Origin of the sequence: Priestia sp. FSL R5-0597 (genome assembly GCF_038006305.1) — a bacterium.
Lineage (GTDB): Bacteria > Bacillota > Bacilli > Bacillales > Bacillaceae_H > Priestia > Priestia zanthoxyli.
In genome coordinates this window covers 1,111,542-1,226,884 of sequence record NZ_JBBOUZ010000001.1, presented here as the reverse complement: position 1 = coordinate 1,226,884, position 115,343 = coordinate 1,111,542, and the positions used below count along the sequence as shown (strand labels likewise).

Here is a 115,343-nt window from a genome sequence, read left to right as displayed (position 1 = left end):
TTAAATCTTTTTCTCCTTGCTCTTCCAATATCTGTGCATAGCCTAAAATACTGTTTAAAGGCGTTCGAAGTTCATGGCTTACTTTTGATAAAAATTCTGACTTAGCCTGATTTGCTTTTTCGGCTTCTTCTTTGGCTATAATCATTTGCTGATTGGAATGAAGCAGATCTTGTTCTTGTTCCTGCTGCTTTGTAATATCATAAAATGTGACAACTACGCCTTTATAATATTTGCTTTCTTGCAGAGGTTCAGCATTCACCGAAAGCCAAGTCAACTTTTTCTCATTTAAATAAATGCCCATGACTGTATTTCGCACAGGCTCTTTTGTATGAAGACAGCGGACAGATGGAATATCTTCGAGTGCAAAAGCTGTGCCATCAGGATGAATAATTTCCCAGTCTAAACCAAACGGGTTAACCGATAACATTTGGTCATAAGGCACGTTTAGAATCTTAGCAGCGTATGCATTGGCAGCAATTAAGTTACCTTCAAGGTCATGAAACACCACGCCTTCTGACATTGTAGAAAGAACGGATCGATACATGCTTTCACTTTTAGCCAGCTTTTCTCTTGCTTCGTGAAGATCAGTAATATCTACTATAGAACCAATAACTTCTTGTACTTCTCCTTTGTAGATATGAGGTGTTAATTTCGTATAGTAAGCAAAGTCGTTCAAAAGTACTTCATACGACACTTTCTCTCCCGCCCATGCTTTATCATAGTAACTCCTATTATCTCTTGCGTAGGATTCAGGTAAAAATTCCTCAGGTGTTTTTCCGACAACATCTATTTCCTCATATCCCATTTCACGAATCATTTTGCCTTCGCACATCGTATAGACATATCCTTTACTGTTCTTCACAAATTTAAAAATAGTACCATCTTGCTGTGAAAGCGTGCGTTTTAAATCTTTTTGTAAATCCAGAAGCTGCTGTTGAGCCCTTTTTCGATCTGTCACATCTTTGGCGATAACGTAACTTCCTTTAATTTGATCATAAACAATAATGGGCATTTGCGTGACTTCAACGTATACAGGCTGATTATCTTTGCGAATCAGCGTTGCCTCATAATATACAGAGTCTCCGCTCAGGGATTTCCACATATATTCTTCAGCTCTTTCAGCTTCTCTGAACATAGAAGGAAACGGGATTGTCTCCATTTTGTTTAACGTGTATCCTGTTAGCTCGATTCCTTTTGGGTTAATCGTTTGAATATTGCCGTACAAATCAACTGCACACACAATATTGGGATTGTAGTTAAAAAGGGATTGATAATACTCTTCTTTTAATTGACTTTCCCTCACTTCTTCCTGACGCTTAAAAGCAGCAACGAGCAGGAAGACAATCAGTAGCGTAATTGTAATGCTTGCAATAATATTGGAAAACGGCGCTTGATACGGCAGCCACTGGCCCCACCTTCTAGCAACTGAATGTGCAATATGCAGCTTCATTCCATACATACTAATGAAATGCATAGCTGAAATGCCAATGCCTAGCAAAATGGAGCTAACAAGTTTAAGAAATGGATTAGCTTTCACGCTTTTCGAACGAAAAAACAAGTGCATCGCATAAAATGCAACGACCAGGGCGATGATGACGGAAAGCAAAACAGATAGCATCGCATAATGAATGTGTGCTTCCGTTTCGATTGCTGCCATTGCAATATAATGTGTACCCAGAATACCGCTTCCTAAAATGAGCCCTGACCATACCGACGTGCGCCATTTCCAGAATGTCCAAAACGCAACTAATGATCCGCTAATTGCTATTATTAAAGCAAGGACAGAAAGTACAACATCAAAATGAAAGCTAACAGGAACATAATAAGCAAGCATCGCAATATAGTGCATCGCCCCCACTCCAAGCCCCATTGAAGTTGCTGACAGTGTGAGCCACAAATAATTGTTCCGCTGTTTTTTCATCATTTTGCTCACAATATCAAGTGCTGTATAAGAGGCAAGAATCCCTACAATGACAGCAAGAAATACGGTAAATTCATTATAGTGACCAGTAATTGAAATCATTTTCTTTCCTTTCACTTTAACGTTACTTCTTCTATCTAACTCTCCTTATAAGAACTATATTACGATCATTTATTCCGAAAGCAGACACATGAAATAGACGAAACTTACATAAGCTTCGTCCTCTCATCAGCATAACTATTTTAGAAGAAGCAGCATCTCTTAATTTGTCATTAACTGATGCAGCTGTTTTTGAACATCTTGGATTTTTAATTTTGAGATATGAGCATATTCATCAATTTCTAAGAAATAAACAAGATATGTTTCATTTTTTGGTGTGATGTGCGAAACTTTCTGCAAATTTACGATATAAGACCGATGTGTTTGACTGAATACAGAAGGGTTCAAATACATATAGATATCACTAATATTTTCATATGTCTCATAGACACGTGATTGAGTATAGATTAAGCATTTTTTTCCGGACTTTTCAATAAAAATAATTTGATCAATTGGAATGTAATAAGTAGATCCATTAAATTTTACAGGCAGTCTTTTTAATTGCTCACCTGGCTTTTTTGACTGATTTTTATCAATTCCAATGGAGTTTTTTGCCCGCTCTAGCGCCATATAAAGTCTGGTTTTTTCAATTGGTTTTACAATGTAATCCAGTGCCGACAACTCGAATGCCTTCACAGCAAATTCATCATAACCGGTGATAAAAATGAAGTTTAAATTCGGCTTAATGCGCAGGCACTTTTTTATGGCATCTACACCGTTAATCGTAGGCATATTAATGTCTACGAGCAAAAGGTCTGGACTCTTAGCCATCACTTCCTGTACAAGCTGCTCTCCGTCTTTGCAGATGCCAATCACTTCAAATTCCGGAAGCTGTTCTATAAAATAATCTAAAATTTCAACCGAATCTTCGTTATCATCGGCAATAATTAAGTTGATTTTGTTCATCCTGACTCCCCCTAGGATACAATGTTAAAGTATAGTACGAACTATTGCCCATTCTGTTTTATGCATGTCTACACATCTTTATAGTGTTTTTATGTTGAGATGAATGATCTACACGGACGCTAATCGTTAATGGAACGCACAACGATTGTTCATGGGGAATATTGCAATAATTGTAGGTTTTCTAGAAGAAGAAATAAAACCGTTTATCTATTATCATTTATTTTCCTAACAATGATTTAATACCCTTTTTATAATCTGTAAATCAGCATGCCAGAATCTTTATTTAATATTTTTAATAAAGGCGACACGCTATTTTCAATCATTTTGTCTTCTCTTACTATTAAAACATGTTCTACGTTCTTCCACCCATACTTTTATTCATTTTTTACTTTTTATTCAAGGTAATTACTTACATACAACCCTTAATAACCCTGTATTTGTAATTTCACTTGAAGAAATTTATGTATTTTTTATTCATTTTATTATAAAAATTCTAGCATATAACGCTATGAACTTACATATGTATTCCGAACTAGTTCCTTTTAGAACTATGATTATTATACCATTTCATAGTATAAATCACATATATTTAAAGGTGAAGACTTTCCATTCCTTTAAGAGTTCAAAGCTATTTATTTGTAAAATAAATCAATTCATTCCTCTCTAAAGGCTAATACATCTAATTATCCATCTATTATCTGTAAAAAAACAGGCCTAAAGTTATACTTCGGCCTGTTTTACTTTCATTTCTTATTTTGCATTTTTTACAATTTGCTGTGCCTGTTTAGATACAAAGAAGCGACCTTTTTTATCCTGTACCACCACACTGTCCATCTGCATCTTTTTTCCATTTACAATTGCAATATTTTTATTTACCGGAAAACGTACCGTTCGCTTATTTTTTGTAACAACGAGCACAGGGTTGTTTTTATCTTTTGAGTCCACCGCTACATTTGAGCCTTTAAAAGCTTTATTTGCTTCAATAAATAATTCATTTGTTAACTCATTTAAGTTAATATTCATTGACTTAGCCATATGTTTAGCAATATCCGTATTATCAAAGTGCCCCGTTGGTCGATTGACGCCGTATGAATACAGAAATACATCCTCACCCGTATGACCGCCCGTTGTGAATCCAAGGTTTGCTCGGTTGGCTAATAGCTTTGATAGTGTAGCACTCATTTCTTTTTTATCTCTTGCTTTAGTCAGCTGCGCTTTTTCCTCTGAAGTTAGATTTGATAAACCATACAAAGCAGCTACTTCTTCTTTATTTGATAAATCTTCTTTTAAGTTAGACGTAGCACCTTCTAACGTCATTTTTGCTTTTTTTAATGGATCAATATAAGCAGAAACAGGTGTGGTATCATATCCTTTTGTTGTATTTGCATTACCGATTGAAAGACCGCTGTTTCCGTGATCAGCAATCGCAATAACCATCGTATTTCCATCTTTTTTAGCGAACTCTACTGCTTTGCCCACTGCTTCATCAAACGCTAATACATCGCTAATCATGCCTATTGGATCATTTGCATGAGCTGCCCAATCCGTTTTGCTTCCTTCAACAAATAAGAAAAAACCGTCTTTATCTTTGGAGAGTGTTGTTATTGCTTTATTTGTCATCTGAGACAGCTTCGGCTGTTCTGCTTTTGTCTGCGGTCGGTCCATATCATACGCTAAGTCTCGGTCGGCGAAGCTCCCCCAGATTTTTTTGGCGCGCGACTGCTCTAATTCCTTTTTATTTTCTACAAAGTCATATCCTCTTTTGTTTAATACATTGACTAAGTTTTCACCGTCTTTTCGGCTTTTTTCCTCTTTTCCTGGCAGAAGAGATTGCTTACCTCCTCCAAGTACTACATCAATGTTTTGATACACTTGCTGCTCCGCTAGCGTTTGAAAATCATCACGGCTGTAGTTGTGGGCTGAAAAACCAGCTGGTGTGGCGTGCTGGATTTCAGAAGTAGCCACAATTCCTGTCGCGCGCCCCGAAAGCTTTGCTCCTTCTAGAACGTTTGCTACGGGACGAAACTGATCTTCTTTTTCTACGGGTTTAACCCCAGGTGTATTCACTACTGAAGGGAGCACACCTACATAACCAGAATTTGATTTATTTCCTGTTGCTAAAGCAGTAGCTGCCGGAGCGGAATCTGTAATAGCAGATTCTGCCGAATACGCACGTACTCCCCCGGCCATCAGCTGATCCATATGTAACGGTTTTCCTTTGTACCATCTTGCAAGTGTAGTAGCATTTGAGCTCGTCCCGTCCATTACCATCATAATGACATTTTGAGGTTTCTTAGCTGACTTATGCTCCACTTTTGCTTCCGTTTGAATAAGAGAGTTTCCTAAACCAAACGAGGCCAATGCTACTGCTCCTGCCAGTGTAATACCTGCTAATTTTTTCTTCATATAAATGTACCCGCTCCTTTATTTCATTATCTTCGACATGTCTAAAGTTACCATCCAAACGTAAATCTACTGTTTATCCACTGTAAAAGAGTGTAAAGTTTGTCTTTATATTCTTCCTTTCTTCTTGAGAAAAAATAGTCGAATAAAAAGGAAGTACATGAACAAACTACCAGTAATAGAAAGTCATGCGAGGGGCACGGTTATGTTTAAACATTTATTTAAAAAAAAGAATGCAGACGATCAGCCCAAAAAATCATTGGACGAACTGATTAAACAATTTAAAAAATCAAGTGATTTTACAACATTAGCTATTGGTTCGCAGCATCGAAAATACATCATTACTTATTTTAAGCAGCTCGTAAACATGCAAAGTGTTGAAGATAAAATACTTGAGCCTTTTCAAAAACTAGACTTCACGTTAAGCAGTGTATATGAAGTCGAAAACGTTCTGCCGATTGAAGATATTTCCGTTACAAAAGATACAAAAGAAATTTTAGAAAAGATGCTGCGCGGCTATGTGATGTTTCAACTGCATAAAGACGATAAGCTAGTAGCTCTTATTAAAGTTCAAAGCTTTGATACGGGGTTTCGAAAAGAAAATGAAACGGAAAATGAGTTCAGCGTCGTTGGTCCTAAAATTGGTTTTGTGGAGGATTTAGATGTCAATCTCTATTTAATGAGAAAAACGGTCATTTCCGAAAACCTTATTTTTAAAGAACTCACCGTAGGAAATAAATCGAAAACGCGCGTGGTGCTTGTTTACTTAGAAGGCGTAACGAATCCTCAGCACGTAGACACCATGACCCAGCGCCTTGAAGAAATAGATTTTGACGTCATTTTTGATAGTACAATGCTTGATCAATTGATTTCCGATAATTCTTCTACGGCATTTCCGCTTTTTTTAACAACAGAGCGGATTGATCGAGTTCTGTTTAGTCTGTTAAACGGGCAAGCTGCCTTCTTTTCGAGTGGTTCACCCTACGCAGTTACCGGACCGTCAACGTTGCTTGACTTCTTTATTTCACCCGAAGACTACTATTTACCGTGGGTTCTAGGGTCATTTTTCCGAGTTATTCGTATTTTGGGCGTCTTTTTCTCTATTTTTGCTACGCCTCTTTATGTAGCCATTGTTACGTATCATTATGAGATGCTTCCAAAAGATTTGCTGGGGCCTATTATCTTTTCAAGGACAAACGTTCCTTTTCCACCTGTTATCGAAGTGCTTTTTTTAGAAATAACCATTGAGCTGCTTCGGGAGGCAGGAGCCAGACTTCCAACAAAAGTAGGGCAAACACTGGGAATCGTAGGCGGGATTGTTATTGGGCAAGCAACGGTAGAAGCTGCGTTAACAAGCAATATTTTGCTTATTATTGTTTCACTGACAGCTTTAGCCTCTTTTACAACGCCTATTTTTAAAATGTCTAACACGATCCGGCTGCTACGTTTTCCGTTTATTTTGTTTGCCACTGCGTTCGGTTTAGTCGGCATCACATTTGGCTTTTGTTTCTTGCTGGTTCACTTGCTTCGGTTAAAGTCTTTGGGCATGCCTTATCTTGTTCCGCTTTTTCCGTTTCGCCCAACAGAGTATAGGGATACCTTTTTGCGCTTGCCGTATAGTCATACGGCCAAGCGGCCAAGCTACTTGCGTCCTTTAGAACGCTTTCGCTATAACCCTAATAAAGCGAACAAGACTAAACGAAAAAGTAATTTAGATAATGAGTAAAGCGGGGAAACGTCATGAAGAGAATACTTATTTTATGCACTTGCCTTACTTTTTTAACGAGCTGTGCAGACCGTGAAACAATTGACGAAATTCAAGTAGTTAACTCCATAGGATATGATTATATTCCTCAAAGCAATAAAGTCAGAGGAACTATTTTATACCCTATCTATAAGTACGGGCCAACGGAAGAACCTAGTATTATTGCGGCTACTGCTAATTCATCATTTGATATTCCACTCCGTTTAAACAATAAATCATCTCTTCCGGTCGCTTTTGGGCAGCTGAGAAGCATCGTCATGGGAAAAAAATTTGCAACACACGGCGTGGATGAATTAGTAAATACAATTGCTAGAAATCCAGACCTTGGGCGTAATATTAAATTAAGTATCGTAGATGGCAACGCACATGAATTATTGAGCTCCGTTACAAAAAAGAAAATTAAGGACTATCAGTTTATTTCTAATTTGATTGAACAAAATATCCGCACAGAAAATTTGCCTAACACCAATTTACAAATTTTTTTATTCAGTTTTTTTAGTGATGACCGCGACCCGTACCTTCCTGTTTTAGCTCAAGAAAAAGATGCTATTAAATTAAAGGGGCTGGCGCTTTTCAAAGAACAAAAAGTCGTTACAACCATCGGAATGAAAGAAACGTTTTTATTTAAGCTGCTAACAAGCGGAACAAAGCACGGCCGCTACTCAGTAACAATTAAAGAAAGTGACCGTAAAGGCGAGATCATTCTTCAAAACTTGCGCACCAAAACAAAGTATGAAATTAAAGGCAATCATCAACATCCAAGTATTGTTGCGCACTTAACTGTCGACGGCCTTGTAAAAGAGTTTCCTGGATGGATAGATTTAACAGACCCGGCTCGTATTAAAATGGTTGAAAAAACGCTTCAAAAAGACATTGAAAAAGACGGGGATACTTTTATTAAAAAGCTTCAGCGGCACAAAATCGATCCCATTTGTTTTACCGATTATGTTCGAAGTAAAACGAGAAGGTTTAACAGTGAAGAATTCAAAGCGCAATATCCGGATATGAATATTGAAGTAAAAGCTCACGTTCATCTTATTCAAACCGGTATTAGCAACTAGGAGGAAGAAAAGATGCACAATACAATTAAAGAAGAAAATCAAGTTTCCCCTTCTTTTCTTTTTTTCTTAGTTCACTCTACTCAGATTGGCGTTGGAATACTAGGATTTCAGCGTTATATTATTAAAGGTGCCGGATATGAAGCATGGATATCTGTCATTCTTGCAGCGATCAGCATCTGTATTTTATTAGCGATGATTTTTAATATCTTAACCCGTGAAAACAGCGACATTATTGATATTCACCGGCTATATTTTGGAAAATATCTTGGAGGGGCTTTAACCCTTGCCGCTTCCATTTATTATTTTATCTTTGCATTAACGATTTACCGAACGTATGTAGAGATTTTGCAAATATGGATGTTTCCGCAGTTAGAAACATGGGTCGTATCACTTGTATACTTGCCTATTATTTACTACACAGTTTCCGGTGGGTTTCGTGTGATTACTGGCATTGCCTTTTTTGGGGTCATGCTTCCCTTGCCGCTCGTATTTGCCTTACTTTATACGTTAAAATATGGGCACCTTAATAATTTATTTCCTTTATTTGATCACACAATATGGGAATTTTTAATTTCAACTAAAATGATGACCTTTGAGAATTTGGGATTTGAATCCGTACTTTTTTTCTATCCATTTATAAAAAATGGCGCTACTAGTCAGAAGTGGGGGCAATATGGCGTTTTGTTCAGTACTTTTTTATATTTGTGTACGGCATTAGTGTCGTTTGCTTACTTTAGTCAAGGACAGTTAGGCCATACCATCTGGCCAACCTTAACGATGGCTAAAATTATTGAAATCCCATTTTTACAGCGCTTTGAATATATTTTAATTTCTATGTGGCTTTTAGTCGTTCTTCCTACTATTGCTGTCAGCGTATGGTGTACAATTCGTGGATTTAGCAAAACATTTAATAAGCCGCCTACGCTTTTTCTCATATTAGTTCTTATTGCCCTTCTTGGTTTTTCTATTTTCTTTGATGATCGAGAAACCATCGATCAGCTTAATACACGATTATCCATGACCGGCTTTTACTTTATTTATGGCTACATTCCCTTCCTTTTTCTCTATAGCCTCATTCGAGCCAAAATAAAACAAAAGAAAACACAAAAAGAAGAGCGTGAGCCAACTTTAAGTTGAATCACGCTCTTTTTTTCATATTATTTTATTTGTTAAATAAAACAGCGTATTCCCCGTATCCTTCTTTTTCTAAATCTTCTTTCGGAACAAAGCGAAGAGCTGCTGAGTTGATGCAATAACGCAAGCCGCCTGCATCTTGCGGACCATCATCAAATAAATGACCTAAATGAGAGTTAGCCGTTTTGCTTCGTACTTCTGTACGAACCATATTATGACTAACGTCCATGTTTTCTTTTACTTCATCTTTATTAATCGCTTTTGTGAAAGACGGCCATCCGCATCCGGCATCATATTTATCGGTTGAACTAAACAACGGCTCTCCTGATACGATATCTACATAAATACCATCTTCTGTATGATCCCAAAATTCATTGCGAAACGGGGGTTCCGTTGCGTCATTTTGAGTAACTTCATATTGAATAGGCGTTAATGTCGTTTTTAGCTGCTCGTCGCGGCCAAAGTCTTTCCAGTTTTCTTTAATAAAACGATCACGTCCAGATCCTCGTCGATACATAGCATAGCGGAATTTATTTTTCTTATAATAACCTTGATGGTATTCTTCCGCTTCATAAAACGGTTTTTCCGGTAGAATTTGTGTGGCAATTGGTTCAGAAAAACGACCGCTTGCTTCTAATTGTTGCTTGGATTCTTCAGCTAGTGCCTTTTGGTGCTCATTGTGATAAAAGATAGCTGTTCGATATGAATCGCCTCGATCCGCAAATTGTCCGCCTGCATCCGTTGGGTCAATTTGAGGCCAGTATAGTTCTAAAAGCTTTTCATATGGAAAAACTTCTGGATCAAATGTAATTTGGACCGCTTCATAGTGGCCCGTTGTTTCTGAGCATACTTCTTTGTACGTCGGGTTCTCTTTGTGACCGCCTGTATAGCCAGATACAACTTTTATAATGCCTGGCTGTTCATCAAAGGGCTTCACCATACACCAAAAACAGCCTCCAGCAAAAGTTGCTACTTCATATTGTTCTGTCAAAAAGATGACCTCCTTCATGTATTCTTTCTATTATTATACGCTGATTTGATGTTCTCACCAACTAACTTGCTTCTTGTACTCTTTCCGTTTTAAGACAAAAAAATAATCAGTGAAGCTCATCTTCACTGATTATTCTTCCGCATTTAAAGCGCTTTATTTTTGATCACCTTTAATTTTGTGAAACAGTTTATTCATCGTTTCAATTTCTTTATCTGTAAAGTGCTCAAACCGCTCAAGGAAATATGCTCGTTTTTTTTCTTGAATCACATTAAAAATATCTTGCCCTTCTTTGGTCAGTTCAATATCAATAATACGTCGATCATTTTCAGACCGTTTGCGTGCAATGTAGCCTTTTGACAAAAGCAAGTCGGTTACCGCCGTAATGTGGCTTGCTGACACTTGAAGATACTTAGATAAATCAGTTGATCGCTGCCTGCCGGAATCAACCAGCATACGAAGCACCATAAATTCATTTGTTGATAGCTCTGAATTGTATACTTCATTAATTTCTTGGCGAAGCTGTCTGAACACAAAGCGAAACAGCGTCTCCATTTCTTGAACGAGCTCTTCTCTTTTTTTCACTTGTCACTCTCCTTAACGCTATCGCATGATAACGAATATGTATTTACGAAAGTATTTCACTTTCTTAACTTAATTAGTTTTATCAAATTACTAAGCGTTTCGTCAACTATTATTGAGATTTTTTTCCACAAGTCTGTACGAATTGATGTATTTTTCGTAAAATTCCATAAAAAAAGCGATTTACCGTTATGGTAAATCGCTGCTAATAGCTAAAAATACCGGTTAAAAAGCTTCTCCATCTCGGAACAGGCTTTTTACCTTTTAAGCTGTCTTCACTTTTCAACTGACTTTCAAGTTCCGCTACTCGATTTTCTAATTTCGTAATAACTTTATTTAATCGATCGATTTCTGAACGATGCTCTAAAATTTGAAAGGTCACTACTTCTCCCGCTTTTTCTTCTGTACGCTTTTCATTTTCAATCAGTCTTAAAAAAAGCTGATCAAGCTGCTTTTGCATATCTTGTGCACGTTCATCAGATATAACGACTTCCTCTTTTTCTACTACTTTTTCTACCACTTTGACGACGGCTTGACGATTGCGGTTTTTTTGAAAGTCTCTAAGTGCTTCAATATTTTCTTCTGTAAACTCACAGTGTCCCGATTCATTTCTCTCTAGCTCGATATCCGCCATTTTAACCCATTTTAATACCGTACTTGGATGTATTCCCAGCGACTTTGCCACATCCACCGTTTTCATCGTCATGTTCCATCCCTCCATTTTTTCATTTACTAGCCATTTCGAGAGAAATCTTTAAATCCCTTCATACGTGACAAAACTAGTATGAATTCGTCAAAGAAAGTGGACGTTCAACAAATGAAGAAAATGATGTCATTATTCCCTAGAAAAACTCGTATAAACCTTCTGCAAAATAACAAAATTCGCTCTGTGAAATCCCCTTGCCGTATCCCTTAAAAAAAGACGCGCGCTCTTTACCTGTAAAGATTCCGTCTTCAAAACGAACAGCCAGCGCCATATCATAACGAGCGTCTCCTAAAGTTCCTCCGCTCCAGTCAATAACAGCTGTTATCTGACCGTCGTGTACAAGTACATTATCAATCGTGTAGTCTCCGTGAATAAGTACCTCTTGTTTGCATATCATGTTTTGCTTCTGCAGTTGTTTTAGCAGCCGTTGATTTCCGTCTACCTCATAGTGAGTTAAATTGTACTCTGCCTCTTGCAGCATTCGGTGGATCCACGGCTGCTTACTCACTAATCGTTCTGGACACTCAGCATTGTGAATACGAGCAAGAAGACGCCCCATTTCATAGACAACGTGCTCACGCTTTTTTTCATTATCTTCCTTCTCTAAATACTCTCTTACCGTCTTTCCTTCAAGAAATTCTAGCAGCATCCAGCTCTCTTCTGCTGTTTGAACGAATTTGTAAGCGATCGGGCTTTGACATTCTTCCAGAGCGCATATATTTTTTAATACATAATATTCCTTATATAACCATTTTCTGTACTTTTCCCTTTTTGTCCGTTTTAAAACATATCTCCCTTTAGCGGTATGAAGGATACCAACATCTGAGGTACACCCTTGCTTCGGAAACGTCACTTTTTCGATTTGCTTTACATACTTTTTTATCGAATGAGGAATTTCTTCTATTATAATAGGATGCAACTGTCTCACTCCCCTTTCTTTCTACATTCTCTTTTTGTTGCTCTTTCCCTCCAACCCACAGCTAGAAGCAACTAACTGCATACTTGAAACCTACGTTCACCATTCCAATAAAAAAATCCGAACGATTACTCGTTCGGACCTTCCTTCAACTAAACTACTTTTGCCCAGTCTCTTACCCTTTACCAAGCACCCAGCGGCTTTTCGTAAACATCGTATAACCAACCGTAAATAAAACAACCGTACAAACCGACAAGCTTCCTATTGTATAGACGAGACTCTGCATGTCGTAGACACCGTAGAGAAGCTGTTTCATGAGTGCAAATACGTTATAAATAGGAATTAAAAATCCGCTTGGTTGCAGTTCGTGTACGGATTTTCCCATCAGTAAAAAGTATGGAAGTATCGCTACCATCATAATTTGAGATGTATAGCTCTGCGCTTCTTTAACCGAACTTGCTAAAAGGCTAAGAATACATAATACCATAGCTCCTAGAAGTGCTAGCAGGGTAAGGGTGACTAAAAACGAGAAGATAAAGGTTGTAACATGCCCCTTAAGCTGCAGTGCATCATTTAATATAGTTGTTAAATAACGTACAGAGAAAACAAATGCCAATGTAGACAAAAGGCCGCTTACGATACCGAATGTAGAGATCGTAAGCCATTTTCCAACCAGTAATTGCGTTCGTTTGACAGGAGCCATCAATAGAGCTTCCATCGTCTTCCGTTCTTTTTCACCTGCAAAAATATCATTGGCAGAAGGAAGAATGCCACCTAAAACGCCCATAATGATAATCATTGGCGCAAACATCGCAATCATTGTTAAAGAGCCGTCATCTTCTTTAGACACTCCTTTTTCAACCACATTAAACGGAGCTATCGTTTGACTATTCACATTTAGTTGGTCTAAGCGTTCGCTAACTATAGCTTCTCGATGTTTATTCAGTATATTTTGTATATACTCTGCGGTAGCACCTGAGTTCATGCTCGCTGAATCCGTATAAACAGTAACTTCTGGCGATTTCATCTTACGCACTTCTGAAGAAAAATCGTCTGGTAGCTTTAACGCCGCTAACGCTTTCCCTTGTTCTACAGCACTGAGTGGATTTCTGCTTTCAATTACTTTAATATTGTCATCGTTTTTTAACCAGTCGATCACACTGGCATCAGAATCTTTTGTAACAGCTACAGACATGGAATCTGTTTGATCATTGGCCATCATTTTGTCTGCAAAAAAGATAATCCCTACATTTAACAGAATCGGAATCAACACGCTAAAGATAATCGTTTTGCGATCTCTCAAACAATCAATCAACTCTTTTTTATAAATATGCCAAATCATATTAAGCCCCCCTCACGATACGCGACATAAAGATGTAATTTAAGTCTGTGCTTTCTTCTTCTTTATACAGCTGTTCGTTTGTTCCTTGATAAATCATTTTTCCTTTATGAATCATGATGATAGACTGACACAGCATCTCCACTTCTTCCATAATGTGACTGGAAAAAACAATCGTTTTTCCTTCTCTTTGCAGACTTTTAATAAGCTCGCGAAACATGTTTGCTGATGTAATGTCTAATCCTGTAGTCGGTTCATCAAATAGGATAACGTCTGGGTTATGAAGAATAGTGCGTGCAATGGCTACTTTTTGACGCATTCCTTTTGAAAAGCCTCCGACGCGGCGGTCTAAGTAGTCTTTCATTCCAAAACGTTTGGCTAGTTCCTCAATCCTTATCTTTGTTTCATGTTTGCTCATTCCATAAAACTTAGCAAAATAAGCTAAGTTTTCACGAGCTGTCAAACGGTCGTATAAACCTGTTTCACCGCCAAAAAGGACGCCGATTTTTTGCTTTATTTTATCGGGCCGTTTATGAATGTTAATTCCGTGAATGAACATATGGCCTTCCGATGGTTCAAGTACAGTCGACAGCATACGTAAAAGAGTTGTTTTCCCCGCTCCATTTTCCCCTAATAGTCCTACAATTTCTCCTTGTGCGATGGTTACATGAATATCTTGAACAGCTGCAATTGTTTGCTTTTTCTCTTTGAAATATTTCGTCACACCTTTGATTTCAATCATATCCGCTCTCCCCTTTTACTGTGATTGACTCTATCTTAGCTTATTTTTTATACAGCATCTTCCATCTTGTCATAAAGAGGGTCTTTTATGTCGCGAAACGTCCTTTCCATCTTGTAAATCATGGTAAAATAGTGTGGTAATATCCAATAGAATAAAACAAAGAGGGTTTTTATTTATGAAGGTAGGATTAGTGGATGATCATTCATATGATTTAGAAAAATTGAGGATTTCTTTAGAAAGAGAAGATGATATAGACATACTTTTTTCGACTAGCAGTGCGGAGGAAGCTTATAACGAAATTAAAAAAAATGAAATTGATTTATTAATTACAGATATTGAAATGCCAAAACTATCAGGTTATGAGCTTGCAGACTTTATCAATGCTTACGCACTTGATATTCAAGTCATCTTTGTCACTGGGCACAGCGGCTTTGCCGTTCATGCATTTGAACTCAACGTTTTAGACTACATTATGAAGCCTTACTCTAAAGAGCGTCTGTTAAAAGGCATTCAGCGTTTTTATCAAAAAAACCAATCAAATAACACAAGAGATAAGCTTATTTTAAAACAAAAAACCGAAATGCAAGTGCTGAACAAACAAGATATTATATTTGCAGAACGAACGGGTCGCTCTACCACCATCATAACGAGAAATGGAGAATTTAGTACCTATCAATCATTAAACGAAATTGAAAAAGAATTAACCGCGAGTCATTTTCTAAGGTCTCATCGAGCTTTTATTATCAACATTTCCTATATTCAAAATTTCTCCCTGTATACTAAGCACTCATACTCCGTGATGTTTCAAAGCACCGAAAAAACAGCTTTAATCACGAAAACAAATTTAGACATCTTGCAAAAAGAATACTTTTAAAGGAGGGACTATCTAAAATGAAACTATTTTACACACTAGTTTTACTAACTGTTTTCGTGCTCCTCTTTTTTAAAGACCTGCCTGTTAGTTTACATCTCCTACTTAGTTCTTTTATAATTGGTTCATTTTTTATATGGAGAAAGAAATATCAAACGGCTCCTTCACTAACGATAAAAAAAGCAATCGTGCTGACGTCTTTTTTCCTGCTTTTATTTAGCCTATCTTCACCTCTTAGTATTGGCCTAACCGTTATCGCAATGATTGGTTACATGACCGACATGTTTTCGTCTTATCAACAATACATATTCGTAACCAACCGGGAAAGCAGTGCTTCACGTGAAATTCAAAAAAACAATGAGCTTTTTCAAGCGTTAAGAGCTGAAAGACATGATTTTATTAAACATGTCAGCGCCGTATCCTATCTTCTAGAAACAAACCAAAGACAGCAGGCACAAGAGTATATTCAAGATTACGTTGAAGCTTTGAATGATACCCATTCATATATTCAAGGTGAACATTCGCACGTTGCTTCTGTTGTACATCAAAGCAAGAATCAAGCACATACGTGGGGAATACATATGAATGTTCAATTAGATTCACCGTTATCACAGCTGCCTTTAAAGCACCTTGACCAAATGAATCTCATCATGAATTTACTGCATAATGCTTTAGAAGCCGCTCATTCTTCTGAGAAAAAAGAGATAACCGTTTCGAGTATGATTCGAAGTGGCATTTACATTTTAGAAGTCAGCAATTCTACGGCTCCTTTATCACGAGAGCGTCAAGATCACTTGTTTACTTCTTTTCATGTGACAGAAAAGAAAGAACGCCACGAAGGCCTTGGCACGTGGATCATTTCTGAACTTGTTTCCAACTACCACGGACGCTTGGAATATACCTATCACGATTTAACTCTTTCCATTAAAATAAAATTTCCGATAGTCGTTTCCTCAAAACAAGCAACATAGCCGCTATAGCCTAAGCGGCTTTTTTTCGTATGAGCCTCTTCTATACGCGCACACTATAAAAAGCACCGAAAAAAAGAAATATTTCACACTTGTTTTAGCTCTTTTATCGTCACTTTTTTAGTTTTTGATTTTTTATATGCAAATCTATTGCATTTCAAGTAAAAAACGAATATTATATATCATGTTGCTTTTAATGTTCGTTATTTTTGGAGGTTACTTATGTTTAAGTTAAAAGAATATAACACGGATGCTAAAACGGAGATTTTAGCTGGTATTACAACGTTTTTAACCATGATTTATATCGTCATTGTGAACCCAGTTATTTTGTCCAGCGCCGGCGTTCCTTTTGATCAAGTATTTACAGCTACTATTATTTCAGCAGTCGTAGCTACGCTATGGATGGCTCTTGCAGCTAACTATCCAATCGCTATTGCTCCCGGTATGGGAATGAACGCATACTTTGCTGCTTTAGTTGTTGGTTCAAATGGAAGTATCGACTATGCTACTGCTTTTTCAGCTGTATTCGTAGCGGGTATTATCTTTATCATCCTATCGTTAACATCGTTTCGTGAAAAATTAATTGAAGCTATTCCAAACAATTTAAAGCACGCGATCAGTGCTGGTATCGGTTTATTTATTGCTTTTATCGGGCTTCGTTCAGCCGGTATTATTGTTGCAAATAAATCAAATTTAATTGGACTTGGTGATTTGCAGTCTGAGAAAGTAGTTTTAACACTGATTGGACTTGCGATTACAATCATTTTATATACGCTAAATGTAAACGGCGCTTTATTCTTCGGTATGATTATTACCGGATTAATTGCTTTCTTTAGAGGACAGCTTTCATTTGATAAAGGTTTGTTTGCTTCCCCTCACCTTCCAGATGGCTTAATGATTTCAAATCCTTTTGCTGCTTTTGGAGATGTTATTCATCATGATTTGTACACAGTTGTTTTTTCTTTCTTACTTGTGACGATTTTTGATACAACAGGTACAATGGTAGGCGTAGCTCAACAGGCCGGTCTTATGAAAGGTAATAAGATGCCTCGCGTGCGTCAAGCATTGCTTGCTGACTCCTTTGGTACAACGATTGGCGCTTTATTTGGTACAAGCCCAACAACCGCTTACGTTGAATCTTCATCTGGTGTAGCAGCAGGCGGACGTACAGGTCTAACGGGCGTGACGGTAGCCATTCTATTTATCGTGGCAGCATTCTTTAGCCCGGTTGTAAGCTCGGTTTCTGGCGTAGCAGCTATTACTTCACCTGCATTAATTATTGTCGGAAGCTTGATGATGGGTGCTGTAGCTAAAATTAATTGGAATGACTTTGATGAAGCGTTCCCTGCCTTTTTAGTTGTTCTAGCGATGCCTCTTACATCAAGTATTGCAACAGGAATTGCGCTTGGCTTCATTTCTTATCCGTTAATGAAGCTGGTAAAAGGAAAAGGCAAACAAGTTCATCCGCTTGTGTATGTCTTTGCTGTTTTATTTCTCTATCAGCTCATCTTTTTACCGCATTAAAAAAGCTTGGAGATTTCTCTCCAAGCTTTTTTTTTATTGAAAGTGATTGTTATTTTCTTTTGTTTGATAAAGGTAATTTTCCACATAGATTTGTTCTGCATCAGAAGCATTCTTTATCCCTTCTTCTGGATTTAGCTCGACACTTCTCTTTTTAGCTATATAATCCACTAGCGCCCCAAATCCTAAAAGACCGCCTATAATCCCAGCAAATACAATCCATATTGGCAATTGCTTCACGTCCCTTTTCTTTTAATTGTATCAGCTTCAGCGCAACAGGTAAATATTAACATGTTTTCTTCACTTATAAATAAAGCGCTTTTTACCAAATATACGTAAAAAACGTCTTTGTATTTGGTATACTAAACTCACGGCATGTTCTACAGAGAAAGGGGCTTAATTGCATATGAACAAACAGCTTGGAACGTTAATGTTTGTTATTTTTATGGTATTTGTCGGCTTTGGCGTGATCATCCCCATCGTACCTGAAGTTATTCGTGCCACGGGTGCAAGCACGGTCAATTTAGGGATACTAATGGCTAGCTATTCGATCGCATCTTTTATTACCGCACCTTTTTGGGGGAAGCTTTCCGATATAAAAGGCCGCCGTCCCATCTTACTTTGGGGCTTACTTGGCTTTAGCGCAAGCTTTTTTCTTTTTTCGGTGGCAGAAAACTCTTTGACTCTGATGTATACGTCACGCATCATCGGAGGTTTGTTTGCAGGAGCTGTTATTCCTTGTGCTTTTGCATACGCTTCTGATAGTACAGATGAAGAAAACCGCACGAAAGCAATGGGACTGTTAGGGATGTCAATTGGCTTAGGCTTTATTTTTGGACCGGCATTAGGCGGTGTCCTTTCGTCTTTCGGCTTGTTTGTTCCCTTCGTTATCTCTGGTATCTTGTCACTGATTATGACAGCGTTCTCATTCTTTACGTTAAAAGAATCGTTACGAAAAGAACCTGCTGCCAAAATACAGACATCCAGATGGCATGACTTCACGTCAGATTTTCAAGGAGCTATGAAGTATTTATATGTTCTTTCATTTTTAGCTACTTTTACGCTCGCTGGTTTAGAAGCTACTTTTCAATTTTTTCAAATAGCGAAAATCAATGCTACTCCCACGACAATCGGATGGATGTTTATGGCGAGCGGTTTAACTCAAGCCCTGATTCAAGGCGGTGTACTGCAGCGATTTAAAAAAGGAAATGAAAAAAAACTGATGGCTATTGGCTTATTGGTTTCAGCAATAGGATTTACGTCTATTTTGTTATCTTCTAGTGCCGTTAATGCTACCTTATTTCTGTGCATATTTACAGCAGGAAATGCCCTTATTCGTCCTTGTGTCCTCTCATTAATTACGATGAGAACCAAAGTAGGATATGGCTCTGCTTCAGGGTTAACTGCCTCAATGGATAGCTTAGGGCGTATTTTTGGCCCTCTGCTTGGTGCATTTGCCTTTAAACTCAATATGACGCTGCCTTTTATTATCGGAGCAGTTGTCACTTTAGCTGCTTTACTGCTGATTCAGCGTCATACAGCTCTAGATTATTCTGAGCAAACACTATCATCATAGAGGCTGAAACAAAAGTATTTTAGCTGAAGGAAGATCCGAACGATGAATCGAGATTCTTGATGGAGAATCCAACGCGTTCGGATTTTTTTATTGCTATGGTAAACGTAAGTTTCATGTATGTAGGTACTTCTAGCTGGTGATTGGAGGGCAAGGCGAAGACTCCTGCGGAAAGCGAAGCCTTGTAGGGAAATCAACAGCCGATTCCTACTAGCTCATGTAGCCAATTTGTTAGTCTTTGGATTAATCTAGCTATGTCTCAATCTCTTTTCATCGTTACTAACACAAGATTATCCGCAGCTGCAGTGTGTTTTATAATTGAAAACCGATGAGCTTCGTATAGCTTAATCGCAGGTGTATTTTTTTCGGCTGTGGAAACCATACACTCACATTCTGAATATCTTTGAAGTACATATGTTAAAAGACGGCTTCCGATTCCTTTTCGAAAGTAACGAGGACGCACAACAAGGCGGCAAATCGTTAATCGCTCATTTTCTTTTTCAAACGACAGCACGCCTGCTAGCTTACCTTCAATTATTTCTCCGATAAACACTTCCTTGCTTTTCATAACATCTTCTTTGCTTTCTGTAAGCTGAGGAATATCTGAAAAGCTAATGAGCCTTGCTTCTTCTTGATAAGCTTCTACTTGCACAGCTACTATTTGAAGAGCGATATCCACTCTTTGATGTTCGAGGATTTGAAGCATGAAAACCACTCCATTTCTTTCACAAATTTAGACAAATTCCATGTTTTCACTATATCCAAACACCTTCCTTGTACATATTGTATTATGTACCGAATTAGCCAGGAGGTGTTTATATGCATATCACTGCTGAAAGAATTAGAGAAGCAACAGAAGCACTTGCTTCTACTGAGCTTGAAACATTTATGTACCAAGAGCCAACTGCTCTTCACAGACGTTCTCGTCGTCGTTCTACTCGTCGTTCTACTCGTCGTTCTACTCGCCGTTCTACTCGCCGCACTACTCGTCGCACTACTCGTCGCACTACTCGCCGCACTACTCGCCGCACTACTCGTCGCACTACTCGCCGTTCTACTCGTCGCACTACTCGCCGTTCTACTCGCTGCACTACTCGCCGTTCTAGCCGTCGCCGCTGTCGCTGCGGTTCACCTTGCTGCTCATATCCATGGTTTAATAAATCATTTGGCTGCTGCTTTAAAGGTCATGGCTGCCGTCGCTAACTAACTCTAAAGCAAGCCGAGTCTAAAACATACGCGGCTTGCTTTTTTAAAGATTTTTATTTTACATAATCATTCGTTTTACTCTTCTTAAAAAAGAAAACAAAGTATAATAGTGGGAAAGAATCTCTCTTAAAAGGAGGCCTACCCATGCACTTATCTTTTGATCATCTTGTTCATTTTTCACCTGATCCTATTAAAGCTCAGAAAGAACTAAACGAATACGGAATCAATGTTATTAAAGGCGGTACCCATGAAAAATGGGGCACTTTTAACACGTTGGCTTATTTTCACCTGAGCTATATTGAGTGGCTTGGGCTTACAGATATCGCATTAGCTCAAACAGTTACAGATAATGATCTTATTCAGCAGCTTGTTAACGAACATACGCCGTTTGGTCATTTTGGGCGATTCGCCCTTCGTACAGATGATATGGATTTGCTCATAACCGAGCTGAAAGACAAGGGCTACACTGTAAAAGGCCCTGTAGCGGGGTCTCGTCAAACTAATGATGGAGAAAGACTTCAATGGCAAATGTGTTTTATTGAAGATGACCATGATGCCCTTCCTTTTCCTTTCTTTATTGAGTGGGGTGAACCAGAAGAAAAACGCAAGCCAAAGCTAGCTGCTCTTTCTTCCCATCAAGCCGGTCAGCTGCAGCTAAAAAACATTTACTGTGCTGTACATAACCTTGAAGAATCCATCAGCAAATGGACAAAACTGCTGGACGTTCAGGCTGGCGAAAGCTACAAAGACTCTTTACTTGATGCACGTTGTCAAAAACTATATGTCAATGAAGGAAACCTTATTTTTTGCAGCGGAACACAAGGTGTTGTCCATGATACATTAAAAAAAGTTGGAGAGCGTCCATTTTTGGTTGAATTGGATCACGCTCTAACACCGCAACAAATTACCGTACAAGGAGCTTCTTTTAAATTCAACAAATAAACATCCGCGGGCGGATGTTTATTTCTGTGCTTCTTTTATAGCTTGATAAATGAAGTGAGGCAAAATTTCAAAGGAATACTGAACGTCTAATCTTTCGGTCCATTGATGCGCATCTCTTCCCAGCGGTCCAATGTTCAGCACCGGCATCTTCAGCTCCTCTAGCTCTTCTAGCGGGATATGATATCCTTTATTCCATAGAGGCATATTGGCTACTAACGTGTTAAATGTATGAAGCGGATGCTGCAGGCTGGCATAGCTTAAATCCGAAATTCCACCAAAATAACTTTGTTCAACTAGCTCCACTTGGAATTGCTCTTTGGCAGTTGCCTGTACGTTTGACAAAATCTTTTGTACAAAGAGATCATCATGTGAACAAACGGCCGGGTAAAAAGGCGGCGTAAAAAATAAGACTATCATCGGAGCTGCTTCTTTACATAAACCAGCTAAAGAGTTTACTAATTTAATGGTTTTATTTCTGTCATCATCTTCTTGTGCCAAAAGTGCCGCTTCCATTTCTTGCACATATTTTTCACCGTGCTGTTTGACTGCATGAGTATAAAGTTCTTCATACGTCCATACGTTCACGTCAAGGGATGAACCCTCCATTCCCACAGCGTACTGCCAAGCAGCTTTATTATAATGTTTTTTTACATTCAAAGCCGCTTTGTCAGCCGATTTCAACAGCAGATCTGTTACTTCTTTAAGAGAGCGGTTTAACATAAATAAATTAAATAATACAACGGCAGAGTGCGGAACTTGAACGGAATACTCTTCTTTTAAATCTTTTTGTATCAGCACAGTAGGAGGTGGACTCGTTTCATCTCTTACTTTTTCGCAAAAATCAACGTTTAGTTCTATTTCTGTTGTTAAATAAGAAGCTAGTAAATTAGCATTCAAACCAGCTAGCGGTTCCCCTACATGAGTTTCTTTTCCATAACACAAAAAGCTTGGCATGATCTTGCCAATCGATCCTGAGTACACATAGTTCGTTTGATCACCAGGATAGCGGCTGAACACTGGTTCTGCATTTAGCATGAGAGAAAAATCCAGCTGATGTTTGCACGCAAGTTCTAAAAGAACAGGCACTGCTTTTCTCATTCCGAGCGAATTTACTTCTTCATCCGGTACCGACAGAAGCAGGATGTTTCCGTCAAACTCTCCGTTGCATGCTCGTTCAATCATACTGATATGCAGAGCAATACCTGCTTTCATGTCCATCGTTCCTCGGCCAAAAAGCCAGTCTCCTTTTATCATATCTTTTTGTACGTGCGCCGGAACTTGTTCCATATCATTATAAAAAGTAATCGTTAACGTATCAGCGTGAAAAGCATCCTTTTTCCACTGTCCATAATCTTGTACATCCACTACGTCGTAATGACTGACTAATACAACTGTTTTATTCGTATTTTTCCCTTCAACAAAAGCTGTGACAATCGATCGCCCGTCTCCTGTTGAATGAAGCTCAACTTGCTCGTTTTTTTGAAAGTAAGGCAGCTTCAATAAATACGACGCTATCGATTCAGCCATTTCCACTTCTGCCATCGTTCCTGTCACGCTAGGTATAGAAACCAATTCGCTTACAAGCTTCTTTAACTGTTCTTTTGTTTGATACAAAGATGTTTTGTTCGACATACCCTTCATCTCTTTCCTTTTTCTAAATTTTCCATCAAACAAAACGATTCGTCAATCCCTTTGACAGAGACCCTTTCATTCTATCCCTATGTATCATAGTATGCGCTTCCTTGACGCACATGATAAAAAAAGAGTGCGCGGCTAGGGCTAGCACCGCACACTCTTTTTTTTACTTTTCGTCATCTTCTAAAAAGTCTAGGATACGATCAATAAGCTGTTCGCTTCCTGCATCGTTTCCATGTTCAAGAGACATTTCCATTTCAATGCTCCTTTCATAAAATATTCTTGTTTTATAACATACCACAATTCATTTCGAATGTAACCTTTAATTTGTGTAAAAATTTCGACAATTTATGATTAATTTTGAAACCTAGTGAGTAATGATTATACCCACCAGATTCTTCAATTGTCAAAAAACATGCTTTCTATTTAAAAACACTTTAAAAATAGAGGCGCGAGCAGACTTCTATAAAAGACAGCCTACTCGCTCAAGCTTGGAACAGCATGATGAATAAATTTCTAGTTCATTTGCTTTTTGTACATCTTTAATATCTATGCCTACAGCATATGTACGAACATGGTTTTCGACCACAATTTCATAAAATGTTTCTAATTCACGATAAGCTACTTGATAATGCTTTCCTAATAATTTTACGGCTTCCTTTAATGCTTTCTCTCCTGTATGTGCTGCAACTGCTGTATGACTCATAAAACCCTCTCCTTTTAGAAAAATAAAAAAAACTCATTTTGCTTTGATGCAAAATGAGTTTTTCACCCGTTTTATCACCCAAAGCACATGCTTTGCTGGTAGGAGCACCTTACATTCGTAGGTTGCTGTGGAGTCAAAGAGCCAGATCTCTCGTCCACTCGTGATAACTTTTTTAATTTAAAATTTATTTTATCAAACAATTCCATCCGCGTAAATAGAAAAATAAAAATATTTTAATTTTTGTGGTAATGGAATGAATTCAAAAAGTCAAAGCTTAGATTAGCAAAATAAGAAGCTGCTACAAGTAATGCCTCTTCATTTAATGAAAAAGAAGGATGGTGCCATTCATATTCTCCAGCCGTACCCATCCATACAAAAAATCCTGGTACACGCTGCTGATATACGGCAAAATCTTCTCCTCCAGGCGATTGTTCAGCTTCTACGACTTGATAACTAAGATTCTCTGCAGCGTTAATAACCAATTTTTCCAGCGTATCATCATTGTTTACTACAGGAAGATACGGATACCATTTAACGTCTACTGAAGCGCCGAAAGCTGCTCCAATCCCTTCAGCAGTTCGTTTCATAAGAGCCGGTATTTTTTCTCTCGCTTCTTCTTGAAAGGTACGCACCGTTCCTTCAAGCGTTACTTTGTCAGGAATGACGTTCCACGAGCTCCCTCCGTGGATTTGAGTTATGCTGACAACAACATTTTGAAATGGGCTGAGATTACGGCTGACAATGGTTTGTAAACTAGTAACAATTTGACCAGCAGCAGCAATCGGATCTACTGTTTTTTCTGGAATACCTGCGTGACCGCCTACTCCTTTGACGTCAATTTCAAAACGATCAACGCTTGCCATTAAAGGTCCCGATTTGACACCAATGGTTCCTACAGGAAGATTCGGTTTGTTATGCATTCCAAATATCGCTTCTACTCCTTCGAGCACACCTTTTTCAACGAGCATTTTTGCCCCAGAAGCCGTTTCTTCGGCCGGTTGAAAGATAAATCGAACCGTACCGCAAAGCTCCTGCTGACGCTCTTTGAGAAGAATGGCTGCTCCGATTATAGAAGCCGTATGAAAATCATGTCCGCATGCGTGCATAACACCGTTCACTTCAGAAGCAAATGGCAGATTGGTTTTTTCTTCAATTGGCAGCGCATCAATATCAGCTCGAATAGCGATAGTAGGTCCCGGCTTCCCTCCCACAATTTCCGCTACTGCTCCCACGTCTAAATGGAATGCATCCGCTATAGAAATATCGTAGTGCTTTAACCACTTTTTAATACGTTTAGTTGTTTCATATTCTTTCATTGAAAGCTCTGGAAACCGGTGCAGCTCACGGCGTATGTCTATTAGTGTATTTAGTAGTAATTGATCTGTCATATTTATCACTCTTTCACATTTCTTAATTTAGACCACTTCTCTATCTTTTACGACAAAGAGTGTACCTCATTGAATTTTTTATAAAGAAATACGGTCGTATAGCCTTGTGCAAGGTGCTTTTCTTTAGCTTGAACATATCCTTTTCGTTCATACATCTCAACTAACCAAGGATGTTCTTTTGCTGTTCCTAAAGACACACCTGGCGATTTAAACGTATTCTTTATTACCTCTTCCTCTACTAGATGAAGCAGCTTAGATCCAACGCCTTTCCTGGCAAACGACGGGTCCACTGCAAACCACCAAAAGTGCGGAACAGCAAACGGACCTGGATGTTCTCCCCAAGGCATTCGTATAGATACAGTGGCAGCGATTCTTTTATCTTCTTCATATACATAGCAAAGGTTTTGAGAAATATTTTTCTTAACGAGGGCAAGATCAGCAGTAGCTGCTAAGAAAGGAATGCCTAGCTCTCGAATAGGCTTATATGCTTGTAGAGTTAAGTTCAATAAGTTATCCGCGTCGTCATTTGTTGCCAAACGGAATTCATTTTTCATCTCTTTGTCTCCTTAGATAGTACTTAAATATTTTATTTAACTTATAAGTTTACTAAGAATTAAAAAAGGCAGACTGCCGCCTTGCGTACTCACTATACAACTGCTTTGATAACGTGTCAATTCTATTTATCGTTTTCTATAAAAGATATAAATAAAACAAATACACGCAGAAAACTGCGCGTATTACGTACATATCAAGATAGACTTCAGGACTCACTTACCGTAGCTTTTAAATTAGCTGCCAACATCACAAGTTCTTCTATAGATGCTAACTCCTCTTGTGAAGCCGCAGCTACTTCTTCAGCGTAAGCAGCTGCTTGTTTAGCAACCTCCGAAAGGGCCATGACAGACTCCATTACCTTAAACGAATACCCATCAATCTCTCCTGTTGCTTTTGTCATTTTGTTCATTTGTTCTTGAGCGGCAAAGACATCTTCCATAATTGTGGAAAACTGTTCAGTTACATCTTCGACAGTGGCAATACCAAGCGTGACTTCTTCCGTATTCACTTCCATGTTTTGATAAGCCCGCTTTGCCTGTATTTCAATTTCTTTTAACAAATGACTGATTTGTATAGCGGACGTTTTAGATTCTTCCGCTAGCTTACGTACTTCCCCTGCCACTACAGCAAAACCTTTTCCATGTTCTCCGGCCCTTGCAGCTTCAATAGCAGCATTAAGTGCAAGAAGATTTGTTTGTTCAGCAATTCTTGTAATCGTATTAATAATGCGGCCAATCTCTGCGGAACGATCTTCGAGTCCCTTTACTTCACTGGTCGATATCTTAACGGTTTCATAGATTTTATTCATTTGATTCGTCACATCTTTCACCGCAACATTTCCGGTAGAAGCATGTTCAGAGGCTCTGTTCATCGATTGTTGTACCTTTGAAGAATGATCAGTCATTTTCTGAAGCAGCTTAGCCATATCCACCATAGCCTGCTCGGTTTCAACCACACTTAGCAACTGCTTATCAGAACCCGCAGCAATTTCTTGAATAGACATCGTAACTTCTGTCACAGCTGTTTTTGTTTCCTCCATGCTTACAAGCAATTGCTCTGAGGAATGACTGACCGTGCTCTTTGTTTTACTTATTTTCTGACGCAGTATTCTCATGTGAGTCATCATTTCATTAAATGAAGATATGAGTGTACTAATCTCATTTTTCCCTTTCAAAGGAACAACATCTACAGATAAATCGCCGTTTGAAATCCCTTTCATTGTTTTTGACAAATTTTCAACCGCAATTATGTAGCGACGTATGATAAAATAGAACACGGTAGTTGTAAAAGAAACAAACAGAAATGTAATCACTAGCGTAATCGAAGCTGCTTGCTCTTGTTTCACAATAAGATAATAATTGGTTACTTCAATTACAGTAGATGTTATGGCCATCATGGCTGCAATCATACATAGCATTTTCATGCGTAAACTTTGAAAAGCTTTTTTCATTTTTTCATCCCCTATACAATCTAAAGACATAGAATGTCTAATCTATATTAGTAGTATCGGCATATTTTTATATTTTTTTGTAAAAACTAAAGAAGAATTGAAACAATTATTATTGGCGCTTTTCCACTAAATATTGGAATACATATCTTCCTGCAAGGCGCTGCAACAGCAGTTGATAACTGTCTGATTATTCTTTCATTTGACCAAACTCTACCTTTGCTTATAAAATGAAGATTTGTAGAAAGGAGTACGAAAAATTTTATGTATACGTATCAAACAGGCAATCAAACAATTGACTACAAAATTGAAGTCGTTCCAAATAGAACCGATATCACGGTGCAAATTTGTGACAAAGAAGGGGTAAAAGTTATTATCCCAAGAGGTCTTAATGAAAACAATGTGCGTTCAATCATCGCACGCAAAGCAACATGGATTTTAAAACAACTAAACGGTTCACAACCAGCTGAGGAAAAGCCAGCTGCTCCAAAGAAAGAAGCAGTAAAAAAAGAAACAGCTAAAAAAGAGGCTCCTAAAGCAGCAGCTTCTGCAGCTAAAACTGGTTCTTTTGAAGAAGGAGACAAATTCCCTTACCTAGGGCGTCAATACCGCTTAAACATCGTTCGTGGAGATGTAGCAAAAGCTGAAATGACATTCCGTGCAAAATTCATTGCTACAGTACCTGAAAGCTGGAACGAGCAGCAAACAAATGAAGGTATTGGACAACTATTAACAGAATGGTACCAAGGCCGCGCAGGTGAAAAATTCCAAGAAGCTTTGAAATCTGTTAAAAAAGCAGCTGACAATGCTCCTGAATCTGTTAAGTGGGACGAGTTAGGTGAAGAATACGCTACGACTCAAGATAATACAATCGTATTAAACTGGCGTTTGCTAACAGCTCCTCTTGCAACAATTGAATATGTCATTGCTTCTCAATTTACAAATGCAGATGAGTTATTCGAAGATGCAGCTGAACGCAAACAGTGGTTAAGCGATAACACCCTAAACGCATTTTAAGTTTATACATAAAAAAAGCACGCGGCGAACGCGTGCTTTTTTTATGACAATGAAGCCTTATACCTACTCCCTTCCCTCAAAAATCCCCCTCTATCAGGTCTTTGGACATGTCAAACTTTCTACACCAATTGATATATTGTGTTTTAAAAGAAAGATATATATAATCAAGAAAATGTTTGATTTTGTTTAAATGTGGATACGTATACCTATAAGCAAGATAGCAAACACTTAAGATGAGTGGTTACGCTATAAAAGTTGTAATGACCATGTAAAGAAAGGAAGTGCAGCTTATGAAAGGACAGAGCTTTTTTATTTTAGGACTTATATTTGCTCTTATCATTGCTGTTTTAGCTGTAATTAACAACGATCCTGTACAATTTAACTATGTATTTGGTTCACAAAAATGGCCTCTTATTTTAATCATCTTAACAACGGCTGTGTTTGGAGGAGTTGTTGCTGCTTCATTGAGCTTTGTAAAAATTGTTCAACTAAGAGGACAAGTGAAACAGAAAAACAAGCGAATTGCTGAACTAGAAGAAGAAATCAAGCAGCATAAGCCTGTTGAGCCTGTTATAGAAGAAGAACCAAATCAACCAGCTACTCGAACTGAGCGCGCTCAGTTATAATAAAGAAAAGTCGTTATTTTAAAGAATAACGGCTTTTTTCATTTTTTGTTCCGCCAAGCATATTTTCGGGATACACGCATAAACAGATAGATATGGAAAACTTTAGTTCTGAATGGTACAATCAACACTGTTATATCTCTATGAAAAACCTAAATTGATAGTCTTACCGTTAAGAAGGTGTTCATCCATTATGATCAATAAAAAAATAAAGCGTGAAATTCTTACATACACAAGCGTCATCCTCGGCACCGTTTTGCTTTCTGTTGTCGTTCAGCACTATTGGTTTCAGCCCTACACTGTAAAAGGCGATTCTATGAAGCCTATTTTGCACGAAGGCAATCGAATTATTATTAACAAACACAGCAAGCTGGAGCGCTTTGATATTGTCGTGTTACAAGCTCCCTATAGCAGTGATTTTCTAGTAAAGCGGATTGTGGGCTTACCAGGAGAAACGGTCGAATACAAAGATGATGTTCTGTATATAAATAACAAAGTCAAAAAAGAGCCGCATCTTCATAAATATTTATCCAAAGTGCCCGCTTACGAGCGATTTACTGAAAACTTTTCCACGTACGAACTGTCTCCAGACGGCACGATACCGGATGGATACGTATTAGTGCTAGGTGACAACAGACGCATAAGCCGGGACGGAAGACATTTTGGCCTCACTCCCATTTCTTCAATCATGGGAGAAGTCAACATGAAATACTGGCCTTTAAAAGAAATGACTTTTATGCATTAACACATAAAAAGAGGTTGAGGCATAACGAAATGAATCCAACCTAAAGACGAACAAATGGGATACATGAGCTGAACCGCTTGTGACACCCCAGTCGATTTCCGTGCAAGACTTCGCTTTCCGCTGGAGTCTTCGCCTTGCCCTCAAATCAACTGCTAGAAAGAACGAAACAAATGAAACCTATGTTCACCATAACAAAAAAAACGAACCACTAATCAGACATGTTGATTAGTGGTTCGTTTTTCACTTCAGCTAAAATACTTTTGTTCCAGCCTCTTTTTATTTTGGATTTTCTTTGTTTTCTACATGCTGTTCTTCTGCAAATTCTGTGTCATACGCTAGTTTTCGCTTAAAAGCCGGACGCGTTCTCGCTGTATGTTTTGTTTCAATATGGTTGAATAAGTAGCGGTGAACAAAAACTTCAGCAAATGTAATAATAGCTGCAGAAATAATACTTCCCCAAGCAATTTGAACGTAACTGTCTAATAACAATGTGCCAAAAATCCATACGCTCATATACGTTAGAACAAATTCAACAATAATGGCATCACGATTTCCCACTCGAGGCAGTACAATTCGATCCACTACTAGATATGTCACAACTGTCGTTAACAAGCTAAAAGAAATAATGTCTCCGATGGTTGCATCAAAAAACAAATCAAGGCCTATACCAAACGCAATAAGTGCCGCTGCAAATTTAATGAGCAATAATGTTGCATGATTCATATTTGAACCCTCCTTTTTCTATATTAATTTGAACAAAAATAGGGAAATTAATACCTTTTTTGCCAAGAAGGGTATAATATAAGCAAAGCCAGTACGTTTGAGACAGCTCTAGCGTACAACAATGATTTGGGAGATGTTGTAATGATTGTACTAGAAAATAGCGAAATGAAAGTCAGCGTTGAAGAAAAAGGAGCGGAAGTTGTAGAAGTATTTCATAAGGAAAAAGGCCTGCAGTTTATGTGGAGCGGAGACCCCGCTTATTGGGGACGAGTATCGCCCGTATTGTTTCCAATCGTAGGCCGATTAAAAAATGATCAGTATACCGTTGATCAGCGCGAATACTCTTTGCCTCAGCACGGCTTTTTACGTGATTCTACTTTCACCTTGATTGAGCAAACAAACGAAACAGCACGGCTGAAATTTGCCACAAACGGCCGGTTTAAAGACGTATATCCATTTGAATGTTCAGTTGAAATTAGCTACCGTCTGGAAAACAATCGATTAACGTTTCAGTGGAAAGTAGTAAATGAAGATAAAGAGGATATGTATTTTTCAATTGGAGCCCACCCTGCTTTTCGTATTCCGTTACGTGAAAACGAGCAGATTTCTGATTACTTTTTAGAAATAGAGCCTTCTAAAACTACGCCGAAGGAATTTGTATTAAAAGACGCTCTTATTCATGAAAAAGGGGCTGCAGAAAATGTGCACAAGCTTCCGCTAAGCGCAGATTTATTTGCAAATGACGCGTTAATTTTTAGCCATATTGACGGAATTACAATTAAATCACCGGTTAATGAAAATCAAATTAACGTTCAGTTTAATGATTTCCCTTATGTCGGTATTTGGTCAAAGTATGATGCAGAAAATCATACAATCGCTCCTTTTCTTTGCATCGAACCTTGGTTTGGAATTGCAGATACGCATGACCACAACGGAAATTTCAAAGAAAAATTAGGCATCAACCGTTTATCAAAAGACGGTGTATTTCAAACAGAATTCTCTGTTTCCTTTAGCTAATGCAACAGAGAACATAACAAAATCAATCCAACCTTGAGACGAACAAATGGGGTCAATGATCTGGACTGCGTTCACCATAACAATGAAAAGCTCCGAACGATTACTCGTTCGGAGCTTTCTTCAGCTAAACTACTTTTGTCTCTGCGTCTTTTTATATTAATTATTTACAACATCGCTATTTTTTAGCGCATGTACTTGCTCTATTAGCTTCTGAACGTATTCTTCGCTGAGTACACCTGTTGCTCCTCGAATAATTTCAGTCGAATAGTGATCCGGAGGTGCGACTTCTTTTTCTTTATTTAACACAAAAAAAGTAAGAACATGATCCACCATCTTACCTTCATGCTCTACAGAGATAATGGCAGGACGATAGCCGTTATTATCTACCCCTTCTCTGCCGTAAAGGTACGTAATCGCTTCAGGCGGTACGCGGTACAGTTTGCCTTCAACGACTCCGCCTTCTTCAACCATGTCTGCACGTCCTCCGTCATGAATAACGTGGTTATATCGAAGCGTATAGCCTTTAAAAACAGCTCTGCCAAGACAGTCTTGGAAATGCTGATCAACGCCGTGCTTAATAAAACGATCGTTATCCATACATGAACCGTAAGCAAAATACAGCATGCCTTCTAATAAATCTTCTTTCCATACGCGCCAGTTTCCGCCTGGAATAAATTCTTGCAGCAGGGAACGGTCTCTTGCTACATATACAACGGCTTCAAATTCACCTTGGTCCGTTTCAACCGTTTGCACAACTTTATCATATTCATTGTCTTTATGACCTTCATGAATGTACCCTTCTAATTCATCAAGCGCCTTCCACATAAGCTGATCGGTCACTTCATATACTTCTCCGTATACAATGTGTTCACTGTCGATATCAAGCATCGGATAGCCTTGCTTAGTATCATATAATTTTCCTTTCGTTTTTGCCTGCTTGGCAATTGAGCGCGCATGATGCAGCAACCCGTGATTACCTTCTCCTTCAAGAAGCGTTCCGTATACGAATAAATAATTGCACATACTCCTTATTCCCCCTCTTTCTCTTCATAAAGCTCTAGCGGTAACCCGTCCGGATCAGCAAAAAATGTGAATTTTTTTCCCGTTAGTTCATCTACCCTAATAGGTTCCACATCAATCCCTTGCTGCTCTAGTTCACGCTTGGAATCCTCTACGCTTTCAACCGCAAAAGCTAAATGGCGTAAGCCGCACGCTTCAGGTCTTGAAGGACGCTGTGGCGGATTTGGAAACGAGAACAACTCAATTTGATAGCCAGGAGCTACTTCTAAATCTAGCTTATATGAATCTCTTTCTTTTCTATATGTTTCTTCTATAATCTTGCATCCTAACACATTTACATAAAAAGCTTTTGAACGTTCATAATTACTTCCTATAATGGCTACGTGGTGCATTCGTTTTAAATTCATTTCATTCTCCCATAAAAACCCTTTTCTAATCATCCTACACAAAATGCCGGCAAACATCAAATAATTACGCTATCACCTTTGACTAGAGTGATAAAAGTCACGGACATAGTGTCTCATAACAAGTAATATAACAACGAGGTGAATAACATGATTTCGTTAACATTTAAATCTAGAATTGACAGAACTCAAAATTTAGATTCGTTAAAAGAAGAAGCTGCTATTATGCACCGTATTGCTGATCAGCTATCTCCAATGAGCTCTGAGTTCATAGAATATACTGAACGTATTCAATATGTGTATGAACGCATGCACATTATCGTACTTCATCCTACTAAAAAACTCGCTTAATATAAGCGAGTTTTTTTTATAAAATCTTTGTCAAACTACCTTATTTTGAGATATACTGAATGCTAATAAAAAAATGAAACTTTTTGATCTTACGCGCGTATACTTAATTACGATAGGATAAAAGATAAATAGTTGCGTAGATAAAAACCATCACGTGATGGTTGACATAGTTAAAGGAGGTGGTATTCTGATGGGGTTGCGACATACAAAATTGGCGAACTTGCAGAGATGGCACATGTAACGAAGCGCACGGTTGACTATTATACTAACATTGGGTTGTTAAAAGCAGAACGCTCTGCTTCTAACTATCGCTTTTATAACGAAGAAGCGCTGAAACGTCTTTACTTAATTGAAAAATTAAAAAGCGAAGGCCGTTCTCTTGAAGAGATTTCTTCTCTCTTTTCTGTAGAGCAATCCGAGAATAGCCACTCCAAAGACGAATTAGCATCCAAATTTTACGTACTAAACGACAGTTTAAAAGAAGTTGCACCGCTTATGGAAAAGCTTAACGAAGAAGATCGAAAAGTAATGATGAATCGGCTTTCACCAGAAAGCGTCACTCTTTTGCACTCTTTACTGCTGCTGCTGTCGTAAATTTATTATTTACAGGAGGTGTTTACTTACTTTATAGCACTATAAAGTAAGTATATTCATTGATAACCATTAACTTAATTATTTTTGCGATTTTAATTGTACTCACTGCTTTTTTCGTTGCTTCAGAGTTTGCAATTGTGAAGCTTCGTAGTTCACGGGTAGATCAACTTGTTGCTGAAGGCAAAAAAGGAGCGAATGCGGTTAAAACCGTAACGACACACTTAGATGAGTATTTATCTGCGTGTCAGCTTGGTATTACGATTACTGCTTTAGGACTCGGTTGGTTAGGAGAACCGACTGTTGCGAAGATTTTGGAACCTCTGTTTGAAGAACTGGGTGTTGCTGCATCTTTAACACATATTCTTTCATTCATTATCGCATTTGCGCTTGTAACGTTTGTTCACGTAGTCGTTGGTGAATTAGCGCCAAAAACATTTGCGATTCAAAAAGCTGAAACAGTTACGTTATTGTTTGCTCGTCCGTTAATTTTATTCTATAAAATCATGTTCCCTTTCATTTGGTTACTAAATGGTTCTGCCCGTTTGTTAACTGGCATGTTTGGATTAAAGCCAGCTTCAGAGCATGAACTTGCGCACAGTGAAGAAGAGCTGCGCATTATTTTATCAGAAAGTTTTAAAGGCGGGGAAATTAACCAGTCTGAATATAAGTACGTGAACAACATTTTCGAATTCGATAACCGTGTTGCTCGCGAAATCATGGTACCAAGAACAGAAATTTCAGCTGTTTCTGAAGACGACAGCATTGAAGATTTCTTAAAGCTTGCTGTAGAAGACCGCTACACCCGTTACCCTGTTACCGTTGACGGAGACAAAGATAACATTATCGGCTTAGTCAACGTCAAAGAGATTCTAAACGATGTCGTAATTAACGATGCGTTAAAAAAGCAAAGCGTGAAGCTTTATATGAATCCTATTATTCAAGTAATTGAAACCGTAGCGATTCAAGACCTACTGCGCTCGATGCAGAAGAAACGTACGCATATGGCCGTGTTGATTGACGAGTACGGCGGTACGGCTGGTATCGTTACCGTTGAAGATATTTTAGAAGAAATCGTTGGAGAAATTCGAGATGAGTTTGATACAGATGAAAAGCCGCTTGTTCAAAAAATCAACGATCAGCACTTTGTCTTTAACTCAAAAGTACTGCTTGAAGAAGTCAACGAAGTGCTTCATATCGAAATTGAAAACGATGATATCGATACAATCGGCGGCTGGATGCTGATGCAAAATATCGATATTCAAGAAGGCGAATCGTTCAAACTTTTTGGATACGAGTTTATTGCAAAAGAAATGGACGGTCACCAAATGAAAGAAGTGGAAGTACGTGCCCTTCCTGAGGAAGAACGCGTGCAGCCTGAAAGCCATTCACCAGAACAAGAAGTTACACAAGCATAATAGAAAGAGCCGCTTCTTCATGAAGCGGCTCTTTTTTTATGATTGTTTACTCTTAATCATGCAGCAGCTTATACACAACGTTCTCTTCTGCCTCTTCTCCAGTCTTTTCCTTCGCTTGGTCCATCGTGCCGACAAACTCCAGCTTTCCTTCCTTTAAGACGGCAAACCGATCACACACGCCTAAGATTTCATTCAAATCATGGGTAATATAGATAATCGTCTTTCCTTTTGCCGTCAGCTGTTTGATATAGCGGATAATCTCAAGCTTTGACTGCAAATCAATTCCGACTGTTGGCTCATCCATTAACAAAACGGACGGTTCATGAATAAGCGAAACGGCTATATTCAGCTTTCGCTTCATGCCTCCTGATAAATTTTTCACTTTATCCTTCCATCTTCCTTCGAGCTGCACAGCTGAGCAAAGAGACTGAAGCTGTTCATTCGACAGAGAGCGTGAAGTCATTTTGCTCCACATTTTCATGTTTTCTTTTACGCTAAGCTCTTCCCACAGCGCTATGTCTTGTGGAACGTAGCCAATGACTTCTCGTATCGCTTTTTGATTTTTCTTAAGCGATAAGCCTCCAATCGTGACATTCCCGCTTGAAGGAGCCGTAATGGTAGACAAAATAGACAGAAGCGTTGACTTACCAGCGCCGTTTGGTCCTAAAAGACCAATGACTTCTCCACTTTCTACGGTCAGCGTAACATTTGCTAACGATTGTTTTTTTCCGTATGTTTTGCTAACATTGTTAATTTCAATCATTTAATGCTCCTCACATTCCACACTATTTTAAACGTGCACAAACATATGCATGCAATGGAAACAGCTATCTCTTTCCAAATGAACGTAAGCGGCAGTGTATGCTGATACAGAAGCAGATGCTGCGGAAGCCACTGACTTATTCTTTCAATCGTTGCAGAAAGCTCTCCTACCGGGAAAAAGCTCCCTCCTATTATGCTGAGTCCTGTGACCGTGACGACGCTGATCATATAATAAGAGCCAACTCGCTGACTTTCACTTGCAAGCCACGTGCTAAAAGCAACGCATGTGATCACATAGATACACATATACAGCAGCACACCGTAAGACTCTGCTCCATACAGCCATTTAAATAGAGCAAAACTGATGAGAGCTTGAAGCACGTATAGCACAGCAAAAGCGGCGCTGACGCTTCGAATATAACCGTAAAGTCCTTTTTGCATCGTTTTCATTCGTTTGAAAAGGTGCCTCCGCTCTCTAATCATCCAATCTGATGTAATGCAGCAAAGCAAAAGCGTAAAAAATCCCCATAGCGGCACGTATCCGGTCATTTGAACGCTCCCTTGCTTCTTATGCTTCTTCGTTCCTTGCGCCTCGTAATCAATTGTCATCAGCGGCTTTGGTTTCCACTGGTTATCGGTATAGTGATACGCTTCTTTCCATAAATCCGGTCCTGCATGAATGTGATAGACTTTATATAAAAAACGCACTTCATTTGCGGCTTTAACATTTGTCGTTAACCGTGTCACTTCACTGGCCACGACTTCTCGAACCGCTTCTGTCGCAACAGAAGAAGGTAGCGTAAGCAAATCAATGACTCCTTGATAATCCCCCGCTTCTACTTCTTGCTGAAATCCGTTAGGAAACACAAAAATGCTGTCAATTTTATTTTTGGCCAGCTGCTTTCTCGCTTGTTCTTCATTCATAGAAAGAAACTGAATTTCTGTTGTTTTCCGCAGTCGATCCAGCACTTGTTTAGACATGTTGCTGTGGTCTTGATCGACAAGAGCAACGGGTATTTTTGAATCACTTTGTACTTTTGCTAAAAATGAGCTGCTGATGACCGTTCCTATTAAAGGTAAAAAGAAAATCATAACAATAAGCATAGGACGCTTCAGCAGCTGCTTTATCTTTTCACTGATCATTTTCTCCACCGCCTTTGCAAAGTCATCACGTAGCCAACGGCAAGAACAAAACTTCCTGCTGCCGTAATGAGAATAGACTTAAGGTAAAGAAAAGCTTCGTTTGTGTTATATCCATCAAATTCATAAAATAACAGCTCCAAGACACGGGTGTTGAGTGACCATTTCTGAAAACCACTCGCCCAGTCTGGTAAATAGACGACCGGCACAACATGTCCGCTTAAAATCGCACTCAGCAAAATAAACAGCATGCCGGTTAGTTGATAAGCTTTTTGTGATAAAAAAAGAACCCGAAGAAGTAAAAACAAACATAAAAAAGCAAACAAACTTCCGCTTATCCCTAGAAAAAGCTCTCCGTACGTACCGGTTACAGGCAGTTTCAGTCCTTTAATGAGGCTTCCAAACAATACGACAGATACCGGTAGCAAAAGAACAAACAGAGCCGTCAGCTGCGCTAAATAAATGCGAAGAAACGATACACCTCTTGTTTTCATTCGATCCAGCACGGGAGAAGTCTGCGTTTCACTAGCAAGCAGCCATCCGCCGTAGCTCCAAATCATAAGCAGCAAAGCAGCAAAAGACAGCACATAATATTGCTTCATATCCTGTTGAAAGAAACTCGTTTCTACTTGTTCATCAAATAAACTTCCTCTATCTAATACATGAAGCCCAAACGTTACTAAGCTCTTCTTAAATTCTGCGCGTCTCTTTTCATCGGAAACATTTTCTTTTTCTAAAAAAGCATCAACCGTATTAATACCGCTTTGAGCAGCTGACGTGTAGTCGGCTGCACTTTCCATCACGTAGCGAAACAGCTGTGACTGAAGCGGCTTATTGCTGTTTCCAATGACGTGTAAAGGCTGATTTTTCCCATGAGCAATATCGTGACTAAAACCTTTTGGCAGTGTTACAATGGCTGCCACTTTATTTTCTCGCAGCAGCTGTTTAGCTTTCTCTTCATTCGTGTAAAGCGGCTTCATGATCTTGCGAAGCTTACCTTCAGTCAGCTGTTCGATGACGTACTTCGTCTGTGCAGTATCATCTTTATCCACAATGGCCACGGGAAACCGATTGACTTTCTCCTCACCTTGCATGGTCTGACTAATAATGATCCCTGCTCCAAGTAAAAACAGAGCAGGGATCATTATTAGCAGTATGAGAGATTTTATATTTTTCAATAGAGCTTTACATGTAAAAAGAGTCAAAGAGAAATATATCTTCATCTGCTTTGCACCTTTTAGTAACCAGCGGTTCCCATATTCATCATGAGACCTTGAACATTTTTAGCAAAATTTTCTTGAATCGACAGCATATCTTCAGGCGTTACATCTTTTACGTTTGTCGCATTAGATGCGTCAAGCTCTGGAATAGAGGCTGATTTTTTTAATTGAGAAGCAGAGTCAATTTTTAACGTAACGTTTGCAGGATCTGCTTTTGGTCCTATTTTTGTACGAATATCAAACGAATAATCTGCTTTTCCTTTTGAAGCACTTATTGCTTGATTCTGCTTTACTTCTCCGTTTACTACTAGATCTTCTTGATCACCTAAGTCTAAAGAGAAAGTACGGTCAGCCGTCTGTTTTGCATCGGTTTTACCGTTGATTACTGAATTCATTTTAAACGTCATATTCGTGTCTTCATCTTTTGAATCTTTTGTTAACAAATGAATAGACATGTTTTCTTTTCTCTTTTCACTTTCCGTTGTTACGTCATTTTTCATATCAAACGTAAATGCATCATCGGTAGTGCTATCGGTTAGGACTGCTTTGAACTGCTTAGCCGTTTTGTTATCTTCATACGGAATATTTTTAGTTACGACGTTAAGTTTTCCTTTATCGTTAGAAGCATTTTTTACGCCCATGTTCATATCGCGAGCTACAACAACATCATCTTGAACGTACACGGTTGATTTAACACCGCCAGGGTAAGTCGTATCTTTTGCTTCTTTTTGGAAGTCTTGAAGACTTTCTTTTACTGATTTTTTCAATTCTTTTGGATCTGCCATATCTTTTAATTCTGGATTCGTTGCTGCCGAAGATTTAAACAGCTTAGACACGTGATTTGCATAGATAGTATGAAGCTTGTCATCTTTTGCTACCTTTGCAATAAGCTTATCCATAAATTGTTTTGTTTCTTTGTCAGACATGTTAAGCGTCACGCTTGTTAACTGAAGCGTTTTGCCATTTGTTTTATAATCCACATTTTTTTCTTTTGTAAAATAATCGCTGTCTAGCTGATCATAAATGAACGTTCCGTACTCTTTTGCAATGTAGGTTTTTTCTTTTTCCGTTAACTTTAAGTCTTCTAAACTTACGTTACTCGTGTTAATATCAAGCGTTTCAGGACCTGAATACGAAGGATCGAACTTACGCGCTACCTGTCCATATTCATCTAAGTTTAAATAGAAATATTCATTTGCTAGAATCGGGGCTTTAAAGCCTATTCTTTCTTTCGTTTGAAAACCTTCTAGGTCAAGCGCTTTTGAACCGCCGATATTAAGAGCCAGTGAACCGTATGCTTCACTTTTTTTCGGATCTTGTTCCGCTTTAATTTTAATTTCAGCTTTACTGATAAGATCTTGAATCATTTTAAAGCTTGGATCATACGAAAGTGAATCCATGTTAAAGCCGCCTTTGACAGTAGCATTTGTGGTAGAAGGCTGCTTCATCGCTTTTTCCTGATAAGCCATCGTTTCACTGTACTTCGTTTCTAATTCATCTGCTGCTTTTTGATACGTATTTACTTCAGAAATTAAATATAACTGCTTAGGAGATTTTTTAAATACCGTAGCAAATGTAATTACTCCTCCAATAATCACAATTAAAGCTGCCAAAATGATAATCCATTTAGCTGGCGCTTTTTTGGGAGCGGGCGCTGTTTCTAGCGAAGCCGCTGTTTCGTCTGTTGTTCTGTTTTGATCTTTCTCACTCATCTACACCAGAACCTCCTATGTATTTTGTTAGTCACTTTGTACATGATAAGGAATGGTTTCCATAAATTCTACTACTTCGACAAAATAAGACAATAATTAGTCCGATAAACCGATGTCTTTCGGTGCAATATCGTGTGCAAAGTACTCTACTTAAGTACCCAATATATTGAAAATAAAACCAATTATTCAAAACTATCTCAATAACTATTAAAATACGTAAATGACTTATCTTCTTGTATTTTTACAATATATTCCTATAATTAAGTATTTACACCTAAGAATTACAAAGCGCAGTTTTTTCCTCTTTCCTTTCATCACATACAGGTGATATCTATGTACGTCTTTATGAAAACATGATAAAAACATCAGCGTTTTGTTCTGTTTTGAAAGGGAAATAATAATAGTGAGAAAGCTTTTTTCTTGCCCGTGACATAAAGATCGAATAAAGTATTCCTAAATACATTTCACACAATTTAATTTGAGGATAGAAAAAGGAGGATATCATTTATGAATATACGCGTCACTCCTTCTGCAAAAGAAGCGTTGCAGAACGTGGAACAAAATCAAATGATTCAGCTTTCTTTTGATCGGGGAAGCTGCGATATTGTTAATACGATTTATGAAATGAAGATCATCTCAAAGCGCAGCCTTCAACCCTATGAAAAAGTTGTAACGGTTGAAGACCTAGAATTTATTGTTGATGATGACATGGAAGAAGTGTACGACAATGAGCTGGTGATTGATCACGCAGCAGGTGCTTTTGTCTTCAAAAATCATAACCAAATTTTTAATAACCGCGTAGGACTACGCTATATCAATTCATAGAAAAAAGCAGGGAGCTCCCTGCTTTTTTTCTTGCATATGTCTTTTATCGATTGACTTTCAACCGCTCTTGGATAAACAACAACACGTTCACAAGGCTATTTTCTTCATATACATTCACCTGCTGGCGCTTAAATTCTCCTTGTTCATGGTAGTAAATAATATCTCCCGTTCCTTTGTCTTCATTCATATGTAAATGAAAACTAAGCGGCGTTGCCAAAATAGATCCGTCTTCATCTCGCTGAAGAATTTGACAAAGCGTTTGATTCCCTTGTTTTTCAGATAAAAAGTCATAGCCAAATTGACGTGCTAACTTCTCCACTTGTGCAGCAATAAGAGCTGTAATCTGTTGATTGTCTTTCATAAGCAGTATTTCTCCTTACTTCATATCATTAGGGTTTTATTATTAGTATACTATACCTTAAACTTCTGGAGCTAACTACTTATCCTGTACAAATCATGACCACATGTCCATCCGGATCTTTTATCGTAAAAAACGAAAAATCATCAAAAGAAGTAATCGGAGAATCAATCGTATAGTCCATTCCTTTAACAAATTCATAGGCGTCTTTAATATCTTCCGTATGGAAATTAAAAATTGGATGGAGACTAGCCACTATTTGTTTTTCTGTTCCTTCAGGTCCTGCGTCTAGCGTTAATCCTGTTTCTCCATCAATTTTAAGATTATAAACGGGGTTCTTCACCTCGCTCATCTTGTATTCTTGACTCAGTAGCTCGCTATACCATTTTACTGAAGACTTTAAATTGGAGACGTGGATAAATACCGTATTCATTTTGTTGAAAACAGGACTCCGCATTTTTAATCCTCCTTTTTGTTTTTCTGTTCATCCTATACCATTATCCACGTATCACTTTATACCTGCTATTACCTTAACTTTTGCTCATATAGATACAAAAAAGCTTGCGAATACTATTCACAAGCTTTTTCTTCATAAAAAATATGTATGCTGTACAACTACAATCACAACCGCAATTAAAATCGAAGGCAGTAAATTGGCAACTTTAATTTTAATAATTTCTAATAAATTAATTCCAATTGCTAAAATTAACACGCCGCCTACTCCTGTGACTTCGGCAATGATACTATTCATTAAATCTTGCGGCACAACCGCATTAATTTGCGTAGCAAATAGCGCAATGATACCTTCGTACAGAAATACGGGCACCGCTGAGAAAATGACGCCTATTCCAAGCGTAGTCGTTAATAACAATGAGATAAACCCATCCATCACCGCTTTCGTAAACAATACGCTGTGATCGCCGCGTATTCCGCTGTCTAATGCCCCGACGATCGCCATCGCTCCAATAACAAAGATCAGCGTTCCTGTCACAAAGCCCTGTGACATACTAAATGTTTGCTTGTCGTTTTGCTGAGATTGAAATTTTCGTTCAATCATATTGCCTAAAAGGTTTAGCTTTTCATCTAAATCAATGAACTCACCAATAACCGCTCCAATGGCTAAACTCAAAATTACAATTAAAAACTGATGACTTTTAAAACCCATTTGCAAACCAAGCGTGATAACGGATAACCCCATCACTTGCATCACCGTCACGCTTACTTTTTCAGGAATGCGGTGAGCAAGCTTGCCCATTAATGTTCCGACAACAATTGCTAATCCATTGACTAATGCTCCTATAATAAACATGCTGTCACCTTTACTCTGAATAATGCCGTTTCTTTTTTCACTTGTTCTACTCCCTCTCTGCTGCGCACTAGCTGTATCAAACACCCTAAATTTTAACACAAAATTCCCTCAATTATGAAGAAAAGAAAAAGAGATTGAAACGTAACTAGATCACCCCATATAAAAACGAACAAATAGGATACATGAGCTGATTGCTTGCAACAACGCTGTTGATTTCCGTGCAAGGCTTCGCTTTCCGCGGGCGGCCGGTAAGCCTCCTCGTCGCTTATGCTCCTGCGGGGTCTCACCTGTTCCGCTTTTCCCGCAGGAGTCTTCGCCTTGCCCTCCAATCAACAGCCAGAAGCAACTAAATAGATTGAATCTACGTTCACCATCACCATAAAAAGATCCGAACGATGAATCGTTCGGATCTTCTTTTAACTAGAACAGGTTTGTTCCAGCCTTTTTATTAAAATGTAATAACGTCTTTTGTACCTTGCTTTTGGTAGCCTGTTTTTAACAGCTTCACTTCTTTATCCGCTGGCAAGTTGGTAAATACAACTGGTGTCACAATAGACGGTGCATGCTTTTTAACATACTCTAAATCCACCTGTAAAAGAGGTGTTCCTTGTTGAACGCTGTCACCTTCTTGAACAAGCGCTTGAAATCCTTCTCCTTTTAAATTCACAGTATCTAATCCAACGTGAATCAGGATTTCAATTCCTTCTGCTGTTTTTAAGCCAATCGCATGTTTTGTTGGGAACACGGTCATGACTTCACCGTTAATCGGTGATACGAGCGTTCCTTCAATCGGTTCAATCGCAAAGCCGTCGCCCATCATCTTTTGTGAAAACACTTGATCTTCCACTTCACTAAGCGGCTTTACAACGCCTTCAAACGGTAACACAAACTCTGTGTGTGCATCTGCTTGAACAGCCTGTTGTTCAACAGGTGCAGCGGTTGACGCTGTGCCGTATTTAACTAATTGATTCATTGCGTCTGCAACAAACTCTACTTCTGTTCCGACAATGACTTGAACATTTGTTTTATTGAGCTTCATGATTCCTCTCGCTCCGTGGCGCTTTAAGGCAGCTTCATTAATATTGCTAGCATCAGCTACTTGTAAGCGAAGACGAGTCGCACAGTTATCAATTACGGTTAAGTTTTCTTTTCCGCCTAAATCTTCAATAAAATACGATGCCATATCCACATATTTATCGCCTGTTGCTACAACCGTTTCGTTTGATGTGTCTACTTCTTCATCATCTTCACGTCCCGGTGTTTTTAAATTTAATGCTTTGATCAGCGTGTAGAAAATGACAAAGTAAATGACCGCATATACAATGCCAATTCCCGCTAACAGCAGCGGTTTTTGTGAAATTCCGTAGTTTAAGAAGAAGTCAATGGCACCTGCTGAAAATCCAAATCCAGCGTGAATGCCAAGAGCAACGGCTAAAGCCATCGAAATTCCCGTTAAAACGGCATGAATAACGTATAATAGCGGTGCTACGAACATAAATAGAAATTCAATTGGTTCCGTAATTCCTGTTAAAAAAGAAGTAACCGCAAGTCCGATTAACATACCGCTGACTTGTTTGCGTTTTTCTTTTTTAGCTGCTGCAATCATCGCAAGCGCAGCTGCCGGTAAACCAAACATCATAACCGGGAAGAATCCAGACATGAACGTTCCTGCCGTTGGATCTCCTTTAAAGAAGCGATTCAAATCTCCCGTTACGCCGTGATAGTCTCCGAATACAAACCATACTAAGCTGTTTAACACGTGATGCAGTCCAATTGGAATCAACAGACGGTTTAAAAATCCGTATATACCTGCACCAAGCGCTCCTGCTCCTGTAATCCACGTTCCTAAGTTGTTAATTTGATCTTGAATCGGCGGCCAAATAACCCCGAAAATTCCTGCAAGCGCAAGCATAACGACTGAAGTAATAATCGGTACAAACCGCTTTCCTGCAAAGAAGCCGAGCCACTCGGGCAGCTTAATCGCTGAGAAACGATTGTATAGTAAACCAGCCGTTACACCTGAGACAATCCCGCCGAGTACACCCATATTAATATCTTTATCAATAGCTACAGTTCCTTTTGTTAGAACAAAATAACCGACGACTCCGGCAAGTGCTGCTGCGCCGCTTCCATCTTTTGAAAGCCCTACAGCAATACCGAGTGCAAACAGTAGTGCTAAATTCGCAAAAATCGCATCTCCGGCTTGAGCCATAAATGGAATATCTAATAAGTCCTTTTGACCCAAACGAAGAAGCAATGCCGCAGCAGGTAATACTGCGATTGGCAGCATAAGCGATTTACCAATACGTTGTAAAAAATTCAGCATGTTTCTATCTCCTTTGTATAACGTATTTAACCCGATGTTACGAGCAAGGATTTTCGTAACAATATTTATCGGATGACAAGTTACCGCATTCATCCCTGTCCTATGATTACATAATCAGCTGAAATGACGGCGGTTTTACTGCATGGACTCATACTAGCACATAAAATATATAGTTGTCTATACCAATTTTCTTTTTAAAAACCTCTCTATATCAATGTTAAAAGCCCTTACAAAACTTTCTAACTCACAAAAAAGAATTAACTGGTCTAGACAACTATTCCAAAAAGCGTTACACTTAAATCAATACAACGAGCAAAGGAGTGTATGTATGGATACACATTCATCCATCATTATTTATAATGTAACCGTTTATAGTGAAAATCAGACATTAAAAAACGGGTATATTAAACTAACGAACAAGAAAATTACTGAAATCGGAGAGATCCATCAATACGTACGTCAGCCGAAAGACCATGTAATTGAGCTTTCTCCTTCCTATAAAGTGATTCCTGGTGCCATTGACGTGCATATTCATGGCGTTAACAATGCCGATGCGATGGACGGTACGGCAGAAGCATTAAAAACAATGGCGCGCACGCTTCCAAAAGAAGGTACAACAAGCTTTTTAGCAACTACTATGACGCAGTCGAATGAAGCGGTTGAAACAGCACTTCGCAACGCGGGCGCTTATATCGAAGAGCAAACAGATGCGGATGCTGAAGTAGTTGGTATTCACTTAGAAGGTCCGTTTATTTCACCGAAACGTGCGGGCGCGCAGCCCCCTACTCACATTCAAGATCCGAATGTGGCACTGTTTCAAGAATGGCAAAAAGCAGCCGGAGGACATATTAAACTTGTTACGTTAGCTCCAGAGCAGCCAAACGGCTTATCTCTTACTTCTTATTTAAAAGAAACAAACGTCGTCGCTTCTATTGGCCACTCCGACAGCACATATGATCAAGTTGGTGAAGCTATTGAAGCAGGAGCTTCTCATATTACGCATTTATATAACGGCATGCGCGGTCTTCACCATAGAGAGCCCGGCGTATTAGGCGCCGCTTATTTGAGAAATGAATTATTTGTAGAGCTGATTACAGACGGCATCCACTGCCGACCTGAAATGGTCAAGCTTGCGTACGATCAAATTACAAGTGAACGCATGATTCTTATCACGGATTCTCTTCGTGCCAAATGGCTAAAAAACGGTACGTATGATTTAGGCGGACAGCCTGTTCACGTAAACGACACAACGGCTACCCTTGCAGATGGAACGTTAGCAGGAAGCATCTTAAAGATGAACGATGCGATTAAAAACACGATGAGCTTTACGAACTGCTCATTAGAAGACATCGTAAAAATGACCGCTGAAAACCCAGCAAAACAGCTTAACCTGTTTGATACAAAAGGAAGCCTTAAAATTGGAAAAGATGCGGATATCGTGGTGTTAAATGAAAACTTAGATGTTGAAATGACATTTTGCCGAGGCACATTGAGCTTTCAAAAGGAGGACTAACAATGAATATCATCCAAGTGAAAAACTACAGTGAAATGAGTGCAAAAGCAGCTGATATGCTGATTAGCAAACTTCATGAAAAACCAAATATGAATCTGGGACTTGCAACGGGAGGCACGCCGAAAGGATTATATGATCGTTTAATTCAAGATCATAAAGAGCACGGCACGTCTTACAAACACGTTACTTCCTTTAACTTAGATGAATATGTCGGAATGAAGCCGCAAGATCCAAACAGCTATCACTACTATATGGCAGATGCATTATTTAATCACATTGATATTGACGTAAGAAACACGCACGTTCCTAACGGGCTGGCTGATACGCCTGAAGAAGAATGCCGCCGCTACGATGAAATGATTCAAAATCATGGAGGCATTGACCTTCAGATTCTTGGAATCGGCCAAAACGGACACATTGGCTTTAACGAACCTGGTACGTCATTCAACTCTCCTACTCATATTGTGACGTTAGAAGAGTCAACGCGAAAAGCCAATGCGCGCTACTTTAATTCTCTTGACGAAGTGCCTACTCAGGCTATTACAATGGGAATTGAATCGATTATGAAAAGCAAAGAAATTTTACTGCTTATCTCCGGTGAAGCCAAAGCAGAAGCGATGTATCAGCTGCTTAACGGAGAAATTACAGAGAACTTCCCTGCTTCTATTTTAAAGAAGCATCACTGTGTTACAATTATTGCGGACCAAGAAGCTTTAGCTAAAGTATCGACTACGGTTTAATTTATAGCCTCCTCGTCTTTTTTAGATGAGGAGGTTTACATAAAGGAGAGAACTTAAGTGATTGATAAAAGCTCACCTCTTCCGATTTATTATCAAATTGAAGAACAGTTGAAAAAACAAATTGAAAACGGAGAGTTAAAACCAAATGATTCGCTTCCTTCTGAACGAGAGTTTGCAGAACGATTTGAAATCAGCAGAATGACCGTTCGCCAAGCGATTAACAATTTAGTAAACGACGGTTATTTATATCGTCAAAAAGGCCGCGGCACCTTTGTATCTGAAAAAAAACTGGAGCAGCAGCTCGTTGGATTAACGAGTTTTACAGAAGATATGAAAGCGCGCGGAATGGTGCCAAGCAGTAAATTGCTGAGTTTTGAAATCATTGCGGCTTCGGAAAAAATTGCCGAACAGCTGCACATTTCTCTTCATGCACCTGTTTATGAAATCAAGCGTATTCGTTTAGCTGACGACGTGCCAATGGCGCTCGAAAGCGTATATGTATCCGCCAACTTAGTCAAAGGGTTAACAGAATCCATTGTTAACGACTCTCTTTACCGCTATATAGAAGAAGAGTTGGGCCTGAAAATTGGCGAAGCCAATCAAACGTTAGAATCCATTTTAGCTTCTGAAACCGAAGTGAAGCATCTTGGAATCAACTCATATTCACCCGTTCTACTGATTCAACGAAATACGTATTTGCAAGACGGCACGCCGCTTGAAGTGGTGAAGTCTTCGTACCGAGCAGACCGCTATAAGTTTACGATTAACATGACACGATCTTAAAACTAAGGAGTTTTTTTATGTCTAGTTTATATCTACAGGAACTAACAAAACTGCTTGCTAAAGTGGAGGCGCATGAACAGCAGGCAATAGAATCCGCAGCCGAGAAAATCTCACAGCAATTGGCTTCTCATCACCTCATTCATTTATTTGGGTGCGGTCATTCTCATATTTTAACGGAAGAAGTGTTTTACCGTTCTGGAGGGCTTGCGCCGATTCATCCTATTTTTGTGGAAGAACTGATGCTTCATAAAGGAGCTTCGCGCTCTTCACAGCTAGAGCGTAAAAACGACTATGCCTCCACCTTTATGGAAAAAGAAGATATCGTACCAGGCGATATTATGATTGTCATTTCTACATCGGGCGTAAATCCCGTTCCGATTGATGTAGCTTTGATTGCAAAAGAAAAAGGCGCCTTTGTTATCGGGCTTACCTCTCCTTCTTATGCCACGAGCCGGGCTTCGCGACATAAAAGCGGAAAATACCTTCATGATGTCGTGGATCTTGTTATTAATAATCATATTCCAAAAGGAGACGTCCTTCTTCATCAGCAAGACATTTCCTTCGCTTCTGGTTCTACTGTAATTGGAGGCGCTATTCTAAATGATGTCCTATCTAAAGCCATACAAAAACTGCTCAGCCGCGGCATCACTCCTCCTGTCTTTTTAAGCGGAAACATGGAAGGTTCAGATGAACACAACCAGCGGTTGATTGATGCTTACAAAGGAAGAATTACTGCCCTATAACAGCCCCTGCGGCTGTTTTTTTGCACAAAAAAAAGATGCTTGAAAGCATCTCATCAAAGTCGGACTGTACGTTTTGGACTAGATCTCCTCTTTATCAGTAGAAGTCTTGTTCACAGCACCATAACCTACTTATCCGACATAATTACTATGTTTAACATAAGTATACTCTTTTATACCTTAAGTGTCAAATAAGTTATAAGAAATTTCGTAGTGCATTCATTTGAAGATTTTTTTGCGGTAATGTTCTAGCTGGCTTTTAGCTTCTTTCATAATTGTTGTATGTATGATTTCATCCGTGTGTTCGATTAGTGATTCCTTTTTTATGATGGTAGACATAATTTTCATTTGTTTCGTTCTTCTAGCAGTTGATTGGAGAGCAAGACGAAGACTCCTGCGGGGAAAGCGGAACAGGTGAGACCCCGCAGGAGCGTATGCGACGAGGAGGCTCAGCGTCCGCCCGCGGAAAGCGAAGTCTTGCACGGAAATCAACTGCGGTGTCACAAGCGGTTCAGCTCATGTATCCCATTTGTTCGTCTTTAGATTGATTTAATTTCGTTGTGTCTCAACCTCTTCTCTTTCTATCGTACTCATTATTTTATGTTCATAACCATTAACAGCGAATTACAAATGGAGCTTTAATCCTTCATGAGAAGCTGTGAATCCAAGCTTTTGATAAAAACGCAAAGCCTCCGATCGTTCCTTGTCGGTTGTTAATTGTACTAACTGACAATTGCGTTCTTTCGCTCGTTCAATCGCCCATGTAATCAGCTGATAGCCAACCCCTTTTCCGCGCTGTGACGAAGCGGTTCGAACTCCTTCAATCGTGGCTCTCCACCCGCCTTGTCTTGCAATGTGGGGCGTAAAGGTTATTTGTTGAACACCTATTACTTTACTATCTTTACATGCGACAATCAGTTCATTGTTTGGATCCGCATCAATTGCCTGAAATGCTTGCACATAACAGTCTGGAAGCGGTAATTCGTAGCGTTCTCGTTTGCTTCCGAGCATATCATCCGCGAGCATTTCAACAATTTGATCCAAATCTTCTCGCACTGCTTCTCTAAAGGTTATTTCTCCCATTTCACACAGCACCTTTCCCGTGTCTATTTATGATATTAAAAAGAACGCTGACGAACAAGCTCAGAACCGATGCCAAGAACAAAGCAGCCGCTAAAGCACCAAGACCCATTCCTTCAAAGCCGCCAACTCCAAATATGCTATATAGAAATAGAAATATGCTTATTAGCATGCTGCTAAGTGAAATTCCGTACTGCACGGGCGAGTTCCTTCTATAGAAGAAATACGACGCACCAAAAAGCAGCGCGAAGAAAGCACCCATTAATCCAAATAAAGAAATCATTTACACTCTCCTCCCTCTTCAAAAAAAGGAATTTATATCCATTATATACTATCATTTTTATTTATTCTATCTATATTAATAGCCCTGCAGCCACAACTAAATAGACATGACCAAAACGGCCATGTCTATTTTTCTACTATATTATTAAAAAGAAAGTTCTTTGAACCAAAAAGAATAAGGGGCTAAGCAAGCTTCATCAATTTCATTCATACGTTTTTTGCATCGCTGCAGCACCTCAGCAGGAATGTGTCGCTCTAAGTATGCAGATTCTCCGTTTGCTTGAATCGTTTCTTCTACTAGCTCTTCAAACACATCTAAGCATGCTAAAAACTGCGGAAAAGTTGTATTCACGAAACGCTCGCAGTCATCGTTGGACGTATCGAGCAGCACAACCGAACCGTTTTTTTGATGAAAACAAATTGGATCTCCAGCGCCGGTTGTTCCTAAAAACCAATAGTGCTGGTAGCGAGGTGATAACTCAAATGTTTCGCATAATGTTGTTAGCTTTCCTTTGGATGAAACGAACTCTAGAAATGGTGAAGCTTCTTTGGGCAATCCTTTTTCTGTTAGCAACTTCTTTATCTCTTCATCAATATCAAGGGGTGCAAGCTGTTCGGCATCAAACTTCATTCGTTTTTCCTGTCGTTGCATCACATTTGACAACTTCTTTCACTCCTTTTCACCATTTGCTCTTTCTTTGCTTTTGTTTATTATAAAAGAAATCCAGCTCGTATTATATGCTACAAATGAACTTAATTAGACTGAAAATTTTTCCAATCTTTATTTATATAGCCCGATTTCCTCTTTATAAACACAGGTAAAAAGAAACCGATCAGATTTTCTCCAACAGATTCTGCTTTTAAAAATAATTCTCATTCCCTTCTTCCCTTTTCAGCGTACTTTCGCCTCTTACAAATAGGCTCAATCTTTATTATTCCAATTTTTTCTACTTTTTGCAACTAGGACTTATCTCACCATTTTTTATGCGAGATTAATAACTTGACAAAATACTAAAATAAGCAACAGTAATTATTTACAAGTTTTTAAACTTTATGGTTTAATAGGTATGTAATTCCTGTTTTTTACTATATTTTTTTGGAGGTTTAACATGAAAAAAGGGTCAATTTATCGTTTTATTGCTTTTGCTTTAATGTTCACCTTGTGTTTTAGCCAATTAGGCTTACTGAAAACACAAGCAGCAGGCAATCCTCCTGCTAATGAAAAAACATTAAGCATTGGTAAAGCAGCAAAAGGAACATTTACAGAACCAGAACAAACGCATTGGTACAAAATTAATCCTTCTAAGCAAGAGGTAGCAAAGTTTTCACACTACCGAATTAAGCTTCAAAGTGATGATGAAGTAAACATCACGGTTTACTCCAGTCTTGAAAATGCCAAAAACAACGTGGCATTTGACCGTTATATGGGATACTCCTACAAAGATGAGCCTGCTCAGCTTGATTTTCCAATCGCTTGGACTGGCCCTTATTATGTGAAAGTTGAGTATTATGGAAGCGAAGACGACATGATTGAAGAAGATGCGGAAGATGGTTCAGCTTCTCCAGAACCACAGCCGGAAGAAAAAACAGAAGTTCCATATACAATCAGCTATGAAGGCGCTTCACTTCCTCCTTCTCAAATGATGGAAGAAGAATGCCCGGCTGAATTAAGTACAAGCCAAAAAGAAAACGGAAAAGGTATTTTAAAAGATTTGCGTACGATTCGTGACGCTGTGCTTTCAAAAACAGCAAGCGGAAAAGACCTTTCTTCTCTTTACTACAAAGCCGCTCCGTTTATCAGCTCTAAAATGATTATCGATAAATCAATGCGCGAACAAGTATACAAAGATTTAGTTCAGCTAAAAGGTTTATTTACAGATGTAGCGAAAAACGGCGCATCAAGCACATATATGATTACAAGTGCTGATCAAAAAGCAATCAATGATTTATACAGCATCGCTTATAAATCCGTTCCGGCTGCTTTAAAGAAAGACTTAGAAAAAGTAGCAGCACAGACAAAATTAAAAGACGTAACGGACTTAAACGTATCGTCTGTATTAGTAAGAGCTAAGTTAGTCAGCGCAAACAGCGTTTCAACAAAAGCGGAAACTCGCTATATTGTTAAATTAAAAGATGGTGCAAATGCAAAGTCATTTAAAACAAAAGCACAGTCAAAATCAGCAAGCATTGAATCTATTAATCCATTAAAACAATCAGCTGCTTCTTTTGATAATATGTTTGTTATTCAATTAGATGACAGCAATGGAAAAAGCTTCAGTACGTCGTCTGCTCAAGGTAAAATGACGGCAAAACAAATTCAGGCACTTCCTGAAACTGAATTTATCGAGCCGGTTCAAGAGTACCACGCTCTTTCAATGGATTCACAATATCCGTATCAGTGGTCATTAAACAACACGGGTAAAAATGACGGTACGCAGCACGCCGATATTCAATACGAATCGCTTGAAAAACTACTAAACGGGCAAAAATTAAAAGATACGGTTATTGCTGTTGCCGATACGGGCGTAGATTCATCACTTGCTGATTTAAAAGGCGTGGTGGATACAAGAACAGGCTATAACTACGTGGATCGTTCGTCAAATGCAACTGATGACAACGGACACGGAACTCACGTAGCAGGTATTATCGCAGCCTCTGCAAACAATAACTATTCAATGGCCGGCATTAATTCTCATGCGAAAATTTTACCGGTTAAAATTCTAGACGCATCTGGAAGCGGAGATACAGAACAAATTGCGTACGGTATTAAATACGCGGTTGATCACGGTGCAAAAGTTATTAACTTAAGCCTTGGCGGATCTTACAGCCGCGTGCTTGAATATTCATTAAAATATGCATACGACCATAACGTAACGGTTGTAGCAGCAAGCGGAAACGACGGTATGGAAGAGCTCTCTTACCCTGCTTCATCTGCCTATGCGATTTCAGTAGGTGCATCAAACCGTTTAGATATCGTATCTGACTACTCAAACTATGGAAAAGGATTAGATATTACAGCTCCAGGCTCTGATATTCCAAGTCTTGTTCCAGACGGAAACGTTACTTATTTAAGCGGAACATCAATGGCGACACCTCACGTGGCAGCCGTTGCGGGATTATTACTGTCCCAAAACCCAGGCTTAAAGCCAAAAGACGTTGAAAAACGCCTAACGGATACAGCTAAAGATATTAAGTTTGACGAGAAAGATGCTCCTGTATATGATGACGAAGAAAGTCCAGCAGAACCTCCTGCTCCAGGCTACGATTACGTATCAGGATGGGGACGTTTAAATGCGTACAGCGCGGTAAGTGCACAGCAGCTGCAAGCGCAGGTAAATACATTTGTCAGCACGCAAAAAGTTGTTACAGGTAAAGCTCAAAGCGGTTCAACTGTTAAAGTAATGAACGGCTCAAAAACACTTGGCACTGCCGAAGCTGATGCAAAAAATACGTTCTCTGTGAACATTCCAGCTCAAAAAGCTGATACCGTTTTACAAGTGGTTGTCACAAACGGAAAAGCAAGCACAAGCATTCGTGCAGTTGTTCAAAAAGCACCTGCCAAACCAGCGGTAAAAGCCGTGACGAATAAAGATGAATACGTAACAGGAACGTCTAAAGCGAATTTTACGGTAAATGTTAAAAACAGCGCTAAAAAAGTGATTGCTTCGGCAAAAGCTGATGCAAAAGGCGCGTTCAAAGTGAAGATTCCAAAACAAAAAGAAAACACAGTCTTGTATATCACGGCTACAAACAGCCAAAAACAAGAAAGTGAAGAAGTAAAAGTAACGGTGCGTGACGTTATTGCTCCAAATGCACCTAAAGTGAATCCAGTCAGCGACGCGGATACAGCTATTAAAGGAACAGCAGAAGCAAATGCATCTGTTGTAGCTAAAGTAAACAATAAAGAAATCGGCAAAGCAAAAGCCAACGCAAAAGGTCAGTACAGCATTGCCATTAAAAAACAAAAAGCAGGTACAGCAATCAGCGTAACAGCAGCAGACGCAGCTAACAACACAAGTAAAGCTACGATTGTAAAAGTAAGCGATAAAACACCCCCTGCTGCACCAAGCGTAAATGCTGTCACAACAAAAAGCACGACTGTAACGGGTAAAACAGAAGCAAATGCTACCGTAACAGTAACCGTAAACAAAAAAAGCATTGGCTCTGCTGCTGCTAACAGCAAAGGACAATACTCAGTAAAAATTAAAAAACAAAAAGAAACAACAGTTTTAAGCGTAACGGCAAAAGACAAAGCGAACAATACGAGTAAAGCAACAACAAAAACGGTGACAAAATAAAGAAAGAAAAAGGCACTTGGCTTATAGCCAAGTGCCTTTTTGTTATAACAGCTGTTTGTTTTTAAAGTATTTCCACATTCCCCACGTTAACACAATTAACATAACAATAATAACAGCAGTAGCCCAGTGGGAATTTTGATATGGAATCGGTACGTTCATTCCAAAAAATCCGGTTACGAACGTTAGCGGAAGCATAATCGTTGAAATTAACGTTAAGACATTCAGCTTTTCAGATGAAGTTGCATTGGTAATAGAATAATACGTATCAAGCGCACTGTTTACGAGGTCTCTAAACGTTTCGGCAGAGTCTACAATACGCTCTAAGTGGTCAAGCAAGTCAATGTAGAAAGGAACATTTTCTTCTCGTATGTCGAATTTCCACTTTCCATTAACCGTTAAGAAAATTCGGCGCTGAGGCAGAATAACGCGACGGATTAAGATAATGGTTCTTTTTAAGGCTAAGAACTCTTCCGTCACTCCGCGGACTTCTTTGTTGTAGATTTCATCTTCTAATTCATCAATACGCATGTCAATTCGGTCTAAAATCGGAAAGTATTCGTCCGTGATGCCATCAATCAAAGCATATAGTAAAAAGTCGGCGCCGCGGTTCATAAACTTTGGATAGCGTGAGCATACAGCATCCATTTTGCGAAGCCAGCCCATTTTATGTTTATGAATCGTCACTACGTAATTTGATCCGACAAAGGCATTTAACTCAAGCGTCGTAATCTCATCATCACTTTCTTCGTTATAGCGAAGCGCGTGAAAAACGAAAAATTTATAGTCTTCGTAATCATCCATTTTAGCGCGAGGACTGTCGTGTAAGCAGTCTTCGATCGCCAATGGGTGAAAATCGAATAATTTAGCAATTTGAGCAAGCTCTTGTCCGTGGACATCATACAGATCAATCCACAGCAAATTATCAGGATTGCGCAATTTTTCATGCACGTCTCCTAAATCAAGATTCGTTACCATTTCTTTTGTTTCATCATCATATAAGTATGTTTTAATCATTGATTTTTCACCTCACATCATTGAGGCATTAAGGAGTATTTTCCTTCGTTGAAATGAGAGGAACACATACACCTTTGTTGCCCCTATCTTGTTTTGCAGTAACCTTCATCGAAATGGGGTCATCAGTGCCCATTCATCTCACCTCCTAATTAGTTGAAGGAACGCTGACTTGTAATACAGCTACTTCACAAAGTTTAATTTTAACATACAATCCAACTCTAGCGTAGCGCTTTTTTCAAAACCTTTTCCTCTCTATTTAAAGTTTCAAACAAAACTTCCGATACTATAAAAGCAGTTATAATCGGCAATCGATAACTAAGACAGCTTGAATACTCCCACAAAGGTCCACCTAATCGTAGACGATCAACCCCGCAAGGGGGATCGTCTACGATTAGGTCTAGAATATCTACCATGGCCGGTCTATGGCCATGGTAGATATTCTACATCGATAAACATTATATGGGTGATGGGGAAAAACGTGTAGGAATTTTTAGACTTTCATCGAATACTTACTTAACAAACTTAGATTACGAAAAGGACTGATGATACATGCATTTTAAACGTGAAGAACCGTTTCGCTTTTTATTCGAGACTCCCATTGTTGGAACGTTTTCCATTGCTAAATACGACAACAAAGAAATCGATTCTAAGCCAGGTCCTTTGTCTGTTATCGACCTTTCACCAAAAGGAATCAAAATAATTACGCCGCTTGATTTACCTATTTTCAACCATCAAATTCAGCTAAAAATCAGCTTTTATTTAAATGAAAAACCCATCCATATTACCGGACTTTGCGTGTGGAAAGAAAAACGGCACACCGAATACCTTTATGGCATTGAAGCATTTAACGATGTGGAAGAACAAGCAATTTTAATTACAGAGCTCAAAACCTACGCCAAGAAAAAGCAAGATAAGCAATAAAAATAGCGCTCATTTGTTTTACTCCCCTTTTAAGATGGCAATACTACGAACGACTTCGATAGAAAAAGGTGAGACGATGAGCAGCAAAGCAAAAAAAGAATGGATTGGCGGTCTCGTACTGTTTTTACTCGTCAGTTTTGTCAGCATCACGTTTGCAGGCTATCATACGGTGAAAGCTGCCGTTGATCAAACGTATGTACCGCTTGAGCATGGTAACAAAACACACGTCAATTTAAAAAAAGGACAACCGTTTTCCCTGCTTTTAATTCAAGAAAACCATCAAAATACGTCATTTGTATATATGACTGTTAATAAGCAGCATGAATCAATAAAAATGACCCACTTGCCAGGGTCAACTCAGCTCGGCAATGAAACACTGCGAACCATTTATCATCAAGGAAATATGAATGCTGTTGTAAAAAAAGTCGAAACATATGCAAAGCTTCCTGTTGATTATTATGTCAAAATGGATCAGCAGTCAGTCGTCGATGCTGTAGATAAATTAGGCGGCATTATCGTCACAAACAAACGTGCTTTTGAACACAGCAACATTGTTTTTCCAAAAGGAGCGATTCGCCTTAACGGAAAAGAAGCACTTGTTTATTTAAAGGAGCGGAATGAACAAGACGTCTTTACGGCGCATGAAAGACAGCTGTCCGTCGCGAAAGCCATTTTCAGCCAAGCAGCTACGATTCCCAATGTTACAAAGCTGCATTCTCTTGTATTTACGCTGACTGATCACATTGAAACCAACGCAACCTTTAATGATATCAAACGGATTCAAAAAACCTACAAGCCGGCCGTTGCTCACGTAGACAAGCAGCAGTTTCCGCAAAACGAATGGAATCAAAAACAAGTCACAACGCGGCTGTATAAGCACTTAGAACGTGAAGAGCTGTTTTTATAAAAAACGCTTCACGAAAAAGAGGCTGGGACATAACAAAATGAAACCAATCTAAAGACGACCAAAGGAGATACATAAGCTGAACTGCTTGTGACACCGCAGTTGATTTCCGTGTAAGACTTCGCTTTCCGCGGGCGGCCGCTGAGCCTCCTCGTCGCTTGCGCTCCTGCGGGGTCTCATCTGTTCCGCTTTTCCCGCAGGAGTCTTCGCCTTGCCCTCCAATCAACTGCTAGAAGGAATGAAACAAATGAAATCTACGTTCACTATAACAGGAAAACGAACCGTGAATTAAAGATTCATGGTTCGTTTTTCACTTCGCCTAAAAGGCTTTTATCCCAGCCTCTTTTTTTGCTACTTATCTTCAGCAGGCACTACTTTTTCATTTATCTTAACCACAATTTGTTCATCCCGTTCATCCTTGAGATAGCTCTTTTGATAAAAAGAATGATCATGAGGCGGCCCAATCACAACTGTATCCGTAATCGGAGCAACGGCTTCTGCTACTTCGCTTGCACTTACTCCATACGCTTTTTGAAACACAATAGGAGGCGTTAAGCGCAGCACGTCGGATCCTTCTGTAGACTCAAATTGATCATTGTTAAAAAAGAGATGCAGATGCGCTTCTTCCGATAGAGGTTCAATCCAATGCCACCAGCCCATCGGTATAAAAACAACTTCGCCTTCTTTTATTCGGTAATTGTGCATGCTGCTTGTATCAGGGTCCAAGACAGACACCTGCACTTCACCTGAAACGACGACATCTAATTCCCACGCGTTTGGATGCCAGTGCGGCTCTCTCATATGCCCTTTCGTCATATATAAATCAACAAACGCACCTCCGAGCATGGCAGGCAGCTGAGTTGAGGTTAGCTGATACGCTATATTTTGATCGTTTCGTTTGAACAGGACGTTTTGCTTATAATTCACTGACAGATTAGGCGTTCCTGAGCTTTTTTTAATATTTGAATTATCCGGCACAAATCCAGATTTACTCATAGTGTCATACCCTCTTTTCATTAAAAAGTTATATGCACTATCCTATTAAAACTCTTTGCTAAGGGTGTTTTAATTAGAAAAAATAAAAAACGAGCGTTTCCGCTCGTTTTTTATCCGACAAGGCGTTCAATTTTCTTTTTCTTCCATACAAATTGATAATAGCTGTACTGCAGGATTAAGCTGACCACAAACGCCGCTGGATATCCGATCCAAATCCCTTTGATTTCAAGAGACGTAAACTGCGATAACACGTAGGCTACGGGCACTTCCACACACCAAATAGCCATAATGCTAAATACCGTAGGCCAAAGCACCGTACCGCTTGCTCGCATCGTAGCGGTAATAATTTGCGCATGGCCGAAAATCAAATAGCTCCAAAGCGTTATCACTAACAGCTCTTCGGCAATATGGAGCGTATGCTGACTTGTTAAAAACAGTGCTAAAATTTGATTGGAAAAGAGATAAATAAGTAAAATCAATACGCTGCCAATGACGTAATTCAGCATAATTCCAGAGCGAATCACTTCTTTTAAACGCTCAAATTTATTGGCACCAATCGACTGCGCGGCAAAAATAGAAACCGCAATTCCTAAGCTGATTGCCGGCATTTGTACATAGCTTGCTACTTGGTTCACCGCTCCGTACGCCGCTGTAGCGTCTGAGCCAAATCCGTTTACGAACGTAATAACCGCAATTTCAGAAAGAGAAACTAAAATCATATTGATACTCGCAGGAATCCCTAAACGCATAAGCAGCTTTAACAGCGTTCCGTCCATTTTTAATGAAATGGATGAGTCAAACTTTAGCGAATGATTTTTCTTGCGTAAATAAATAATCATAATAATGAACGTTAATACGGTTGAAAACACCGTTGCGTATGCAGCGCCGTACACGCCAAGCTTTGGGACTCCGATCCATCCAAAAATTAAAATCGGAAGAAAAATGAGGTTTAAGACTGTACTCACAACTAAAAAGTAAAAAGGCGTTTTAGAGTCGCCGGTTCCGCGCATAAACGTCGTATAAACAAAGTATAAAAACAAAACAGGAATCGCCACAAACAAAATGCGCGCATAGTGAACCGTTACGTCAATAATATTAGCCGGCGTTCCCATAATCCGAAGAATCTCCGGAGCAAATATGCTTCCCAAAACAGCAAGCACAATTCCGACTAAAAAGGTAAACGTGAGCGTGGTACCGATAATTTCTTTCACTCGTTTTTCATTTTGTGCCCCGTACGCTTGCCCGATTAAAATGGAACTTCCTGAACCAATTCCAATCGAAAACGACACGAGCAGAAAAAACAGAGGAAAAAACGCGGAAATAGCGGCTAACGCATCAACTCCAAGCGCTCTTCCGACAATAATACTTCCTGCCAGCTGCCCAACGGACTGCATGGCGTTACTTAACATGAGCGGAATCAAAAACACAAGCATCAGCTTACTGACGGATTTTTCTGATTCCACTACTTCACTTTTCACATCTTGATTCTTCACACCTATTTCTCCTTTGTATCAGCTTTCGGCGAATGATAGCCTTTTTCGCCGTAAGGCTGCAGCTTCTCTAACCATTTCGCTTCTAGTTTTAGCAAATCCTTTTTTGAAAGTGCTTTTTCTTCTTCTCTTTTAATCGTTTCCAGCATCTCAATTGAAAAAGCATCCGCACCATACGTATTCCACTCATCTTGAAGCTCTTTATTTTGATGAGTGTTCGTCTTTAACGTGAACTTTACGCCGTTTAACGTTTTGATGTTAGGCGTAGAGCCAATATAAATCTTATCGTTGTGAAGGTTTTTAATTTGATACACGCCGCCTTCTGTTTTTACTTCTTTCGCTAGCTGCTTCATTTGTTTTTTATAGTCTTTTGAGTCCATACTCATCTCTGTCTCTCCTTTTCTCCAGTAGCTGCTTCCGTCTGCGCTGCGCTCTAAGAACCCGTACTCAATTAAATAGCGTCGCAGCACCGCATAGTCGTCATAAAAAGGTGTTAACCTATCATTTACTTCTTTTTCGGTATACGTTGCGCCAAACTCAAAATGCCCGCTTAATTCTTCAAGAACAACAAGACGGTGTTTTTCTTGCAAATGAAAAGTACGAAGCGGTCCGTTTAAACCTTGAGGAAAATTCTTCGCTAAAATCTTTTCACGCTCTTCATCACTGACGCTGTAGCGCTGACTTCTTCTAGTCGCAGTATTTGTTACGGGTACCGCCTTCTCTTCTTCCCCTTCATTTAACAGTTCCATCAGCGTTAAAAACACTTTTGCCTGACGCTCTTTTTTCTTTAACGTAAAGCGGTGATTCCGAATGGTGGATGAACTGCCGATTCCCATTTCTTTTTGAATATCACTATCGCTCTTTCCTTCTTTAAAAAACTTCACTAAATTTTTTTGATGATCTGAAAGACCGGTTACCTCTTTATCTAGCTCTATTAAATGATGAAACACAGACCCGTGCTGCTGTTCAATATGAAGCTTCATATAGCGTTTTGCTTCATAAAAAACACCTTCCAACGGATAAATAATGCCTTTTTCAATACTTTCACCGCACAGTAAGCAGTGGTAGTGATCTTCGCTTTCCCCGTACCCTTTCTTCATATCTTCAAAAGATGATTCCCAAAACAAGTCGTTTACCATTTAAATAGACACCTTTCTATTTTGTTTATTAATTTATAAACAAATATATTATATGTTTATTATTATGTCAATCTTACGTTTATGATACACAAAAAAACAGCAGTTTTCACTGCTGTTTCATGTTCCATTCACTTAAATACGGAAAATCCTTAGATACGACAGGCTCATCATTCAAAAGCGTAATTAACTCCAAGCTGTTACCGTCAGGGTCATTAAAGTACACGCAAGCCGCCGGCATCCACGTATGAACAATTGGCTCTGTCTGCGGCTTTCCAAACGACGTTTCTTCAGGTTCAATACCTTTTGAACGCAGCCACGTTAACGCTTCATGAATATCTGCGGCTTCAATTCCAAAAGCAAAGTGACTTCTTTTCAACTCTTTTTCGTCTGTTTCCCAAAGACCAAGCATTTGCTTTTGTTCCCCAACAAAGAAAAAAGCACAGCGCCGCTCTTCAATTTTATGAACAAACGTCAGCCCAAGATGTCTATAAAACTCAATCGAATCCTCCAAACTCCGAACCTGCACATGCGTCTCATAAATACTCTTAATCATAGCCTCTCCCCCATCCTTTCCTACTACTATAAGCCATTTCACACCAAACAGCTTCCTAACAAAGAATGAAAAACAATCATACTTAAGAACGAGAAACACTCACACAAACGTACAGCTTGGAAATCTCCAAGAGCACTATGGATTTGACTTTAACTAAGGTTTTGAGGCTACCCCGCAAGGGGTGCCTCAAAACCTTAGGTCTAGAAAAACCCCCATGGCTGCACTCTAGCCATGGGGGTTTTTCTACATCGATATATTAAGCGTGGGCTTTTGCGAGGCCTATGCAGATGCCGCCTGAAATAATCAGTACACTCGCAAGAGATACATAAAACAATTGACGCTTCGTTTTCTTTTCTCCCAAGAAGACAATACCGCCAAAGATAGAAATAACAATACCCATTTGCGATAATGAAAAACTTGTTGCTACGCCTAGTCTTGATTGAGATAAGAATAAGAACATGTTTCCAGATGCCCAGATTAGACCTGGTAAGATATTACGAATCGTATATTTGTTAAATGGCTTATGTTTGTATGTAATGATTAAACCGCCAATTAACATACCAATTGCTTGCGGGAATAGTGCTGCCCATGCGTCTACGTTGAAAATACGTGCGATAACGACGTAAACTAAGAATCCAAGACTTGAAATGATAAGAGTGATAACTCCTTTTTTCGTTTGTCCTGGAGTCCCTTGTGCTCCTTCTTTTTTACCGTCTAATGAAGAAAGCACAACGCCTGCTAGTATTAAAAGAATCGCAATAGATCCAAGCACAATCGTTTGAAGCGTTGACCATTCTTTAAATACAATAACACCAAAAAGAGCTGTTGATACTAATTGCATACCCGTTGAAATCGGCATTGACTTTGAAACACCAAGGTATGGAACACTTTTAAACTGATTACTTTGACCTACTGACCAGAACAAACCTGAAACAATTCCGACAATAACAAGCGTTGGCGTTAACACCGGCTGAACAATCATAAACTGAACAAATGAAAGGATTAAAGCTCCAATAATTGTTCCAAGCGTTTGACTGTAAGGTCCACCGCCCATCTTCATACTAACTAAAATCATGCTTCCCCACGCAACGGAAGGAAGAACACCTAGCAAAATATCCATCTTTCTCTTAACCTACTTTCCTATTTCTAATCTATGTACATCGTATGTAACGACCTGCTGCTTTTTTTTACCAAGGGCTACAGACTTGTTCCCCCTCGAATATTCCCCCAAAGGTTCACCTATGCGGATGATGCCTACCCCGCAAGGGGGGCATCAACCGCTTAGGTCTAGAAAATTTGATAGGACTGCTCTTTAGTCCTATCAAATTTTCTACATCGATAAAAATATATAACGTTTTCATAAATGGTGGTAAAACTGCTATTTCTTGCTGCTCGTATTATACTAACACGAACATTTATTATTTAGCTAGAAATTTTTTTGATTATTTTTTAAAAACAGAAAAAATTTTTTTCTTCTTGCTCCGCAGCTCGCTTTTTCCTCTTATGTGATCTGCAATCAGCAGAAACGGACGCCTCTGCTGATTGAAAATAAGAAGAGATAAAGCCTTTTCATTTTAGTTAGCTACAGGCTTACAAAATTGCTCGACTACTTCTTTGGCTGGAATGGAACTGATCGCACCTTTTCCAGTTGTCGTTAAGGCACCGCTTGCATTGGCAAAGCGCAAAATAGCATCGTGGTCTGAGTCAAGAATATCCGTTAAGTTTTCTTGTGACACATCGCGGCTTAATAGCTGATAAAGGAATCCGCCAATAAACGCATCTCCTGCACCTGTTGTATCAACAACCGCTACTTTGTAACCGTTTGATTCATAGACAGCTTCTTTTGTATAAAGCGTTGCGCCTTCTGCACCTTTTGTGAACACAACTACTTGAACGTCACCTGTAAATAGAGACTGAATCGCTTGCTGTTCATCTTCAATGCCTGTGATAAACGCTAGCTCGTCGTCTGAAATTTTGACAAAGTGCGCTTGAGGAATAAATTCTAAAATCGTTTGACGGCATAGCTCATGGTCTTTCCACAGTGGAAGACGTACATTTGGATCAAAGCTGATAACTCCGCCTTTTTCTTTCATGCTTTTAATCGCTTTCATATGAGCGTATTTCATAGGACTTTCAACTAAATCAACCGAACAGAAATGAAGAAGATCGTTGCTTGCAAACCAATCAGGGTTAATTTCGTCTTCCGTTAACAATAAATCTGCTGAAGGATTACGATAGAAGCTGAAATCTCTTTCTCCGTCTTCACGCAGAGAAACGAAAGCTAAAGCTGTGTTTGCTTCTTCTGTACGATAGACCATATCAGTACCTACTCCTACTTCACGAAGCGTATCTACTAGAAAGTCTCCAAACGCATCTTCTCCAACTTTTGTAATAAGCGCTGACTCATTACCGTATGTAGCAACAACTGCTGCAACGTTTGCCGGCGCTCCGCCTGGCACACGCGTAAACGATTCCACTTCTTTCAATTGAAGACCTTTTTGAGCTGGAATCATATCAATTAATACTTCACCGATACTAAATAACTTACCCATTCTATTCACCTTACTTTTCTTTTTTGTCATATTGTCATACTATGTTCCAAAAAATCCTTAAATCAAATTATACGTCCCAAACATCTTTTTCGTAAAGAGAAATTTCCAATTTATTTTAAAAAAATCGCAAATTATCGTTTTTTTCTCACAATCTTTTATTCATTAAACCTTTTCCATCCCTTGTCAAATCTGGGATTTAAATGACCTTGTTAAACAAAGATCACAAAATAAAAAAAGTTAATTTCCAGTTTAAACTGTTTATCTATTCACTTTTCGTTCGACATCTCTTTCCTTATTTCCTGTTTATTCGCCTCAGATATGCAAATAATGATAAAAATTCGTGTTTTTACCCCTATTTAAGAAGGAATAGCTTAAAACGTGTCGAATAGACTTAGGTAGGTATATGACATTATGTATGTTACACTAAATACAAGGCAAGGAAGGGAGAATCAGTCATGAAAATCAATGTTTTTCTAGACGACTATCGCAAATGCCCTGACGGTCATGTTTTAGCCGAAACGATTGACGAATGTATTGATCTTTTAAGATCATTCGATGTTGAACATTTGTCACTCGATCACGATTTACTCAGCAAGACACGGAATGGATTAATGCTCGTGCATTTTATGGTAAAACACCATTTATATGCCGATCGAATCACGATTCACTCCGCTAATCATTTAGGCAGCAAAGCAATGTACAACTGCTTTAAAGAAGCTCAAAAAGAGCATAAAATGCCAAACAACATTAAAATTCTAAGATGCCCTCTGCCTCTTCGATGATATCTGCACCCTCACACATTCATTTCAACAGAATCTGTTCGGATTCAATTCTCACAGACATCCTGTTTCTATAAAATGAAGAACAATACTGCTTGTTCGATACGTATAGATGTGAATACGCTTTAAGCAGTTTATATTATATAGAAGAAAACCGCTCTAAAATACCGTTATGATAGCTTTAAAAGCAGACTACATGGTACAAAGAGCGGTTTTTTTGCTATTTAGACAGTTTAGCAGAATCCAAGTCAGCTGAGAGAGAAGCCGGCTGCTTTTTAGCTTCTTTTAGCTGCCTAGCGTTCACAAACCAGTAGAGGCTTCCTACAAACAGTCCTCCCCCTACGATGTTTCCGAGCGTAACAGGAATTAAATTATGAAATAGTCCAGCAGCCGAAATCGCATCGGGATGCGGAAGCAATAAAGCCAGACTAAGAAACGTCATATTTGCCACGCTGTGCTCGTATCCTGAAGCAACAAATGCAAACAGCATCCAAAAAATAAGCATGATTTTTGCCGCATCGCTTTTAGTGCGCGAAGCCGTCCAAATCGCAAGACAAACAAGCCAGTTACAAAGGATGCCGCGAAAAAACAATTCACTAACCGGCAAATTCATTTTTTTAGCTGCCAGCGTCATGAGTAAATGGTTCGGTTCAATTCCTTTAAACAAACCGGTTCCGGTAATTAACAAACAAAGCCCAAACGCTCCTATCGCATTTCCGATAAAACACCACGTCCAGTTTTTGAACGTATCTTTCCATGTGGTGACCCCTGATAGCGTACTGACCGTATAAACCATATGATTCCCCGTAAACAATTCAGCTCCTGCAAATACAACAAGCAGGAGAGCAACAGCAAAAGATAACCCCATCACAAGAGAAACGACCGGTAAAGAAGCAGAAGCTAAAGGCGCTCCTACCGATAGAGCTAATATAACGCCAAGTCCCACGTAAGCACCCGCTAGCACAGCTAACAGCAAATAACTCAGCAAATGATCATTCACAAGCTTCGTTTTTTCACGGGCTAACTCATTCATTGACTGCAGTGAATTCTTAAACAAAAGCGTTTCCTCCTTTTATTCATACTAGACGCATACTTTTTCTTCTGTTTTTTCCAAAAACCACGAAAGAACAGAAGCTTGCTTCACCACTTCACCAATCACAATCATCGCGGGATTGCTGACTTGCTGCTCCGCAGCCGTATCTACAATTGTGCCAAGCGTTCCTGTAACCGTGCGCTGATAAACCGACGTGCCTTGTTCAATAAGAGCGACTGGCGTATCCGCGCTTTTCCCCGCGTCTAAAAGCTGACGGCAAATATAAGGCAAGTTTTTAACGCCCATATAAATCGCAAGCGTATCAACTCCTTTTGCTAAATGCTCCCAGCGAATACTTTCCGGCTTGCCGCTCAAGCAGTGTCCCGTCACAACCGCAAACGAACGGCTGAGCTCCCGATGCGTCACAGGAATTCCAGCATAGGCCGGTGCCGCGATGCCTGCTGTAATTCCTGGAACGACTTCAAACGGAATTCCGTTTTGAACGAGCACTTCTGCTTCTTCCCCGCCTCTTCCGAAAATAAACGGATCTCCGCCTTTTAACCGGACGACGGTGTTTCCTTTTCTTGCGTAGCATACAAGCAAATCATGAATAACCTCTTGAGAAACGCAGTGATCACCAGGCTTTTTCCCGCAGTAGACGAGTTCCGTTCCTTCTTTTGCATACTGAAGAAGAACAGGGTTCACTAATCGGTCATATAAAATAACGTCTGCTTTTTCTAAACATTTGGCTGCTTTTATTGTTAGCAAATCTGGATCTCCTGGTCCGGCTCCTACAATGTACACTTTTCCTGTTCTCATTTTTGCTTCGCTCCTTTTAGTGTGTCCCCTTGAATTTTTATGGCGCGTTGAAAATCAACGCGCCCCGTTACTTATTCTTCAATTAAAAGATACAGCAAATCTCCTTCAACAGACGCTTCGTACGTGTCTACACATCCGCTGTCAGGCTCTTGTACGTTACCGTCATGCAAGCAAATTTTCCAGTCGTGCATTGGACAAAACACCGAGTCGCCGCTCACGATTCCTTCACTTAGCACCCCGCCTTTATGCGGACAGCGGTTTTCAATTGCCCGTATTTTTCCGCTTGATAGCTTAAACACCGCAATTTCTTTTCCATTTACTTTCACTGTTTTACCAAGGCTTACCGGAAAATCATGAATCGACCCCACGCATACTTTTGTAATGTTTTTATTCACCATCTTTATTTCCCCCCAGCTTTATGATGTGACAACTGTTTCGAACAGCTCTTTTTTCGTCTTTTTGCTTTCGACGATTTCTTTCCAAGGATCACGGTACGTAGATAACGCTTCGTCCATACGCATATTCAGCTCTCTTCTCGTCTCAGCGTCATCAAGCACTGACTGAATGTGCGAAAGTCCCATGCGCTCAATCCATGCAGATGTACGCTCTAAGTAATTAGCCGTTTCTCGGTAATACTGCAAATAAGCTCCTGTAATGTCCATCAATTCTTCGTCTGTTTTTACTTTATACAACAAATCTCCGCCGCGAAGATGCGTACCTCCATTTCCGCCCACGTAAATTTCCCAGCCGCCGTCAATTCCAATAAAGCCAATATCTTTAATGCCTGACTCAGCACAGCTTCTTGGACAAGCAGATACAGCCATTTTCACTTTATGAGGCGTCCATAGTCCTTCAAATTTTTTCTCAAGCGCAATGCCAACGCCCATTGAATCCTGCGTTCCAAAACGGCAAAACTGTTCGCCGACGCATGTTTTCACCGTTCGCAGCGACTTACCGTACGCGTAGCCGGAAGGCATATCTAACTCTTCCCATACGCTAGGCAAATCTTCTTTTTTAACACCAAACAAATCAAGACGCTGACCACCCGTCACTTTTACGAGCGGAATTTCATATTTATCAACAACATCTGCAATTTTTCGTAAATCTTCTGCGTTTGTGACGCCTCCGTACATGCGAGGAACAACAGAATACGTGCCGTCTTTTTGAATATTTGCGTGCATGCGTTCATTCACAAATCGTGATTCACGTTCATCAACGTATCCGGTTGGATTCACCATACCTAAATAATAATTCAGCGCCGGACGGCATTTCGAACAGCCTTCTTCATTATTCCACCCAAGTACATTCATAACTTCACGCGTATGCGAAAGTCCTTTTGCTTTGATTTCTTCGACAACTTCATCTCGTGACAGAGTCGTACAGCCGCAAATCGCTTCTTTTTGAGCCGCTGCGTCAAAGTCAGCGCCAAGAGTATGCTGAAGCACTTCCGCTACAAGCGGTTTACATCCTCCGCAGGAGCGAGACGCACTTGTACAAGCTTTGATTTCATCAACCGATGAGCATCCTTGTTTTTGGATAGCTTCCACAATCGTACCTTTTGTGACGCCGTTACAGCCGCAAATAATATCATCCGCACTCATGCTTGCTACTAAGCTTTCACCCGCGTTAGCGCCAGATGGCTGTAAAATCGACACTTTTGCGACATCCGATACGTCTTCTTGCTTTTGTATCATTGAAAACAGTCGATTTCCGTCGCTGCTGTCTCCAAAAAGAACGGCTCCTACGATTTGATTGCCTCGCAAAACAAGTTTTTTATAAATGCCGTCTTGTTCATCGAACACTTTGATTGCTTTTTTCTCTTCATCTTCCGTGAAGTCTCCTGCCGAGAACACTTCAACACCTGATACTTTTAGCTGTGTTGATAAAACCGATCCTTCATAAGGCACTTTTTCTGCCCCGCAAATCGCTTTTGCTAATGCTTTTCCTTGTTCATACAAAGGTGCCACCAGTCCGTATACCATTCCTCTATGCTCTGCACATTCTCCAACCGCGTAGATGTTTGGAATATCCGTTTGCATATAGTCATTCACAACAATTCCTCGGTTTACGTCAAGTCCCGCTTCTTTTGCAAGCTGAACATTTGGCTTAATTCCAACGGCCATTACGACTAAATCAGCTTCTAAAAACGTCCCGTCTTTAAAAGATAATCCTTCAACTCGCTCATCGCCGACGATTTCCGCCGTTTGTTTTTCAAGCAAAAACTTCATGCCTTGTTTTTCTAATTCGTTTTGAAGCAGTTTGCCCGCTGTTGGATCGAGCTGACGTTCCATTAAATACGGAGCTAAATGAATCACAGATACGTCCATTCCCAAATTTAACAGTCCGCGCGCCGCTTCTAATCCAAGCAGTCCGCCTCCAATAACCGCTGCTTTTTTATACTGCTGAGAAGCCTGCAGCATTTCATCCGTGTCTTTTATATCTCGAAAAGCCGTAACTCCTTTTTTATCAGACCCTGGAATCGGAAGAATAAAAGGAAGAGAGCCCGTTGCTAAAATTAATTCATCATATGATTCTACTCTGCCGGTGTTTGTCGCTACTTCTTTTTTTACTGAATCGATACTCGTAACCGTTTCGCCCGTATATAATGTAATATTGTTTTCTTGATACCAGTTCCAATCGTTTAACGTAATGTCTTCAACATTCGTATCTCCTTGCAGCACTTTTGATAGTAAAATACGATTATAGTTCGGATGCGGCTCGCTTCCGAAAATCGTAATTTCAAACGCTTCGTTTGAAACCTTCAATACTTCTTCAATCGCTCGAACTCCAGCCATTCCATTTCCAATCAATACGAGTTTCTTTTTTTGCATCTTCCATTCCTCCCCTGGCGTCTATACCTGCTTGTTTCAAAGATATATTTTCTATGCATCTTTAAAGATACATTTAAGATATATGAATTTTCTGAATCGTTCAACTTATGTGTTAGGTTATCTAACACTATAATGGTATGTATGCGATTCCATTGCTTTAACAGCAAGCAAAAAAAATAACCGATAAGAGTCGGTTATTTTCTTCAGGTTATATGACAACATCTATACATTAATCAATAAATAAATAGTTTGGGCTCGTCGAAAAATTAAGATCAATTCCATCTGTCCACTCAACTTCCCTTTGTGCTCCCAGCATTGAAATAACTTTACCCTTGCCGCTCTTCAAAGTAATTTTTGAATTATGATTGGAGTCTCTAGTCCAATACACAAGCGCTTTTTTTTCAGTAGAATTGCGAAATTCAAGCAAATAGTCATCACTATTTTTTAAAGAGTACTTTTTCACAAAATGATAATCTTTTAGATTTGCGCTCAGTGTTTGAGCAGCTAAATACGTAAGTTTTGGGTTACCACTGTACCACATAACTCCAAAATTATGCTCTTTTTCATTTTCATCATATCCGTCATTCTTCCAATCGTACCATACACTCAAACCAATATTTTCCCATCGATTAATTAACATCATTCGTGTGTAGTACTCAGCTTGCTTCATTTCACTAATTTTCCTATTAGGTTTAGGAGCCATTGAATAACCCCATTCCCCTGCAAATAATTGAATACGTTTATACGTATAATCTTGTATCATCGCTTTTATTTTCTGATAATCTCCAGCAACTGTTTCAGGATCATCGTCTCTATATGGATGAACAGAAACTGCATCGATATAATCAAGCAAGTGGTAGCTGAACGTTTTATCTAACCACCTAAGAGATGTTCTATGAGTTCCAGAGAGGGCAGGTCCTACTATAAGGCTATGAGGATCTTCTTTTCGGATAACTGGTGCAGTTTTTTTCACAAGCTTCACATAGTTTTCATAGCTAGGTTGGGGGTTCCAAAAGGTTTCCGTATTAGGCTCATTCCATATTTCCCAAATCCCCTCTTGGTTTTTATAATGCTTAACTGTAGCATCTGCAAACTTAGCAAACGCTGCTCTGCCTTCAGGTGTTGTAATAGATCTCTGCTTCTCATAAAGAGGATTACTATACGTTAATATGTAGTATGGTTTTAAATCATACTTCTTGATCCAATTATTAATTTGATCATATCCTGTTTTTTCAAAATCATATTTTCCTTTTTTTGTTTCGACTCTTTCCCAAAAGATATCTATTCTTACCCACTTAAACCCAGCGTTCGCGATATTTTTCATATCATTTTCAGTAACATCCCTATGAATACTAACACCTAAACTATCTCCTATTTTTATATTATTGGGCTTAAGAGATTCTTCTTGAGTTCTAAATTTAAAACTTAAGAAAAGAAGAAATAAAATAAAAAATCCAATGAAAATCAAACGCTTTTTCTTATTTTTCATGTGTCCCCCCCTTAAATATTTTCAAGCATCAAAACTTTTCATTTTATGCCTTTTTTTGCTTTATGAGTCTATTTTACTTCATAAAATAGGCTAAAAACATAGAACAAAAAAGAAAATTTTTGCAAAATAAAAAGAGGATATACTTGTCCTCTTTTCATTTTCCCGTAAACCAATTCACAACATACTCTCCCCACACTTCATTTCCTTTTTTCGTTAAATTCCCGCTGTCTTTATTGATATACTCTCCTAAATGAAACGGCCAAATGAGCGAGTGATTCATATAATATAACCAGTTTGCTTCAGATACTCCCCTGATCGCTTCTACCCCTTCTTCGTAGGACTCGGTTTGTGAAATATATGGCTGTGAAGGCTGAACCATAAGGGTCTTTTTCAAGTCTTTGAGCTGATGAATTAGCTTGTCTGTATTTTCAAGCGTCTCATCTAGCGTAAGGTGCTGATAATCATTTTTAAGAGGTACTTCAAACAGAATAATGTTTGGCTGAAGTTGATCAATTTGATCGGCAATGTGTGAGGATAAAAGCTCATCGGTTGTCCCGTTACCATATGAAAGTGTTTTGACCGTAAATACATCACGTCCATATGTAGCTGCTAGTTCTTTTTTTAACTGCTGAGGCCACCCTGCTTCCTTTGCGGATGTGGCAACCACAAGAGTCAGAGGTTTTTTATTTGCGACAGACGACTCAATTTGCTTTGTAATAAAGTCTGGAAGATTTTTTGTATAAGCAGATACATCAGAAAACTGTTTTTCTTTATGTACAACAGCCGACTTCACTTCACTTGCCTGCGCTTCCGTTTGCTCCTGCCAGTGCTGCGTCCCCGCATACATCACCGCGCCGCACAAAACAGCCGCCGCCACATTTACCCCAACCATCGCCTTCATTCAATCTCCCCTTTACCCACTTTTTAAAAACCAACTATATTCTGCCCACCCAACTTACATTCAATAGAAAACACAAAAGGACAACCACAAAAATACTTCACTGAATTTGCCCAAAAAGGTTCACATATGCGGCAGGCTCAAACCCGCAAGGGAGGGTGACTGCCGCTTAGGTCTAGCAACTCTACCATCACCGCTCTTCCGTGATGGTAGAGTTGCTACATCGATATATAAATAGTATAGATTAGTAGAAATTGGAATGGGGGACCTTTCGTACGTAAAATCTCTACAAATACACGTATACTTCGCATATTTCCTAGCGAAACGTGAAGTTTCCGGGGAAATTACGTCACGTTTCTTAAAAAGAAAACATAATGTACGTTCATTCGCACATGTGATCTTCCCCTTGTACAGTAGAGATACCGGCGGAATACAACAAAAACGCGTTTTTGAAAAAGGAATGCTACATGCAAAAAAGCTCGTTTGATCAAATCGCTTCATCTTTTCATCCATTAATTGTGTCGATGATTAAAAAATTTCATATTTACAAAGACTACGACGAATATTATCAAATTGCGTTAATTGGTTTATGGAGAGCGTATCAAAAATTTGACGAAAGCAAAGGCTCTTTTTCCGCTTATGCCTACACAACCGTGCGCGGTACGATCCTTTCTCATTTAAAAGGCACCATTTTATACGAAGAACGGGAAACACCAGCTGAGCAGAACCTACTTTCACTAAACGAAGATCACGCTCTTCCCGTTCCCCTAGAAAGTGAAATCATCAAGCAGCATATCGAACACTTAACTGGGAGAGAAAAAATCTATGTAATCGAACATCTGCTAGAAGGCTATCCGTATAAAGATATTTCCTATAAATACGGAGTCTCCACAGGAGCCGTTAAAAACTGGGGAAAAGCAGCTCGCAAAAAGCTAAAGGCCTCGCTTCTTCAGGATTAAGAAAAGGAGGAAGCTTATGATAAGCTTCCTCCTTCGGTTCATATGTGTAGTCCAAACAATTGTTCATATGTAGGACAAGTTTATTCGATAAATCGAACGCATTATGCCAAGACAACCGGACTTTCTAAACAGTAATTACGAATAACAGCCGCTCTGGCCAGCTTTTTTTCTAAACTATAATAAGAAAGCTTCACTGGAATGAACGTTCCATCTTTGAAGTGAATTAGCATGGAGGCTGGATCAACTGTAGCAAGCGTATGTGAAGTATGAACGTGAGAGGAGAAAATCCAAGCGCAGCTGTAGTCATTGGGCGAAGATGTAGGAAACGCAATAATCGCTTGTGAACGACTAATGACAAGAGGTGTAAGCTGTTTATAGGGAAATAGTTTTCGAACAGCGGCAATGGATCCTTTAAATGTACTTAACTCTCGAATACACGCTTCTTCTAATAATTGCTTACACGTCTTTCTTAGCATGTATTCTCCTGCTTCATCCAGCACCTTTGTGCAGTGTATAGGGTCGTTCACTGGAATCAATGCTTTTGTCGTCAAACCAACTTGATAGTTTTCATCATTTGTCATACATCTACCCCCTTTGCTACTTTATAACTATTCTATACTATCGAAACGGGAAAAATCCAGTCTTTTTTTCTCATTATTTGAAATGTTTTGAATATATTTAATATCCAAAGAAAAAAGCGCTGAAGCCAGCGCCTTTCTTTTAAATAAAAATGTCTAAAATAAGAACCATTGCAAACGCCGCAAATGATAGAATCGTTTCCATCACTGTCCACGTTTTTAACGTTTGAGCCACTGACATGTTGAAGAATTCTTTGATTAACCAGAAGCCAGAATCATTTACGTGCGATAGCATTACAGAACCTGCGCCTGTTGCCAGTACTAGCAGCTCTGGGCTTACGTTTGGCATGGTTGCTGCAATTGGTGCGACAATACCTGCTGCTGTGGTCATGGCTACTGTTGCTGAACCAACTGCTGCACGAATTAACCCGGCAATTACAAACGCTAGTACGATAGGAGAAAGATGTGCATCTTGAGCAAATCCTGCAATCGCGTCACCTACACCGCTTGCTGTTAAAATTTTATTAAAACCGCCGCCTGCACCGATGATTAAAATGATCGAAGCAACGGGTCCAAGACATTCGTTTGTGAATTTTAATAAATCGTCTTTGTTGTATCCTCTTGCAAAACCGAACGAATAAAAAGCAAACACTAGCGAAATTAACAGCGCTACGATTGGACTTCCGATAAAGTTTGTTACATAGCGAATCGTACTTGTTTCTGGATAAACAAACCCAGTAATTGTTGCTAAAAGCATTAATAGTACTGGAAGTAAAATCGTGAATAACGTAATGCCGAAACCAGGAAGATCTTTATGCTTCGACTCTGTGAACTGCTCCATAATTTCACCCGTTGGCTCTACGTGAACACGGCGTGAAATGAACGATCCGTAAATAGGACCTGCCACTGCTGCAGCTGGGAATGCCACAACTAATGAATACAAAATCGTTTTACCTAAATCTGCTTTGAAGATATCCACCGCTAGCATCGCTGCCGGGTGCGGAGGTACTAAACTGTGAACAACGGCTAAACCGGCAATTAATGATAAACCAATTTTAATAAGTGACGTACCCGTATGCTTGGCAATTACAAACACAAGCGGAATTAATAATACAACACCAACTTGGAAGAAGACCGGGATCCCGCAAATAACGGCTACAACCATCATGGCCCAGTGTACGTTCTTTTCACCGAATACTTTAATTAACGTGCGGGCAATACGCTCAGCTCCGCCTGACTCTGCCATCATTTTACCTAACATCGTTCCAAGACCAAGAACAATCGCGATAAACCCTAAGACGCTCGCTACGCCTTCTTGGAAAGCCGTTACGATATCAGGCAGCTTCATTCCTGAAATAAGACCCATAAACAAAGCCGCAACAATCAGCGCTACGAACGGATTTGTTTTAAACTTAGCAATTAAAAAGATTAGTCCAACAATCGATACAATCGCATACAGCAAAAGACTTGCTTCATGACTTAATCCAAATACTGAATTCATATGTTCATCCCCTTAGTGTGACCATTTTTCATGTACGTACATCCAAATAATGTATACGCTTTCAAATATTTTCTAAAGTGAACGCACCTCGTACGTTCACTTCTTTCTATTTACTTAGTAATTCAACCGTTTCACGAAGCGTTGTTTTGGCTCCGACGTTTCCAGGGAAAATGATGTACGCAATGCCTGGAAACTTGCTTTCCTCTCCCGTTACCCATACTGGAATGCCCGGCTTGATTTGTCCAGCAACCGTCGCACGCTTTACAGACAATCCGTTTACACCAATATCACTTGACGTAATGCCGCCTTTTGCGACGATAAAGTTTGGACGAACGTTTAAGCGGCGAACAATGCTTGTAACCGCATCTGAAATTTTCACCGATAATTTAAGCTCTTCTTCTTTTTTGCCTTCGCCAAGATCTAAGCGCTCGCGTCTTGTATAGACGGCTACCGTTTGACCTTTGGAAATAAGCTTCTCTGCTTCATTGATAATACGGTTCACTTCTTCTTCAAACTTTTCAGGTTCTAAGACAAGATGACAGTCAAATTCAATAAATTCAATGAAGCTGCATTTCTTTAATTCTTCTAACTGCTCCGTTGTTTTTTTGACGTGTGAACCAACCATAATTAATCCGCCGTTTGACGACTTTTCTTTAATGAGCTCTTCTTTTGTTAAAAGGTCTTTGTCGCTCACGCCGCCCATCACTTTTGTTAAAGCTGCAGCGCTTCGATACATAAAATGCTTTCCAAGCTTCATCGCGCGAAGAAGTGCAATCGTCACAACTTTTACGTCCACATAATCCACTGCGTTCACGACTACTTTGTTAAAGTCTTTCACTTCCATTAACTGATTTGTGATCGTCACTAAATCAAGTGCACGAATGCTTTCGAGCGAAATATATGTCGTATGACTTGCTTTAAATTTTCCTTCTGACTTTTCTTCCACCCACTCGCCTAAATGAGACTTACTGTAGCCAAACGTACGGTCTTTTGCAAACTCCGTTTCTCCTGCCGGCACTAAGTAGTCTTCATCTTGCACGTAGTGAATGTTATCAACTGTGAATCGTCCGCCTTCTTTAAAGAAAGGAAAGATCACTTCGCCGTCAAGCACTTGGTTTGAGTGCTGTTCAACGGTTTTCTTTAATACTTCCGTTTCTAACGGATAGTGACCGCGAAGAGTTGAATCACCTCTGCTGATAATTAAAAACTCTTTATTTAGTTCACCTGCTACCTCTGTAATAACAGCGGCAATGTCCGCGTGGGCTTTTTCCGTTTCAGAAGCGGTAAATCCGCGTGAATTTGTTAGAATAAAAAACATGGAGTTTTCTTCTAAAAACCCTTGCTTAATGCTGTCTTTGCTCCAGTCTGTGTACACGGAAATACCGTTAACCGTTTGAACACCCGTTGGATCATCGTCTAACACAATGATTTTTTGGTTGAACGTCAGAAGCTCTTCGTCGAGCATTTTTTGCACAAGTGCTTCATCGACCGCTGGAATGTTTGTAAATACATCGCTTACAAGACGCTTTTCCTGTTGTTTAATCATGCTTCCACCTTCTTTTTCACTTCAACGTTTGCTAATTTTTCATAGTACTGCACAATTCCGCCGTGATCATCGCTTGCTTTTCCGTCTACTTTTAACGCGTGGAAAATTTCCACAAGCTGACTTGAAAGCGGAAGCGGTACGCCAATGTCATGAGCCGTTTCCATCACGTTTGTCATATCTTTTAAGTTAATATCAATGCGTCCGCCTGCTACAAAGTTGCGGTCTAAAATAAGCGGCACTTTTGCATCTAATACAGCGCTTCCTGCTAATCCGCCGCGAATCGCTTGATACATTTTTTCAACGTCAATGCCTGCTTTGGCTGCTAGTACAAGTGCTTCAGACATCGCTGCAATATTTAAGTTTACAATCACTTGGTTTGCAAGCTTAGCCGTTACGCCGCTTCCATTATCACCAACAAGCGTTACCTCTGCTCCCATCGCATGAAGGATAGGTGAAACGCTCTCAAAGATGTGTTCGTTTCCTCCGACCATAATCGCAAGCGTGCCGTCAATTGCTTTTGGCTCTCCTCCGCTAACCGGAGCGTCTAGCATGTGAATTCCTTTTTGTGCAAGTTCAGCCGCAATTGCTTTTGATGCTACCGGTGAAATGGAACTCATATCGATGATAACGCTTCCTTCTTTTGCGCTATGAATTAACCCTTCTTCTCCAAGTACTACGCTTTTTACATGATGTGAAGCTGGAAGCATCGTGATCATCACGTCGCTGTTCACCGCAACTTCAGCAAGGCTTTCTGCTCCAAATCCTCCTGCTGCTTTCACTTCTTCCACTGCTGCTTTATTAATATCGTAAACCGTTACCTCAAAGCCTGCTTTTAATAAATTGAGCGTCATCGGTTTTCCCATAATTCCAAGTCCAATAAATCCAACGCGTTTTGTCATTTTCGTTTCCTCCCCTTGTTGTATACGTTTTCAAATGCGTTTTAAAAAAATGTATACGTTAAAATATTTTTTGTATACATTTCTGATAATTTTGTATACACTCATCATATTCGCATTCTATTTATTTGTCTAGCCTTTTTTTAAATGAAATTTATTTCTAAAAGCGAAACTTTCCGTCCCACCTTTTCACAAGTTATAGTATGATTTGGGTATACGCGTACAAAATGATTAAAAATAAAGAGAGAAAGAGACGAGATTTTCTCGTGTCGAATGCTAGAGGTGAAGTAGAGTATGTTAAGAAATCAAGGTTCTCGTTCGTCTCATCACCCTTCTTATGAGATGATTCGAGATAAAATTTTAAACGGTGAGCTTGAAGGCGGTACAAAAATCGTCGAAGAAAAATTAGCGAGCGAGCTTGGATTCAGCCGAACGCCGATTCGTGATTCCATCAGACGCTTAGAATATGAAGGACTGATTGTCCGAAAAAAAGTGGTGTCGCCGACAGAAAAAGATTTGCGCAACTTGTTTGAAGTGCGAATGCTGCTAGAAGGCTCAGCTTCTAAAGCTGCGGCAACTTTTTTGTCTGATAACGAATTAGAAGAGTTAAAGGAATGCGTAGACATCGGAAGAAACGGCTCGTTTGAAGACATTATGAGCGCGAATGAACGTTTTCACGCTATTATTGTGAACGCAAGCAACAATGACGTAATGATTAATATTATCGACCGCATGCAGTCCATCATTTACTTGTTCCGTCATACCGTGGTTTTTTACAACCGCCCATTTTTAATTGACGAACACGAAGACATTTATAACGCTATTAAAGAACGCAATGCTGAAAAAGCTGAAGCGTTAATGCAGGAACACCTTCAAAAAGACTTAGAGTTTTGCCTGCATTTACTTCAAAGAAGACAATAAAAAAGCTGCCGATTGGCAGCTTTTTTATACGTACATCTTTTCCTTTGTAGAAATATCAGCTAACTGTCCGCTGCTGTTTTTGAACACCACGTGCTTCTTTGAAAACTTTGCCGGTGAATCAATACCGGCAGCTGCGGCTAAATTAAACAATCCTTCACGTAATGACAGCACGTAGTTGCACACGCGGTATGACTTTTCTTCAATAATAAGCGCTTTTTGCAGCTTTGGATCTGTTGTCGCTACGCCCACGGGACACCTGTTATTGTGACAAACCTGCGCTTGAATACAGCCAACAGAAAACATAAAGCCTCTGGCAATATTAACGCAGTCAGCACCCAGTGATAAAGCCGTCGCAATTTTATCAGCCGTTAACAGCTTACCCGATGCAAAAAGCTTCACTTCATCGCGAACTCCATATTTTTTAAGCAGTTCATCCACAAAAGGAAGGCCTGAAAACAGCGGTACGCCGGCTCCATCTGCTAATTCTTGAAACGATGCCCCTGTTCCTCCTTCTGCTCCGTCGATCGTAATAAAGTCAGGACCGCTTCCCGTCTCTTTCATATACGCCGCCATTTCTTCAAGGTCGTTTGTGTTGCCGACAACCATTTTAATGCCTACTGGCTTGCCGCCTACATCTCGAAGTTTTTCAATAAACTGGAACATTTCAGGATACGAAGCGAACTCTTTGAAACGGTTGGGGCTGTCTACCGATTTTCCCGGCTTTAAGTTGCGGATTTCGGCGATTTCTTCCGTTACTTTTGAACCGTCTACGTGACCGCCTCGCGTTTTGGCTCCTTGGGCAAGCTTAATTTCAAACGCTTTGATTTGTTTCATTTCACTTTTCTTTTTAAACTCTTCCCATGAAAATTCGCCTTCTTTTGTCCGGACGCCAAAAAGCCCGGGACCAATTTGAAAAATGATATCCACATTTCCTTTTAAATGATACGGTGACAGGCCTCCTTCTCCCGTGTTCATCCACGTGCCGCCTGCTCGACCTAATCCTAGGGATAAAGCGGTAATCGCATGGTCACCAAGCGCTCCAAAGCTCATGCCTGATTGACCGATTAATCCTTTTACAACAAAGGGATTTTTGCATGAAGGCCCTATAACGACCGCCTCTTCATCCTGCAAATAAAACGGATCCGCTTCTTTTTCTTCTCGGTGCTCTCTTCGGCTAAATAAATTATCCGCGTCCATTTTATATACTTTTGTTTTAACTTTTGTCGTATTATCCGCTTTCATTTCATCGCGCTGCTTTGGAAACACCGCGTTTCGAATATAATAGCCCGGTTCGCTAAAATCACGCTCTGAGCCAAACCCCATCATTCGGTTGAGGTATTTACCCGACTTAACGGTTTGCTCGTATTGATTTCTAGAAAACGGCTTGCCTTCGTTATTATTTAAAAATAAATACTGACGCAGTTCAGGCCCCATTTTCTCAAAAATATAGCGCATTTTCCCAAGCAGCGGATAGTTTCTCAAAACCGAATGCTCTTCTTGCTTTTCATCTTTCATCCAAAGGATAACCGCAACAATAACCGGCACGATAATGACAAGCATCATGACCGCTCCAAAAATAAGTAAAATGATTTCAAACACTCCCATGATATCCCTCCTAAAAAGACTCTCCTGTAAGGAGAGTCACTGATTAAAGCATTCTGCTTAGTCCTTTACGAAGAGGCGGCATTTCGAGCTCATGTTCTTTAAAGAACTTTTTCATGATATGCTTCGAGTAATTTGCCGCTTGTCCAAATGAAATTTTGCCTGGAAGCGGCGGTTCATCCGCAACAACGACATCAATCACAACAGGAACATTCGCCAGCGCTGCTTTTTCAAAAGCGGTTTCGAGCTCTTCGTATTTTTCAACGCGGTAGCCGATTCCTCCGCATGATTCAGCGAACTTCGCAAAGTTCATTTCACCAAGCTGCGTTTGGTAATCCAAGTGACCTTGAATGGCTTGTTCATATTTAATCATGCCGATTTCACTGTTATTAAGGACGACGACAACAATCGGCAGCTTATACTTCACAGCCGTTACAAAGTCTTGCATGACCATCGTAAAGCCTCCGTCACCGCATACGGCTACCGATTGTTTTTCAGGATGAGCAAGCTTTCCTGCAATCGCAGCCGGAAGTCCGCAGCCCATCGTTGCCAGCCAGCTTGAAATCACAAATTTTTGATTTGTCATGCGGAAATGTCTCGCCATCCATACCGTCACGTTCCCGACATCAACAGATACAATCGCATCATCATCTACGATTTTTTGCAGCTTAGGAATAACTTGCTGCGGCTTGATTGGCGTGCTCACTTCGTTTTCTTCTTTTTCTACGTGCTTCCACCAGTTTTCCATATTAACTTGACACTCTTCTAAGAAACGGCGATTTTCTTGATAATCTAAATTATGCGCAAGCTGGGAGAGCGTCGTTTTAGAGTCTCCGACTAATCCAATCGATACAGGATAGCGTCTGCCGATTTGTGTAGCGTCAGAGTCCAGCTGAATCGCTTCAACCCCGTCCGGTAAAAACTCACGGTATGGAAACGAAGTTCCAATCATAATCAGCAAATCGGTTTCTTCCATCGCTTCATACGCCGGCTTTGTCCCAATTTGACCGAGCTGCCCTAGATTATAAGGGTGGTGATCAGGCAGTATTCCTTTACCCGGAAGCGTAAAGATAATCGGTGCCGCAATTTTTTCTGCAAACTGCGCTAACTCAAGCTTGGCGTGTTTGGCACCTGTTCCTGCCAAAATAACTGGTTTCTTAGCGTATTTAATCGCTAAAAGCGCTTTAGCTACATCTTCTGGGTCACTGTGAGAAATGGTTTTTGATACATTCGCAGTTGGTGTTTTTGAGTCAATTTTAATCGTTGAAGACGGAATATCATCTGGAATGACTAGAACCGCTACACCTTTTTTTGCATAAGCCGTTCGAATCGCTTGCTGCAGCAGATGAGGAAATGATTCAGGCGAATCTACTCGGTGATTAAACACCGACACATCGTCAAAAACGCGTTCTAAGTTTACTTCTTGAAATGATTCATTGCCAAGCTTCGCGCGTGGCACCTGTCCCGCTAGCACTAGCACTGGTGCACCATCTGCTTTGGCATCATATAAGCCGTTTAACAAGTGAATCGCACCCGGCCCTCCAATCGACAGACATACGCCGATTTTGCCTGTAATCTTAGCGTAAGAAGATGCCGCAAGTGCGCCTACTTCCTCGTGACGGACTTGAATAAACTCAATTTCATCTTTTTCACTTCGCAGATTGTCCATAAAATGATTGATTGAATCTCCCGGCATACCGAAAATGTGATCGATCTTCCATTCTTTTAATACCGACATAGCTGCCTTTCCAGCTGTAGTTTTTATCATATTCAGCCTTCCTTTCTTTAACTTTGTTTCTATTCCATACCACAATGAAAGAAAGACAAAACAAGGGACTTTCCCGTTTTTATGGAAAAGTCCCTTGTTTTTAGCTAAATAATTTAAATAAACTAAATTTTTTCATCGGCTCAGGCTCTAATTGATGCACCGGACGACCGTCGATAATTGCTTCTGCATTTTCAATAAAAAAATAAAGTTCTGAAGCACCGTACATATCGGAAATGTAATCATACGCTTTTGAAAGTGAATAGTCGTGGTAATTGCGAGCATGAACGCCAGAGGCAATCACGTGGGCGAAGCGGTATTTAATAAACGTACAGGCCGCTTTTCTTTCTTTTTTCCCGTTTAAACCGAGAATACTAGCAGCGCTTAGCTGAACGAGCACGCCTTTTTTAACAAGCTCATACAAACGCTCAGGGTGATCTCGGAAAATCGGGTGACATTCTGGTGAACGAAGAATAGGTACAATGCCTTTTGTGAGAAGATCAGACAGTATCTTTTCAAAATAAGGTGAGACATCATAGTCAGGCAGTGAAAGAAACAAATATTTATCGGTGTGATTAAGCGTAAGAAGCTGATTTCGATCATAGTTTCGCAGAAGTTGAGGCGATAAAGGGACAAGCTGACCTGGTAATACTTGAAGAGGAACACATGAATTTGTAAGCCATTCATTAGCTGCGTTCACATAGAGAAATAAATGGTGTTTCATAAACTCTTGATCGCTATCATAAAGCGGCGTAGCCACAACGGATTGAACGCCTTGATCCGCTAAGGAGCGTGCCATTTTCAAAAAGCCGTCTACTTCCTCAGGTCCGCTATCGATATTAGGCAATATGTACGTATGAATATCAATCACTTTATTTCCCTCCCTGCGCTTTGTATAGCTCTATTCTACGACGATTTTAAATGTGAAACTATGTATTCTTCTCGACATTTACCACCACGAACCCCGGAAAACCGCGTACTTTCCTGTCATCTACTTAACTAACAATATTTTACTATCATTCTTCATGAAAACGCAAACATAATTTGTAAAATAACTCCAAATAATGATGATAAAAGAAGGGTCTGGAATAGGTCTTTTTATGCAAATACCCTGATTAAACGAATGTTAATCAGGGTAAAAAGGGAAAAGTTAAAAGATTCCTAGGAATTTTGTTTTTTTGATGCGTTCAGGCTCATCTTTTAAAATAGAGTATCCATTAACAATAGCCTTGGCGTTTTCTATGAGGCTATCTCTAAGTTCTTCTCCATATTGGTGACCAATGACATCATATACTTTAGCCAAAGAAGCTTTTTGATATGTAGAAGGACTTGCACTTGAGCTAATTGCATGACATAAACCATGGTCCAACAGCTGAAAAGCCACTTTCTTTGTTTTACGACTATTCATTCCCAAAAGACTTTGGGCGTCTAATAAGAGAACCGCTCCTTGCTTAGCAATTTTGTATAAGGAATTAGTGTTTTCTTGAAATGATGGATATTTTTCTGGATGAAGGAAAACTGGAATCAGGCCTGATAATTGAAGATCATATACAAGCGTTTCTATATCGAATTGAAACCCTGATGGTGGTAACCGTAAATACAAGTATTTATCGTTGTCGTTGACTGTCATAAGTTGATGATTAGCATATTGGATGGGTATTTCTGAACTAGCCATTACTTCTTGAGCAGCTATTAAATGCAAGGGTATAAATTTACTGCTTAACAGTTCGTTAGCTTGTTGTACATACGTACTGATATTTTGACGGTGCATCCTACCACTTCCGTCATTGCAGGGCGCGACAACTGCCGTTGTGACACCTTGCTCCACAAGCTTTTTGGCTATTTCTGCAAATACAATTTCACTTTTGGGACCTTGTCCTATATTTAACAGCAAATGTGTATACAAATCTATCATTCCACTAGCCCCCTTAAAATTTAACTTACTTGTAGTATTCTACGATTATTATACCAATTCCTACCCTCTTTTTTCTATTTCCAACCATTATCATCCTATAAAAAAGAACCTCAATTCTCATTGAAGTTCTTTTTTTCAAAATATTCCTAAAAACTTTGTAGGTTTGATTCGTTCAGGACGCTCTTTATATACAGCTTCACCTTGAACAATTGACTCCGCGTTCTCTCTAAACATGTAGACCGTTCGACTATCATAGCGCTTAGTTAGTTCGTCATAAGCTCGCTGCAATCCGTACGTTTTAAACGTTTGAGCTGTCACTCCCGACGCAATCACATGAGCAAGCCCATGCTCTATAAATTGAAAAGCAGCTCGCTTGGCTTTACGACCGTTTTGTCCTAAGATACTAGCAGCCGATAATTGAATAATTGCTCCATTCTTTACAAACTGATATAGCTTTTGAGGATTATCTAAGATAAAAGAACACATTTCCGGTTCACTAATAATAGGCACTATTTCCTTTAACTGCATTTTATAAATAATATCCTCAAACTGCTCAATAAAGTCTTCTTCAGTAAGATCTATCATTAAATACTTGCTTGTATTGTTAATAGTCAAGCTTTCTGTGTATAAATTTAGAATTTGTCTAGACGAACGAACTTTTTGTCCAGGAAGAATTTTCAAGGGGATTGATAGTTCCTTTAAGTGGCGATTAACATTATCAATTTGATTAAGAATGCCTTCTTTAGTCTCAACTGATATTTCGCTATTAATAGTGGGTGTGGCTACCGCATGGGTAACGCCTTGTTTGACAAGCATTTTAGCTATATGTATAAATGTATCCTTATCTTTTGGTCCCTTACTAAAGTTAGGTAAAATAAAAGTGTGAATATCAATCATAAAAACTCTCCTCTTATTATATAGATATACTTAATAGTAAAATAAAAGAAGAGAATTAAAAAGATTTATTTTTAACAAAATATACTAATTAAAAGAGTTACGGACGTGAAATATTCAAATTAACGCGCGAAAAGAACAAAAAAGATGTTGAAAAGTTTGCTAAAATCAGGATTTTTGACTTATTAGTTTTTTATCAAATATCCTTCATTAAGAAAAATGTTCGTTCTATCGAAATATTGTTCGGTGCAACAAACACTTTATATTTATATAATATATTTTCTATAAAGAAAATTCAATTTTATTTTTTAAATTTTATATAATGTCACACAAAAAAGACTGTCTAGATAGACAGTCTTTTTTCATTTACTATTGGTGAAATAAATTTCTAGAGCTTTTGCCCACGCTGTATTTCCCTTTTTGCTTGGTGCTGTTTTATTCGCAGTTAAATAGTTCAACAAGTTTTTAGAATCACTCTTTGGCCATTCTGACCAATGGTTAATATACTCATACCCATTTTTCTTAGCAAATGCCTTTAATTGCTCTGCCTCTTTTGGATAATTAGTTGCGTTATAAATAGGATGAGATGGCTGAATAATTGTTACTAAATCGTCTACATTCTCATTGATATGGGTCATAATTAGATTAATATTGTCAAGCGTATTTGTAATACCTACAACTCCATTGTCATTAGCTAAAAATGGCTCAAATAAAAGTACATCTGGCTTCGCTTCAATGACCTTTTCATAAAGTTTTTCTCGAATAAACTCGAGCGAATTTTTATCTTTATATTCTTGAACTTCAACTTCTACTGCTGATCCGTATGTATCGTTCAACTTCTCCTCTAACTGAGCAGGCCATGCATCTGACTCTGTTGAGGTGTCTTGTGACCCTACAATAACTAATTTAATTGGCTCTCCAGTTTTCTTTGCCTTCTCTAATTTCTTTACAATAGATGTAGGAAGGTTCGCCGTATAGCTTTTCCAGTTCTCTGAAGAAGCTTGAGACGATGAACTACTAACTGCAGTTGGACGTGCAACTCCTTCTGCTTCAACTTTCTCATTCCAGTACATTTTACCTGCTACTATTGTAACAACTAGAGTGAGAGTAGCAATAATATTAATCCATACTTTCATAAATGATCTCCTTACTATTTTATTTATTTATCTATTATAATATAATTCCAGAAATTTTTTATAAAAAATGATTAATTTTGTCATTTTTTTTGGTAAAATAAAAGAATGATTGTGTCTTTTATCACATGTTAAAAGTCTTGACATTATCAGCAACAAATTTCTTGTAAAGGAAGAGTGAGAATGGAAGAAGAACGTAAGCGTAAGAAACGCAGAAAGAAAAAGAAAAAAGGATTTAAAATAGCTTTGGGCATTATTTTACTACTTATTATCGGAGTAGGCATCTACGGCTTTTCTGTTTATAATTCAGTTGCCAATACATTTAATAAAACACATGAACCATTAAGTAGATCAGTTTCTGAAAAGCGCTCGACTCAAGTAAGTTTAGAGAAAAAGGACCCTATTTCTATTTTACTAATGGGGGTAGATCAGCGAGGTGCTGATCGAGGACGGTCTGATTCCCTTATCCTAATGACTGTTAACCCTACAACCAACAAAGTAAAGATGGTTAGTATTCCTCGTGACACGCGCACTGAAATCATTGGTAAAGGCAAAGAGGATAAAATTAATCATGCTTATGCTTTTGGCGGCATAGATATGTCTGTTAAAACTGTAGAAAATTTTCTTAATGTACCTATTGATTACTATGTACAAGTAAACATGGAAGGTTTTAGAGATATTGTGGATGCTGTAGATGGCATTACTGTTAACAATCCTTTTGCTTTTGATATTGATGGCGTTCATTATTCAAAAGGCAAACTAAATTTAGACGGAGATAAAGCTTTACTTTATACCCGTATGCGATATGAAGATCCACGTGGCGATTTCGGACGACAAGAAAGACAACGTCAAATTATTCAAGCTGTTATTGAAGAAGGCGCAAGTGTAAAATCTTTGGCTAACTACGGTCATATTCTTGACGCAATTGGTAATAATGTAAGAACTAATTTAACATTTGATGAAATGAAAGAGATTCAGTCTAATTATAAAGATGCTCGTAAAGACTTAGAGCAGATACAAATTGACGGTAAAGGCACCAAAATGAACGGAATTTATTATTACCTTGTTTCTGATTCAGAACGAGAAAAATTATCTACTATGTTAAAAGAGCAATTAAATCTTAAATAGTACACAAAAAGTGAAAGAAGCTTTGCCTCTTTCACTTTTTCACTCATTTTTTATTTTTTTAAAGGACTTACAACTGTTCTATATAATAATTTGGAGGAATTTTATGGTTTTTTCTTCTCGAAAAACACCTTTATCGGTGCTTTTGTTTTTTACAATCCTGATGTTATTTGCCGGTGTAATTGGTTTCTTTGCAACTTTCTTAAATATTCCAATTCTTAAGCTTTGGAAAGAGTTTTTTGTTTTAATTCTATTTCTTGTAGGGATTCTTTTTAATGCGCCACACTATTCTATAAAACCCTTATATACATTGTACGGGTTTACTCTGTTCTTCTCTCTTGTGGTAATTAACAGCTTATTTAAAAGTGATTTACAATTTATTCTATACCAGTTGAAATTAGATGCATTTATTGCTTTGTTTGGAATTGCCGTATATTATTGTTTTAATGCTTTGCAGTCGAGCTCTATCCTATCCTTTTATAAGACTTTCATTAAAATTATTCTAGGTTTAGGAATTTTAAATAGTCTAGCTATTATTGCTCAACACTTTTTCACGAGCCAATTTTATAGCTTAGTTGGCCTCGGAACGGAAGATTGGGGAAGTTCTACAGGAGTTAAAATTATTACGGCAGCAGATCAATTACGTGCTCCAGGTTTACAGTTGACTTTCGTAGCATCAGGCAGTTTGATGCTATTGTGTATTGTTCTACTCTTAGAAAGCAGAAAGATTCATAAGTATGGTACATCAATTATTGTATTATTGCTTAGTGTATTTTTAATTTCGCTATACTTCTCTACTTATAAAACAGCTCTTATTGCTGCAGGTTACTATTTTGCGGTTAAAACTTTAAGTTATATTTTCAAAAAATTTGCTACTGTGATGGTAACAATATGTAGTGTAATTGTTTTATGTTACTTCTTTATGTCTACCCATTTTATGAATATGTACTATTTCTTTGCTAAATTTAATGAGTACTACGCTTATAATAGTATTTATATTCGTATTCAACAGCATTTGGATATACTAAAGCAATTTCACTCATGGCACGATTATCTTTTTGGAGTAGGAATGGGAGTAAACGGACGATTTGGCCTTGAAAGAGCAAATGATGTATTGGCCACAGATAGCACATATATTTATTTATTAAGCAATTACGGTTTCATTGCTACAGCAGCATTTGCCTTAGCCCTACTGGGGTTAATTATTAAATTTTTCAACCATAGTCACTTGGATGTTTTAGGGGTACGATACATGCTTTTATACTTATTATGTATAGAGTTCTTCTATAACAATTCTATTGTTAACTTTCCTTGTAACATGATTTATTTAACACTAATTATTTCTACTTACCTTTACAGTAAAAAATGTATAAAGGAAGAATCTACAGAAATAGCAGCATAACAAAAAGCCCTGACATTTCAACATGAAATGTCAGGGCTTTTATTAATTAGTACCATAATAATAGTAATATTGGCTATCATTGTCCATCTTTCGATTATTTAAAATAACTCCTAATAATCTACCTTTAGAATTACTTAATAACCCCTTAGCCTTCTTAGCAGCGTCCATATTAGTCTTGCCACTACTTACTACTAAGATGGTACCATCGGCTTTGTTAGATAGGATTTGTGAATCTGTAACTGCCAGTGTTGGCGGCGTATCAAAGATAATAAAATCAAATTCAGCTTTCATTTGCTCCAACACTTCATTCATATAACCTGATGCAAGAAGCTCTGAAGGGTTAGGTGGTATTGGACCACTTGTTAAAACGAACAGATCTGGAACATCTGTCTTTTTAACCGCATTTAATAATGTTTCTTGTTTTGTTAAAACATTTGTAAAACCAACGTAGTTTTCTAATCTAAAAGAGTAATGTACAGTTGGTTTTCGTAAATCACTGTCTACTAAAAGAACTTTCTTGCCTTGCTGAGCATATACAATCGCTAAGTTAGCAGATGTCGTAGACTTCCCTTCACCAGGACCAGAAGAAGTCATAACAATTGTCTGAATATCCTCCTCTAAAGTAGAAAATTGAATATTTGTACGAATTGTACGATATTGTTCGGCCGATGGTGATTTTGGTGAATTATGTGCAACTAAACGACGTTGAACTGTCAACAGTTTATCGTTATTTTTATTTTTGCGAGCCAATGGATTCCCCCCTCACTCTCTGACGACTAGAAGAATGAGCTCTTCTACTAGTAGACAAGTTAGTGTCACTAATAGGTGCCACAATGCCCATGATTGGCAACTCTAATAAACGTTCTATATCATCTTCTGTTTTTACTGTGTTGTCTAGCTGTTCAACTAAAAATACAACACCTAACCCTACAATAAGACCTAACACAATTCCGATACCAATATATAACGGCGGATTCGGACTTACTGGAGATATGTTCTCCTTAACTTCCGCTGGTGCTAAAATACTAACATTATCGATATTCATAATCTTTGAAACTTTACTTTTGAATACCTGTGCTGTTTTGTTTGCAATTTTAGCTGCTACGTACGGTGATTCATCCGTCACTAGTACTTCTACTACTTGAGTATCTTTTGCACTTGTAACTTCTATCTTTTCGTTCAATTCTTCAACACTCATATCTAAATTAAGTTCAGATTTGACTTTTTCAAGTATTGCTGGACTTTTAATAATAACGTTATATGTGTTAATTAATTGAATATTTGTTTCTACTTCTCCAGAGTTATAGAGTTGCTGTTCAGACTTAGCCTGGTTCACCAGTAGCTGTGTTTTCACTTCATAAGTTGGCGTTAAAATAAAAAAACTTAAGACGCTACTGATTATCGCTGCTATCAAAGTAATAATACCGATAAGCCACAGACGCTTTTTAATTGTCCGAAACAAGTCTCTCAGCGTGATTGTTTCTGCCATGTTGACCTCCAATAATAGATGAATTCATTCCTATTCATTATAATAGAACTTTTATCCAACTTCTACACTATTTTATAAATATTTGATAAAATTCTCTAAAAAAAAACAACTACTTACCTGTTTTCTAAACTAATGAATAGTTCTTAATTCATATTTTTTAAGTGACAGGTTGATTCTTTTTACTTATTATACTATCTACTAATTCGATTACTTCTGTTTGAAGTCTTTCCAATAAATTTTGGCTTTCTTCTAGATTTTCACCTTGTACAGCAAAATAAAATTTAGCCTTAGGTTCCGTTCCAGACGGACGAACAGTAAACCATGATCCGTCGTTTAGATAATATTTTAAAACATTAGACTTCGGTAAATGAATGTTTTCCAATCTATTGTGAACTACATCCACTTTTTTACTAGATTGGTAATCTTCTATGAACGTCACAGACTTACCAGCTACTTGCGTTGGCGGATTATTTCGAAAGGAAGTTAAAATTCGTTCAATTTGCTCTGCTCCGTCTTTTCCTTTAAGCGTTAAAGAATAAAGAGATTCTTTGTAGTATCCGTATTTTTCAAAAATCTCTAACAGACCCTCATAAAGAGATTTCCCTTGCGCCTTATAAAAAGCTGCAACTTCAGCTGCAAAAACTGCTGACTGGACAGCATCTTTATCACGTACAAAGTCCCCGATTAAATAGCCATAGCTTTCTTCATATCCAAATTGGAATTGATACTCTTTTGTCTGTTCAAACTCATTAATTTTTTCGCCAATAAATTTAAAACCTGTTAACGTATCAATGGTTTCTAATCCGAAGCTAGTAGCAATAGCACGGCCAATTTCCGATGTTACAATTGTTTTAACAACGACTCCATTTTCAGGAAGGATATTTTGTTTTTGCTTTTGTGTTAACAAATAGTGAAGCATTAAAGCACCCATTTGATTTCCTGTAAGTACTACATATTCACCATCTTCATTCTTCACTGCCACACCTAGGCGATCAGCATCTGGATCTGTTCCCATTAGGATATCAGCATCAATTTCCTTGCCATATTGAATAGCTAATTCGAAAGCTGCATGTTCTTCAGGGTTAGGCGATTTAACGGTTGAGAAGTTAGGATCCGGAAGCTCTTGTTCCTTTACAACCGTAACATTTGTAAAACCAAATGCTTTTAATCCGGCACGAACAGGCTTATTGGCAGTACCATGTAGAGGTGTAAAAACAATTTTCAAATCTTTTCCCGCTTGCTCTACAACTTCACGATTCAACTGAATTGTTTTCAACTGTTCCGTATAAGCTGCATCAACTTCGTCGCCAATATACGTCAATAATTCACTAGCAAGAAGTTCTTCTTTTTCTTTTACTGGTATCACCAACTCATTTTCCACTGCATTTACATAAGAAATAATAGTATCTGCAGCAGCAGGCGGAAGCTGTCCTCCATCTTCTCCGTACACTTTATATCCGTTATATTCTGGAGGATTATGACTGGCTGTAATTACGATTCCAGCAAATGCATTTAAATAACGAACGGCAAAAGATAGCTCAGGCGTAGGGCGTAACTCTTCAAAGATATACGTTTTAATTCCGTGGTGCCCTAATACTTTTGCTACTTCTAATGCAAATTCAGGTGATTTGTGACGAGAATCGTAAGCTACTACAACTCCTCGTTTCTTGGCACTATCTCCATTTTCCTTAATATAAGAAGCCAGACCTTCAGTGGCTTTACGAACCATATAAATGTTCAAACGGTTTGTACCAGGTCCAAGCTCTCCTCTCATTCCGCCTGTGCCGAATTCTAAGTTTTTATAAAATGCATCTTCTGCTGTTTTTTCATTTTTTGTCATTACGAGTAACTCTTTTTTTAATTCTTCATTCAAATCATCAAACATTAGCCATTTGTCTAGCTGTACTTGCCATCTCACGTTGATGACCTCCTTTACTATTTGGTTGTGAAGCAATTAATTGTACCTGTCCTTCAATAGTAAATGAATGCATTTCATGTGGAATAATAAAATGATCACCATATTTAATTGAGTATTCTTTATCTTCTGAAATTATTTTACCTTCGCCATTAATCACACTTACTAGTGTAAAGTAGCGTTCTTGAGTTAGTGATAAGGAGTTAGTAATGTCCCATTTATATATAGTAAAATAATCTTCTTCTACGAATGTTGTAATGCTTCCTCCAGCTGTTTTAGCGATAGCTGGCTCAATTTTAGCTGCAGTATGAGGAACAGTAGTAACATCAATTGCTTTATCTAAATGAAGCTCTCGAAGCTTACCATCCTGTCCTCGGCGATCATAGTCGTACACGCGATATGTAGTGTCTGAACTTTGCTGAGTTTCTAGTACAAGCGTTCCTTTACACAAAGCATGAATCGTACCGCTTGGAACGTAGAAAAAATCACCTGGCTTAATTTTGACTCGTTGCAGAAGACCTTCCCAATTACCATCTTCCACCAACTGAACAAATTCTTCTTTGGACTGCGCATGATGTCCAAAAATCATATCTGCGTCTTCATCGCAGTCAACAATATACCAGCATTCTGTCTTGCCCAGTTCACCATTTTCAAACTTATTGGCATACTCATCATCCGGATGAACCTGAACAGATAAATCATCATTTGCATCTAGAATTTTAGTTAACAAAGGAAAACGGTCGCTTTCAAAATGACCAAATAAATCTGGATGTTCTTCCCATAGCTCTCCTAAGCTTTTTTCAGCAAACTTCCCAGATGCTACAACACTTTGACCATGTGGGTGAGCAGAAATTGCCCAGCACTCTCCCGTTCTCGAGGATGGAATGGTATATCCGTATTTTTTATTTAGCTGATTTCCACCCCAGATCCTCTCTTGAAATGATGGTCGTAAAAAAATAGGTTGTTTCAATGATTGTACATCTCCTCTATTATTACTTATATAACGTTTTTAGCAGCAAAAATACCAAACAAAAAAGAGTAGATGAAGCTACTCTTTTTTGCTTTTGCTCCTACACTTCTTTTACACTTAATACATGCTCCTGAATAGCGTCCCATTCCATATATAGTCGAACAATGTCTTCTTCGATTAATTGAGAACCAGTTTGCACTTCAATAAATTCCATATCCGAGATTGCTTTAATGGCATGCTTCTCTCCTGCTGCTATTTTTAGCACATCCCCCGGTTTTACCATTTGCAAGCGGTCATTTAAAACTAGCTCGCCTTCTCCTTTAATGATTGTCCATACTTCGTCCCTATAATCATGCAGCTGATAGCTTAAATTCTTGCCTGCTGCTACGCCAATTCTTTTTGTTAAGACTTCTTTTTCTTCCTCAAGCTTTGTATAGTCTAATACGCGATACCATCCCCAGCGACGTTCTTCGTACATAGGGCGATTGTCAAACTCACCTACTAACTCTTTAATACGAGGGCTGGATTCTTTATCCGATACAAGAATGCCGTCAGGACTTACAGCTACTACTAAGTTAGACGCTCCAAGTACTGTGACCGGGATATCTAGCTCGTTAATTAAATGAACTCCTTCGCTGTCTTCACTGATAACACCTTTACCAATTTTGACTGTGCCCATTTCTTCCGTTAATGTATTCCAAGTTCCTAAGTCTTTCCAATAGCCGTCATATGGAAGAACCACAATGTCTTTTGTTTTTTCTACTACTTCGTAATCAAAGCTAATCTTAGGAAGAGTACTATATTGTTTCAGCAACTTTTCGTAATCAGTTGGCCAGCCCTTAGCCTCAAGAATAGAAATCACATATTCTAGTTTGAAAGCAAATACTCCGCAATTCCATAAAGCGTTATTCTTAATTAAATCAGCGGCTGCCGCTTCACTCGGCTTTTCTGTAAATCGGTTAACTGAAAGGTAATCCGCTTTACTTGCTTTCTTTTTTTCTGAAGGAACAATATATCCATATTTAGATGAAGGATATGTAGGGGTAACACCAATAAGGGCTAACTGTGCTTCGCTCTCTTGCACAACTCTTTCTAATTCTTTTACTCTATTAAAAAAAGCATCATCTACATACGGATCTACTGGAAGAATAGCTACTACTTCGTCTAATGAAGCTTTTTTAACACTGTATATATAAGAAGCAGCAAGAGCAATAGCCGGAAATGTATCTCGGCGCATAGGTTCTACAATCAGGTCAGCTTCATTCGATAACTGACTGTGAATCATATCAACCTGAGATTTGCTCGTTGCAATGACTGAAGATTCAGCGAGTCCAACATTCTTCAGCTGATTCCATACTCTTTGAACCATTGATTCAAGCGACTCATTTTTATCTTCTAATACTTTTAGAAATTGCTTTGAACGCGCATCATTGGACAGCGGCCATAGGCGCTTGCCAGACCCACCTGATAAAAGTACTAAATTCAAATTTATGCCCACCTTATTAAATTATTTGTTTGTATACATCAATAATTTTTTTATTCATTATTTCACTAGTAAAGTTGTCCATAAAATAGTCATAACCATTTAGACCTTTACGTCGCAGCTCAGCTTTATTAAGCGAGTTCAAGATTTGTTCCAATGTACTTAACTGATTAAGCGAAAAAATATAACCATTATCATTTCCAACTAAATCAGGTAACGCTCCTCGATCACTTACTATAATTGGCTTTGCGTTTTTCATTGCTTCCACGGCAACTAGTCCAAAACCTTCCCATCTGGAAGGAATAATCACCGCATCAAATAACTCATAATATGAATCTAGCTGATTATTATCTACCCAGCCAACGCTTATCACATTTTCAGGGATTTCAATTGCACTATTTTTCAGCACGCTATCACCAATAATATATAGCTGGATATCTTTATTTTTATAGCCTGTAAAAAACTCAATTAAGATATCTAGTCCCTTTTGTCGGTCAAATCTTCCTACAAATAAGAGGTTTATTTTTTCTTTATCGACTTTAAGGTTTGGATTTCCATCGCGTACAGTTGTATTAATTCCATTGTTAATGAGCGCTAATTTATTATCAGTAAACCCTAATTCAAGAGATTTATTTTGTTCGTTTTGCGAAATATTGATAATTTTATCTGTCTTTGTAGACAGTACCTTTTCAACAAACGTAAAGACCTTTTTCTTTAAGGAAGATAACTCCATCAAGAAAGCCCATCCATGTGAACAATAAACAACTTTATATTTCTTTCTTCTAAAAAACAAAGGAAACCTTACAAACACTCCTGCAAACGTACTGTGAACATGTACGACATCAGGCTGTACTTGATCGATTGCTTTTTCTATTTGTTTAACCGCACTTGCAACGCTCTTCAAATTCCGTTCGTATTTATAAAAAAACAGGTGTTCAGAAGGAAGATCAAAATCTTTATCAGAATTTGTGTCACTTGCAACAAGATAGATTTCTTCAATATCTTTGCAGTGTTTCTGGTAATCGATAACTTCCTTTACATAAGTGGCTACTCCGCCTTTTACGTATTCACCTACATGCATTACTTTCATAGGGGATAAATCTCCTTTCATAAAAAGACCTTTGCCTTTTTATGCATCCAGCGACTTTGTATATCCGATCAGCTGATTAGCTGCTGTTTGCCAAGAAAATTTTTCAGCTTGTTTTAAACCTTTTACTTTTAGCTCTTGCTTTACATCATCACTATTCATGACATATCTAATTTTATCCGCAAGTTCTTGTGAATCGTTCGGATTAAAGTAAATAGCAGCGTCACCAGATACTTCAGGCATCGGGCCAACATTGGACACAAGTACAGGACATCCTGTAGACATTGCTTCCAAGGGAGGTAATCCAAATCCTTCATAAACGGACGGAAATACAAAGCAGCCTGCATTCATATACAGACCTTTTAAATCTTCGTCTGTTACATATCCAACTTGCTTAATGTTTTCATTTTCAATGTTAATTTTATTAAAAACTTTTAAATCCGTTCCGCCAGCTATAACAATCTGAAAATCTTCGTCTTGCAAATACTCGGTAGCATCGACTAGCGCTTTGAAGTTTTTGTTTGGATTCATACTGCTCACAGCCAGAATGTATTTCTGAGGCTTTAAATCAAACTTCTCAAGGATTGAATGATCTTCTTTAATAGAATCAAAATGTTCTTTGCCTTCAGAAATTAACTCTAATTTCTTTGAGCTGATTTTTAGATATTTTATTAATTCCTCTTTTGAAAATTGAGAAATAGTTAATACTTTTTTTGATCTAAGTTTGAAGAATGTGAACATTGTTTTGTACCACACTCTAAAAGCTTTTGAAAAGCCTTGCGGTGAAGCATAGACAGCCGTGTCATGAATCACAACAATTTGATTTTTTTTCAAAATAGGACCCGTATTACAGAAATTAATTAAAGGCTTTGCTTTTACATAAACCGGTAGCTCTAACTGCTCCCATTTATGTCCTGTAGATTGGCCAATTGATTTGATTTTTATGTTTTGAAGCGAATGCTCCCCTTCATAATTAGGGGGAACTAAAATCGTGAATTGAACGTCTTTTTGTTTGTCTAAACGCTGTATGATTTCCCACGCAAACCGTTGCACACCTGTTACGCGCTGAGTCAAAAAGCGTCCATTTATATATACATCCATAGTATTCTCCTTATATTCATTAAAATTTATTCCTAATAGGAAAGGGAAGCCTTGAAAAAGAGAGAAGGCAATTAACCTTCTGATCTCTTAGGAATTAATTAATGACTTAGAAGTGTAAATAGATTTTCGACCAACAGAATGATATTCAATACCTGCTTCTGTTACGGCTTTTTCATCAAAACAATTACGTCCGTCAAAAACAACAGCTTCGTTCATGACCGTATGCAAGTCTTTTAAGTTCATATTTTTAAATTCATCCCACTCTGTTACAATTACTGCTGCATCGGCATTTTGTAGAACACCTGAAAGTGATTCTTCGTAAGTAACTGCTTCTGGAAGAAGTGATTTTGCATTTGCCATAGCAATTGGATCGTATGCTTTCACTTTAGCTCCTTGAGCAATTAATTCTTTTGCTAAAACAATAGAAGCTGCTTCACGCATATCATCAGTATTTGGTTTAAACGCCAGACCCAATAATGAAATAACTTTTCCTTCTAAACTGCCAAATTTATAAACAATTTTATCTACCATTAGACGCTGCTGATTGTTATTTACTTGAATAACAGATTTAAGCAACTCAAAATCATGCTCCACTCCGCCTGCGATTTGCACTAATGCATGGGTATCTTTTGGGAAACATGACCCTCCGTAACCAATTCCCGCATTTAAAAAGTTTCGGCCAATACGCTGATCATAGCCCATACCATTTGCTACATCTTCTACATTCGCCCCTAGCTTTTCACAAATATTAGAAATTTCGTTAATAAAGCTAATTTTTGTTGCTAAGAACGCATTTGATGCATATTTAATCATTTCAGAACTTGAAATGTCTGTTTTAAATACTGGAATATTCAAAGGCTTGTACATCTCTTCAAGAATAGCCGCTGTTTCAGCGTCATCTGTTCCGACAACAATTCGATCCCCATTAAATGTATCTTGAACCGCTGAACCTTCGCGTAAAAACTCAGGGTTTGAAGCAATACTGATTTTTACGTCATTTTTAAGATTTTCACGGATAATTTTCTCTACTCGATAATTTGTTCCTACTGGCACTGTACTTTTTGTTACAACGACCACGTCAGTTGTTACCTCTTGAGCAATTTGCTCTGCTACTGCTTCAATATATTGTAAGTTTGCGGAACCGTCTGGAAGCTGAGGTGTTCCTACTGCGATGAACACGACTTCTGAATTTTCGAAGCCTTCTTTATGGACATTTGTAAAATGTAAGCGACCTTCGTTAATATTTTTAACCATTAGCTCAGCTAATCCTGGTTCGTAGATGGGCGATTGCCCTTGTCTCATTTTGTTAATTTTGTTGATGTCTGTATCAATACACGTAACATCATGGCCAATTTCTGATAGGCATACCCCTGTTACAAGCCCTACATATCCAGTTCCTACCACACTAATTTTCATGTTATACTCCTCCTACATGCGTGCCTTTATAACACTTGTTACATTACTTTCTCATACACGCGTTTGTAATCTACAAGATTGTCTCTATATTTAACGGAATTTTCGTAACTATCAGAAACTAACTTTTCATATGATTTGCGCGACATTTTTTGGATAACGATTAATTTTTCTTTTAACTCTTCTATATTTTCTCTTTCAAACAACATATCTTTTTCAGGAATTAATTCAGGAATGCCACCTACAGCTGTTGCAAGAACAGGAGTCCCTTGCTGATAAGATTCGATGATTACTCGTCCAAAAGGCTCAGCCCATTTTGACGGTACGACGGTTACATCTACACTGGCCATCTGCTGATACACTTCTTCTTGGGTAATTTTTCCTTTTACTACAATTCTGCTATCTGTCTTAGCGATTTCTTTTATTTCGTCAAGCTGATCTCCTGTACCGCAAATAACTAGCTTATTCACAATCGAAGAATCTAGCTGTTGAATTGTATTTACAAGCATCATAACGCCTTTATTAGAAGCCACTTGGCCAAAGTACCCTACCGTTAAAGGCTCACCTTCCACTCTTTGTATACGTTCGAAACGCTCAGCATTTACTACATTGCCAATAACGTCTGCATCGGAGCGTTGAAACAACTGATGATCTTGATGATACTTCAAAATATAATTTGAAATACCGACCACTTTCTTCACGTTCAAACTTCTTTTTACATTGACCTTATGAATGAAACGATTGACCACACCGCTATTTACGGGCTCAATAAGAGCATAGTCACGCGTTGTGTGAACAATTGGAATAGATAGCTGGCTGCAGATATTCCATAGATAAGTTCCGATACCCATTAAATTCTGAGAATGAATGAGGTCAGGTTTAATTTCTTTTAACACTTTAGTCAGTAATTTCGCCTGAGCTGGCTGATACATATTAATAAAATGCCAGGTTAACTTTTTTAAAGTCCCCTTATCTTTTCGATCTAAAGGTGAATAGATATTTAGTGAAGGCAAACGGTGCACCGTGACTCCGTTAATAACTTCTGTAAGAACTTTCTCTTTTTGTTCGCCTGTTGTTAATACATGCACTTCGTAATCAGCTGACAATCCTTCTGCAAGCAATTGAGTTGAAATTTCAGCTCCTCCTACGATGGTAGGAAAATAGAAGCTATTGACAATCAATATTTTTTTTTTCATGCTCTCCCTCTTTTTAACGACAAAAGTTTATGCTGCTTGTTTCTTTTTAACGTAGTTAAGAATCCATTTAGACTGGGATTTATTAAAGATAAACGAACCCGCAATATAAGCAGCCGCACCAATTGCAATTTTAAGTACAAATAGAATCAATACGTTTATTTCAATCTCTAACAAATTCATTCCATACAGTACAATAATCATGAGTACTAACGATTGCACAGTAGGCAGCAATTGTTTACATACAGCTCGTACAGATACACCTAAATGCTTTCTGATGAGCCATAATCTTGTTGTCTCTACAAGAACAACGCGGCAGCACTCTGCTATAGCAACTGCTAGAAGGCCGTGCTTTACTCCAATAAGAACTAACGCCGTAAAAGAAACAAACGAAAATACACTAAGCTTCATTTCTAAATCAGGTCGCCCGATACCTCGCAGCACCGGTCCTCCTACTACACTGATAGAAGATATTCCCCCCGCTATGAGCAGCAACTGAAGAACAGGTACAACGGCCATCCACTTCTCTCCATACAGGACGTAAATAAACTCATGTGCTACAAGGGCTAAACCGAAGCAAATTGGAAGTGTAATAAAGGCTAATTTTGAAACGACGTTTAAATACATATCTTTTAGTTTGCTAGGATCGTCTTGCTGTCTGGATACTTCTGGAAAGACAACCCTCATCACGGCACCTGAAAGATAATATCTAGCTAGTGCTCCCCATTGAAAGGCTAGTGTATAAATTCCTAAGATTTTATCTCCTAAGAAACGCCCTACTAAAAAGAAATCTACGTTGTTATTCATATACATAAATAATTGAGAACCCAGTACATTTGCGCTATACAAGAATAAGTCCTTCAACTCATCCATGTAGATAGCAAATTGAATACGGTATTTAGAGTATTTAAAAACAACTAAAGATTGAATAAACGGTCTAAATACATATTTCGCTGATACTGCCAATAACCCGTTGATATAGAGTGCTAGGATAATAGCCGCGATACTTGATACTACCTCAGCTAAGATATCGACTTTTGTTACATCTTTAAATTGATTATTTTTCATTAACAGCGCTCGATGGGTACTTCCAATCGAACCTACTAAAATCCCTATACAAATAAAATGTAAAATGGTAATTACGTGTGTATCGCGATAAAAATCAGCGATAGCTCCTGAACTAAAGTACAGAGCTCCCGCGATAACAATAGAAAAAATGATATTCAGCCAAAAAGTAGTAGAGACAACTTTTTGAATATCACCTTTTTTAAAGATTAAATATGAGTTTAAGCCAGCCTCTTGCACTACAAATGCAAATCCAGCAAACACAATAGCCATCCCTAAAATTCCAAATGTTTCTGGACTCAGGATTCTGGCTAATGCTACATTGGTCATAATGTTAATGAACTGAACGCCGACAATACTCAGAAACGACCATATAGTATTACGAGACATTGAAGAAGACATAATTTCACCTATTTATTTCTGAATTTAATCGTTCGTTTAATATGCATCTTTTGATCCAAATAAAACGCCGACTGTTTTTAAAATGATATTGATGTCGTATCCAATCGTACGTTTTTGGATGTACTGCAAGTCAAGCTCCACCATTTCTTCAAAACCTATACTGCTTCTGCCGCTTACTTGCCAAAGGCCTGTACAGCCTGGTGTTACAAGAAGTCTCTGCTTGTCATACTCAGAATATTGTTCAACTTCCCTTTCGATAGGAGGCCTTGGTCCTACTAGACTCATTTCTCCTTTTAAAACGTTCCAAAGCTGAGGCAATTCATCTAAGCTGGTTTTTCGAATAAAACGTCCAATTCTTGTGATACGAGGATCATGTTTCATCTTGAACATGATACTTCCTGTTTCATTTTTCTCAAGCAAATCTTTCAGTCTTTCTTCAGCATCAGAGACCATGGAACGAAACTTAAACATATGAAACTCTTTTTCGTTTTTTCCAATGCGCTTTTGACGAAAAAAGACTGGCCCTTTAGGGTCTTCTACTTTTATAGCAATTGAAATGATAAGAAATAGCCACGATAACAAAATAATTCCAATTAATGCACCTGAAATATCGATAATCCGTTTCCCTATGTAATAAGAAGCAGGTTGTTGTTGAACAACCGCTTCTATGTTCTGAGTTGGGTACGAAGCCGATGATTTACTTTGTGCTACTTTTGATGCACTCAAAAACAAGCCCTCCCATTTACTCCTTATTGTTTTACAGCATTTAATTGAGCAAGCTCATCGATTAGTTTGCGCACATCATCACGCAGCTCCTCGTGATTTAATGCAAATTCAAGCGTTGTACGGATAAAGCCTAATTTTTCACCCACATCATAACGTTTTCCTTCGAAGTCATAAGCAAATACGCGCTGAATTTCATTTAGCTTTTGAATTGCATCCGTTAATTGAATTTCCCCGCCTGCACCAATTTCCTGTTCTTCTAAGAATTTAAAAATTTCCGGTGTGAATACATAGCGTCCCATAATAGCAAGGTTTGAAGGTGCTGTTCCTTTTGCTGGCTTCTCTACAAACGTATTCACTTGATGACGACGACCTTCATTTGAAATAGGATCAACAATTCCATAACGGTGAGTTTGATCGTCTGCAACTGTTTGAACACCGATTACAGATGATAATGTTGTTTCGTATTCATCCATTAATTGACGCAAGCAAGGTGTATCAGCTTGAACAATATCGTCCCCCAACAGTACAGCAAAAGGCTCGTCTCCAATAAAATTACGTGCACACCAAACAGCATGTCCAAGACCTTTTGGCTCTTTTTGACGGATATAGTGAATATCTACGTTAGAAGACTGACGAACTTTTTCCAGCAAATCAAACTTCTCTTTTTCCATTAAGTTGTTTTCTAGTTCAGGTGCATAGTCAAAATGATCTTCAATTGCACGCTTTCCTTTTCCCGTTACAATAATGATATCTTCAATACCTGACTCTACTGCTTCTTCAATTATGTATTGGATTGTTGGCTTATCGACAATCGGCAGCATTTCTTTTGGCATTGCCTTTGTAGCCGGTAAAAATCTTGTTCCCAACCCTGCAGCTGGAATAATCGCTTTTCTTACTTTCTTCATAGTATTCTCTCCTTTTTAATAAGTAATGGGGAAGGTACTTAATCTAAATTAAATACTTAGGTAGGAAATAAACTATTATTCCTTACCTAAGTATTTAATTTTAAAGCGGGCATCTAACCCTCCCTCACATTGTACTTTTGACGACTAGCGTCTAAGGCTTGATAACCCACAGCACAATCGAGTATCTCCGTTGATAACGGCTAGGAGACATCACCTAAATCTTTAAGTTTTAGATTTTTTTATCTTACAAAGAATAATAATCCAGTTAAAAGCAAAAAATAACATTTATGTAAGGTAAACTTACATAAACGTTTTAAAAAATGCCTAAAATCTTCTTTCTTTTAATCTTTTCCGGCGGCTCTTTAAAACACATTTTTGCTTCAATAACAGCTTCCGCATTTTCCTGAAAAAGATAAACCATATCTATTCCAAACTCCTGCTCGACCGCATCAAACGCTTGGTCCATTAGAAACCCTCTATTTGTAACATTATGAGCATCAGATGCCACAAAATGAGTTAAATTACATTCAATCAGTTTATTCGAAAACTTTTGAATTTTTTTACCGAAATGACCAGTTAAGCTCGAAGCTGTAACTTGTGTTAAAGCCCCCTTGTTTACCAAATTATAAAGAATATCTGGCTCTTCCATAATTCGACTGTTGCGTTCTGGATGTACAATAATAGGTGTTAACCCTTCTGATTGAAGGTTAAATAAAAGCTGTTCCGTATATCGAGGCACTTGACTAGATGGGAACTCTACAAATACGTATTTGTGCGTATTGTTTAAGGTTAGAACTTTTCCATTCTTGTACTCTTCTACCATCTCTCCAAATATACGAGATTCTTGTCCTGGTAAAATCGTGACAGGGATCTGTTTATCAATTAATATTTTATTTAGAAAAGATACTTTTTCCTCAATATCTTTTTTTTCATTTGTATACTTGCCATTTTGATGATGAGGCGTAGCTACAATCGTTCGAATCCCTTGAGAAGATGCATGCTTAGCCATTTCTATACTGTCTTCTATATCTTTAGCACCATCATCTATACCAGGCAAGATATGACAATGTAAATCAATCATTTTCTCCACCTCCATTAATCCAAAAGACCCAAAATTACACTTAATCTTAGCATAGGAATTTTATAGGTTCAATGTCTTATTTTGTCGAAATTCACGAAAAGCACATTTTTTTACTTTTCATGTCTGTTTTTGTCTCTGAAATAGTTCTTATTGTTCATTAAAATATCAATCATAAGTCTAAAGAAATATCATTTCAATATAATATCCATTTTTATCTTATTCTGATATTTTCTATAATATAGTTTATATATTACCAATAATCGGTCGTTTTTTCGTGAGACTACAGACTTGTTTATTTTTTCAGATTATTTTATGTTATACATAAATAATTTAAATGTTGTTATCGCTTTCATTATTATTATTATCACATTTTGGTGAATTTTGAACTCTCTTAATCGAGCTTAAATAAACGGTTCTTTAGACCTATTTGTTTTTTATAATAAAAACGCACCCAGTAAATATTATTTATTTACTGGGTGCGTTCTTTTGTAGGTTATTATGCCTTAGTTCCATAATAATAGTATTGGCCATCAGCAGGATGCTTTTTCTGATTTAGTACGACGCCTAAAAGTTTGCCATCAGCATGTTCTAAAATATCTTTGGCTTTTAACGCTGCATCTTTTTCAACTGCTCCGCTCTTCATCACAAGCACTATGCCGTGGCATTGATTTGCTAAGATATGAGCATCTGCTACCGGCAGAACCGGGGGTGTATCAAAAATAATCATATCAAATTCATTGTACATCTCTTCAAATAACTCTTCCATTGCTTGCGAACCCAGTAGCTCAGCTGGATTTGGGGGAATAGGGCCGCTTGTTAAAATCCATAAATCTGGGACATGTGAACTTTTAACAGCTGCACCTAAAGTCGTTTGCTTTGTCAACACATTCGTTAAACCAATATGGTTCTCTAGCTGAAATGTATACTGTACAGTTGGCTTACGCAAATCACCATCCACAAATAACACTCTTTTTCCTTGCTGAGCAAATACTACTGCTAAATTAGCTGCTGTTGTAGATTTTCCTTCTTCCTGAAATGAAGAAGTTACCATAATCGAACGAATATTACGATCTACATTTGAAAATTGAATATTTGTACGCAGCGTTCGATATTGCTCTGAAATAGGAGACTTTGGTTTTTGATGTGAAATTAAGCTTCGCATATGAGTTAATTTCTTTGATCCTGCGTTTTTAGATTTTTTAAACACTGTGAGTTCCCCCTCTCGCTGGTGCTAGAGAATGCGAAGAAACAGATGATCCTTTTAATTCTTCCTCGTCCATAAGAGAGATTACTCCAATAACAGGGAGTTCCATAATCTGATCAATGTCTTGTTCATCTTTAATACTATTATCTAAATACTCTAGTAAAAATGAAAGAGCAACTCCTGCCATCAGTCCTACCACAACCGCAATTGCAATATTTAGAAGCGGCTGGGGCTTAATTGGACTTAAACTTTCATCAAGCTCTGCCTTTGCTAAAATACTTACGTTGTCGACACTCATAATTTTAGGCACTTCTTTTTTAAATACAGCTGCCGTTGTATTAGCAATTTTTACTGCTAGTCTGGCATTTGTATCTTGTACTACAATATGGGCAACTTGAGAATCTTGTGAGTTCGTTACTTGGATTTGATTGCTTAACTGTTTAGGAGTCATGTCTAAGTCTAATTGCTTTGTTACTTCCCCTAAAATTGCTGGACTTTTAATAATGTCATTGTACGTTTGAATTAACTGAACATTTGTTTGCAATTCAGATGAATTGTAAAACTGCTCTTTTGACTTTGCTTGATTAACTAGAATTTGAGTGTTAGCTTCATATACGGGTGTTAAAATAAAAAAACTGACGACACCGCTAATTATTGCTGCTATGATTGTAAGTAAAGCAATTAACCAGAATCTCTTCTTTATGACCCCGAATAACTGTTTTAAATCAATAGATTCTTCCATAACTGTCCTCCGAACTTAATAACTTCTTAAAAACATCTACTTCTCACTATACTTTACAAAACTATAATTAACTATACTATTTTGTAAAATAGTTGAAAAATTGACATTCACTTTTCTATTCCCGTATTTATATCGACACAGTTGATAATTTGTTTACTATCTAAGTTAGAAAGTATATAAAATAAACAAAAGGTTTTATTTTAATCTTGTAAAATTCAGCTAATTTATTATTTTAACTTTTTATTTCATATTATAGTAATCTACATACCAATTTGAAAATCTTTGTAACCCTTCCTCTATTGAAGTTTCTGGCTTAAATCCTACAGCATTTTGCAGCAAATCTGTTGACGCATATGTAGCTGGAACATCTCCCGGTTTAATAGGCTCAAATACTTTCTCAAATAATACCTCTTTGCCTAGAGCGTTACTTAAACATTTTTCCAAAGTTTCAATAAAAGTCATTAGTTTCTCTGGATTATTGTTTCCAATATTGAATACTTTGTGAGGGACATTATTTCCACCAATTGAAGGATTAGGAAGTAAACGTTCAATTCCTTCTACAATATCATCAATATATGTGAAATCCCTATATAAGTCTCTCTCAAAATCACCGTTGTTAAAAATCTTAATTGGCTCATTTGCAAAATACTTGTTCGCAAAACCAAAGTAAGCCATGTCTGGTCGTCCCATTGGTCCGTATACTGTAAAGAATCGAAGTCCTGTAGCTGGAACGTTATATAAGTGGCTATAAGTATGAGCCATTAATTCATTAGATTTCTTAGTTGCTGCATAAAGTGATACTGGATGATCAACAAAATCACTTTCTTCAAATGGAACTTTCTTGTTCGCACCATACACAGAGCTTGAAGAAGCATATACTAAATGATCTACCGGATAGTGCCTGCAAGCTTCAAGAATATTGTAGAAACCAATAACATTGCTTTGCATATATACATCAGGGTTTTCAATTGAATAACGTACCCCTGCTTGAGCAGCTAAGTTTACTACAACGTTAGGTGCGTACTCTTTAAATACATTCGTAAGAGCTTCCTTATCGGAAATATCTATTTTTAAAAAAGTAAATTTCTTATATGGCTCTAGCTGTTCTAAGCGGGTATGTTTTAGTTTGACATCATAGTAATCATTGATATTATCAATTCCTATAACTGTACATCCTTCCGCTAATAATTTCTTAGACAAGAAGTAACCAATAAATCCTGCAGCACCTGTAATAAGGTATGTTTTATTAGTGTCTAGTTGATTGTAGTTCACGTTTATTCGTCTCCTTTATGTTTTGTCTTTCTACTGTTTTTCTTCCAATAGAATGGTACTCTACTTCTGCTTGTTCCATTTCATCTACACTATAGATATTTCTTCCATCATAAACTAAGGAGGTTCTCATTAGCTTTTTATACATGCTTGGGGTAACTTCTTTTACTTCCCCCCACTCTGTAAAAATAAAGCAAACGTTGGCATTTTTAATTGCCTCTTCAACATTGGATACATAAGTAATACTACCTCTTCCATGGCGACCTTCGGGATGTACCTTCGCAAAATTGTTTGCTCCAACGGGGTCAAATGCATAAATGTCTGCACCTTGTTCTAATAATAAAGGTATATTTTCAAGAGAAGCAGCCTCACGTAAATCGTCCGTTCCCGGTTTGAATGTTAAACCTAGTACAGCAACTTTTAGACCATTAAATGTAATAAGGCGGCGGCTTGCTTTTTTATAAAGCATTGTTTTTTGCTCTTTATTTACATTAATCGCAGCTTGTACTGTTTTTAACTCGTAACCATTTTGTGTTGCAAGGTAATCTAAAGCTTTTGTATCTTTAGGAAAGCATGATCCTCCAAAACCAATACCTGCATTTAGGAATTTACTACCGATACGCTCATCAAAACTCATTCCTTTTGCAACGTCTTGAATATCAGCTCCTACTAGTTCACAAAGATTCGCAATGTCATTCATATACGAAATTTTCAGTGCCAAGAAGTCATTTGAAGCATACTTAATCATCTCAGCTGATCTTCTGTTTACTGAGACAATTGGGAGATTAAATGGCTTATAAATATCTTGTAAAAGTTCCTCTGCCCATTTACTTTCCGTTCCAATAATAACTCGTTCTGCATGTAATGTATCATGCACTGCAGATCCTTGGGCTAAGAATTCCGGGTTTGATGCTACTTCTACTCTTACATCGTTCACTAAAAAGTCTTGAATAAATTGCTCTACTTTATCATTTGTGCCAACTGGAACTGTAGATTTTACTACAACTAAGCAATCTTTTTCTACTGATTCAGCAATTTGTCTTGCGACTGTGGCAATATAAGAGAGGTTAGCTGATCCGTCTGGTTGTTCTGGAGTTCCTACACCAATAAAGATAGCATCTGCATCCTTATAAGCAGATTGATAATCTGTGGTGTAGTGCAATCTTCCTAACTCATAGTTTTTTACCATTAAATCTTGTAAATCAGCTTCATAAATTGGCGAAATGCCCGATATCATAAGTTCTACCTTATTTTGATCGATATCTACACATGTTACTTGATGGCCCATCTCTGCAAAGCATACACCTGCTACTAGACCGACATACCCTGTGCCTGCTACAGCTATTTTGTGCATAAATATACTCCTCTTCCCATTATAATCTTGAATAAAAGATTTCCTTTTTTCACGTAATCAATTCAATTTGTTAAGTATAAGCTTTTTTCCTAATAAAATAACTTCCTTTCTCATATTAGAGAAAAGCATTAGCATACTAAAATAAAGAAAGATGCAGATAACAATTGATATTAGATCCCACAATACCCCTGTATATATTCTTCCTAATAGATACCCTATTCCCCCCATAACTAGAGAAGAAATAACTATAGGTAACACATTCTTTAATGTTTTCATAATAGATATTTTAATAGCCAATTTCATGATAAGGAAGTGGACAATTATAAACTGAAATCTAACTATCGCACGAGCATAAATTAAAATCCAAAAACCATACCTAGCACTTATAATACACACTGGAATCAGTACTATGAGGTGTAGAATTTGTGCTAATAAAGATAATTTCGGTTTCCCTTGGGCCCTATATACTTCACTACAAAAGTGACCGAATACAATCATAATTGAGCTTGTTAATGCCCAGATTCCTATTATTTTACTAGCTTCTTTCCACTGACTCCCTAAAAGAATATCTGTTGCTAGGTCACTATAAAGATAGATCCCAATGCCTAGGGGTAATATTAATATGGATATCATTCTTTGCATTTTAAAATATAAATTAATGAATCTGTCATTATCATCTTGTAACCTGGACAATGCCGAAAACATTACTGGAACAATGGAGGCAGTTACTAAACTCATTATTGTGTTAACCATAGTTGTTGAGGTTTTATATATTCCTAAAAAATAATCACTTAACAAACTACCAATAATGAATGTATCAACCCATGTTGTTAACCAAATGGAAAAAGCTTCTCCTAAAGACCAAATGCTAAAAGATAACATATTCTTTAATATACCTATATTGTAATAAGCTTTAGGCTTCCAATTAGATTTAACAGTAAGTACTATGGCGTTAAAAACTTGTGTGGAGATAGTTCCTATAATTATTGCCCAATAGCTCATACCTAAAAGTGCTAAGGGAATGGTGATAGCTATTGGAACAAAAAGAGCAAAAACCCTAACAAAAAAAAGGGTTTTAAAATTAAAATCCCGCCTATATAGAGCTAGTTGAATACTTGAAAAGGAAGTAAGTGGTAGTTGAATGCACGCTAGTGTTATTACCCTTCCCAATCCTGGATTTCCTACTACTGCAGCTATATTTCCACTAAAAGTAGCTATGATGCTCCAAAGTAGCAACGACATGAATAGATTTGTCCAAAAAGCAACATTAGCATAATTATATTTATCAGAATTACTTTTAAATTCGTATTGTATCAAGTATTTCTGAAAACCTGCATCAGTAAACATATCAGCAAAGCTTATAATCATTGTGATAGTAGCTATGATGCCAAATGCCTCTGGTGCAACTATTCTAGCTAATATTATATTGGTGAGTGGAATAACTAACTTTGCTGCTATTTCAGTCACGGTTGACCACTTAGCTGCATTAAAGATTTTCGTTCCAAATTCTTGTTCTTTCAATATACATTTACCTCTCCTATTATTTCAATTAGCTAGTATTAGAGAATTACTTAATTCCATTGTTAAGTAATCTAATATAGTCTTTATCGCTCAACACTTGGAAGTTTTAGCCAAGTGCCTATTGTTTCCTCAAATTCTAACGGTCTAACTTCTCCCATGCCACTTTGATGAAAAAAGGTAATCTCACCAAAAATTATTTTTTCCTGGATATAGTAAAAATCCACTCTAGCATGTGGGAAATCAGCTGACAATTTTCTACTTAAATTAATCATTTCATTCAATTTCTTTGGTTTATTAACTTTAATTTTATTTTCTCTAGGATAAGAAATCTCCTCTTCCATCAAATTCCAATTTAAATCATATAAATTTCTTCTTGTTTTCTTTTTATCAGTTATACTAAAATCTACTGTTATGAATTTTGGTTCTCCATTAAAGCAAAAAAAGCGAAAATCCTGAAGTTCATCTCCATTTCCTTGCTCTATAAACTTTTCACATACTATTCTAGGTTTAATATCCTTATACACCCATTCTCGACTCTGTAAATAATAATTTGTTCTTAACCATCTTTTCATCTGCTTAAAAGCTTTCTTCCAATCAATAACTTCTTTATTTTTGCAAATGAGGTTAAAACCTGAGCCATGAGTGCCTTTTAAAACAAAAGACTTCGGTAAGTTATCTACGTTTATCTCTTCAACATTTTCAAATATCCCGTAAATTTCATTAAGATATTTTGACCCAATTCTTTCTTTTACAAACTGTCTCACCATATATTTATCTGCACATTGAGTAGCTAAAGAGTTATTCCAATTTAACTTTAACCATTGCAGTTTATCATTGAATTTAGTAGGATTATTTAATTCTAAATCTCTATTTAATCGCTTTTTAAATCTAGTTCTTATTAAATTGACGTCTGAGATAAGATATTTGTAATATAATTTATTAATGTTGTCATTTATATTGATCACTATATGACTACTTTTTAAGATGTTTTTTATACTATTCATTCATACTCTCCTAAGAATCTAATATGTTTTTATTAGCTGAGATATATTCCAATATAGTAGTTTAGGAATGAATTAACTAATTAAACTATAGTAAGATTTGCTACTCTACTTGTGTATTTACTCAGTCTTTACTGCATTTCGCTTCCTTTTTAGTTCTATATATATTATAGAGCTAATAAGTACCATCATAGTCTGGAAATATACTGAGAAATAATATACAAACCCTGAACCTAACATAAGAATTAATAATAAACAAGAATACACAAGTGATCTAAATTCCGAGAATTTTATAGATCCATTAATTATTTTTAAACAATGCATAAAGTATATTGCATAAAAACCAATGAATCCTATAATACCTGTGTTCATTAATATTTCAATATAATTATTATGAGAATAAGCTCCAAAATAATATTGCGATGAGTAAACACCATTTCCTATAAATGGATGATTCCTGAATGCATCCATTCCTTTCTCAAACATATAAAACCGTGCGTAATCATCACTACTTGAGGATTCATCGCTAAAGAGTTTCAAAAATTCTTCAATGCGTAGCTTTATTGTTGTAAAGAAAGGAAACTTCATAATAGCCCAATATATTAAGGATAAAACACAAATTGCTATAAATACCATTAGTACTTTCTTGCCAATGCTATTACCTTTCTTAGTAATAAAAAGAATCGCTGTTCCAACGAATAAAATTATAATAGCTTTCTTTGATCCTGTGAGTAGTCCCACAGTTGTGCATAATAAACAAGCTGCTATATATATCCCTTTTATTTTGACCTTTTGTTCACTAATAAGATAGATAGCAAATACTGTAGCAAACATACAGTACATGCCAATATTATTAGAATTACCAATATCTCCTCCAATTCTAAAGGCGGTCCTTGTACTACCAGTATAATTGGAAGCCATTGTAAACATACCGAAGCCATAATAATTAAATGTCTTCAGTGAAATTGCTACCCCAGCCCATACAAATAACTTTATTAATTGGTAAATTTTATATCTACAATCTATATAGTTCGTTAATATGAATATTATAACTAAACATATGCCATAGTAAGTTAATCCATATTTACCACTTACCGGAGATGGTGTATATAGATAAGATACAAGTAAAATTATACCGTATACCAAACTAGCAATGAAAAAAGGGGATAGTATGACCCTTTTTTGAAGAAGTATATAAGTAGTGCCTAGAATAATTAATAATAATAATAAACCATCATAAACAATTCTAACTTCTCCACTCTCAAAAAATAGTACATAGCTCATTAAATACAGATATATATTAATACCTAGAAGACTATTAATGTTAATACTTGCACTTTTCTTTCGAAGAATGTTCATATTTAATTAAATTCCTTTTTCATTATTTCGAAGAGTTTTTTAAGAATCCTTCCCACTTACTAAACACCTTATGAGGATCTAACTTCTCAAAAATACCTCTAGCATTACTGCCCATTATTTCTCTCTTTTTTTCATCCTTTAATAAATCTAATAAGGCTTTAGTTAGATCTGCTTGATTACCTACGGGCACCAGAACCCCATTTTGACCATCTTTAATCAGGTATCTAGGTCCTCCTGAAGTGCAATCCGTACAAATACACGGAAGTCCAGTTGCCATTGCCTCCATAAGGGAGTTAGGCATTCCTTCCGAATCTGATGGAAGAACAAATATTTTACATTTATCTATTTCTTCAAGGATATTATCACTCGCTCCCATTAAAATTACTTTTCCCTCTAAATTTAACTGTTTAATAAGAATAAGTAACTCCTCTCTTAAATTTCCTTCTCCATATATTCTTAACTTATAATTTGGAAAGTCTTTTAATACTTCCTTAAAACTTCTAATTAGCAAAGCCTGATTTTTTTGTCTTGTAAGTCTTCCAACTGTTACAATGCTATTCTCTCTCTTCCCATCTTCTGTCTTTTCTTTCATATCCAATGTTAATGGATTAGGAATGATCATTGATTTGGAAATAATAGACTTAGAAAAGAATTCTTGAGCCTCTTTAGTCTGGAAAACTACGCCATCAGCAAATGGATAAAGAATCTTCCTTAAAATCCTAAGATATGTGCCCGAAGGATGAATTCTTGGATCATTTCTTTCAGATATAATAATAGGTATTTGTTTAAAGAGGGTAGATATGATTGTAAGTATATTAATATGAGTCATAAACGACATTACTACATCAGGAGATAAAGTCTCAATTTGTTTTCTCAATAAACTTATTGCTTTAACCTTACTTCTAAAATTCAATCCATTAACAATATGAACGTTATCATGTAATGGATAACATTGCTCTTTGTTATAAAGGGTTATTAACGTCACATTATGATTATTCTCACTTAAATGATTTGCTAAATTACACATTACCCTTTCTGCTCCACCAAAACTAAACGCTCCCATTATAAGAACTATTTTCATCTGCTTCTCCTCATAAAACTATTCTACAAAGTTGACCAATTAATCTATAACTACAAGATTCCTTAATTTACTATAGAACTCTGTTCTTCTTTTTGTAAGATTCTCTTGTGTATACTCTCTTGCTACTTCAATATTAGTAGCGCTCATTTGATTCAATTCCTCTGGATTATTTATTAACCTAATAATCTCTCGGGCAAAATCATTACTATTTTTTGGAGAGAATAAGTATTTTTGATTAAGTAACTCGGGAATACCTGCTATTGGAGTTGAAAGGCAAGGGAGTCCTACAGCTTGAGCCTCAATTATACTCCGAGGTAGACCTTCCATATATGTAGGCAATACAAATAAGTCACTGGTAGTTAAACGATTTAAAATAGCTTCTTTACTATTGAATCTCCCAATAAAGTCTATATACTTATCAACTTTTAACTCTTTAGCATATTGCTCGAAGTTTTTCACAGCACTTCCATCACCGATAAAACAAACTTTAACCTCATATCCATTCTCTACAATATATTTTACCGCTTCTATTAAAGTTTTATGTCCTTTAGTATTTCCATTAATAGAATTAGCTACATGAATTATTTCAAATGTCTCATTACTATTAGGATATTCCTTAGCTTGTCTAATGTACTCTGATTTAAGATCAATTGAGGAGTAATAACTTTCAAAATAACGAATACTCTCTCCTTTTATCCTAGAAGTACTAGGGTATCTTTCTTGAAGATAATTTTTTGTAACATAGGATACTCCATTTGCTTTTTTTATTAACCGATTAAACATTTTTATATTAAACCATTTAAATATGTGTCTAACGCTAGTAAAAGTTTCTGGATCATTAACAACCTCTACAGCAATTGGCTTCCTAAAGTTTTTTGAAAGAATGTAAGAGAAATAACTTTCTATCTGAGCTATTCTAAAAATACAACAGTCACAATCGTCTGCAACTCTTCTATATCTTTTAATTAATTCACCTATATTCAATATCATTTCTTTCATACCTTTATACCAAGGTAACTCATAAATCTCTATTCTCTCGTCGTCTAAAGCAATATACTTGTCCTTATCCAGTTTCTTCACGTACTTTGTTTTAGCAACGAAACGTACTTCTTCAAATACGTTTAAGTAGCGTTGAAAAAATTCATTATTATAGATTGTAGGTGTATAATATTTACCTTCAGGTGTTTTATACAGATGGGCATTTCCTACAACAAGAACTTTCATATATCAATCATCTCCTATACATAACAGCCTACAAATAACTTAGAATGTTATAAATTTTCGTGCCACACAGTCCTTTTCACATAATCTGTATAGGATATAATTATTCTCAACACCTTATCAGACACATTTGGCATACTATAGTCTTTTACCTTTGATAATGTATACTCACTTTGATATTCCAAAACCTTTAGGCCTTGTAATATCCTTTCCTTTGTTAGTCCTACCATCATTACCGAAGCCTCTTCCATTGCCTCTGGTCTTTCGTGAGTCTGTCTAATATTTAAGGCTCTAAATCCTAAAATTGAGGATTCTTCGCTAATAGTTCCACTATCGCTAAGTACTACTTTTGAATCTATTTGTAACTTAACATAATCATTAAATCCCATAGGCTTTAAAACTTTTACCAAACTATGGAACTCGATACCTTTAGTCTCAATCATCTTCTGTGTTCTTGGGTGTGTACTAATTATAACTGGTATATTATACAGCTCTGCAATATTGTTTATACTATCTACTAAATTAAAAAAGTTTTTGTCTGAGGATATATTTTCTTCTCTGTGAGCTGAAACTACAAAATATTTACCTTTTTTCACATTTAATTGATTTAAAATATCAGTTTCTTCAATATCTAATTTTCTAGACTCTAGTACTTCAAACATCGGACTTCCAGTTTTTATAACTCGATCCGCTGGCAAACCCTCTCTTAATAAATAGTCTCTAGCGATATCACTGTAAGTTAAATTAATGTCTGCTATATGATCAACAATTTTTCTGTTCGTTTCTTCAGGAACACGTTGATCAAAGCATCTGTTCCCCGCTTCCATATGAAATATTGGAATATGTCTTCTCTTTGCAGCAATAGCACATAAACAACTATTAGTATCTCCTAACACCAATAAAGCATCTGGCTTTATCTCTTCTAAAATAGGATCCACCTTAATAAGAATATTACCTATCGTTTCAACTGCAGTTCCTGTAGCTGCATTAAGGAAATAGTCGGGTTTCTTCAAATTAAAATCTTTAAAAAAGACCTCATTTAATTCGTAATCATAGTTTTGTCCAGTATGAACAAGAGTATGGTCAATTGCGTTTGATTCTTCTAATTTATTAATTACAGCTGAAAGTCTAATAATTTCCGGTCTAGTACCCACAACTGTCATAACCTTTAATTTCTTCATTTGTTATACCTCCAAATAATAAGTATCCGGCTTTTCGGGGATGAAAAGTTCATTTGCCCACATAACTGTTACCATATCAATCTCGCCTAGATTTTCAATGTTATGTGTATACCCAGTTGGAACATCAACCACTTCCATCTTTTCTCCACTTACAAAGTATTCGATGACCTTTTCTGAATCAATTTTTCTAAAACGGATAACACCATGTCCACTTACAACTAAGAATTTTTCATTCTTAGTATGGTGCCAGTGATTACCTTTAGTTATTCCTGGCTTAGATACATTAATAGAAACTTGTCCTCTATCTACAGTCTTGATAAATTCTGTAAACGATCCTCTTTGATCCATATTCATTTTTAAATCATAGCTAAATTGATCTTCCGGTAGATAACTTAGATATGTACTATATAATTTCTTTGAAAGTGCATCATTCATGTTTGGTATAGAACGTTCTTCACGACTTTTCTTAAAAGATTTTATAAGTTCTACAATTTCACCTAAAGTAGCAGTGTGTGAAGTAGGAACTTCACAGAAGTTACCTAATATATTTTGAT

109 protein-coding genes and 1 riboswitch (2 of these 110 cut by a window edge) are annotated in these 115,343 nt (G+C 38.0%); of the genes, 30 read left to right on the top strand and 79 right to left on the bottom strand.

Annotated elements, in window-relative coordinates:
• The 3 genes from MKX72_RS06215 to MKX72_RS06205 all read right to left on the bottom strand — a co-directional run.
• A protein-coding gene (locus tag MKX72_RS06215) for an MHYT domain-containing protein (RefSeq protein WP_340758959.1) crosses the window boundary here: on the bottom strand, positions 1-2,023 show its 5' portion. It extends 1,001 nt beyond the left edge of the window; the window shows 2,023 of its 3,024 coding nt (coding positions 1-2,023); its start codon is at positions 2,021-2,023; the stop codon falls past the left edge of the window.
• A 159-nt stretch (positions 2,024-2,182) separates the two neighbouring features.
• Entirely contained in the window at positions 2,183-2,926 is a 744-nt protein-coding gene (locus MKX72_RS06210; RefSeq protein ID WP_028414187.1) for a LytR/AlgR family response regulator transcription factor, read from the bottom strand.
• Between the two features lie 750 nt (positions 2,927-3,676).
• A complete protein-coding gene (locus tag MKX72_RS06205; RefSeq protein WP_155008292.1) occupies positions 3,677-5,332 on the bottom strand; it encodes an alkaline phosphatase in 1,656 nt (551 codons plus the stop codon).
• A gap of 202 nt (positions 5,333-5,534) precedes the next feature.
• On the opposite strand from MKX72_RS06205, the gene MKX72_RS06200 reads away from it, so the two are divergent.
• From MKX72_RS06200 to MKX72_RS06190, 3 genes are read left to right on the top strand one after another with little or no spacing between them, the layout of a single operon-like run.
• The gene (locus MKX72_RS06200) at positions 5,535-7,055 is read left to right on the top strand and encodes a spore germination protein (protein WP_049163527.1); all 1,521 of its coding nucleotides are present in this window, start codon (positions 5,535-5,537) and stop codon (positions 7,053-7,055) included.
• 14 nt (positions 7,056-7,069) lie between these two features.
• Complete coding sequence (locus MKX72_RS06195) at positions 7,070-8,155, top strand: Ger(x)C family spore germination protein (protein WP_033578360.1); 1,086 nt, start codon at positions 7,070-7,072, stop codon at positions 8,153-8,155.
• A 12-nt stretch (positions 8,156-8,167) separates the two neighbouring features.
• Positions 8,168-9,292, top strand: coding sequence for a GerAB/ArcD/ProY family transporter (locus tag MKX72_RS06190; RefSeq protein ID WP_034267926.1), 1,125 nt, complete (start codon positions 8,168-8,170; stop codon positions 9,290-9,292).
• Between the two features lie 25 nt (positions 9,293-9,317).
• Here MKX72_RS06190 and msrA read toward each other — a convergent pair whose 3' ends face one another.
• The 6 genes from msrA to MKX72_RS06160 form a co-directional block, all read right to left on the bottom strand.
• Entirely contained in the window at positions 9,318-10,280 is a 963-nt protein-coding gene (msrA, locus tag MKX72_RS06185; RefSeq protein ID WP_155008293.1) for a peptide-methionine (S)-S-oxide reductase MsrA, read from the bottom strand.
• Between the two features lie 153 nt (positions 10,281-10,433).
• Positions 10,434-10,862, bottom strand: coding sequence for a MarR family winged helix-turn-helix transcriptional regulator (locus MKX72_RS06180; RefSeq protein WP_028414193.1), 429 nt, complete (start codon positions 10,860-10,862; stop codon positions 10,434-10,436).
• A gap of 202 nt (positions 10,863-11,064) precedes the next feature.
• Positions 11,065-11,565, bottom strand: a complete 501-nt coding sequence (locus MKX72_RS06175; protein WP_033578357.1) for a MerR family transcriptional regulator — start codon at positions 11,563-11,565, stop codon at positions 11,065-11,067.
• Between the two features lie 136 nt (positions 11,566-11,701).
• Positions 11,702-12,493, bottom strand: a complete 792-nt coding sequence (locus MKX72_RS06170) for an aminoglycoside phosphotransferase family protein (RefSeq protein ID WP_311265128.1) — start codon at positions 12,491-12,493, stop codon at positions 11,702-11,704.
• Positions 12,494-12,656: 163 nt separating this feature from the next.
• Complete coding sequence (locus MKX72_RS06165; protein ID WP_155008294.1) at positions 12,657-13,823, bottom strand: ABC transporter permease; 1,167 nt, start codon at positions 13,821-13,823, stop codon at positions 12,657-12,659.
• A gap of 1 nt (position 13,824) precedes the next feature.
• Positions 13,825-14,562, bottom strand: a complete 738-nt coding sequence (locus tag MKX72_RS06160) for an ABC transporter ATP-binding protein (protein ID WP_049163521.1) — start codon at positions 14,560-14,562, stop codon at positions 13,825-13,827.
• 175 nt (positions 14,563-14,737) lie between these two features.
• Between MKX72_RS06160 and MKX72_RS06155 the strand changes: the two genes are divergently transcribed.
• From MKX72_RS06155 to MKX72_RS06145, 3 genes are all read left to right on the top strand, one after another.
• Positions 14,738-15,436: a LytR/AlgR family response regulator transcription factor gene (locus MKX72_RS06155; protein ID WP_049163519.1), complete on the top strand. Its 699-nt coding sequence runs from the start codon at positions 14,738-14,740 to the stop codon at positions 15,434-15,436.
• Positions 15,437-15,453: 17 nt separating this feature from the next.
• Positions 15,454-16,404, top strand: a complete 951-nt coding sequence (locus MKX72_RS06150) for a sensor histidine kinase (protein WP_098627233.1) — start codon at positions 15,454-15,456, stop codon at positions 16,402-16,404.
• Between the two features lie 219 nt (positions 16,405-16,623).
• Positions 16,624-17,925: an NCS2 family permease gene (locus MKX72_RS06145; protein WP_013055916.1), complete on the top strand. Its 1,302-nt coding sequence runs from the start codon at positions 16,624-16,626 to the stop codon at positions 17,923-17,925.
• Between the two features lie 33 nt (positions 17,926-17,958).
• Here the strand turns inward: MKX72_RS06145 and MKX72_RS06140 are convergent, their stop codons facing one another.
• The gene (locus MKX72_RS06140; RefSeq protein ID WP_033578351.1) at positions 17,959-18,153 is read right to left on the bottom strand and encodes a hypothetical protein; all 195 of its coding nucleotides are present in this window, start codon (positions 18,151-18,153) and stop codon (positions 17,959-17,961) included.
• 175 nt (positions 18,154-18,328) lie between these two features.
• On the opposite strand from MKX72_RS06140, the gene MKX72_RS06135 reads away from it, so the two are divergent.
• Complete coding sequence (locus MKX72_RS06135; protein WP_033578350.1) at positions 18,329-19,498, top strand: MFS transporter; 1,170 nt, start codon at positions 18,329-18,331, stop codon at positions 19,496-19,498.
• Between the two features lie 256 nt (positions 19,499-19,754).
• Here the strand turns inward: MKX72_RS06135 and MKX72_RS06130 are convergent, their stop codons facing one another.
• The gene (locus tag MKX72_RS06130) at positions 19,755-20,201 is read right to left on the bottom strand and encodes a GNAT family N-acetyltransferase (protein ID WP_033578349.1); all 447 of its coding nucleotides are present in this window, start codon (positions 20,199-20,201) and stop codon (positions 19,755-19,757) included.
• A 113-nt stretch (positions 20,202-20,314) separates the two neighbouring features.
• On the opposite strand from MKX72_RS06130, the gene MKX72_RS06125 reads away from it, so the two are divergent.
• A complete protein-coding gene (locus MKX72_RS06125) occupies positions 20,315-20,698 on the top strand; it encodes a CotG/ExsB N-terminal domain-containing protein (protein ID WP_155008295.1) in 384 nt (127 codons plus the stop codon).
• 147 nt (positions 20,699-20,845) lie between these two features.
• Positions 20,846-21,643 carry a VOC family protein gene (locus MKX72_RS06120; protein ID WP_155008296.1) on the top strand — a complete coding sequence of 266 codons (798 nt, stop codon included), beginning with the start codon at positions 20,846-20,848 and terminating at the stop codon, positions 21,641-21,643.
• 18 nt (positions 21,644-21,661) lie between these two features.
• Here MKX72_RS06120 and MKX72_RS06115 read toward each other — a convergent pair whose 3' ends face one another.
• The 5 genes from MKX72_RS06115 to MKX72_RS06095 all read right to left on the bottom strand — a co-directional run bounded on the left by MKX72_RS06115 (position 21,662) and on the right by MKX72_RS06095 (position 27,377).
• Entirely contained in the window at positions 21,662-23,275 is a 1,614-nt protein-coding gene (locus tag MKX72_RS06115; RefSeq protein ID WP_155008297.1) for a M20/M25/M40 family metallo-hydrolase, read from the bottom strand.
• 466 nt (positions 23,276-23,741) lie between these two features.
• Entirely contained in the window at positions 23,742-23,984 is a 243-nt protein-coding gene (locus MKX72_RS06110) for a hypothetical protein (protein ID WP_028414204.1), read from the bottom strand.
• A 68-nt stretch (positions 23,985-24,052) separates the two neighbouring features.
• Positions 24,053-24,154: riboswitch (SAM riboswitch) on the bottom strand.
• A 63-nt stretch (positions 24,155-24,217) separates the two neighbouring features.
• Entirely contained in the window at positions 24,218-25,372 is a 1,155-nt protein-coding gene (locus MKX72_RS06105; RefSeq protein ID WP_033578345.1) for an amidohydrolase, read from the bottom strand.
• A 47-nt stretch (positions 25,373-25,419) separates the two neighbouring features.
• Positions 25,420-25,926: a GNAT family N-acetyltransferase gene (locus MKX72_RS06100; RefSeq protein WP_033578344.1), complete on the bottom strand. Its 507-nt coding sequence runs from the start codon at positions 25,924-25,926 to the stop codon at positions 25,420-25,422.
• A gap of 206 nt (positions 25,927-26,132) precedes the next feature.
• Positions 26,133-27,377 carry a methyl-accepting chemotaxis protein gene (locus MKX72_RS06095; RefSeq protein ID WP_186808533.1) on the bottom strand — a complete coding sequence of 415 codons (1,245 nt, stop codon included), beginning with the start codon at positions 27,375-27,377 and terminating at the stop codon, positions 26,133-26,135.
• 261 nt (positions 27,378-27,638) lie between these two features.
• On the opposite strand from MKX72_RS06095, the gene MKX72_RS06090 reads away from it, so the two are divergent.
• The 3 genes from MKX72_RS06090 (at position 27,639) to lepB (ending at position 29,759) form a co-directional block, all read left to right on the top strand.
• Positions 27,639-28,391 carry a M48 family metallopeptidase gene (locus MKX72_RS06090; protein ID WP_028414208.1) on the top strand — a complete coding sequence of 251 codons (753 nt, stop codon included), beginning with the start codon at positions 27,639-27,641 and terminating at the stop codon, positions 28,389-28,391.
• A 290-nt stretch (positions 28,392-28,681) separates the two neighbouring features.
• Complete coding sequence (locus tag MKX72_RS06085; RefSeq protein WP_033578342.1) at positions 28,682-29,017, top strand: LapA family protein; 336 nt, start codon at positions 28,682-28,684, stop codon at positions 29,015-29,017.
• 190 nt (positions 29,018-29,207) lie between these two features.
• Positions 29,208-29,759 (top strand): signal peptidase I, encoded by a 552-nt coding sequence (gene lepB / locus MKX72_RS06080; protein ID WP_048020272.1) that lies wholly within the window; start codon positions 29,208-29,210, stop codon positions 29,757-29,759.
• Between the two features lie 276 nt (positions 29,760-30,035).
• Here lepB and MKX72_RS06075 read toward each other — a convergent pair whose 3' ends face one another.
• Positions 30,036-30,482 carry a YndM family protein gene (locus tag MKX72_RS06075; protein WP_016763336.1) on the bottom strand — a complete coding sequence of 149 codons (447 nt, stop codon included), beginning with the start codon at positions 30,480-30,482 and terminating at the stop codon, positions 30,036-30,038.
• Positions 30,483-30,623: 141 nt separating this feature from the next.
• Here MKX72_RS06075 and MKX72_RS06070 point away from each other — a divergent pair, with 141 nt between their 5' ends.
• On the top strand, positions 30,624-31,499 hold the full coding sequence (locus MKX72_RS06070) for an aldose 1-epimerase family protein (protein ID WP_155008298.1): 876 nt from the start codon (positions 30,624-30,626) through the stop codon (positions 31,497-31,499).
• 156 nt (positions 31,500-31,655) lie between these two features.
• Here MKX72_RS06070 and MKX72_RS06065 read toward each other — a convergent pair whose 3' ends face one another.
• Together MKX72_RS06065 and gloA2 are read right to left on the bottom strand one after the other, a co-directional pair.
• Entirely contained in the window at positions 31,656-32,522 is an 867-nt protein-coding gene (locus tag MKX72_RS06065) for a gamma-glutamylcyclotransferase (RefSeq protein WP_140450289.1), read from the bottom strand.
• A gap of 5 nt (positions 32,523-32,527) precedes the next feature.
• The gene (gloA2, locus tag MKX72_RS06060) at positions 32,528-32,926 is read right to left on the bottom strand and encodes an SMU1112c/YaeR family gloxylase I-like metalloprotein (protein ID WP_014461134.1); all 399 of its coding nucleotides are present in this window, start codon (positions 32,924-32,926) and stop codon (positions 32,528-32,530) included.
• A 147-nt stretch (positions 32,927-33,073) separates the two neighbouring features.
• On the opposite strand from gloA2, the gene MKX72_RS06055 reads away from it, so the two are divergent.
• The 3 genes from MKX72_RS06055 to MKX72_RS06045 all read left to right on the top strand — a co-directional run bounded on the left by MKX72_RS06055 (position 33,074) and on the right by MKX72_RS06045 (position 35,283).
• Positions 33,074-33,274: a hypothetical protein gene (locus MKX72_RS06055; RefSeq protein WP_155008299.1), complete on the top strand. Its 201-nt coding sequence runs from the start codon at positions 33,074-33,076 to the stop codon at positions 33,272-33,274.
• Positions 33,275-33,502: 228 nt separating this feature from the next.
• Positions 33,503-33,868: a MerR family transcriptional regulator gene (locus MKX72_RS06050; RefSeq protein ID WP_033578339.1), complete on the top strand. Its 366-nt coding sequence runs from the start codon at positions 33,503-33,505 to the stop codon at positions 33,866-33,868.
• 59 nt (positions 33,869-33,927) lie between these two features.
• Positions 33,928-35,283, top strand: a complete 1,356-nt coding sequence (locus tag MKX72_RS06045; protein ID WP_028414214.1) for a hemolysin family protein — start codon at positions 33,928-33,930, stop codon at positions 35,281-35,283.
• A gap of 52 nt (positions 35,284-35,335) precedes the next feature.
• Here MKX72_RS06045 and MKX72_RS06040 read toward each other — a convergent pair whose 3' ends face one another.
• The 4 genes from MKX72_RS06040 to MKX72_RS06025 are packed head-to-tail and all read right to left on the bottom strand — an operon-like array spanning position 35,336 to position 40,117.
• Positions 35,336-36,046 (bottom strand): ABC transporter ATP-binding protein, encoded by a 711-nt coding sequence (locus tag MKX72_RS06040; protein ID WP_155008300.1) that lies wholly within the window; start codon positions 36,044-36,046, stop codon positions 35,336-35,338.
• Entirely contained in the window at positions 36,043-37,188 is a 1,146-nt protein-coding gene (locus MKX72_RS06035; RefSeq protein ID WP_155008301.1) for an ABC transporter permease, read from the bottom strand. The genes MKX72_RS06040 and MKX72_RS06035 overlap by 4 nt, the downstream gene beginning before the upstream one ends.
• Positions 37,185-38,408 carry an ABC transporter permease gene (locus tag MKX72_RS06030; RefSeq protein ID WP_155008302.1) on the bottom strand — a complete coding sequence of 408 codons (1,224 nt, stop codon included), beginning with the start codon at positions 38,406-38,408 and terminating at the stop codon, positions 37,185-37,187. The genes MKX72_RS06035 and MKX72_RS06030 overlap by 4 nt, the downstream gene beginning before the upstream one ends.
• A gap of 14 nt (positions 38,409-38,422) precedes the next feature.
• Positions 38,423-40,117 (bottom strand): DUF6583 family protein, encoded by a 1,695-nt coding sequence (locus MKX72_RS06025; protein WP_033578334.1) that lies wholly within the window; start codon positions 40,115-40,117, stop codon positions 38,423-38,425.
• Positions 40,118-40,624: 507 nt separating this feature from the next.
• On the opposite strand from MKX72_RS06025, the gene MKX72_RS06020 reads away from it, so the two are divergent.
• Positions 40,625-40,942, top strand: a complete 318-nt coding sequence (locus MKX72_RS06020) for an iron-sulfur cluster biosynthesis family protein (protein WP_013055888.1) — start codon at positions 40,625-40,627, stop codon at positions 40,940-40,942.
• A gap of 43 nt (positions 40,943-40,985) precedes the next feature.
• Here MKX72_RS06020 and MKX72_RS06015 read toward each other — a convergent pair whose 3' ends face one another.
• From MKX72_RS06015 to nagE, 5 genes are all read right to left on the bottom strand, one after another.
• Entirely contained in the window at positions 40,986-41,303 is a 318-nt protein-coding gene (locus tag MKX72_RS06015; protein ID WP_013082157.1) for a hypothetical protein, read from the bottom strand.
• A gap of 79 nt (positions 41,304-41,382) precedes the next feature.
• Positions 41,383-41,757, bottom strand: coding sequence for a VOC family protein (locus MKX72_RS06010; RefSeq protein ID WP_155008303.1), 375 nt, complete (start codon positions 41,755-41,757; stop codon positions 41,383-41,385).
• A 132-nt stretch (positions 41,758-41,889) separates the two neighbouring features.
• Positions 41,890-42,609, bottom strand: a complete 720-nt coding sequence (locus MKX72_RS06005; RefSeq protein ID WP_033579488.1) for a DUF554 domain-containing protein — start codon at positions 42,607-42,609, stop codon at positions 41,890-41,892.
• A 150-nt stretch (positions 42,610-42,759) separates the two neighbouring features.
• On the bottom strand, positions 42,760-42,942 hold the full coding sequence (locus tag MKX72_RS06000; RefSeq protein ID WP_080754389.1) for a hypothetical protein: 183 nt from the start codon (positions 42,940-42,942) through the stop codon (positions 42,760-42,762).
• A gap of 115 nt (positions 42,943-43,057) precedes the next feature.
• Positions 43,058-44,935: an N-acetylglucosamine-specific PTS transporter subunit IIBC gene (gene nagE, locus MKX72_RS05995; protein ID WP_155008304.1), complete on the bottom strand. Its 1,878-nt coding sequence runs from the start codon at positions 44,933-44,935 to the stop codon at positions 43,058-43,060.
• 328 nt (positions 44,936-45,263) lie between these two features.
• On the opposite strand from nagE, the gene nagA reads away from it, so the two are divergent.
• The 5 genes from nagA (at position 45,264) to MKX72_RS05970 (ending at position 49,259) form a co-directional block, all read left to right on the top strand.
• Positions 45,264-46,448 carry an N-acetylglucosamine-6-phosphate deacetylase gene (nagA, locus tag MKX72_RS05990; protein ID WP_155008305.1) on the top strand — a complete coding sequence of 395 codons (1,185 nt, stop codon included), beginning with the start codon at positions 45,264-45,266 and terminating at the stop codon, positions 46,446-46,448.
• Between the two features lie 2 nt (positions 46,449-46,450).
• Positions 46,451-47,188: a glucosamine-6-phosphate deaminase gene (gene nagB / locus MKX72_RS05985; protein ID WP_155008306.1), complete on the top strand. Its 738-nt coding sequence runs from the start codon at positions 46,451-46,453 to the stop codon at positions 47,186-47,188.
• A 57-nt stretch (positions 47,189-47,245) separates the two neighbouring features.
• On the top strand, positions 47,246-47,971 hold the full coding sequence (locus MKX72_RS05980) for a GntR family transcriptional regulator (protein ID WP_028414225.1): 726 nt from the start codon (positions 47,246-47,248) through the stop codon (positions 47,969-47,971).
• A 17-nt stretch (positions 47,972-47,988) separates the two neighbouring features.
• Positions 47,989-48,714, top strand: a complete 726-nt coding sequence (locus MKX72_RS05975) for an SIS domain-containing protein (RefSeq protein ID WP_099330728.1) — start codon at positions 47,989-47,991, stop codon at positions 48,712-48,714.
• A gap of 365 nt (positions 48,715-49,079) precedes the next feature.
• Positions 49,080-49,259, top strand: a complete 180-nt coding sequence (locus MKX72_RS05970; protein WP_155008307.1) for a hypothetical protein — start codon at positions 49,080-49,082, stop codon at positions 49,257-49,259.
• A gap of 76 nt (positions 49,260-49,335) precedes the next feature.
• Here the strand turns inward: MKX72_RS05970 and MKX72_RS05965 are convergent, their stop codons facing one another.
• The 3 genes from MKX72_RS05965 to MKX72_RS05955 form a co-directional block, all read right to left on the bottom strand.
• Entirely contained in the window at positions 49,336-49,794 is a 459-nt protein-coding gene (locus MKX72_RS05965; RefSeq protein ID WP_033578328.1) for a GNAT family N-acetyltransferase, read from the bottom strand.
• Between the two features lies 1 nt (position 49,795).
• Positions 49,796-50,074, bottom strand: a complete 279-nt coding sequence (locus tag MKX72_RS05960) for a YesK family protein (protein ID WP_098627395.1) — start codon at positions 50,072-50,074, stop codon at positions 49,796-49,798.
• 144 nt (positions 50,075-50,218) lie between these two features.
• Entirely contained in the window at positions 50,219-50,728 is a 510-nt protein-coding gene (locus tag MKX72_RS05955; protein WP_235918775.1) for an SUKH-4 family immunity protein, read from the bottom strand.
• Between the two features lie 454 nt (positions 50,729-51,182).
• Here MKX72_RS05955 and MKX72_RS05950 point away from each other — a divergent pair, with 454 nt between their 5' ends.
• Positions 51,183-54,371, top strand: a complete 3,189-nt coding sequence (locus MKX72_RS05950; RefSeq protein WP_155008309.1) for a S8 family peptidase — start codon at positions 51,183-51,185, stop codon at positions 54,369-54,371.
• 42 nt (positions 54,372-54,413) lie between these two features.
• On the opposite strand, the gene corA is transcribed toward MKX72_RS05950, so the two are convergent.
• Positions 54,414-55,385, bottom strand: a complete 972-nt coding sequence (gene corA / locus MKX72_RS05945; protein ID WP_013055874.1) for a magnesium/cobalt transporter CorA — start codon at positions 55,383-55,385, stop codon at positions 54,414-54,416.
• Between the two features lie 549 nt (positions 55,386-55,934).
• On the opposite strand from corA, the gene MKX72_RS05940 reads away from it, so the two are divergent.
• The gene (locus tag MKX72_RS05940; RefSeq protein ID WP_028407825.1) at positions 55,935-56,306 is read left to right on the top strand and encodes a PilZ domain-containing protein; all 372 of its coding nucleotides are present in this window, start codon (positions 55,935-55,937) and stop codon (positions 56,304-56,306) included.
• A gap of 76 nt (positions 56,307-56,382) precedes the next feature.
• Positions 56,383-57,213, top strand: a complete 831-nt coding sequence (locus MKX72_RS05935) for an LCP family glycopolymer transferase (RefSeq protein WP_155008310.1) — start codon at positions 56,383-56,385, stop codon at positions 57,211-57,213.
• On the opposite strand, the gene MKX72_RS05930 is transcribed toward MKX72_RS05935, so the two are convergent.
• The 7 genes from MKX72_RS05930 to MKX72_RS05900 all read right to left on the bottom strand — a co-directional run bounded on the left by MKX72_RS05930 (position 57,164) and on the right by MKX72_RS05900 (position 63,940).
• On the bottom strand, positions 57,164-57,436 hold the full coding sequence (locus MKX72_RS05930; protein ID WP_155008311.1) for a hypothetical protein: 273 nt from the start codon (positions 57,434-57,436) through the stop codon (positions 57,164-57,166). The genes MKX72_RS05935 and MKX72_RS05930 overlap by 50 nt on opposite strands.
• A gap of 125 nt (positions 57,437-57,561) precedes the next feature.
• Positions 57,562-58,206 (bottom strand): cupin domain-containing protein, encoded by a 645-nt coding sequence (locus tag MKX72_RS05925; protein WP_155008312.1) that lies wholly within the window; start codon positions 58,204-58,206, stop codon positions 57,562-57,564.
• A gap of 110 nt (positions 58,207-58,316) precedes the next feature.
• On the bottom strand, positions 58,317-59,639 hold the full coding sequence (locus MKX72_RS05920) for an MATE family efflux transporter (protein WP_235918776.1): 1,323 nt from the start codon (positions 59,637-59,639) through the stop codon (positions 58,317-58,319).
• Positions 59,640-59,701: 62 nt separating this feature from the next.
• Complete coding sequence (locus tag MKX72_RS05915) at positions 59,702-60,835, bottom strand: DUF2087 domain-containing protein (protein WP_155008314.1); 1,134 nt, start codon at positions 60,833-60,835, stop codon at positions 59,702-59,704.
• Between the two features lie 106 nt (positions 60,836-60,941).
• The gene (locus MKX72_RS05910; RefSeq protein ID WP_063247652.1) at positions 60,942-61,388 is read right to left on the bottom strand and encodes a VOC family protein; all 447 of its coding nucleotides are present in this window, start codon (positions 61,386-61,388) and stop codon (positions 60,942-60,944) included.
• 256 nt (positions 61,389-61,644) lie between these two features.
• Complete coding sequence (locus tag MKX72_RS05905; protein WP_014461163.1) at positions 61,645-62,508, bottom strand: GRP family sugar transporter; 864 nt, start codon at positions 62,506-62,508, stop codon at positions 61,645-61,647.
• Positions 62,509-62,962: 454 nt separating this feature from the next.
• Complete coding sequence (locus MKX72_RS05900; protein ID WP_340758927.1) at positions 62,963-63,940, bottom strand: carbohydrate kinase family protein; 978 nt, start codon at positions 63,938-63,940, stop codon at positions 62,963-62,965.
• 455 nt (positions 63,941-64,395) lie between these two features.
• On the opposite strand from MKX72_RS05900, the gene MKX72_RS05895 reads away from it, so the two are divergent.
• Complete coding sequence (locus MKX72_RS05895) at positions 64,396-64,722, top strand: cyclic-phosphate processing receiver domain-containing protein (RefSeq protein WP_014461165.1); 327 nt, start codon at positions 64,396-64,398, stop codon at positions 64,720-64,722.
• Between the two features lie 217 nt (positions 64,723-64,939).
• On the opposite strand, the gene MKX72_RS05890 is transcribed toward MKX72_RS05895, so the two are convergent.
• The 6 genes from MKX72_RS05890 to MKX72_RS05865 form a co-directional block, all read right to left on the bottom strand.
• The gene (locus tag MKX72_RS05890; protein WP_155008316.1) at positions 64,940-65,776 is read right to left on the bottom strand and encodes a formate/nitrite transporter family protein; all 837 of its coding nucleotides are present in this window, start codon (positions 65,774-65,776) and stop codon (positions 64,940-64,942) included.
• 24 nt (positions 65,777-65,800) lie between these two features.
• Entirely contained in the window at positions 65,801-66,571 is a 771-nt protein-coding gene (gene cobA / locus MKX72_RS05885; protein ID WP_155008317.1) for a uroporphyrinogen-III C-methyltransferase, read from the bottom strand.
• A 71-nt stretch (positions 66,572-66,642) separates the two neighbouring features.
• Positions 66,643-66,969 (bottom strand): nitrite reductase small subunit NirD, encoded by a 327-nt coding sequence (gene nirD, locus MKX72_RS05880; protein ID WP_013055862.1) that lies wholly within the window; start codon positions 66,967-66,969, stop codon positions 66,643-66,645.
• An 18-nt stretch (positions 66,970-66,987) separates the two neighbouring features.
• Positions 66,988-69,402 carry a nitrite reductase large subunit NirB gene (gene nirB, locus MKX72_RS05875; RefSeq protein ID WP_155008318.1) on the bottom strand — a complete coding sequence of 805 codons (2,415 nt, stop codon included), beginning with the start codon at positions 69,400-69,402 and terminating at the stop codon, positions 66,988-66,990.
• Between the two features lie 229 nt (positions 69,403-69,631).
• The gene (locus tag MKX72_RS05870) at positions 69,632-70,891 is read right to left on the bottom strand and encodes a cellulase family glycosylhydrolase (RefSeq protein WP_155008319.1); all 1,260 of its coding nucleotides are present in this window, start codon (positions 70,889-70,891) and stop codon (positions 69,632-69,634) included.
• A gap of 154 nt (positions 70,892-71,045) precedes the next feature.
• The gene (locus MKX72_RS05865; RefSeq protein ID WP_155008320.1) at positions 71,046-71,792 is read right to left on the bottom strand and encodes an SGNH/GDSL hydrolase family protein; all 747 of its coding nucleotides are present in this window, start codon (positions 71,790-71,792) and stop codon (positions 71,046-71,048) included.
• Positions 71,793-72,256: 464 nt separating this feature from the next.
• On the opposite strand from MKX72_RS05865, the gene MKX72_RS05860 reads away from it, so the two are divergent.
• Positions 72,257-72,748 carry a sigma-70 family RNA polymerase sigma factor gene (locus MKX72_RS05860; RefSeq protein ID WP_155008321.1) on the top strand — a complete coding sequence of 164 codons (492 nt, stop codon included), beginning with the start codon at positions 72,257-72,259 and terminating at the stop codon, positions 72,746-72,748.
• A 101-nt stretch (positions 72,749-72,849) separates the two neighbouring features.
• Here the strand turns inward: MKX72_RS05860 and MKX72_RS05855 are convergent, their stop codons facing one another.
• The 4 genes from MKX72_RS05855 to garR all read right to left on the bottom strand — a co-directional run bounded on the left by MKX72_RS05855 (position 72,850) and on the right by garR (position 77,272).
• Entirely contained in the window at positions 72,850-73,329 is a 480-nt protein-coding gene (locus MKX72_RS05855) for a competence protein ComK (protein WP_155008322.1), read from the bottom strand.
• Between the two features lie 139 nt (positions 73,330-73,468).
• Positions 73,469-74,827: a GntT/GntP/DsdX family permease gene (locus MKX72_RS05850; protein WP_013055857.1), complete on the bottom strand. Its 1,359-nt coding sequence runs from the start codon at positions 74,825-74,827 to the stop codon at positions 73,469-73,471.
• Positions 74,828-74,933: 106 nt separating this feature from the next.
• A complete protein-coding gene (locus tag MKX72_RS05845) occupies positions 74,934-76,373 on the bottom strand; it encodes a four-carbon acid sugar kinase family protein (RefSeq protein WP_155008323.1) in 1,440 nt (479 codons plus the stop codon).
• Complete coding sequence (gene garR / locus MKX72_RS05840) at positions 76,370-77,272, bottom strand: 2-hydroxy-3-oxopropionate reductase (RefSeq protein ID WP_155008324.1); 903 nt, start codon at positions 77,270-77,272, stop codon at positions 76,370-76,372. Before garR ends, MKX72_RS05845 begins: the two co-directional genes overlap by 4 nt.
• A 291-nt stretch (positions 77,273-77,563) precedes the next feature.
• On the opposite strand from garR, the gene MKX72_RS05835 reads away from it, so the two are divergent.
• Entirely contained in the window at positions 77,564-78,190 is a 627-nt protein-coding gene (locus MKX72_RS05835) for a GntR family transcriptional regulator (RefSeq protein WP_095379802.1), read from the top strand.
• A gap of 24 nt (positions 78,191-78,214) precedes the next feature.
• Here MKX72_RS05835 and MKX72_RS05830 read toward each other — a convergent pair whose 3' ends face one another.
• The 6 genes from MKX72_RS05830 to MKX72_RS05805 form a co-directional block, all read right to left on the bottom strand.
• On the bottom strand, positions 78,215-79,795 hold the full coding sequence (locus MKX72_RS05830) for an FMN-binding glutamate synthase family protein (RefSeq protein ID WP_155008325.1): 1,581 nt from the start codon (positions 79,793-79,795) through the stop codon (positions 78,215-78,217).
• Between the two features lie 43 nt (positions 79,796-79,838).
• Positions 79,839-81,560 carry a pyruvate oxidase gene (locus MKX72_RS05825; protein WP_155008326.1) on the bottom strand — a complete coding sequence of 574 codons (1,722 nt, stop codon included), beginning with the start codon at positions 81,558-81,560 and terminating at the stop codon, positions 79,839-79,841.
• A gap of 100 nt (positions 81,561-81,660) precedes the next feature.
• The gene (locus MKX72_RS05820) at positions 81,661-82,428 is read right to left on the bottom strand and encodes a tyrosine-protein phosphatase (protein ID WP_155008327.1); all 768 of its coding nucleotides are present in this window, start codon (positions 82,426-82,428) and stop codon (positions 81,661-81,663) included.
• 279 nt (positions 82,429-82,707) lie between these two features.
• Positions 82,708-83,472, bottom strand: coding sequence for a CpsB/CapC family capsule biosynthesis tyrosine phosphatase (locus MKX72_RS05815; RefSeq protein ID WP_155008328.1), 765 nt, complete (start codon positions 83,470-83,472; stop codon positions 82,708-82,710).
• Between the two features lie 135 nt (positions 83,473-83,607).
• Positions 83,608-84,369 (bottom strand): tyrosine-protein phosphatase, encoded by a 762-nt coding sequence (locus MKX72_RS05810; protein ID WP_155008329.1) that lies wholly within the window; start codon positions 84,367-84,369, stop codon positions 83,608-83,610.
• A 359-nt stretch (positions 84,370-84,728) separates the two neighbouring features.
• Entirely contained in the window at positions 84,729-85,502 is a 774-nt protein-coding gene (locus MKX72_RS05805) for an SGNH/GDSL hydrolase family protein (protein ID WP_155008330.1), read from the bottom strand.
• A 180-nt stretch (positions 85,503-85,682) separates the two neighbouring features.
• On the opposite strand from MKX72_RS05805, the gene tagU reads away from it, so the two are divergent.
• Together tagU and MKX72_RS05795 are read left to right on the top strand one after the other, a co-directional pair.
• Entirely contained in the window at positions 85,683-86,627 is a 945-nt protein-coding gene (gene tagU / locus MKX72_RS05800; RefSeq protein ID WP_155008331.1) for a polyisoprenyl-teichoic acid--peptidoglycan teichoic acid transferase TagU, read from the top strand.
• A 103-nt stretch (positions 86,628-86,730) separates the two neighbouring features.
• Entirely contained in the window at positions 86,731-88,026 is a 1,296-nt protein-coding gene (locus tag MKX72_RS05795) for a hypothetical protein (protein WP_155008332.1), read from the top strand.
• Between the two features lie 42 nt (positions 88,027-88,068).
• On the opposite strand, the gene MKX72_RS05790 is transcribed toward MKX72_RS05795, so the two are convergent.
• From MKX72_RS05790 to MKX72_RS05675, 24 genes are all read right to left on the bottom strand, one after another.
• Positions 88,069-88,776 carry a CpsD/CapB family tyrosine-protein kinase gene (locus tag MKX72_RS05790; protein WP_155008333.1) on the bottom strand — a complete coding sequence of 236 codons (708 nt, stop codon included), beginning with the start codon at positions 88,774-88,776 and terminating at the stop codon, positions 88,069-88,071.
• A complete protein-coding gene (locus MKX72_RS05785) occupies positions 88,760-89,515 on the bottom strand; it encodes a YveK family protein (protein WP_121944605.1) in 756 nt (251 codons plus the stop codon). Before MKX72_RS05785 ends, MKX72_RS05790 begins: the two co-directional genes overlap by 17 nt.
• A 157-nt stretch (positions 89,516-89,672) precedes the next feature.
• On the bottom strand, positions 89,673-91,433 hold the full coding sequence (locus MKX72_RS05780; RefSeq protein ID WP_155008334.1) for a phospho-sugar mutase: 1,761 nt from the start codon (positions 91,431-91,433) through the stop codon (positions 89,673-89,675).
• Positions 91,393-92,400, bottom strand: coding sequence for a mannose-6-phosphate isomerase, class I (gene manA, locus MKX72_RS05775; protein WP_155008335.1), 1,008 nt, complete (start codon positions 92,398-92,400; stop codon positions 91,393-91,395). The genes MKX72_RS05780 and manA overlap by 41 nt, the downstream gene beginning before the upstream one ends.
• A 100-nt stretch (positions 92,401-92,500) precedes the next feature.
• Positions 92,501-93,886, bottom strand: coding sequence for a sugar phosphate nucleotidyltransferase (locus MKX72_RS05770; RefSeq protein WP_155008336.1), 1,386 nt, complete (start codon positions 93,884-93,886; stop codon positions 92,501-92,503).
• A gap of 16 nt (positions 93,887-93,902) precedes the next feature.
• On the bottom strand, positions 93,903-94,973 hold the full coding sequence (locus MKX72_RS05765; RefSeq protein WP_235918770.1) for a glycosyltransferase family 4 protein: 1,071 nt from the start codon (positions 94,971-94,973) through the stop codon (positions 93,903-93,905).
• 39 nt (positions 94,974-95,012) lie between these two features.
• Entirely contained in the window at positions 95,013-96,071 is a 1,059-nt protein-coding gene (locus tag MKX72_RS05760) for a glycosyltransferase family 4 protein (protein ID WP_155008337.1), read from the bottom strand.
• An 87-nt stretch (positions 96,072-96,158) separates the two neighbouring features.
• Positions 96,159-97,487 (bottom strand): UDP-glucose dehydrogenase family protein, encoded by a 1,329-nt coding sequence (locus tag MKX72_RS05755; RefSeq protein WP_155008338.1) that lies wholly within the window; start codon positions 97,485-97,487, stop codon positions 96,159-96,161.
• A gap of 38 nt (positions 97,488-97,525) precedes the next feature.
• The gene (locus tag MKX72_RS05750; protein ID WP_155008339.1) at positions 97,526-98,680 is read right to left on the bottom strand and encodes a glycosyltransferase family 4 protein; all 1,155 of its coding nucleotides are present in this window, start codon (positions 98,678-98,680) and stop codon (positions 97,526-97,528) included.
• 27 nt (positions 98,681-98,707) lie between these two features.
• The gene (locus MKX72_RS05745) at positions 98,708-100,144 is read right to left on the bottom strand and encodes a lipopolysaccharide biosynthesis protein (RefSeq protein ID WP_155008340.1); all 1,437 of its coding nucleotides are present in this window, start codon (positions 100,142-100,144) and stop codon (positions 98,708-98,710) included.
• 36 nt (positions 100,145-100,180) lie between these two features.
• A complete protein-coding gene (locus tag MKX72_RS05740) occupies positions 100,181-100,813 on the bottom strand; it encodes a sugar transferase (RefSeq protein WP_186808535.1) in 633 nt (210 codons plus the stop codon).
• A gap of 80 nt (positions 100,814-100,893) precedes the next feature.
• Positions 100,894-101,775, bottom strand: a complete 882-nt coding sequence (gene galU / locus MKX72_RS05735; RefSeq protein WP_098660363.1) for a UTP--glucose-1-phosphate uridylyltransferase GalU — start codon at positions 101,773-101,775, stop codon at positions 100,894-100,896.
• Between the two features lie 313 nt (positions 101,776-102,088).
• Positions 102,089-102,856, bottom strand: coding sequence for a tyrosine-protein phosphatase (locus tag MKX72_RS05730; protein ID WP_155008342.1), 768 nt, complete (start codon positions 102,854-102,856; stop codon positions 102,089-102,091).
• Between the two features lie 496 nt (positions 102,857-103,352).
• Positions 103,353-104,018, bottom strand: a complete 666-nt coding sequence (locus MKX72_RS05725; RefSeq protein WP_155008449.1) for a CpsD/CapB family tyrosine-protein kinase — start codon at positions 104,016-104,018, stop codon at positions 103,353-103,355.
• Between the two features lie 37 nt (positions 104,019-104,055).
• Positions 104,056-104,802, bottom strand: coding sequence for a YveK family protein (locus tag MKX72_RS05720; protein ID WP_155008343.1), 747 nt, complete (start codon positions 104,800-104,802; stop codon positions 104,056-104,058).
• Positions 104,803-105,042: 240 nt separating this feature from the next.
• On the bottom strand, positions 105,043-106,074 hold the full coding sequence (locus MKX72_RS05715; protein WP_155008344.1) for an SDR family NAD(P)-dependent oxidoreductase: 1,032 nt from the start codon (positions 106,072-106,074) through the stop codon (positions 105,043-105,045).
• The gene (locus MKX72_RS05710; protein ID WP_155008345.1) at positions 106,049-107,425 is read right to left on the bottom strand and encodes a UDP-glucose dehydrogenase family protein; all 1,377 of its coding nucleotides are present in this window, start codon (positions 107,423-107,425) and stop codon (positions 106,049-106,051) included. Before MKX72_RS05710 ends, MKX72_RS05715 begins: the two co-directional genes overlap by 26 nt.
• A 57-nt stretch (positions 107,426-107,482) precedes the next feature.
• Positions 107,483-108,946: a lipopolysaccharide biosynthesis protein gene (locus MKX72_RS05705; protein WP_155008346.1), complete on the bottom strand. Its 1,464-nt coding sequence runs from the start codon at positions 108,944-108,946 to the stop codon at positions 107,483-107,485.
• A gap of 83 nt (positions 108,947-109,029) precedes the next feature.
• The gene (locus MKX72_RS05700) at positions 109,030-109,950 is read right to left on the bottom strand and encodes an ATP-grasp fold amidoligase family protein (protein ID WP_155008347.1); all 921 of its coding nucleotides are present in this window, start codon (positions 109,948-109,950) and stop codon (positions 109,030-109,032) included.
• Between the two features lie 117 nt (positions 109,951-110,067).
• Positions 110,068-111,306 (bottom strand): O-antigen ligase family protein, encoded by a 1,239-nt coding sequence (locus tag MKX72_RS05695; RefSeq protein WP_155008348.1) that lies wholly within the window; start codon positions 111,304-111,306, stop codon positions 110,068-110,070.
• A gap of 22 nt (positions 111,307-111,328) precedes the next feature.
• Entirely contained in the window at positions 111,329-112,387 is a 1,059-nt protein-coding gene (locus MKX72_RS05690) for a glycosyltransferase family 4 protein (protein ID WP_155008349.1), read from the bottom strand.
• Between the two features lie 39 nt (positions 112,388-112,426).
• Positions 112,427-113,611: a glycosyltransferase family 4 protein gene (locus MKX72_RS05685; protein ID WP_155008350.1), complete on the bottom strand. Its 1,185-nt coding sequence runs from the start codon at positions 113,609-113,611 to the stop codon at positions 112,427-112,429.
• Positions 113,612-113,658: 47 nt separating this feature from the next.
• Entirely contained in the window at positions 113,659-114,789 is a 1,131-nt protein-coding gene (gene wecB, locus MKX72_RS05680) for a non-hydrolyzing UDP-N-acetylglucosamine 2-epimerase (RefSeq protein WP_155008351.1), read from the bottom strand.
• Between the two features lie 3 nt (positions 114,790-114,792).
• On the bottom strand, positions 114,793-115,343 hold the final stretch of the coding sequence (locus tag MKX72_RS05675) for a capsular polysaccharide biosynthesis protein CapF (RefSeq protein WP_155008352.1). The gene runs 559 nt beyond the window's last position; only the last 551 of its 1,110 coding nucleotides appear in the window; its start codon lies beyond the right edge, outside the window; its stop codon occupies positions 114,793-114,795.

Bases quoted from the DNA above. Each gene is read 5' to 3' on its own strand.
- MKX72_RS06210 (WP_028414187.1), bottom strand. From the start codon at position 2,926: ATGAACAAAATCAACTTAATTATTGCCGATGATAACGAAGATTCGGTT.
- MKX72_RS06205 (WP_155008292.1), bottom strand. From the start codon at position 5,332: ATGAAGAAAAAATTAGCAGGTATTACACTGGCAGGAGCAGTAGCATTG.
- MKX72_RS06200 (WP_049163527.1), top strand. From the start codon at position 5,535: ATGTTTAAACATTTATTTAAAAAAAAGAATGCAGACGATCAGCCCAAA.
- MKX72_RS06195 (WP_033578360.1), top strand. From the start codon at position 7,070: ATGAAGAGAATACTTATTTTATGCACTTGCCTTACTTTTTTAACGAGC.
- MKX72_RS06190 (WP_034267926.1), top strand. From the start codon at position 8,168: ATGCACAATACAATTAAAGAAGAAAATCAAGTTTCCCCTTCTTTTCTT.
- MKX72_RS06175 (WP_033578357.1), bottom strand. From the start codon at position 11,565: ATGACGATGAAAACGGTGGATGTGGCAAAGTCGCTGGGAATACATCCA.
- MKX72_RS06165 (WP_155008294.1), bottom strand. From the start codon at position 13,823: ATGATTTGGCATATTTATAAAAAAGAGTTGATTGATTGTTTGAGAGAT.
- MKX72_RS06160 (WP_049163521.1), bottom strand. From the start codon at position 14,562: ATGATTGAAATCAAAGGTGTGACGAAATATTTCAAAGAGAAAAAGCAA.
- MKX72_RS06155 (WP_049163519.1), top strand. From the start codon at position 14,738: ATGAAGGTAGGATTAGTGGATGATCATTCATATGATTTAGAAAAATTG.
- MKX72_RS06150 (WP_098627233.1), top strand. From the start codon at position 15,454: ATGAAACTATTTTACACACTAGTTTTACTAACTGTTTTCGTGCTCCTC.
- MKX72_RS06145 (WP_013055916.1), top strand. From the start codon at position 16,624: ATGTTTAAGTTAAAAGAATATAACACGGATGCTAAAACGGAGATTTTA.
- MKX72_RS06135 (WP_033578350.1), top strand. From the start codon at position 18,329: ATGAACAAACAGCTTGGAACGTTAATGTTTGTTATTTTTATGGTATTT.
- MKX72_RS06130 (WP_033578349.1), bottom strand. From the start codon at position 20,201: ATGCTTCAAATCCTCGAACATCAAAGAGTGGATATCGCTCTTCAAATA.
- MKX72_RS06125 (WP_155008295.1), top strand. From the start codon at position 20,315: ATGCATATCACTGCTGAAAGAATTAGAGAAGCAACAGAAGCACTTGCT.
- MKX72_RS06120 (WP_155008296.1), top strand. From the start codon at position 20,846: ATGCACTTATCTTTTGATCATCTTGTTCATTTTTCACCTGATCCTATT.
- MKX72_RS06115 (WP_155008297.1), bottom strand. From the start codon at position 23,275: ATGTCGAACAAAACATCTTTGTATCAAACAAAAGAACAGTTAAAGAAG.
- MKX72_RS06110 (WP_028414204.1), bottom strand. From the start codon at position 23,984: ATGAGTCATACAGCAGTTGCAGCACATACAGGAGAGAAAGCATTAAAG.
- MKX72_RS06105 (WP_033578345.1), bottom strand. From the start codon at position 25,372: ATGACAGATCAATTACTACTAAATACACTAATAGACATACGCCGTGAG.
- MKX72_RS06100 (WP_033578344.1), bottom strand. From the start codon at position 25,926: ATGAAAAATGAATTCCGTTTGGCAACAAATGACGACGCGGATAACTTA.
- MKX72_RS06095 (WP_186808533.1), bottom strand. From the start codon at position 27,377: ATGAAAAAAGCTTTTCAAAGTTTACGCATGAAAATGCTATGTATGATT.
- MKX72_RS06090 (WP_028414208.1), top strand. From the start codon at position 27,639: ATGTATACGTATCAAACAGGCAATCAAACAATTGACTACAAAATTGAA.
- MKX72_RS06085 (WP_033578342.1), top strand. From the start codon at position 28,682: ATGAAAGGACAGAGCTTTTTTATTTTAGGACTTATATTTGCTCTTATC.
- lepB (WP_048020272.1), top strand. From the start codon at position 29,208: ATGATCAATAAAAAAATAAAGCGTGAAATTCTTACATACACAAGCGTC.
- MKX72_RS06075 (WP_016763336.1), bottom strand. From the start codon at position 30,482: ATGAATCATGCAACATTATTGCTCATTAAATTTGCAGCGGCACTTATT.
- MKX72_RS06070 (WP_155008298.1), top strand. From the start codon at position 30,624: ATGATTGTACTAGAAAATAGCGAAATGAAAGTCAGCGTTGAAGAAAAA.
- MKX72_RS06065 (WP_140450289.1), bottom strand. From the start codon at position 32,522: ATGTGCAATTATTTATTCGTATACGGAACGCTTCTTGAAGGAGAAGGT.
- gloA2 (WP_014461134.1), bottom strand. From the start codon at position 32,926: ATGAATTTAAAACGAATGCACCACGTAGCCATTATAGGAAGTAATTAT.
- MKX72_RS06055 (WP_155008299.1), top strand. From the start codon at position 33,074: ATGATTTCGTTAACATTTAAATCTAGAATTGACAGAACTCAAAATTTA.
- MKX72_RS06050 (WP_033578339.1), top strand. From the start codon at position 33,503: ATGGCACATGTAACGAAGCGCACGGTTGACTATTATACTAACATTGGG.
- MKX72_RS06040 (WP_155008300.1), bottom strand. From the start codon at position 36,046: ATGATTGAAATTAACAATGTTAGCAAAACATACGGAAAAAAACAATCG.
- MKX72_RS06035 (WP_155008301.1), bottom strand. From the start codon at position 37,188: ATGATCAGTGAAAAGATAAAGCAGCTGCTGAAGCGTCCTATGCTTATT.
- MKX72_RS06030 (WP_155008302.1), bottom strand. From the start codon at position 38,408: ATGAAGATATATTTCTCTTTGACTCTTTTTACATGTAAAGCTCTATTG.
- MKX72_RS06025 (WP_033578334.1), bottom strand. From the start codon at position 40,117: ATGAGTGAGAAAGATCAAAACAGAACAACAGACGAAACAGCGGCTTCG.
- MKX72_RS06020 (WP_013055888.1), top strand. From the start codon at position 40,625: ATGAATATACGCGTCACTCCTTCTGCAAAAGAAGCGTTGCAGAACGTG.
- MKX72_RS06015 (WP_013082157.1), bottom strand. From the start codon at position 41,303: ATGAAAGACAATCAACAGATTACAGCTCTTATTGCTGCACAAGTGGAG.
- MKX72_RS06010 (WP_155008303.1), bottom strand. From the start codon at position 41,757: ATGCGGAGTCCTGTTTTCAACAAAATGAATACGGTATTTATCCACGTC.
- MKX72_RS06005 (WP_033579488.1), bottom strand. From the start codon at position 42,609: ATGTTTATTATAGGAGCATTAGTCAATGGATTAGCAATTGTTGTCGGA.
- nagE (WP_155008304.1), bottom strand. From the start codon at position 44,935: ATGCTGAATTTTTTACAACGTATTGGTAAATCGCTTATGCTGCCAATC.
- nagA (WP_155008305.1), top strand. From the start codon at position 45,264: ATGGATACACATTCATCCATCATTATTTATAATGTAACCGTTTATAGT.
- nagB (WP_155008306.1), top strand. From the start codon at position 46,451: ATGAATATCATCCAAGTGAAAAACTACAGTGAAATGAGTGCAAAAGCA.
- MKX72_RS05975 (WP_099330728.1), top strand. From the start codon at position 47,989: ATGTCTAGTTTATATCTACAGGAACTAACAAAACTGCTTGCTAAAGTG.
- MKX72_RS05965 (WP_033578328.1), bottom strand. From the start codon at position 49,794: ATGGGAGAAATAACCTTTAGAGAAGCAGTGCGAGAAGATTTGGATCAA.
- MKX72_RS05960 (WP_098627395.1), bottom strand. From the start codon at position 50,074: ATGATTTCTTTATTTGGATTAATGGGTGCTTTCTTCGCGCTGCTTTTT.
- MKX72_RS05950 (WP_155008309.1), top strand. From the start codon at position 51,183: ATGAAAAAAGGGTCAATTTATCGTTTTATTGCTTTTGCTTTAATGTTC.
- corA (WP_013055874.1), bottom strand. From the start codon at position 55,385: ATGATTAAAACATACTTATATGATGATGAAACAAAAGAAATGGTAACG.
- MKX72_RS05940 (WP_028407825.1), top strand. From the start codon at position 55,935: ATGCATTTTAAACGTGAAGAACCGTTTCGCTTTTTATTCGAGACTCCC.
- MKX72_RS05935 (WP_155008310.1), top strand. From the start codon at position 56,383: ATGAGCAGCAAAGCAAAAAAAGAATGGATTGGCGGTCTCGTACTGTTT.
- MKX72_RS05925 (WP_155008312.1), bottom strand. From the start codon at position 58,206: ATGAGTAAATCTGGATTTGTGCCGGATAATTCAAATATTAAAAAAAGC.
- MKX72_RS05920 (WP_235918776.1), bottom strand. From the start codon at position 59,639: ATGCTTGTGTTTTTGATTCCGCTCATGTTAAGTAACGCCATGCAGTCC.
- MKX72_RS05915 (WP_155008314.1), bottom strand. From the start codon at position 60,835: ATGGTAAACGACTTGTTTTGGGAATCATCTTTTGAAGATATGAAGAAA.
- MKX72_RS05910 (WP_063247652.1), bottom strand. From the start codon at position 61,388: ATGATTAAGAGTATTTATGAGACGCATGTGCAGGTTCGGAGTTTGGAG.
- MKX72_RS05905 (WP_014461163.1), bottom strand. From the start codon at position 62,508: ATGGATATTTTGCTAGGTGTTCTTCCTTCCGTTGCGTGGGGAAGCATG.
- MKX72_RS05900 (WP_340758927.1), bottom strand. From the start codon at position 63,940: ATGGGTAAGTTATTTAGTATCGGTGAAGTATTAATTGATATGATTCCA.
- MKX72_RS05895 (WP_014461165.1), top strand. From the start codon at position 64,396: ATGAAAATCAATGTTTTTCTAGACGACTATCGCAAATGCCCTGACGGT.
- cobA (WP_155008317.1), bottom strand. From the start codon at position 66,571: ATGAGAACAGGAAAAGTGTACATTGTAGGAGCCGGACCAGGAGATCCA.
- nirD (WP_013055862.1), bottom strand. From the start codon at position 66,969: ATGGTGAATAAAAACATTACAAAAGTATGCGTGGGGTCGATTCATGAT.
- nirB (WP_155008318.1), bottom strand. From the start codon at position 69,402: ATGCAAAAAAAGAAACTCGTATTGATTGGAAATGGAATGGCTGGAGTT.
- MKX72_RS05870 (WP_155008319.1), bottom strand. From the start codon at position 70,891: ATGAAAAATAAGAAAAAGCGTTTGATTTTCATTGGATTTTTTATTTTA.
- MKX72_RS05865 (WP_155008320.1), bottom strand. From the start codon at position 71,792: ATGAAGGCGATGGTTGGGGTAAATGTGGCGGCGGCTGTTTTGTGCGGC.
- MKX72_RS05860 (WP_155008321.1), top strand. From the start codon at position 72,257: ATGCAAAAAAGCTCGTTTGATCAAATCGCTTCATCTTTTCATCCATTA.
- MKX72_RS05855 (WP_155008322.1), bottom strand. From the start codon at position 73,329: ATGACAAATGATGAAAACTATCAAGTTGGTTTGACGACAAAAGCATTG.
- MKX72_RS05850 (WP_013055857.1), bottom strand. From the start codon at position 74,827: ATGAATTCAGTATTTGGATTAAGTCATGAAGCAAGTCTTTTGCTGTAT.
- MKX72_RS05845 (WP_155008323.1), bottom strand. From the start codon at position 76,373: ATGATTAAACAACAGGAAAAGCGTCTTGTAAGCGATGTATTTACAAAC.
- garR (WP_155008324.1), bottom strand. From the start codon at position 77,272: ATGACAAAACGCGTTGGATTTATTGGACTTGGAATTATGGGAAAACCG.
- MKX72_RS05835 (WP_095379802.1), top strand. From the start codon at position 77,564: ATGTTAAGAAATCAAGGTTCTCGTTCGTCTCATCACCCTTCTTATGAG.
- MKX72_RS05830 (WP_155008325.1), bottom strand. From the start codon at position 79,795: ATGGGAGTGTTTGAAATCATTTTACTTATTTTTGGAGCGGTCATGATG.
- MKX72_RS05825 (WP_155008326.1), bottom strand. From the start codon at position 81,560: ATGATAAAAACTACAGCTGGAAAGGCAGCTATGTCGGTATTAAAAGAA.
- MKX72_RS05815 (WP_155008328.1), bottom strand. From the start codon at position 83,472: ATGATAGATTTGTATACACATTTGCTGTTAAATATAGGACAAGGTCCC.
- MKX72_RS05810 (WP_155008329.1), bottom strand. From the start codon at position 84,369: ATGATTGATATTCACACTTTTATTTTACCTAACTTTAGTAAGGGACCA.
- MKX72_RS05805 (WP_155008330.1), bottom strand. From the start codon at position 85,502: ATGAAAGTATGGATTAATATTATTGCTACTCTCACTCTAGTTGTTACA.
- tagU (WP_155008331.1), top strand. From the start codon at position 85,683: ATGGAAGAAGAACGTAAGCGTAAGAAACGCAGAAAGAAAAAGAAAAAA.
- MKX72_RS05795 (WP_155008332.1), top strand. From the start codon at position 86,731: ATGGTTTTTTCTTCTCGAAAAACACCTTTATCGGTGCTTTTGTTTTTT.
- MKX72_RS05785 (WP_121944605.1), bottom strand. From the start codon at position 89,515: ATGGCAGAAACAATCACGCTGAGAGACTTGTTTCGGACAATTAAAAAG.
- MKX72_RS05765 (WP_235918770.1), bottom strand. From the start codon at position 94,973: ATGAAAGTAATGCATGTAGGTGAATACGTAAAAGGCGGAGTAGCCACT.
- MKX72_RS05760 (WP_155008337.1), bottom strand. From the start codon at position 96,071: ATGGATGTATATATAAATGGACGCTTTTTGACTCAGCGCGTAACAGGT.
- MKX72_RS05755 (WP_155008338.1), bottom strand. From the start codon at position 97,487: ATGAAAATTAGTGTGGTAGGAACTGGATATGTAGGGCTTGTAACAGGG.
- MKX72_RS05750 (WP_155008339.1), bottom strand. From the start codon at position 98,680: ATGAAAAAAAAAATATTGATTGTCAATAGCTTCTATTTTCCTACCATC.
- MKX72_RS05745 (WP_155008340.1), bottom strand. From the start codon at position 100,144: ATGTCTTCTTCAATGTCTCGTAATACTATATGGTCGTTTCTGAGTATT.
- galU (WP_098660363.1), bottom strand. From the start codon at position 101,775: ATGAAGAAAGTAAGAAAAGCGATTATTCCAGCTGCAGGGTTGGGAACA.
- MKX72_RS05730 (WP_155008342.1), bottom strand. From the start codon at position 102,856: ATGATTGATTTACATTGTCATATCTTGCCTGGTATAGATGATGGTGCT.
- MKX72_RS05725 (WP_155008449.1), bottom strand. From the start codon at position 104,018: ATGCGAAGCTTAATTTCACATCAAAAACCAAAGTCTCCTATTTCAGAG.
- MKX72_RS05720 (WP_155008343.1), bottom strand. From the start codon at position 104,802: ATGGAAGAATCTATTGATTTAAAACAGTTATTCGGGGTCATAAAGAAG.
- MKX72_RS05710 (WP_155008345.1), bottom strand. From the start codon at position 107,425: ATGCACAAAATAGCTGTAGCAGGCACAGGGTATGTCGGTCTAGTAGCA.
- MKX72_RS05700 (WP_155008347.1), bottom strand. From the start codon at position 109,950: ATGAATAGTATAAAAAACATCTTAAAAAGTAGTCATATAGTGATCAAT.
- MKX72_RS05695 (WP_155008348.1), bottom strand. From the start codon at position 111,306: ATGAACATTCTTCGAAAGAAAAGTGCAAGTATTAACATTAATAGTCTT.
- MKX72_RS05690 (WP_155008349.1), bottom strand. From the start codon at position 112,387: ATGAAAATAGTTCTTATAATGGGAGCGTTTAGTTTTGGTGGAGCAGAA.
- MKX72_RS05685 (WP_155008350.1), bottom strand. From the start codon at position 113,611: ATGAAAGTTCTTGTTGTAGGAAATGCCCATCTGTATAAAACACCTGAA.
- wecB (WP_155008351.1), bottom strand. From the start codon at position 114,789: ATGAAGAAATTAAAGGTTATGACAGTTGTGGGTACTAGACCGGAAATT.